Source organism: Streptomyces sp. NPDC003042 (assembly GCF_053591315.1).
The window spans coordinates 1-81,044 of the sequence record NZ_JBSFTP010000024.1 but is presented as its reverse complement, the minus strand read 5'-3'; the positions used below and the strand labels follow the sequence as shown (position 1 = coordinate 81,044).

64 protein-coding genes and 2 pseudogenes are annotated in these 81,044 nt (G+C 71.3%); 32 read left to right on the top strand and 34 right to left on the bottom strand.

Going from position 1 to position 81,044, the window contains the following annotated elements; all coding sequences use genetic code 11:
• The first annotated feature begins 91 nt into the window (after positions 1-91).
• Positions 92-610 (top strand): GNAT family N-acetyltransferase, encoded by a 519-nt coding sequence (locus tag ACWDYJ_RS15195; RefSeq protein WP_451565989.1) that lies wholly within the window; start codon positions 92-94, stop codon positions 608-610.
• Here ACWDYJ_RS15195 and ACWDYJ_RS15190 read toward each other — a convergent pair.
• Positions 562-1,170 (bottom strand): cysteine hydrolase family protein, encoded by a 609-nt coding sequence (locus ACWDYJ_RS15190; RefSeq protein WP_451565988.1) that lies wholly within the window; start codon positions 1,168-1,170, stop codon positions 562-564. The two genes, ACWDYJ_RS15195 and ACWDYJ_RS15190, sit on opposite strands and share 49 nt — an antisense overlap.
• Positions 1,171-1,283: 113 nt before the next feature.
• On the opposite strand from ACWDYJ_RS15190, the gene ACWDYJ_RS15185 reads away from it, so the two are divergent.
• Positions 1,284-2,270, top strand: coding sequence for a GlxA family transcriptional regulator (locus tag ACWDYJ_RS15185; RefSeq protein ID WP_451565987.1), 987 nt, complete (start codon positions 1,284-1,286; stop codon positions 2,268-2,270).
• Complete coding sequence (locus tag ACWDYJ_RS15180) at positions 2,267-5,062, top strand: SpoIIE family protein phosphatase (protein ID WP_451565986.1); 2,796 nt, start codon at positions 2,267-2,269, stop codon at positions 5,060-5,062. Before ACWDYJ_RS15185 ends, ACWDYJ_RS15180 begins: the two co-directional genes overlap by 4 nt.
• A gap of 52 nt (positions 5,063-5,114) precedes the next feature.
• On the opposite strand, the gene ACWDYJ_RS15175 is transcribed toward ACWDYJ_RS15180, so the two are convergent.
• On the bottom strand, positions 5,115-7,178 hold the full coding sequence (locus ACWDYJ_RS15175; protein WP_451565985.1) for a SpoIIE family protein phosphatase: 2,064 nt from the start codon (positions 7,176-7,178) through the stop codon (positions 5,115-5,117).
• 216 nt (positions 7,179-7,394) lie between these two features.
• Here ACWDYJ_RS15175 and ACWDYJ_RS15170 point away from each other — a divergent pair, with 216 nt between their 5' ends.
• Positions 7,395-7,766: a YybH family protein gene (locus tag ACWDYJ_RS15170; RefSeq protein ID WP_451565984.1), complete on the top strand. Its 372-nt coding sequence runs from the start codon at positions 7,395-7,397 to the stop codon at positions 7,764-7,766.
• Here ACWDYJ_RS15170 and ACWDYJ_RS15165 read toward each other — a convergent pair.
• The 6 genes from ACWDYJ_RS15165 to ACWDYJ_RS15140 form a co-directional block, all read right to left on the bottom strand.
• Positions 7,763-8,239, bottom strand: a complete 477-nt coding sequence (locus ACWDYJ_RS15165; RefSeq protein WP_451565983.1) for a DUF3574 domain-containing protein — start codon at positions 8,237-8,239, stop codon at positions 7,763-7,765. The two genes, ACWDYJ_RS15170 and ACWDYJ_RS15165, sit on opposite strands and share 4 nt — an antisense overlap.
• 5 nt (positions 8,240-8,244) lie before the next feature.
• Complete coding sequence (locus tag ACWDYJ_RS15160; protein ID WP_451565982.1) at positions 8,245-9,207, bottom strand: DNA-binding protein; 963 nt, start codon at positions 9,205-9,207, stop codon at positions 8,245-8,247.
• Positions 9,204-10,412, bottom strand: coding sequence for an MAB_1171c family putative transporter (locus ACWDYJ_RS15155; protein ID WP_451565981.1), 1,209 nt, complete (start codon positions 10,410-10,412; stop codon positions 9,204-9,206). The genes ACWDYJ_RS15160 and ACWDYJ_RS15155 overlap by 4 nt, the downstream gene beginning before the upstream one ends.
• Entirely contained in the window at positions 10,409-10,903 is a 495-nt protein-coding gene (locus ACWDYJ_RS15150) for a toxin (RefSeq protein WP_451565980.1), read from the bottom strand. Before ACWDYJ_RS15150 ends, ACWDYJ_RS15155 begins: the two co-directional genes overlap by 4 nt.
• A 301-nt stretch (positions 10,904-11,204) precedes the next feature.
• The gene (locus ACWDYJ_RS15145) at positions 11,205-12,410 is read right to left on the bottom strand and encodes an amino acid aminotransferase (protein ID WP_451565979.1); all 1,206 of its coding nucleotides are present in this window, start codon (positions 12,408-12,410) and stop codon (positions 11,205-11,207) included.
• Positions 12,403-13,362: a DMT family transporter gene (locus tag ACWDYJ_RS15140; RefSeq protein ID WP_451565978.1), complete on the bottom strand. Its 960-nt coding sequence runs from the start codon at positions 13,360-13,362 to the stop codon at positions 12,403-12,405. The genes ACWDYJ_RS15145 and ACWDYJ_RS15140 overlap by 8 nt, the downstream gene beginning before the upstream one ends.
• Positions 13,363-13,491: 129 nt before the next feature.
• Between ACWDYJ_RS15140 and ACWDYJ_RS15135 the strand changes: the two genes are divergently transcribed.
• The 3 genes from ACWDYJ_RS15135 (at position 13,492) to ACWDYJ_RS15125 (ending at position 16,602) form a co-directional block, all read left to right on the top strand.
• The gene (locus tag ACWDYJ_RS15135) at positions 13,492-13,950 is read left to right on the top strand and encodes an Lrp/AsnC family transcriptional regulator (RefSeq protein WP_451565977.1); all 459 of its coding nucleotides are present in this window, start codon (positions 13,492-13,494) and stop codon (positions 13,948-13,950) included.
• Between the two features lie 48 nt (positions 13,951-13,998).
• On the top strand, positions 13,999-15,603 hold the full coding sequence (locus tag ACWDYJ_RS15130; RefSeq protein ID WP_451565976.1) for an outer membrane protein assembly factor BamB family protein: 1,605 nt from the start codon (positions 13,999-14,001) through the stop codon (positions 15,601-15,603).
• A gap of 66 nt (positions 15,604-15,669) precedes the next feature.
• A complete protein-coding gene (locus tag ACWDYJ_RS15125) occupies positions 15,670-16,602 on the top strand; it encodes a hypothetical protein (protein ID WP_451565975.1) in 933 nt (310 codons plus the stop codon).
• A gap of 43 nt (positions 16,603-16,645) precedes the next feature.
• Here the strand turns inward: ACWDYJ_RS15125 and ACWDYJ_RS15120 are convergent, their stop codons facing one another.
• The 8 genes and pseudogenes from ACWDYJ_RS15120 to ACWDYJ_RS15085 all read right to left on the bottom strand — a co-directional run.
• On the bottom strand, positions 16,646-19,540 hold the full coding sequence (locus ACWDYJ_RS15120; RefSeq protein ID WP_451565974.1) for an NHLP bacteriocin export ABC transporter permease/ATPase subunit: 2,895 nt from the start codon (positions 19,538-19,540) through the stop codon (positions 16,646-16,648).
• Position 19,541: 1 nt separating this feature from the next.
• On the bottom strand, positions 19,542-21,821 hold the full coding sequence (locus ACWDYJ_RS15115; RefSeq protein WP_451565973.1) for an NHLP family bacteriocin export ABC transporter peptidase/permease/ATPase subunit: 2,280 nt from the start codon (positions 21,819-21,821) through the stop codon (positions 19,542-19,544).
• On the bottom strand, positions 21,818-22,624 hold the full coding sequence (locus ACWDYJ_RS15110; protein ID WP_451565972.1) for an HlyD family efflux transporter periplasmic adaptor subunit: 807 nt from the start codon (positions 22,622-22,624) through the stop codon (positions 21,818-21,820). The genes ACWDYJ_RS15115 and ACWDYJ_RS15110 overlap by 4 nt, the downstream gene beginning before the upstream one ends.
• 106 nt (positions 22,625-22,730) lie before the next feature.
• Entirely contained in the window at positions 22,731-22,961 is a 231-nt protein-coding gene (locus ACWDYJ_RS15105; protein WP_451565971.1) for a hypothetical protein, read from the bottom strand.
• A 453-nt stretch (positions 22,962-23,414) separates the two neighbouring features.
• Positions 23,415-23,933 carry an O-acetyl-ADP-ribose deacetylase gene (locus tag ACWDYJ_RS15100; RefSeq protein WP_451565970.1) on the bottom strand — a complete coding sequence of 173 codons (519 nt, stop codon included), beginning with the start codon at positions 23,931-23,933 and terminating at the stop codon, positions 23,415-23,417.
• Entirely contained in the window at positions 23,933-25,351 is a 1,419-nt protein-coding gene (locus tag ACWDYJ_RS15095) for a phytoene desaturase family protein (protein WP_451565969.1), read from the bottom strand. Before ACWDYJ_RS15095 ends, ACWDYJ_RS15100 begins: the two co-directional genes overlap by 1 nt.
• Positions 25,352-25,484: 133 nt before the next feature.
• Entirely contained in the window at positions 25,485-26,309 is an 825-nt protein-coding gene (locus tag ACWDYJ_RS15090) for an inositol monophosphatase family protein (RefSeq protein WP_451565968.1), read from the bottom strand.
• 130 nt (positions 26,310-26,439) lie between these two features.
• Positions 26,440-26,715 (bottom strand): annotated as a pseudogene (locus ACWDYJ_RS15085) (hypothetical protein); the annotation flags it as partial.
• A 759-nt stretch (positions 26,716-27,474) separates the two neighbouring features.
• On the opposite strand from ACWDYJ_RS15085, the gene ACWDYJ_RS15080 reads away from it, so the two are divergent.
• The 19 genes from ACWDYJ_RS15080 to ACWDYJ_RS14990 all read left to right on the top strand — a co-directional run bounded on the left by ACWDYJ_RS15080 (position 27,475) and on the right by ACWDYJ_RS14990 (position 56,371).
• Entirely contained in the window at positions 27,475-28,455 is a 981-nt protein-coding gene (locus tag ACWDYJ_RS15080; RefSeq protein WP_451565967.1) for a LuxR C-terminal-related transcriptional regulator, read from the top strand.
• 378 nt (positions 28,456-28,833) lie between these two features.
• Positions 28,834-29,166 carry a hypothetical protein gene (locus ACWDYJ_RS15075; protein WP_451565966.1) on the top strand — a complete coding sequence of 111 codons (333 nt, stop codon included), beginning with the start codon at positions 28,834-28,836 and terminating at the stop codon, positions 29,164-29,166.
• A 434-nt stretch (positions 29,167-29,600) separates the two neighbouring features.
• Positions 29,601-29,882 (top strand): phosphopantetheine-binding protein, encoded by a 282-nt coding sequence (locus tag ACWDYJ_RS15070; protein WP_451565965.1) that lies wholly within the window; start codon positions 29,601-29,603, stop codon positions 29,880-29,882.
• A 273-nt stretch (positions 29,883-30,155) separates the two neighbouring features.
• On the top strand, positions 30,156-30,893 hold the full coding sequence (locus tag ACWDYJ_RS15065) for a GNAT family N-acetyltransferase (protein ID WP_451565964.1): 738 nt from the start codon (positions 30,156-30,158) through the stop codon (positions 30,891-30,893).
• Positions 30,890-34,177 carry an AMP-binding protein gene (locus tag ACWDYJ_RS15060; protein ID WP_451565963.1) on the top strand — a complete coding sequence of 1,096 codons (3,288 nt, stop codon included), beginning with the start codon at positions 30,890-30,892 and terminating at the stop codon, positions 34,175-34,177. The genes ACWDYJ_RS15065 and ACWDYJ_RS15060 overlap by 4 nt, the downstream gene beginning before the upstream one ends.
• Positions 34,174-36,585: an amino acid adenylation domain-containing protein gene (locus ACWDYJ_RS15055; protein ID WP_451565962.1), complete on the top strand. Its 2,412-nt coding sequence runs from the start codon at positions 34,174-34,176 to the stop codon at positions 36,583-36,585. Before ACWDYJ_RS15060 ends, ACWDYJ_RS15055 begins: the two co-directional genes overlap by 4 nt.
• 128 nt (positions 36,586-36,713) lie before the next feature.
• Positions 36,714-37,349 (top strand): 4'-phosphopantetheinyl transferase family protein, encoded by a 636-nt coding sequence (locus ACWDYJ_RS15050; protein ID WP_451565961.1) that lies wholly within the window; start codon positions 36,714-36,716, stop codon positions 37,347-37,349.
• A 240-nt stretch (positions 37,350-37,589) separates the two neighbouring features.
• Positions 37,590-38,837, top strand: a complete 1,248-nt coding sequence (locus tag ACWDYJ_RS15045) for a tryptophan 2,3-dioxygenase (RefSeq protein WP_451565960.1) — start codon at positions 37,590-37,592, stop codon at positions 38,835-38,837.
• On the top strand, positions 38,837-39,688 hold the full coding sequence (locus tag ACWDYJ_RS15040; RefSeq protein ID WP_451565959.1) for a hypothetical protein: 852 nt from the start codon (positions 38,837-38,839) through the stop codon (positions 39,686-39,688). The genes ACWDYJ_RS15045 and ACWDYJ_RS15040 overlap by 1 nt, the downstream gene beginning before the upstream one ends.
• A complete protein-coding gene (locus tag ACWDYJ_RS15035; protein ID WP_451565958.1) occupies positions 39,685-44,103 on the top strand; it encodes an amino acid adenylation domain-containing protein in 4,419 nt (1,472 codons plus the stop codon). The genes ACWDYJ_RS15040 and ACWDYJ_RS15035 overlap by 4 nt, the downstream gene beginning before the upstream one ends.
• Positions 43,986-48,602, top strand: coding sequence for a condensation domain-containing protein (locus ACWDYJ_RS15030; protein WP_451565957.1), 4,617 nt, complete (start codon positions 43,986-43,988; stop codon positions 48,600-48,602). The genes ACWDYJ_RS15035 and ACWDYJ_RS15030 overlap by 118 nt, the downstream gene beginning before the upstream one ends.
• Positions 48,599-50,179, top strand: a complete 1,581-nt coding sequence (locus tag ACWDYJ_RS15025; protein ID WP_451565956.1) for a GNAT family N-acetyltransferase — start codon at positions 48,599-48,601, stop codon at positions 50,177-50,179. Before ACWDYJ_RS15030 ends, ACWDYJ_RS15025 begins: the two co-directional genes overlap by 4 nt.
• Before the next feature lie 58 nt (positions 50,180-50,237).
• Positions 50,238-51,548: an MFS transporter gene (locus tag ACWDYJ_RS15020; RefSeq protein ID WP_451565955.1), complete on the top strand. Its 1,311-nt coding sequence runs from the start codon at positions 50,238-50,240 to the stop codon at positions 51,546-51,548.
• Positions 51,549-51,719: 171 nt separating this feature from the next.
• Entirely contained in the window at positions 51,720-53,063 is a 1,344-nt protein-coding gene (locus tag ACWDYJ_RS15015; RefSeq protein WP_451565954.1) for a class I adenylate-forming enzyme family protein, read from the top strand.
• The gene (locus ACWDYJ_RS15010; RefSeq protein WP_451565953.1) at positions 53,060-53,827 is read left to right on the top strand and encodes an SDR family NAD(P)-dependent oxidoreductase; all 768 of its coding nucleotides are present in this window, start codon (positions 53,060-53,062) and stop codon (positions 53,825-53,827) included. Before ACWDYJ_RS15015 ends, ACWDYJ_RS15010 begins: the two co-directional genes overlap by 4 nt.
• Complete coding sequence (locus tag ACWDYJ_RS15005; RefSeq protein ID WP_451565952.1) at positions 53,821-54,087, top strand: phosphopantetheine-binding protein; 267 nt, start codon at positions 53,821-53,823, stop codon at positions 54,085-54,087. The genes ACWDYJ_RS15010 and ACWDYJ_RS15005 overlap by 7 nt, the downstream gene beginning before the upstream one ends.
• Positions 54,088-54,138: 51 nt before the next feature.
• On the top strand, positions 54,139-54,879 hold the full coding sequence (locus ACWDYJ_RS15000; RefSeq protein WP_451565951.1) for a thioesterase II family protein: 741 nt from the start codon (positions 54,139-54,141) through the stop codon (positions 54,877-54,879).
• Complete coding sequence (locus tag ACWDYJ_RS14995) at positions 54,879-55,337, top strand: hypothetical protein (RefSeq protein WP_451565950.1); 459 nt, start codon at positions 54,879-54,881, stop codon at positions 55,335-55,337. Before ACWDYJ_RS15000 ends, ACWDYJ_RS14995 begins: the two co-directional genes overlap by 1 nt.
• 278 nt (positions 55,338-55,615) lie before the next feature.
• Positions 55,616-56,371 (top strand): thioesterase II family protein, encoded by a 756-nt coding sequence (locus ACWDYJ_RS14990; RefSeq protein ID WP_451565949.1) that lies wholly within the window; start codon positions 55,616-55,618, stop codon positions 56,369-56,371.
• Here the strand turns inward: ACWDYJ_RS14990 and ACWDYJ_RS14985 are convergent.
• The 8 genes from ACWDYJ_RS14985 to ACWDYJ_RS14950 form a co-directional block, all read right to left on the bottom strand.
• A complete protein-coding gene (locus ACWDYJ_RS14985) occupies positions 56,350-57,891 on the bottom strand; it encodes an NCS1 family nucleobase:cation symporter-1 (protein WP_451565948.1) in 1,542 nt (513 codons plus the stop codon). The two genes, ACWDYJ_RS14990 and ACWDYJ_RS14985, sit on opposite strands and share 22 nt — an antisense overlap.
• Before the next feature lie 95 nt (positions 57,892-57,986).
• The gene (locus ACWDYJ_RS14980; protein WP_451565947.1) at positions 57,987-58,988 is read right to left on the bottom strand and encodes a TIGR03842 family LLM class F420-dependent oxidoreductase; all 1,002 of its coding nucleotides are present in this window, start codon (positions 58,986-58,988) and stop codon (positions 57,987-57,989) included.
• A gap of 24 nt (positions 58,989-59,012) precedes the next feature.
• Entirely contained in the window at positions 59,013-60,413 is a 1,401-nt protein-coding gene (gene hydA / locus ACWDYJ_RS14975) for a dihydropyrimidinase (RefSeq protein WP_451565946.1), read from the bottom strand.
• A 13-nt stretch (positions 60,414-60,426) separates the two neighbouring features.
• Positions 60,427-61,722: an aspartate aminotransferase family protein gene (locus ACWDYJ_RS14970; protein ID WP_451565945.1), complete on the bottom strand. Its 1,296-nt coding sequence runs from the start codon at positions 61,720-61,722 to the stop codon at positions 60,427-60,429.
• Positions 61,719-62,561 carry a nitrilase-related carbon-nitrogen hydrolase gene (locus ACWDYJ_RS14965; protein WP_451565944.1) on the bottom strand — a complete coding sequence of 281 codons (843 nt, stop codon included), beginning with the start codon at positions 62,559-62,561 and terminating at the stop codon, positions 61,719-61,721. The genes ACWDYJ_RS14970 and ACWDYJ_RS14965 overlap by 4 nt, the downstream gene beginning before the upstream one ends.
• A gap of 166 nt (positions 62,562-62,727) precedes the next feature.
• Positions 62,728-64,494, bottom strand: coding sequence for a hypothetical protein (locus ACWDYJ_RS14960; protein WP_451565943.1), 1,767 nt, complete (start codon positions 64,492-64,494; stop codon positions 62,728-62,730).
• Between the two features lie 45 nt (positions 64,495-64,539).
• Positions 64,540-64,920, bottom strand: coding sequence for a PPOX class F420-dependent oxidoreductase (locus tag ACWDYJ_RS14955; protein ID WP_451565942.1), 381 nt, complete (start codon positions 64,918-64,920; stop codon positions 64,540-64,542).
• Between the two features lie 27 nt (positions 64,921-64,947).
• Positions 64,948-65,085 carry a hypothetical protein gene (locus tag ACWDYJ_RS14950; protein WP_451565941.1) on the bottom strand — a complete coding sequence of 46 codons (138 nt, stop codon included), beginning with the start codon at positions 65,083-65,085 and terminating at the stop codon, positions 64,948-64,950.
• Between ACWDYJ_RS14950 and ACWDYJ_RS14945 the strand changes: the two genes are divergently transcribed.
• Both ACWDYJ_RS14945 and ACWDYJ_RS14940 read left to right on the top strand, forming a co-directional pair.
• Positions 65,084-65,380, top strand: a complete 297-nt coding sequence (locus ACWDYJ_RS14945) for a hypothetical protein (RefSeq protein WP_451565940.1) — start codon at positions 65,084-65,086, stop codon at positions 65,378-65,380. The genes ACWDYJ_RS14950 and ACWDYJ_RS14945 overlap by 2 nt on opposite strands.
• Before the next feature lie 23 nt (positions 65,381-65,403).
• Positions 65,404-67,410 carry a transposase gene (locus ACWDYJ_RS14940; protein WP_451565939.1) on the top strand — a complete coding sequence of 669 codons (2,007 nt, stop codon included), beginning with the start codon at positions 65,404-65,406 and terminating at the stop codon, positions 67,408-67,410.
• Between the two features lie 21 nt (positions 67,411-67,431).
• Here the strand turns inward: ACWDYJ_RS14940 and ACWDYJ_RS14935 are convergent, their stop codons facing one another.
• Both ACWDYJ_RS14935 and ACWDYJ_RS14930 read right to left on the bottom strand, forming a co-directional pair.
• Positions 67,432-67,611, bottom strand: coding sequence for a hypothetical protein (locus ACWDYJ_RS14935; RefSeq protein ID WP_451565938.1), 180 nt, complete (start codon positions 67,609-67,611; stop codon positions 67,432-67,434).
• Positions 67,612-67,721: 110 nt separating this feature from the next.
• Positions 67,722-67,973: a helix-turn-helix domain-containing protein gene (locus ACWDYJ_RS14930; protein ID WP_451565937.1), complete on the bottom strand. Its 252-nt coding sequence runs from the start codon at positions 67,971-67,973 to the stop codon at positions 67,722-67,724.
• 63 nt (positions 67,974-68,036) lie between these two features.
• On the opposite strand from ACWDYJ_RS14930, the gene map reads away from it, so the two are divergent.
• Positions 68,037-68,804: a type I methionyl aminopeptidase gene (map, locus tag ACWDYJ_RS14925; protein ID WP_451565936.1), complete on the top strand. Its 768-nt coding sequence runs from the start codon at positions 68,037-68,039 to the stop codon at positions 68,802-68,804.
• Between the two features lie 12 nt (positions 68,805-68,816).
• Here map and ggt read toward each other — a convergent pair whose 3' ends face one another.
• Positions 68,817-70,613, bottom strand: coding sequence for a gamma-glutamyltransferase (ggt, locus tag ACWDYJ_RS14920; protein ID WP_451565935.1), 1,797 nt, complete (start codon positions 70,611-70,613; stop codon positions 68,817-68,819).
• A gap of 114 nt (positions 70,614-70,727) precedes the next feature.
• On the opposite strand from ggt, the gene ACWDYJ_RS14915 reads away from it, so the two are divergent.
• Positions 70,728-71,453, top strand: a complete 726-nt coding sequence (locus tag ACWDYJ_RS14915) for a hypothetical protein (RefSeq protein WP_451565934.1) — start codon at positions 70,728-70,730, stop codon at positions 71,451-71,453.
• Here the strand turns inward: ACWDYJ_RS14915 and ACWDYJ_RS14910 are convergent.
• From ACWDYJ_RS14910 to murJ, 3 genes are all read right to left on the bottom strand, one after another.
• Positions 71,413-72,684 (bottom strand): cytochrome P450, encoded by a 1,272-nt coding sequence (locus tag ACWDYJ_RS14910; protein ID WP_451565933.1) that lies wholly within the window; start codon positions 72,682-72,684, stop codon positions 71,413-71,415. The two genes, ACWDYJ_RS14915 and ACWDYJ_RS14910, sit on opposite strands and share 41 nt — an antisense overlap.
• Before the next feature lie 140 nt (positions 72,685-72,824).
• Positions 72,825-73,505, bottom strand: coding sequence for a response regulator (locus ACWDYJ_RS14905; protein ID WP_451565932.1), 681 nt, complete (start codon positions 73,503-73,505; stop codon positions 72,825-72,827).
• 39 nt (positions 73,506-73,544) lie between these two features.
• The gene (gene murJ, locus ACWDYJ_RS14900; protein ID WP_451565931.1) at positions 73,545-75,215 is read right to left on the bottom strand and encodes a murein biosynthesis integral membrane protein MurJ; all 1,671 of its coding nucleotides are present in this window, start codon (positions 75,213-75,215) and stop codon (positions 73,545-73,547) included.
• Between the two features lie 124 nt (positions 75,216-75,339).
• Here murJ and ACWDYJ_RS14895 point away from each other — a divergent pair, with 124 nt between their 5' ends.
• Positions 75,340-76,551 (top strand): Ig-like domain-containing protein, encoded by a 1,212-nt coding sequence (locus ACWDYJ_RS14895; protein WP_451565930.1) that lies wholly within the window; start codon positions 75,340-75,342, stop codon positions 76,549-76,551.
• A 127-nt stretch (positions 76,552-76,678) separates the two neighbouring features.
• Positions 76,679-78,265, top strand: a complete 1,587-nt coding sequence (locus ACWDYJ_RS14890) for a CocE/NonD family hydrolase (RefSeq protein WP_451565929.1) — start codon at positions 76,679-76,681, stop codon at positions 78,263-78,265.
• A 37-nt stretch (positions 78,266-78,302) separates the two neighbouring features.
• Here the strand turns inward: ACWDYJ_RS14890 and ACWDYJ_RS14885 are convergent, their stop codons facing one another.
• The 4 genes and pseudogenes from ACWDYJ_RS14885 to ACWDYJ_RS14870 all read right to left on the bottom strand — a co-directional run.
• Complete coding sequence (locus ACWDYJ_RS14885; RefSeq protein WP_451565928.1) at positions 78,303-79,184, bottom strand: amino acid ABC transporter permease; 882 nt, start codon at positions 79,182-79,184, stop codon at positions 78,303-78,305.
• Positions 79,181-79,825, bottom strand: coding sequence for an amino acid ABC transporter permease (locus tag ACWDYJ_RS14880; protein WP_451565927.1), 645 nt, complete (start codon positions 79,823-79,825; stop codon positions 79,181-79,183). Before ACWDYJ_RS14880 ends, ACWDYJ_RS14885 begins: the two co-directional genes overlap by 4 nt.
• A 16-nt stretch (positions 79,826-79,841) precedes the next feature.
• Positions 79,842-80,759: a glutamate ABC transporter substrate-binding protein gene (locus tag ACWDYJ_RS14875; RefSeq protein ID WP_451565926.1), complete on the bottom strand. Its 918-nt coding sequence runs from the start codon at positions 80,757-80,759 to the stop codon at positions 79,842-79,844.
• Between the two features lie 12 nt (positions 80,760-80,771).
• Positions 80,772-81,044: pseudogene (locus ACWDYJ_RS14870) on the bottom strand (amino acid ABC transporter ATP-binding protein); the annotation flags it as partial.

Sequence of the window (81,044 nt, the reverse complement as noted above, 5' to 3'; positions counted from 1 at the left end):
GTTGAAGGTCCCCGCTCGGGGTCCGGGCCGGCGGCCGTCGCCGGACGCCTATTCGCTGCGCGCCGGCGCCTTGCCCTGATAGCCCTGGGCCATGGAACAACTGACGACGGAGCGCCTCGTGCTCGTCCCCCTGGACCCGCAGCGGGCCCGGCTCCTCGCCGCCGGTGTGCCCGGCCCGCAGGCCGGGTGCGCACCCGGATACCCCGACCCCGGGGACCGGGCGGCGGCCGAGCGCTACCTGCGGGTGTTGGCCGAGACGGGCGATCCCCTGCCGTTCGGCGCGTACGAGATCCGGCGGCGCGCGGACGCTCTGACGATCGGCGGCGCCGGCTTCCACGGTCCGGCCGACGCCCGCGGCCGGGTGACGGTGGGATACGGCTTGGTCCCCGCGGCCCGGGGCCGGGGTTACGCCACCGAGGCGCTGCGGGCTCTGCTGGAGCACGCCCGCCGGCACGGTGCGAGCGGCGTCGAGGGCGACACCGACCGGGAGAACACGGCCTCGCGGCGGGTGCTGGTCGCCGTCGGCATGCGGCTGCTGCGCGAGGACGACCGGCTGCGGTACTACGCGGTGGGCTGGGAGCCGTCCCCGCGGGACGCGGCCAGCAGCTGAGGGGTGGTCACCACGCGGGCGAAGCCGCCGCCCTGGAGGTTCACCGCGGTGGCGGCCGTGAGTTCGTCGGCGGTGAGGGCCAGCCCGGCCGGCCCGGTGAGGTCGAAGGTGTGGGTGGCGTCCAGCGGCACCAGGACCCCGTAGCCGAGGTTGCCCGCCATCCGGGCGGTCGTCTCGACGCACATGTTGGTCTGGATCCCGGCGACGACGAGCTGGCCGATGCCCTGGGCGGTGAGCCAGTCGGCCAGGTCCGGGGTGCCGTAGAAGGCGGAGTTGACCGTCTTGGTGATCAGCAGGGACTCGTGGCGGCGGGCCTCCACCAGGTCCTTGAAGGCGTGGCCGGGCTGGTCCGGGGCGAGGGGGGAACCGGGGCGGGAAGCGTGCCGTACGAGGACCACCGGGCGGCCGGTGGCCTGCCAGGCGTCCATCAGCGCGGCGATGTTCTCCTCGGCGGCCGGGTTGTTGCGCGGCCCCCAGAAGGAGGTGTCGTCGAAGCCCTGCTGGACGTCGACGACCAGCAGGGCACTGTTCGCGTCGAGGTCGATCGCGTTCTCTGTCATGGCTCCATCGTGTGCCTCGGCCCCTCGCCGTCACAGGCGCCACGACGACCCGAACCGATGGGATCCTGCCAGCCTGGCAGCACCGTCCGGGACGGCTCTGGCAGCATGGCCGCATGCACCGCGTCGCGATCGTCGCCCAGCCCGGCATCCGGAGCTTCGATCTGGCCGTCATCACCGAGGTCTGGGGCCCGGACCGCAGCCGTGCGGGCGTCCCGCCCTTCGAACTGCGCCGCTGCGCGCTGGGCACCGGCCCCATCGCACTGCCCGGCGGACTGACCCTCACCCCCGACCGCGGCCTCGACTGGCTCAGTGGGGCCGACCTGATCGTCGTACCGGCCCTCGCCGAGCCCGGCGACCCGACGCCCGAGCCGGTGCTCGCCGCCCTGCGGGAGGCCCACGCCCGGGGCGTGCCCGTGGCCGCGCTCTGCGCCGGGGCGTTCGTCCTCGCCGAGGCCGGGCTGCTGGACGGCCGCCGCGCGGTGACGCACTGGTGGCTCGCCCCGCAGCTCGCCGCCCGCTACCCCGCGGTGCTGGTCGAGCAGGCCCCGCTCTACGTCGAGGACGGCGGGCTGTGGACCTCCGCCGGTGTCGCCTCCGGGATCGACCTGTGCCTGCACCTCGTACGCGAGGCCCACGGGGCGGAGGCCGCCGCCGCCATCGCCCGTTCGATGGTGACCGGTCCGTTCCGCACCGGCGACCACGCCCAGTACCTGGACCGGCCGACTCCGGCCGCCGACCGGACCGCCGAGACACTGGCCGCCGTACGGGAACAGGCCCTGCGCCGGCTGCACGAGCCGCTGGACGTGGCCACCCTGGCCCGCTGGGCGGGCATGTCGCCCCGCTCCTTCGCCCGGCACTTCGCGGCGGCCACCGGCACCACGCCCCACCGGTGGCTGCTCGGCCACCGCCTGGACGAGGCCCGCAAACTGCTGGAACGCACCGACCATCCCGTCCCGGAGGTGGCCCGGCGGGCCGGTTTCGCCAGTGAAGTCACCTTCCGTCAGCACTTCGGCGCGCACCTCGGACTGAGCCCCCGCGCGTACCGCGCGGCGGCGGCCACCACACCCGCACCCGGGGACAGTGTTAGAAAGGGCTCATGACCGCACGTTCGGGTCGACACAGGGAAGCGCGACGGGCCCGCCTGCTCGCGCACCTCTCCCTGGCCCGCGGCAGCGTCGCGGGTCAGGTCTTCGCGCTCCAGGCCGTGCTGGTGCTGGTGCTGATCGCCGCGGCCGTGCTGGCCCTGGTGCTCCAGGCGCGCTACGACAGCCAGCGCGACGCCCGTAACCGTTCCCTGGCGGCCGCCGAGGCCTTCGCCCACGCCCCGGGCCTGCCGGCGGCCCTGGCGTCGCCCGATCCGACGGCCGTGCTGCAACCGCTGGCCGAGGGGGCGCGCCGGGCCTCCGGCGTGGACTTCATCGCCGTCATGACCACCGACGGGATCCGCTACACCGACTCCCGGCCCGAGCTGATCGGCCGGCGCGCCGCCGGCGACCTCGCGCGCGCGGCGGCCGGGGAGTCCTTCACCGAGACGTTCACGGGCGATCCCAGTGACGCGGTCCGCGCCGTGGTCCCCGTCCGCGACGCCCGAGGGGCCGTCGTGGGCCTGGTCGCCTCCGGGATAGACGTCCAGAACGTCGGCGACGCGGTCGAGGGCCAGCTCCCGCTGCTGCTCGGCGCGGCGGCGGGCGCGCTGCTGCTGGGCACCGGCGGCGCCGCCCTGGTCAGCGGCCGGCTGCGGCGCCAGACCCGGGGCCTGGGCGCGGCCGAGATGGCCCGGATGAACGAACACCACGAGGCGGTGCTGCACGCCGTACGCGAGGGCGTCCTCATCGTCGGGGCGGACCACCGGCTGCTGCTCGCCAACGACGAGGCCCGGCGGCTGCTGGACCTGCCGGCCGATGCCGAACAGCGGCACGTGAACGACCTCGGCCTCGATCCGCGGACCGCCGAACTGCTGGTCTCCGGAAGGGGCGCGACGGACGAGGTGCACCTGGCGGGCGACCGGCTCCTCGCCGTGAACGTACGCCCCACCAAGCCGTACGACGGCCGGCTCCTGGGCACCGTCATGACCCTGCGCGACACGACCGAGCTCGCCGCGGTCTCCGGGCGCGCCGACGTGGCCCTGGAGCGACTCCAGCTGCTCTACGACGCCGGGGTGCGCATCGGCACCACCCTGGACGTGGTGCGCACCGCCGAGGAGCTGTCGGAGGTCGCCGTCCCCCGCTTCGCCGACTTCGTCACCGTCGAGCTGCTGGAGCCGGTGCTGCGCGGCGACGAGCCCTCGTCCGCCTCCGGAATCCACACCGAGATGCGGCGGGCGGCCATGAGCGGGGTGCGCACCGACCAGCCGCTCCAGCCGGTCGGCGACATCATCCGGTTCGTCGTGCCGACGGCCCCGATGGCGGCCGCCCTGTCCGGCGGGCACGGGGTGCTCGCGGCCGATCTGCACGAGGCCATGGGCTGGCGGGCGCAGGACGCCGACGGGACCAGGACGGCTCTGGAGTACGGACTGCACTCGCTGATCTCCGTACCGCTCCAGGCCCGGGGCGTGGTGCTGGGCATGGCCAACTTCTGGCGGGCCGCCGACACCCCGGAGCCCTTCGACGAGGAGGACCTGTCCTTCGCGGAGGAGCTGGGGACGCGCGCGGCCGTCTCCATCGACAACGCCCGCCGCTTCACGCGCGAGCACGCCACCGCCGTCACGCTCCAGCGCAGCCTGCTGCCCCGGGTGCTGCCCGACGTGAGCGCGGTCGACGTCGCCTTCCGGTACCTGCCCGCGAAGGCCGGGGTGGGCGGGGACTGGTTCGACGTGATCCCGCTGACGGGAACCAGGGTGGCCCTCGTGGTGGGCGACGTGGTCGGCCACGGGGTGCACGCGGCGGCGACGATGGGCCGGCTGCGCACCGCGGTGCACAACTTCTCCACTCTCGACATGCCGCCCGACGAGCTGCTGGGCCATCTGGACGAACTCATCGACCGGATCGACCAGCTGGAGGGCGGCGAGCCGCGCGAGGGCGAGCCGGAGCGGCTCGGTGACGGCGGGGAGGAGACCGCCGGCATCACCGGGGCCACCTGCCTGTACGCCATCTACGACCCGGTCTCGGGCTACTGCACGATAGCCAGCGCCGGACACCCCGGCCCCGCCCTGGTCCACGCCGACGGGCGGGTGGAGTTCCCCGAGCTGCCCACCGGTCTCCCCCTCGGGGTCGGTGGCATGCCCTTCGTGACGACCGGACTGCGGCTGCCCGAGGGGAGCCGGCTCGTGCTGTTCACCGACGGCCTGCTGGAGGACCGCGACCGGGACTTCGACACCGGCCTCGCGCTGCTGGCCGAGACCCTGTCGCGGCCCGGCCGCAGCCCCGAGCAGGCCTGCGCGGACGTGCTGGACGCGCTGCTGTTCCCGGCGCCCAGCGACGACATCGCCCTGCTGATCGCCGACACCCGGCGCCTGGAGCCCAGCCGGATCGCGGAGTGGGACGTGCCCGAGGACCCGGCCGCCGTCTCCCGGGTGCGGGGCGCGGGCGCGGCGCAGCTCGCCGCCTGGGGGCTGGAGGACATCGCCTTCACCGCGGAGCTGATCCTCAGTGAGCTGATCACCAATGCCATCCGGTACGGGACGGCCCCGATCCGGGTCCGCCTGCTGCTCGACCGGAACCTGATCTGCGAGGTCTCCGACGGCAGCAGCACCTCCCCGCACCTGCGGTACGCCGCCAGCACGGACGAAGGCGGCCGCGGGCTGTTCCTCGTGGCGCAGTACGCCGAACGGTGGGGCACGCGCTACACGGAGCGCGGCAAGGTGATCTGGGCCGAGCTGTCGCGGAGCGGGGGCGGTGAGCCGCCGTTGCCGCTGGCGCTGGACCTGGACACTCTGGAGGACATGGCCTGGTGACGGGCCGGCAGGCCCGGTGCCCCGTGCGGCGGCGGCTACGGCGGCTGCGGTGCTACGGCGTCGTGCGGGCCAGGAGCACCGCCACGTCGTCCCCGGGGGCGCTGGGCAGCAGCTGCGCCAGGATGTGCTCGCACAGTGCCTCCAAGGGCTGGTCGGCCTGCTCCAGCGCCCGGGCGAGCCGGTCCAGCCCCTCGTCGAGGTCCCGGTCGCGGGCCTCGATCAGCCCGTCGGTGTACAGCGCGAGCAGGCTGCCGGGAGGCAGGGGCACCTCCTGGGTGCGGAAGTCCTGCCCGCCGGTGCCCAGCGGGGTCCCGGGCGGCCCGTCGAGGAACGTGACCCTTCCGTCGGCGCCCACGACGGCGGGCGGCGGGTGCCCGGCGCGGGCGACGACACAGCCGCCGGTGGCCGGGTCGTGGACGGCGTAGACGCAGGTCGCCATCTCGTCCTCGCCCAGGTCGGCCACGACCGCGTCGAGCGAGCGGAGCATCCGGGCGGGCGGCACGTCGTGGCGGGCGAGGGTCCGCACCGCCGTGCGCAACTGGCCCATGACGGCGGCGGCGTGGATGCCGTGGCCCATGACGTCCCCGATGACCAGGCCGGTGCGGCCGCGGGGCAGCTGGATGACGTCGAACCAGTCGCCGCCGACGTCGTGGTCACTGGCGGGGAGGTAGCAGCCGGTGAGTTCGAGGCCGGGGACCACGGGCAGCGCGCTGTTGGTGAGGCTGCGCTGGAGGGTGAGGGCTGCCTGCCGCTGGGTGGTGTACATCCGGGCGTTGTCGATGTTGAGCGCCGCGCGCGCGACGAGCTCGTCGACGAGTACGCGGTCCTGCGCGTCGAACGGCTCGCGCCCGCGCACCCGGGTCACGACGACCGCGCCGAGCACCTTGCCGCGCGCGACCAGCGGCACCATCCGCGCGGATCCGAGGGTGGAGAGGTAATCGCGCAGGCGCTCCGCGCGCGGGTCGGTGATCAGGGCCGGGATGTCGGAGACGTACAGGTTCATGGGCACGCCCTCGGCGATGACCCGTTCGTAGACCGTCCCGGCCGGGATCTGGAAGGTCTGGCCCGCCGTGAGGGAGGCGGTGGGCGCGGCCGGGTCGGGAAAGGTCGCCGCGAGCCGGCGCATGACCCCGCGCGTGGAGGCGGCGGCCGTGGCCGCCTCGTCGGGGTCGAGCACCGCTTCGAGGAGCTGTACGTCGGCCGAGTCCGCGAGCTGCGGCACCAGCAGCTCCACGATCTCCTGGGCGGTCTGGTTCAGGTCCAGGGTGGTCCCGATGCGGGTGCCGGCTTCGGCGAGGAGGGCGAAGCGGGTACGGGCCCGCTCGGCCTCCAGCTGGGCGCGCTGGCCCTCGGTGATGTCGATGAGCGAGGCGATCAGGCCGAGGCGGCGGCCGCTGCCGTCGAGCAGCGGGGCGTACGAGCAGGACCAGGTCCGGTCGTGCAGGGGGTCCGCGGGGGTGCGTCCGGTGCGGCGGACGTCGACGACGGCGGTGCCCTCCTCCAGCACCTGCCGCATGGTCGCCTCCAGGGCGGTGGCGTTGACCCCGGGCACGACCTCGGTGAGGCGTTTGCCCACGTGCTCGGCGGCGGGGACGCCGTTCATCCGGGCGAGCGCGTCGTTGACCCGCAGGAAGCGCAGGTCGGGGCCGAGGGTGCCGAGCCCGATCGGGGACTGGGTGAAGAGGCTCTGGAGCGCGGCGAGGGAGTCCCGCATGCGCAGGACCTCGGAGGTCTCGACGGCGATGAGCATGGCGCCCGTACGGCCCTGCGGGTCGGCGGCGGGCACGATCCACATCTCCATCGTCACCTGGTGGCCGTCGCGGTGGCGCACGGGCAGGGTGCCGACGACGGTCTCACCGGCCTGGACGCGGCGGGTCAGCTGCTCGGCGAGCTCGCGGTTGGCGTCGGGCACGAGCACAGCGGTACCGAACCGTCCGATGATGTCCTGCGGACGGTGACCCAGCAGGTCCTGCGCGGCCAGCGACCACTCCACGACGCGCCCGTCCGCGTCCTCCCGCCACAGGGCGATCGGCAGCAGCTCGCGGAGCACACCGGCGTACCCGACAGCCGCCACCGGCTGATCGGGCACCTCGCTCGTCGAGTGGAAAGCGTCCAACGCACCGACCTCACCCCGGGGGGCCTGATACCTACCGATTCACCCTATCCGAGGGCTCCGCGCGGGGCGCTGCGTGGACCAGGTCCGCCCCTACAGCCCCGGCCTCCCATAACTGTTGCTTCTGCTTCGAAGAAGATCCATCTATTGGACTTATGTACGAGCGTGTCCGAGAGTGAAGGGGCCGACCCCGGCGACGACGGAAGGAACCCTGTGCTGATGAACGAGAAGGCATGGCGCCCCGAGGACCTCACCCGGCTGTTCGTCGAGCGCGCCAACGCGGCCGACGCGGCCGGCATCGCCGCGCTCTACGAGGAGAACGCGGTCATGGCGTATCCGACGGGCAGCCTCACGGTCGGCCGGAAGGCCATCCAGGCCCTGTGGGAGCAGGTGCTGGTCCACGCACCGCACTTCGAGCGGGAGAGCCCGCTGCCGACCCTGATCGCCGAGGACATCGCGCTCACCTCGACCCCGCCGAAGGACGGCGCGGGCGCCCGGGCCCAGGTGGTCCGCCGCCAGCCCGACGGAAGCTGGCTGCGCCTCCTGGACCAGCCGGAGTTCGCCCCGCCCGCGCCGGGGAACACCCCCTAGAAGTCGGCCAGCACCCGGGCGTCGGCCCGGCCGACGGACTCCAGTTCCCACATGTCGCAGTACAGGCGGCGGATGTACTCGATGTCGGCGTTGCGGGCGTGCGCCTCCGTGGCGGGATAGAGCACCGTCAGCTCGAACGACCGCTCCCGGTTGATGTCCCCGTCCTTGTCACGCCACTGTCCTCTGCCTTCCTGGATCGTCAGTCCCGACGGGAATCTGGGCGTGACGACCTCGGCGACGAAGGTGTTGAACTCCTCGTCCGTGATGGGCGGGTGGCCGTTGTGGCGGCCGGTCCCGAAGTACAGCTGGGTCGACACGAAGGGCATGCCCTGCTCGGTGGCGCTCTCCTGCGCCGCCGCCGGGGCGACACGTGTATCCAGGCCGGTGCCGGACGTGGGTCCCGCGAGGGCGAGGAGCAGTACGACCGCCGCGAAGACGGTGGCCGCGGGCATCGATACCCGTGCGTTGCGCATGTGGATCAGTCCCTGTCTGTTGGAGTGGGGAAGTACCGGTCGGGGGTGGCGGCCCCGACCGCCGGGGCGGGCAGGGACTCGAGCAGGAAGGCCGCCGCGTCCCGCAGCGGGCGCGGGGCGTCGGCGCGCCGGAGCAGGCCGGTGGCCGTCCGGCGGAGCGTCTCGGTCGTCCGTACGGACCCGATACGGGCGGCGCGGGGGGCGAGGTCCGCGATGAGGTCCTCCGCTTCGCTCCAGGCCCCGGCCCCCGCCAGGGCCGAGAGGAGCTCCGCGGTGAACAGGTGCCGGTAGGAGGGGCCGGGAGCCGTGGCCGCCCGGTGCAGGAGCGCGATGGCCTGGTCCCACCGGTGCAGCCGGGCCAGTACCCAGCCCCGGTGGCCGAGCAGTTCGCTCTCGTCGATCCACCAGGCCCAGTGCGGGTCGCGGCGGGAGACGCCGTCCAGGAACCGGCTCCGCGCGCGGGAGATCAGCTCCAGCGGCTCCCGGTGGCCGCCCAGCACGGCGGTGGCGTGCGCCTGGCGGATCAGGACGAGGCTGGCGACCCTGGCGGGCAGCGGCCGAGGACCGGTCACCCGCGCGGCGGTCTCCAGGGCGGTCCGCGGATGCCCGGTGTGGGTGGTGAGCATGCTGTGGTTCAGGAGCACCAACCGGGCCGTCCAGCGGTCGCCGCACAGACCGGCCAGGGCCAACGCCCGGGCGTTCATCCGGTGGGCCCGGCGGTAGAGGCCCGCGTCGAAGAGGATCCAGCCGATGACCTCGCACAGCTCGGAGAGGGCCGCGAGCCGGTCACCGTCGTGGCCGCGCAGGTGTGCGGGGTCGGCCGCCACGTCCGGGATGCGCCGCACGGCCTCGCGCACGGCGGGCACGGCGGCCGTCGCGCCCTGCGCGGTGTCGATGGCCACGAGGCGCTGCGTGGTGCGTAATGCGGACAGGACCGCTTCGTCGCGGTCCTCGTGGCGCGGTGTCATGACAGGAGGCGGGCTTCGGCGCGCCCGGGGTGGTCCTCGCCGAGGGCGGTGAAGGAGGCGGCCACTTGGCTCAGCCACTCCACCTCGTCGCGGAAGTCGTCGTAGGGCGGGCGCGCCGGGATGTCCGACGCGTCGTCCGGTTCCGCCCGCTCCTCGGCGGGACGGCTCAGTACGGCGCGCAGTTGCAGCGCTTCGCCCAGGGGCGAGGTGGGGTCGTCGGGCAGGCCCAGGGAGCGGGCCACGCGGGAGAAGTCGGCGAGGGAGAGCGAGGCGCGGAGCATCAGCTGCGCGTCGCGTATCTCGATGACGCGCCGGTAGAGGCGGTAGTGCGGGTCGCGGGGCGGTACGAGGTCACGCGGCCAGGAGCGCGGCGGGTCCAGCGCGATGTCCGGCGAGGCCTGGTAGAGCGCCCACCACAAGGGCCGCAGGCGCAGGTAGGAGCGGTAGCTGCGGATCCATCCCCGCGCGCGGGTGACGTGGATGCCCCAGGAGGGGATGGTCCAGCCGGTGATCTGTAGCAGGGCGCCGATGCTGCCGCTCGTCCACTGGACGGGGTCGAGGGCGGCTCCGTCGTAGTGCAGCCGGGTGCCGGCGATCTGGATGCCGCGCGTGACGCAGTAGACGAGGATGAGGCTCGCGCCGACGGTCACGGTGCGCATGCCGACCTTGAGCCACTGCCGGTTGGCCAGCTTCGTGAAGCGCAGGGACAGCCGTACGGTCTCGAACTGCCCCACGGCGCAGATCAGCAGGTAGAACGACATGTACAGCGCGTACCTGCCGTCCTGGATGCTCAGCAGGATCGTCGAGGTGGCCGTTTCGGACTTCGTCGCGGGGCCGACGGCCAGGGACACGGTCACCAGCACGCACAGCGCGGCGCCGAAGAGCAGCACGCGGCGGCGGGCCATGCGCCGGGCCTCGGCGGGCGGGGACGACCAGTAGACGAGGACGACCTGCTGGGCGGCGGTGAGCACGACCACCGCGACCTGGGTGATCAGCGAGGTGATGTTCGGGAGGCCCAAGAAACCGGAGATGTGCAGCCGCAGGGCGTCCAGGTCGACCAGGAAGCTGATCCCGGAACAGAGGAAGTAGACGCACAGCGCCCACAGGGCGATGTCGTGCCTTCTGCGCAGCAGGTCCGGAAGCCGGTAGGCGAAGGCCGCGAGCCCGCCGACGGCGCAGACCCACGCGAGGACTCCGTAGATCACAGCCACCCCTGGTCCGGCCTGCCGAGACCGCTTTCGATGCGGGCGACGATCTCGGCGGCCTCGTCCGGGACGCCCCAGGCCCGTTCGTCCCACCGTTTCGTGGCCCGGGCCAGGATCAGCGATGCCATGGTCTCGGCTTCCTGCTCCTCGTCGTCGCTGTAGCGGGAGCGCATGAGCATGCTCCGTACGTCCGCCGGGTCGACGTCGGAGAACAATTGGCTCGGATCGCTCTGGTCCAGTTGTACGGACCCGCTGTGCTCCAAGGCGATATGGGACAGTTCGTGGGCGATGATGTGTTCTTTGTGTGACGGCGAAGCCGCCTTCTCGAACACGATGATGTCGAAGTCATCCATTTTCAGCCAGATGCCGAAAAGGTGGGGCTCCGGGAAAGGTGACGAAATCAGATGAATGGGACGCCGGCGCTCTTCACTCAGATAATGGTGGAGTTCGTCGATGCCGCAACCGTGCTCCATGCCCCACTGCGCGAGCATCCCCTCGCAGGTACGGCGGACCTTCTTCAGGCGCCGCCTGATCCGTCGGTCCTCCGACGTCGGGAACGCAGAGCAGGGTAACTTCATCCTCAGTCCTCCGGCGAACCCCAGCGCGGCCGCCCTAGCCCGGTCATGCTGTTGCCTTCACCCCTGGCCGACCGGGAAAGAGATGAGTCGTCATCTCGGAAATGCCGTACCGCACGGCCCCTCGATTCCCGAGCAGACAACGCCGCCATGATGCCATACGGTCAACAGTGCGATGTCTGCGGCGAGTTCCATCCGGCCATTCCCCCCGCCGGATTTACCTCGACATGTCGGCCGCGCCGAGGACGGACGCGATGCCCTGTGCGAGGGAGGGGATTCGGTGGGCCGCGATTCCCGCGATGTTGATCCGGCCGGACGTCGTGCCGTAGATGGCGAATTCCCTGCGCAGCCGCAGCATCTGCGGCGCCGTCAGCGGCAGCATCGAGAACATTCCCTTCTGGCGCGCGAGCGATTCGGCCCGCACCTCGTGGCCCAGCGCGCTCAAGTGCACGGTCAGGTCCTTGCGGTTGGCGGTGATCCGGCCCCGCATCACCTCCAGTTCCGCCTGCCAGGCGGCCCGCAGTCCGTCGTCCTCCAGGATCGTCGTCACGACGGCGGCGCCGTGCTCGGGCGGCATCGAGTACAGGGTCCGGGCGGCGTTCTGCAGCGCCGTCTCCGCGTGCCGCACCGCCTGGCCCGAAGCGCCGACGACGATGGCGCAGCCGGTGCGGTCGCTGTAGAGGCCGAAATTCTTCGAACAGCTGACGGCTATGAGCATTTCCGGTACGCGCGCCGCCAGCATGCGCGTGGCCAGCAGGTCGGCCTCCAGCCCGTCGCCGAGCCCGTGGTAGGCGAGGTCGACGAACGGAACCCAGCCGCTCTGGACGGCGAGGTCGGCCAGCGCCTCCCACTCGTCCGGCGAGGGGTCGACGCCCGTGGGGTTGTGGCAGGACCCCTGGAGCAGGACCACGTCGTCGCGCCGCGCCCCGCGCAGCTCGCGCAGCACGCCGCTCGCGTCGAAGCCGCCGCCGGCGTCGCACCAGCCGTAGGTGCGCACCTTCAGCCCGGCGGCCTCCAGGATGGGCCGGTGGTTGACGTAGGCCGGGTCGCTGATCCACACCGTGGTGCCGGGGCGGGTGCGGCAGATCAGATCGGCGAGCAGTCGCAGCGCGCCGGAGCCGGCGACGGTCTGCACCGCCGCGGCCCGGTCGGCCGCTCCGTCCGGGCCCGGGCCCATGACCATGGCGAGCAGGGCGCGGTTGAAGGCCGCGTTGCCGGAGAGCCCCCGGTACTCCTTGGACGCGGAACGCTCCGCCAGCCGGATCTCGGCCGCGCGTACGGCGGCCATGACGGGGGTGCGGCCGGTGTGGTCGCGGTAGACGCCGAGGACGAGGTTCATGCGCTCGGGCCGCTCGTCGGCGCCGAACTCGTACGTCAGGTCCCACAGCGGGTCGGTGGGCGGCGGGGGGAGGAGCTCAAGCATCTGCGGGCACCTTGGTCGTGGGGCGGCGGTTGGCGAGGACGACGCCTGCGGTGATGAGGGGGACGCCGATCAGCACGGCGAGGGTCGGTGATTCGTCGAGCAGGGGAATGGCGAGCAGCACGACGGCGACGGGGCTGAGGCTTCCGACGACGGAGCTGCGCTCGGCGCCCAGGCGGCGGATGGCGAAGGCGTACAGCAGGCCGGCGCACAGTCCGACGCCGAGGCCCTGCACCACGAGGAACATTGCAATGTCACCTGTGGCGGCGTGCGCCAGACCCGTCGGGAGCACCCCGGTCAGGATCAGGAGCCCGATCACCGCGAAGGAGGGCAGGCACAGCAGTCCGATCGACCCGACGGGATCGAGGTCCACGTCCCGCAGGCCGACCGTGTACAGGGCCCACAGCCCGCTGGCCACCAGGAGCAGGCCGGCGCCGGCCAGCACGTCCGTGTCCACGGGGACGACGTAGCGCCAGACGAGGGCGGCCACCCCGGCCGCGATGAGCGCGAGCCCGGCCGGCTGCGTACCGCGGGGCAGGCCGTGACCCCGGGCGACCATCAGCGCGGAGACGAACAGCGGGACCATCCCGGGGACGATCGAGCCGACGAAGGCCGCGGAGGTCAGGGCGCCGCCCTGCATGGCCGCGAGGAAGAACGGCACCCCGGCGCCACAGATGATCTTGGCGGCGGGGCCCGGCCGCACCGCCGCGATGCGGCGACGGCGTCGCCACAGCGCGGGCGCCAGGACCAGCAGGGGTACGCCGAAGCGCAGCAGGGCCGCGTCGGCGGGCAGGAGCGTGGAGGCGGCCAGGGCGCGGGCGCTCAGCGCGAAGGCGGCCCAGATGGACACGGTCACCAGTAGCGCCAGCATGCCGACGGCCTGCGGGGAGAGCCGGCGGCGGCTGCTGCCCGGCGGCCCGGGAGGGGCGGCCGCCAGGGTGTTCGTCGCGACCAAGGGAGATGCTCCAGCCTCTGGGACCCGTCCGGTCCGTTCCCTGCAACGCTAGGGCTTGAGGCGGGGCAGCCGATTGCCAGTTCTGTCTCCCGGACGTACGTTTGGGGCAGGATCTGCCAAGGAGTGGCCATGGACGCAGTCGATCTGCAGATCATCCGGGAATTGCAGGCCGACGGACGGCTGTCCAACCAGGATCTGGCCGACCGCGTCCGGCTCTCCCCCTCCCCCTGCCTGCGCCGCGTCCGGCGCCTGGAGGAGGCGGGCCTCATCCGCGGCTACACGGCCATGGTCGACCAGGTGGCCTTCGGCCTCCCGGTCACCGTCTTCGTCCGCATCCGCCTGGAACGCCACACGGCGGAGGCGGTCCGGCTCTTCGAGGAGCACGTCGCGGTCATCGAGCACATCCAGGACTGCTACCTGATGGCGGGCAGCAGCGACTACCTGCTGCGCGTCGTCATCGAGGACCTGGAGGCCTACGAGGCCCTGGTCCGCCACCGGATCCACGCCATCCCCGGCATCGCCTCGATCGAGTCGAGCTTCGCGTTCGGCAGCGTCAAGCAGTCCCGTACGTACCCCCGCCCCAAATAGTCTAAAAATCTATTCTAGAAATAGAGCTCTACGGGCCACACTCTCCCCATGACCGGTCGCACACCCGGCGTACCGCCGGAACCCTTCGGCGGTCACCGCCACCACCCCTCGGCACCTGCCGGCTTCGGGCCTCCGCCCGAACCGTTCGAGCAGCGACCACTTGGTCAAGTCCCGTACGGGCAGCCGCGGCCCAAGGTCCGCCCGGCCGTGGTCGTCGCGGCGCTGATCGGCGTCCTGCTGCTCATCGGTGGCGGCGTGTACCTCACGGCCGGCGGTGAGCGCGGCAAGCCCGTCGCGCAGGAGGGCCAGAAGGGCAAGGAGGGCAAGGAATCGGCCACGCCCTCCGTTTCACCCTCCGTCGACCAGGGCGACGGCACGGGCTCCGGTGTCGGCCCCTCCGTCTACGATCCCAATGCCGGCATCCAGCCGGGTGAGGCGCCGGTCTGGCTGCGTGACAACCAGACCGAGGTCGTCGGCGGGGGAGTCTCGCAGTACGGTCCGTGGCGCGTGGGCGACGTGGTCGTCAAGGCGATGGAGAAGGAGGTCACCGCCTACGCGGTGGCCGACGGTCAGGAGAAGTGGAAGGTCTCGCTGCCGACACCGCTGTGCGGGGCGCCGCGGGCTCCGTCCACGGACGACAAGCTGGTCCTCGGAGTGCGTGAGGACGATTCGACGTCCTCACACTGCACGGCCCTCCAGCAGATCGACCTGGCCACGGGCAAGGCGGGGTGGAGGACGCCGGTGCCGCCGGAGAACTCCTCCGACAGGAATCTGGCGTTCGAGATGGCGATCAGCGGTGACACCGTCGCCGTCGCCCGGTCGGCCGTCATGAGCGGCTTCTCGGTCACGGACGGCCGCAAGCTCTTCGGTACGTCGAACACGAACGGCTGCAGCCCGGACACGTTCGCCGGCGGCTCGCGGCTGATCGCCGTACGCAACTGCTTCGACCCGAAGGGCTCCCTCTCGTCCGCACAGGTGATGGTCCAGGAAGTGGACCCGGCGACGGCCGTCCCCAAGTGGAGCCACCAGTACGGCAAGGGCTGGGCCATCGGCCGCGTCCTCGCCGTGGACCCACTGGTCGTCGCCGCCTATCACAAGGACAACAAGGCCTGGAACATCACGGCGTTCACCGCGGAGGGCCAGATCCGTTCGCAGAGCGACGCGGCGTTCGGGGTCAGCGGCCGGTGCAACGGATGGGGCAACGGAAGCGACCGCCTCCAGGACTGCCACGCCTCCGTGGCCGACGCCGACACGCTGTACATCGGCGCGGGCAAGGCCGACGGCAGCCTCGGCATCGACGACACCAACCAGGTGGTCGCCGTCGACCTGAACACGGCCAAGGAGAAGTGGCGCACCGCCCCGCAGCCCAAGGGCCGCACCATGTGGCCGCTCGCGGTCGAGGACGGCAGGATCGTCGTGTACGTCTCGCCCGGCAGCGGCGAGGCGGGTGCGGTCGTGTCTCTCGCACCGGCCGACGGCGCCTCGCAGCCGGTCCTGCGGAGCCCTGCCGCGGCCGCCGGCGCCGAGGGCGTCTTCTACACCCACAGCGTCCGCATCGCCTGGGCGGGCGGACGGCTGTTCCTGCTCAACGGCCGCGTGTACAGCCCGGAGCCCGGGAAGGCGAGCCGCGCGATCCTCTCCTTCGGCAAGTAGGCCGGCAGGCGTGTACGTACGGAAACAGGCACCGGCCGTCGTCCCGGGCCGCATCAGGAGGGCACTGTGCACAACCCGCCGGACCCCAGTCAGAACCCGTACCGGCAGACGGAATACGGCCCCGCGCAGCAGGGTCCGGCCCGCGGCCCGTACCAGCCGCCCTTCCCGCCGTATCCAGTGGGCGCGGGCGGCGCGATCGGGACGCCCAGGCGGCAGCAGGACGGCAAGAGGCGCAGGACCGTCGTCGTCGGGCTCTGTGCGCTGACCGCCGTGGCGGTCACCGCTGCCGTCGTCGGCTTCGTGGTCGTCGGGCACAAGGGCAAGGACCGCCCACCGGCGGCCGCCCCCGCCTCCCCGTCCTCTTCCACGTCCTCTTCCTCGTCCGCCAACCCGCTCATCGCGGGCTGGAAGACCGTGGTCAATCCCAAGCACGGCACCGCTTTCGACGTCCCTCCGGAATGGGAGGTCGCCTCGCCCGACATCTTCAGCGGCTACTCGGACAACAAGGACCCCGACAAGGTCCTCATCGGGCACACGGCACCCGCCTTCTACAAGTCGAAGTGGTGCAGCATCGACGCGGACGGCGACGGGCAGGTCACGGACGTCAGGCTCGCCGCCGTCGGTACCAAGGGCGCCGACGGCGCCAAGGACACCGCCGAGGTCGCCGAGAAGACCGCGCCGACCTGGGTCTACGCCGCGTACACCCAGCCGGACAAGAGCCTGGTGAAGTGGGACAAGCCGGTGGAGTTCACCACGAAGTCCGGAGTCAAGGGAAGTTACGTCAAGGCCCGCTCCGAGGGAGCCGTACAGTCCCACCGGTGCTCTGGCGACGGCCAGGCGGTCGTCTTCGGTTTCAAGAACTCCAAGGGCGGCTTCGTCGCGTGGGACTTCTACGGACGGACGGGCGTGCCGGGCGCCGTCGGCGACGACCTGATCATGCGCATCCTGAGCACGGTCCGCCTCGCGGGCGATCCGGCGGAGCCCGCGCCCCCGCTCTGACCGGCGGAGCCGGACCCCCGACCGCGCCGACGGCCGGGTCGGTTCAGCGCAGTTGGCGGCGGACCAGGTCGTGGAAGAGGCCCGCCGTGTCGGCGAGCAGTTCGGCCGGTGGGCCCTGCTGGACGATGCGGCCGTTCGCCATGGCGATCACCCGGTCGGCGTCCATGATCGTGGACAGCCGGTGGGCGATCACGATACGGGTGGCGGCCAGGGTGCGGGTGGATTCGATGACCACGCGCTGGGTCTCGTTGTCCAGCGCGCTGGTGGCCTCGTCGAAGAACAGGACGCGAGGCTTGCGGATGAGGGCCTGCGCGATCATCAGCCGCTGGCGCTGTCCGCCCGAGACGGTGCCGCCGCCGTCGGACAGCATGGTGTGCATGCCCATCGGCATGGCCTTGATGTCCTCGGCGAGGCCTGCCATCGCGGCGGCTTCCCACGCCTCCTCGAGCGAGAACGTCCCGGCGCCGCGGATGCAGTCGAGGATCGAACCGGTGAAGGGCTGGGCGTTCTGCAGGACGACGCCGCACTGGCGGCGCACGGCCGCCTGGTCGAGCGCCGCCAGGTCCTGGCCGTCGTACAGCACACTGCCTTCGGAGGGTTTGTCGAAGCCGATGAGCAGCCTCAGCAGTGTCGATTTGCCGCAGCCGCTGGCCCCGACGATCGCGACGAACTCGCCTTGGCGGACGCGGAAGCTGACGTCGTCCAGGACCAGCGGGCCGTCGTCGCTGTAGCGGTAGGACAGGCCGCGGGCCTCGACGGCGCCGGTCAGCTCGCCCGGTCGGGTACTGGAGCTGCCCGCCTCGGGCATCTCGCGCAGGACCGGCTTGATCTGCTCGAACATCGGCAGCACCGCGGCGGCCGAGATGAGCGCGCCGGTCAGCTGCGTGACCGAGGACAGCAGCATCGTCAGGGCGGTGCTGAAGGTGAGGAACGCGCTGGCGGACATGGCGCCGCGGGCCGGCCCGGCCAGCAGCATGAACATCACCAGCGTGCACAGCGGCAGGTAGACGGCGCCCAGCACCGTGATGACGTTCTGTACCCGGCCGATGCGCTGCTGCAGGTCCCGGGTACGGGCGAACTCCCGTGCCCAGGCGGCGTAGGCGAAGCTCTCGGCCGCCGCGACCCGCAGCTTGGGCAGTCCGCGCAGGGTCTGGAAGGCCTGGTTGTTCAGCTGGTTTCCGAGCTTGATCAGCCGGCGCTGATAGCGCAGCTGCCACAGTCCCAGAGCGAGGAAGACCACCGCGATGACGACGAGCATGGCGACCGCCGCCATCGCCAGCGGCACGCTGTAGACGAGCAGCAGCACGAGGTTCATCGTGCCGACCGCGCTCGCCTGCACGCAGACCGAGCCGATACCGGCGAGCACGCGGCGAATCGAGCTGATGCCCATGGCCGCACTGGCCAGTTCGCCGGTGGAGCGGCCGGCGAAGAACTTCGTCGGCAGCCGCAGCAGCCGGTCCCACACCGCCGGCTGCAAGGTGGCCTCGATGCGGCCCTCCATGCGCAGGATGGAGACGTTCTGGAGCAGCATGAAGGCGGCCGAGACGACGCTGGTCGCGATGAGCGCCACGGCGGTCTGCACGATGAGGCCGGTCTCGGCCTGGGGGACGTACTGGCCGAGCACCTTGCCGGTGGCGATGGGCACCAGCGCGCCCAGGAGCACGGCGACGAGCCCGCCCAGGATGAGGCTGCGCAGCTCCGAGCGGGTGCCGCGCACGCTGAAGCGGAGCAGCGCCGGCAGGCCCACCCGCCCGTCGGGCAGGGGGCGGTAGAGCATGACGGCGTACGGTTCGAAGGTGGCCTCACCCGCCTGACCGCCACCCTTACCGCCCTTACCGCCCTTACCGCCCTCACCGCCCTTGCCGACGCGCTCGCGCCTGCCGGTGGCGGGATCGACCGCCTCGTAGCCTCCGCGCCGCCACAGCAGGGCGACCGGCGTCCCGTCCTTCTCGCGCCGGCCGACCAGGGGACCGCTGTTCTCCCGCCACCAGCGCCCGCTGAGCCTGACCACGCGGGTGCGGATCCGCGAGGCGAGCGCGATGCGTTCGACGGGGTCCATCTGCTCGGACGTACTCGCCTCGCCCGGTTCGGACAGGGTGATGCGGGCCTCGTCGGCGACCAGGCGGCACACGGCGAAGGTCGCGTCGACGCTCGCGCCACGGTGGGAAGGGCTGCCGGAGCGGTCGATGGAGGCCAGCAGCGTGCGGTCCGCGTGGGTCCGGGCTGCCCGCCCGGCCGCGATTCCGGCCGCCGTACGGTCCTCGTGGGCGCGTTCGAGCTGCTCGATCCAGTGGTCCAGGGCGTACAGCAGCCGGTACTGCTGGTCGACCATGCCCTGCCACATCGCCGCGTCGACGAGGAGGGCGTCGGCCATGCCCTCCTCGTAGACGGCGCCGTACTGCACGCTGCCAGGACTGATCCGCATCCACAGGATGTCGTCGTCGGCCCCGCCCTGCCCGGTGGTGGCGCGGCCGTCCAGGGGTGCCTCGTACAGCACGCGCAGGCCACGGCCGACGCCGCGCGCGAAGGCCTCCTCCAGAGGGCTCGACTGTCCTGCGGGGGCGCCGTACTCGCCTTGTTCGGCCCACCACTGAGGTGACGTGGCACCGTATTCCGCTGCGGGCAGCTCCCGCAGTTCGATGCGGCGCAGCCGGCACCCCTGCAGGGGTCGGCCGACCAGGGTGTGCTCCGGGCCCTCGGCCGGGCCCAGCAGCAGTGTGCCCGCCTCCAGCCGGCCCAGGAAGTGCCAGTGTCCGGCCTGAGCGGCGTCGACGGCGAAGAGGTCCAACTCGCCCTGTACGACGAGCCACAGGACGAGCGGACCCTCCAGCGGCAGGCTGCGCAGGCCGGTGCAGTCGACCGGCGAGCCCAGTGCGCCCAGGGCCTCGACGACCGGGTCGAGGGGTGGGGCGACGGTGGCGTGGTGCGGGTACGTCACCTCAGTGCTCCTTGACCAGTTCGGCGTACGGGCCCTGCGCGGCGACCAGATACTCGTGCCGGCCGCGTTCCACGACCGTGCCCCGGTCGAGGACGACGATCTCGTCGCTGTCGCGCACGGTGCTCAGCCGGTGGGCGATGACCACACAAGCGCAGCCGCGGCGGCGCAGGTTGTCGATGATGACCTGCTCGGTCACCGCGTCCAGCGCGCTGGTCACCTCGTCGAGGACCATGACGCTGGGGCGGCGCACCAGCGCCCGGGCGATCTCCAGGCGCTGGCGCTGGCCCCCGGAGAAGTTCCGGCCGTCCTGCTCGACGCGGCTGTGGATGCCGCCGGGGCGGCGGGCGACCACGTCGTGGACGGCGGCGTCCTGGAGGGCGGCGATGACGGCCTCGTCCGGGACGGAGGGGTCCCACAGCGCGATGTTGTCGCGGACGGTGCCTTCGAAGAGGAAGACGTCCTGGTCGACGAAGGAGACGGAGGCGGCCAGTGCGCCGCGCGGGATGTCCTGCAGCCGCATCCCGTCGATGCGGATGGCTCCTTCCCAGGGGGTGTGGAGGCCGGCCATCAGCCGGGAGACGGTGGACTTGCCGCTGCCGGAGCCGCCGACGAGCGCGACCTGCTGCCCGGGTCCGACCGAGAGCGAGAAGCCCTTCAGCAGCGGGGCGTCCAGGGGGCTGTAGCCGAAGGTGATGTCGTCCAGCTCCACATGGCCCTTGAGGCGGCGGGTTCCGGCGGCGGGTTCGCGCCGCGAGTAGACCGGGTCGACGGGGAAGTTCTCGACGTCCTTGAGGCGGGCGACGTCGGCCGCGAAGTCCTGGATCCGTCCGGCGACGCCGTTCAGGCGCGTGATCGGCGCGGTGAAGCTGGTCACCAGGGCCTGGAAGGCGACGAGCAGACCGATGGAGAGGTGCCCTTCCACCGCCCGCAGGCCTCCGATCATCAGGATCAGCGCGCTGTTGAGCGCCGCCAGCGTGGGCGCGACGATCGCCAGCCACGCGCTGGGCACACCGAGCCTCTGCTGCACGTCGAGGGTGACCGCGTGCTGTCCGGCCCAGCGGCGGAAGAAGCCGTTCTCACCGCCGGTGGCCTTCATCGTCTCGATGAGCTGGAGGCCGCTGTAGGACGTGTTCGTCAGCCGGGCGCTCTCGGCGCGCAGCTTCTGGGTACCGGTGGCCCGCAAGTGGATCACGATCCGCATGGCCGCCACGTTGAGCAGGGCGATCAGCACGCCGACGACGGTGAGCTGCGGATCGTACGTCCACAGCAGCACCGCGTAGAGCACGACCACCACGGCGTCCACGCCGGCGGCGGCGAGGTCTCGGGAGAGGGTCTCGGCGACCGCGTCGTTGGACTGGAGGCGCTGGACCAGGTCGGCCGGGTTGCGCTGGGAGTAGAAGGTGACCGGAAGCCTGAGGAGGTGCCGCAGGAAGCGGGCACTGCCCAGGGTGGAGGAGATGATGCGCCCGCGCAGCAGATTGGCCTGCTGGAGCGCGGTGAGCGTCCCGGTGAGCACCAGGGTGACGGCCATCGACGCGAACAGCACGCCCAGCAGGGACGTCTGCTCCCCGATGAGGAACATGTCGATGTACGTACGGCTCAGGGCCGGCGCCGAGGCGCCGACGGCCACCAGCAGGAGGCTGGAGATCACGGCGGCGGCCATGGTGCCCGAAGTGCCGCGCAGGCGGGCCGGCATGGCGCCCAGGACGCCCGGCTTGCGGCCGCCGCGGCGAAAGCCCTCGCCGGGCTCGAAGGTGAGCACGACACCGGTGAAGCTGGTGTCGAACTCCTCCATGGGGATGAACCGGCGGCCCTTGCCGGGGTCGTTGACGTACACGCCCCTGCGGCCGAAGCGGCGGCCCGTGCCGTCGTAGACGACGTAGTGGTTGAACTCCCAGAAGAGGACGGCCGGGGCGCTCACCTCGGCGAGCGCGGCCAGGTCCATCTGCATGCCCTTGGCCTTCAGCCCGTAACCGCGGGCGGCCTTGAGGAGGTTGCTGGCGCGCGAGCCGTCGCGGGAGACGCCGCAGGAGATGCGCAGCTCCTCCAGGGGGACGAAGCGGCCGTAGTGGCCGAGGACCATGGCCAGGGCGGCGGCGCCGCACTCCACCGCCTCCATCTGGAGCACGGTGGGGGTGCGCACGGGCCGGGGCGTCCTGCCCCTGGGGGCGGGCGCGGATCGGCGGCGCGTGCCGCCCTTGGGCTCGGGGCGGTGGCGCCGACGTCCGGCGGGAGGGAGCTGGGGCGCTCCCACGGGAGCCCCTGTCCGCGGGGCGCTCACGGCAGAAGCCAGTCGACGGGGCGCTGTGCGGCGAGGTGGACGGCGCCGGTGACCGGCGTCGTGGAGTCGACGGCGTGCGGGGGCCCGTCCGGGGAGGACCACCGGTAGCCGGACGTGGTGGCGGAGGACCGCTCCAGTTCCACGAGCACCGCGACCGGGTTGCCCTGTCGGGTGAACGCCTCGGCGAGCCCTCTGTCGCCGAGGAAGCCGCTGATCTGCGCCTGTGTCTGGGGCGCGCGCCCGACCGCCTTGACGCGGCCGCGCAGCACGCCGAACCGGTGCTGGGGGGCGGACTGGACGCTCAGGTCGACCGGGGCGCCCACGGTGATCGCCCCGCCGCTGCCGCCCGGCACGTACAGCACGGCGACCAGCGGGTCGTCCGCGTTCTTCACGCGTTCCACGGTCGCCACGTCCGCGCCGGCCGTGACGACCGCGCCCACCTTGGCGAGCAGTGTCGTCAACCGGCCGCCGGTCACCGCGCGCACGGGCCGGTCGCCCTGCTCCGTGCGGACGTTGAGCAGGGGCGCGCCGGTCTCCAGAAGCCGTCCCTCCACGGCGAGGACCGCGGTCACCTGTCCCGCGACGGGGCTTTGCAGCACGTAGCTGCCGTCGGCGTGGGTGAGGATTCCGGGTGCGCTCAGCTTGGAGGACACGGTGCCGGTGAGGGCCCAGAAGGTCGCGGCGGCCATGACGACGACCGTGACGGCCAGTACGAGCCGCCCCTGGGGGCGCGCGAAGCGTACGGGCAAATCGAGTTCTTCGGGCGATTGCAGCTTGGAAAGAGCCTTTTGGCGAAACTGCACGGACTATTCCTTCAACTGCATTCGTTTCGGTCGGGCATGCGGGCACCCGTGAACCCCGGAGCCGTGGGGGATGCTCCGGGGTTCATGGGTTCGTGGGATATCCCACTCAGCGACCGGTGTTCACCGAAACGCCGGTGATGTTCGAGACCAGGCCGGGGGCGTAGGCGACGAGGCCCTGCGTGGCCTGGACGGTGTCGAGGGAGCCCACGACACCCAGGACGCTGCTGACGTCGCTGGTCACAGCGCCGGCCAGGCCACCGTTCACGCTGATGATGCCGCCGGAAACGGCGTCCAGCTCGGTGTCGGCGATCTCGCGGGTCTCGATGTCGTGACGCATTATGCGCACCTTTCATTTGTCGGGGGATTCTCACCGCGACAGGCCGACGGTCCGGAATTCAACCGTCATTTCTTTGGCTGCCTCGGTGCGCACGATGAAAGCACGCGAACGGGTGGCCCGGCCAATCCTGTTGACGCCCTCCGAGGGGCGGACGGGCACCTCTGACGACGGGTGTGCAGCTTCATTCACCGAAAAGTGACGACTTCTTCACAAGATCGAGTAACAGATACGCGCCGCCCGTTCCCTACATGGAACACAACGGGGCAAACCCACACCAAACAGATGGATCATTTCCGGCATATCGGTGAGCTGTGATGGCGGACGCCCGCGGTCACGCACACGATGTGCAGATTTTCGGGAGGCGCGCGGGGTGATGGGCCCATCACGCCCGGTGCGTTCCCCGGGCAGCGTCGAGCGGCCGCGGGGCGTCCCCACGGCCTCGGTGACGACCGGCTATCGGACGGCCTCGGCCGCCGCCTCGAAGGCCGCGTAGGCCGCCGCGTCGAAGAGCACGAAGCGGACCTCCTCGACCCGGGTCCGGGCCGCCCGTACGGTCTCGACCGCGATCCGGGCACCGTCGTCCATCGGCCAGCCGTAGATCCCGGTGGAGATGGCGGGGAACGCGACCGTACGCGCCCCCAGTTCGTCGGCCACGCGCAGCGACTCCCGGTAGCAGGAGGCGAGCAGGTCGGAGCGGTCCTCGTCCCGCGACCAGACCGGGCCGACGGTGTGGATGACGTGCTCGGCCGGGAGGCGGCCGGCCGTGGTGGCGACCGCCTGACCGGTCGCGAGGCCCTTGCCGTAGTGGGAGCGCCTCAGGTCCTCGCAGGCCGCGAGGATCTCGGGGCCGCCGCGACGGTGGATGGCTCCGTCCACTCCCCCGCCGCCGAGCAGCGAGGAGTTCGCGGCGTTGACCACCGCGTCCGCCTTCTCGGCGGTGATGTCGCCCTGGACGAGGGTGATGCGGACCATCAGGAGGCCTTTCTCAGATGACGCCACACCGCCTTCGCGGCGTTGTGGCCGGACATGCCGTGGACGCCCGGGCCCGGCGGCGTGGCCGAGGAGCAGAGGAAGACCGCAGGGTGGGCCGTGGTGTAGGGGGACAGGGTCAGCTTCGGGCGCAGCAGGAGCTGGAGGCCGGAGGCGGCGCCGCAGGCGATGTCCCCGCCGACGTAGTTGGGGTTGCGGGCGGCGAGCTGGGGCGGGCCGGCCGTGGCGCGGGCCAGGACCAGGTCGCGGAAGCCCGGGGCGAAGCGCTCCAGCTGCCGTTCGACGGCCTCGGTGAGGTCGCCGTCCCAGCCCGCCGGGACGTGCCCGTAGGCCCAGAACACGTGCTTGCCCTCGGGCGCCCGGCCGGGGTCGACCAGGCTGGGCTGCGCGGTGATGAGGAAGGGGTTGCGCGGCGCCCGGCCGCCGGAGGCCAGTTGCAGGGCGGCGTCGATGTCGCGGGTGCCGGGGCCGACCTGGACGGTGCCGGCCCGGCGGGGAGCCTCGGCTGTCCAGGGCACGGGGCCGTCCAGCGCGTAGTCGATCTTGAAGACGGACGCGCCGTACTTGTAGCCGTCGTACGCGCGGCCCAGGCGGGCGATCCGGGCCAGCGCGGTCGGCGAGGTGTCGAAGACGTACGCGCGGGCCGGGGGCAGATCGTCGAGCCGCTTGACCTCGAAGCCGGTGTGGACGACGCCGCCGAGGTCCCGCAGGTACCCGGCGAGGGCGTCGGAGATGGACTGCGAGCCGCCGCGCGGCATCGGCCAGCCGCCCGCGTGCGCGGCGAGCGCGAAGACCAGGCCGACGGCGCTGGTGCCGATCCCGCCCAGCGGGGCGATGACGTGCGCCACGAGCCCGGCGAACAGAGCACGCGCGCGGTCGTCGCGGAAGCGCCGCAGCAGCCAGGTGGAGGGCGGCAGTCCGGCCAGCCCGAAGCGGGCCAGGGTGAGGGGGTCCCGGGGCAGGGCGGTGTTCGGCAGGGACATGAAGTCCCGGGCGAGGGTGTCCCATCTGCCGAGGTAGGGCGCGACCAGGCGCCGGTAGGTGCCCGCGTCACGCGGCCCGAAGGAGGCCGCGGTCTCGGCGACCGACCGGGAGAGGACGGCGGCCGTGCCGTCGTCGAAGGGGTGCGCCATGGGCAGCGGGGCGTGCAGCCACTCCAGGCCGTAGCGCTTCAGCGGCATCGTCGCGAACACCGGGGAGCCTGCGCCGAGCGGGTGCACCGCCGAGCACGGGTCGTGCCGGAAGCCGGGGAGCGTCAGCTCCTCGGTGCGGGCTCCGCCGCCGACCGTCTCCGCGGCCTCGAAGACGGCCACCGAGTAGCCGCGCCGGGCCAGTTCGACGGCGGCCGTCAGCCCGTTGGGCCCCGCCCCCACCACGACTGCGTCGAGAATCGACGGCACTGACAGCTCCTTCGTCCGGCGGCGACACGACCGCCAGGATATTCCGCCCGTCCATACGTCCTCTGCCCACCGCACCACCCGCCAACCCGGTAAACCCGGCCAAGGGCTGTCCCGTAAATCCCCGGTGGATCAGTTAGGCGCCCCGCAGCAGCTCGCGGATCCGGACGACCGTGGCCTCGTCGCGGCCCACCGCGAAGGGCAGGACGTTGTCCCGGTCCACCCGGAAGGGGACCCCGTCGACGGTGCTCTGCGCGCCGCCCGCCTCGGCGACCAGCAGCAGCCCGGCCGCGTGGTCCCACGCCGAGGGCCAGGTGAAGGCCAGGCCGTCCATCTCGCCGCGCGCGACCTTCAGGTACTCCAGGCCCGCCGAACCGCAGGGCCGGGGAGCGACGCCGGGCACATCCAGCCGGGCGAGCCTGTGCTTGTCCTCCTCGGAGGTGTACAGGGGGTGGGCCACCGCCACCCGCAGCTCGGCGCCGGGCTCCGGCGAACCGCTGTGGATCCGCTCGCCGTTGACGTACGCGCCCTGTCCGCGCACGGCGGTCGCCATCTCCTCCAGCACCGGGGCGAAGGTCCAGGAGGCGAGGATCTCGCCCCGCTGGGCCAGCGCCACCAGGGTGCAGAAACCGGGGTCGCCGCTGACGAACTGGCGGGTGCCGTCGACCGGGTCGACGATCCACACGGGGGCGTCCGCGCGCAGCGCCCCGTAGATGTTCGGGTCGGCGTGCACGGCCTCTTCCCCGACCACCGCCGAGCCGGGCAGCAGCCGGGTGAGCGAGGCGGTGAGGTGCTCCTCCGCCAGCCGGTCGGCGACGGTCACCAGATCGTGCGGACCGCTCTTCTGGTCCACCTCGTGGTCGGCGAGCTGCCGGTATCTCGGCATGATCTCAACCGCCGCCGCTTTACGGACGGCCTCTTCGACTGCGGACAGGCCATGGACGAGAAATTCATCGATCATGTCTCCAGCAAAACATGCCGGACCGACAAACCCCACCGCCCGTTCCGGTCGGCGGGCCGGACACCGGATGGACACCTGGTGAACCGCTCCGTCCCGGCGCGTCGGGGAACCGGTAGCCCTGGCGGGACTTGATGTACGACGGGGCCGCCACGCGGATGGTGATCGCGTCCGGGTCCCGGCCGGCGGCCACGGCGGCCACGGCGGCCTCCCGGTCGCGGATGACGTCGATGGCCTCCCCCAGCCGGGCCGGGGTGTCGGGTCTGCGCCCGGCGACCCGCATCGCCGAGTCCCCGCGTCCGATCCCGCACACGGTCCGGTTGCCGTACATGGAGTTGAGGGTGGCGAACGGCTCCTGCCACAGCCCCTCGGAATCATCCGAGTGCCGCTTTCCGCCGCGCTCGCCCCGGCTTGAGGTGGCCGCATTGATTGAATGATGAAATTAACCTGCCTTCAAAACACGGCGTCTTTGCGTCTGGACCACCGAATGCGGGGAGGGATGCCCTGTGATGCAAGTTACATTGACGCGGGGCCGTCGCTGCGTAAGGTGATCACCGGCTTATCGAGGCTGCGGCGGACTTTAGCGGTGGATCCACCCCCACCTTTCCCCGCATTTCACGAACAAGCGGAATAAGAGGGGGCCTGCGGGCGAAATGATTCGTCCCGTAATGGGGAGACGCGCGGATCTCCCGGTATGTACGCGGTTGAGGAACCGCGTCGGTGAGGCCCGCCCGGGGTGGGCTCCGCCAGCCGCGCTGGAGCGGGGACCGCGGAGGCGGTCGGCCGGTCGGGAGCGGAGGGGACTCGCGGGCCGGCGGTAGCAGGCGGGGGGCCTCTCGGCCTCCGCGGGGGAAGTGCCCCGGCGCTCCGCCCGCGGTCGTGACCTTCCCGGTGACGAGTTCCCCGCGGCCGTCGGGACCGTCCCCGCCACCGACGGGCCGCCGCCAATGAAATAGTGGCGCCGGTTAGCCGCGCTAACAGGCGGCCACTGTCCTCGAAATTCCGATTTCGGCAAAGTCCGAGTCGTCCCGGGTGCTTCGATCGAGCCCATCCTCCAACTTCCTCCACTCGTATTGACCTGCACATAGGGGCGGGTATGCTGTCACTCGCGCGATCGGGAACTGTGTGTGCGATCCCGGATGCGGAACGACCACAGGGGGAGCGGTAAATGCTCGAGAGCATCGGCCTTAAGAATCGTGACCACGACGTTTATCGGGCACTTCTCGTCCACCCCGGATGGGATATGCCGGACATCGGGCAGAATCTCGGCATGGGGGAGGCCGAGGTCCGCGAGTCGCTGGACCGCCTGACCCGGTTCTCGCTCCTCCGCTCCGCCTCGGGAACCGAGCCGCTCGTACCGGCCAGCCCCGAGCTCGGGCTCCTTCCCCTCCTGCAGGACCTGGAAGCCGAACTGGACGAACGCCGTGCCAGGCTGTCACGGGACCGGGCGATGCTGGCGGCTCTGACGTCCGAATACACCGCACGGCGCGTGCAGAACGACGTGGCGGGCGTCGAGCGTCTCGTGGGCCTGGACGCGGTGCGCTCCCACCTGACGCAGCTCGCCGAGGGAGCCGCCTGCGAGGTGCGTGCGTTCATGCCGGGGCCGGCGCTCAGCCAGGGGGCGCTGGACGCGTCACGCCCCCTCGACGTGCAGAGCCTGGCGCGGGGCGTCCGGATGCAGACCATCTACCTGGAGACGGTGCGCAAGGACCCGGCGACGGTCGAATACGCCACCTGGTTCGCCCAGCAGGGAGGCCAGACACGCACCATGCCCTGGCTGCCGATGCGTCTCATCCTCTGCGACCGCTCCGTGGCCGTGCTCCCGGTGAAGCCGGACGCGAGCGAGGAGGGGGCGTTCGTCATCCGGCTCACCAGCATCGTCACCGCACTCAACCAGCTCTTCGACCTGACCTGGGAACGCGCCACCCCGCTGGGAGAATCCTGCGCGCCCCACTGCGATGGCCCTGGCGAGCGCGAGCTGGCACTGCTCAGGATGCTCGAGGACGGTCACACCGACGAAGTCATCGCACGCAAGCTCGGGGTGTCGATCCGCACGGTCCGGCGCCTGATGGCGGACCTGCTCAAGACGCTGAACGCCGAAAGCCGGTTCCAGGCAGGCGTGCAGGCCACGCGGCGCGGGTGGATCTGACAACTCGCCGCAATGGGTGAGGACTGAATGGTGATCGGGGAAGGTGCCAGGCCCTCGAAGTGAGAGGGTCCCTTTCCTTCCGTCGGGGCGCGGCACCGGGAATTACGCCTCGACCGCGGCGTCCTGAGGCCCTGCGACGCTTGTTCACCGTCACGTCACGTGATATCGATGAGGGGCATCCCGCGCGTGACACCCGCGAAGCCGGGCCCGCCGGTCTTCGTCGGCCGTTCCAATCGAACTGCCGTGATATCGGCGAAAACGCGCCAGCGTTCATCCTGGAGCGATCGGGTGCGGCCCCATGGCCACCTCGTGCCATGGCACCAGGTGGCCGTATCAGTCATCATTTGATGTGCTCAAAGGCTGGCTATGGTGTGCCCTGTGTATGCCATCAAGGTGTTCCTGCAGTCGCCGAACGGTGCTCGAACCACCGGTCTGGCGGGCAGCGCCGACATCGGGGACCGGCTCCTCGGCGACCCCCAGCCCGGAGTCGCCCACGTCAGCCTGATCCCGCTGTCCTCGCAGTTCGTGGCCATGACCTTCGTGGTCGCCACTGATCTCGGAGCCGCCGAACGACTGGCCGCCGCAGCGTGGGACGCCTGGCTCGACCGTGAATGGTCCGCGGGCTGGAAAGTGTCCTCGTGCGGGGCCGATCTGCTGCTGGGTGTCTGGGCGGCTGCGGAGTCTTTCCTCCGCCAACCTGGCTCAAACTGACCGGTTGGTGCCATGGCCTACATGGGCCACCCGGAATCGTCGACACCGGTAAGTGGCTGCGACCACTATCGGTCAGGACGGGGGGCGGCGCGCCGCGTCGGACGATTACGCGGATCCGCCCATTTTCTTCTGTCTCCCACACTTACCCGTGTGGTTCCAGGCATGCATTTTCCTTGAGAGGTATCCGTGCACGACCGCATGAACCGAGTGTTCCGGACAGCTGTTCTCTCCCTTCTCATTGCCCTTCCGCTCCTTTTCGCCCGCGGTGTGCTCCCCGACGAGACCACGGCAGCCGCTCCGGTGGTCCACGAGGAAGAGCATGTGGTGCTGGCGCCCGCGAACTGGGCCTGGGACTAAGGGCTGTCCGGAAGGCCGTGGCCGACACCCACCGACTGATGACTCCCCGGCGCGAGCCGAGAAAGAAGCAGCTACTGATGCAGACCGACATGACGCCGGGCGAACTCACCGACCGCGTGCGGGCCATCTGGGCCGAGGTCCTCGGCCGTTCCGACTTCAGCGACAGCGACAGCTTCTTCGAGACGGGCGGGCACTCCCTGCTCGCGTCCAAGGTCATGGCACGGCTCGGCCGTTCGGTCGGCATGCGGCTCTCCATGCAGCTGATCTTCGACCACCGCACGGTGGAGCGGTTGGCGGGCGCCGTGTACGCCCAGGTCTCCGCGCGGAACACCGCCTGCCCGGAGACGACGACGGCATGACCGACCCGGCGACCGTGCGACGCGAGCGGCGGTCGCGGCATCGCCCACGCGTACGCGTACCCGTCGTTGTGTGAGATGACGGCGCAGGCACCGCCCGTTCTCACGGCCGGTCCAGTCTCCGGCGCTCAACTCCGAGGCGCTCCGCCCGAGACGCGGGAGATACCGGTCCGAACGGCGTTTCGGCCCGACCGGCCGGACACGGTCGAGGCGGTGCCGGCCCGTCGTCCGGAACAGCGAACCACCCCTATCTTTTCTTTCCTGGAGTCACGCCCCATGTCCCATGTCGTCGTCGCCAACGGTGAAGGCCAGCATTCTCTGTGGCCGCACGCCCTGGACATTCCCTCCGGCTGGCAGGCCACCGGATTCTCCGGCACCGAGGAGGACTGCCTCGGTCACATCGCGGACGTCTGGACCGACATGCGCCCCCGCTCCCTGCGGGACCTGTCCGCGGCCGTACCGAACGTCCTGGCGACCGAACGGTTCGTCCTGCGCGAGCTGACAGGTGACCAAGTCGCCGCGCTGCTCCGGGACGACGCGTCGGGCGACGACTGGGCACCCGGCTACCCCTTCGCCGGTACGCGCGCCGCGGCCACCGGATTCGGGAGGCGGACCGGGGACCAGCACGTTCGGGGCTTCGGCATGTACCAGGTCGTACGGTGCGCCGATGGCCGGGTCATCGGCGACATCGGCTTCCACGCCCCGCCGCACGAGGAGTCCGTCGAGGTGGGCTTCGGCCTCGTGGAATCCGGCCGTGGCGCCGGGTACGCGAGCGGTGCGCTCCACGAGCTGACGTGCTGGGCGCTGGCCCAGCCCGGCGTCACCACCGTCGTCGCGCGCACGCCGAAGGACAACACCGCGTCACAGGCCGTACTGGAGCGGGTCGGCTTCCGCCGGACCGCCGAAGAGGCGGAGCTGCTTCACTACGCGCTCACGGTCGAAGGCCGCGAGCAGACCGGGTCGCGCTCGCTCGGGCGTGGTCTCGTCACCGACGGCGGACGGGGCGGCGCATGACGGTGGTCCGGCGGCCGAGCGCCGTGCTCTCGCACCCCAAGGACATCCCGACCTCCGCGACGATCCACGGAGGTGTCGCCGCCACCGCCGCCCTGCGTCCCGATGCGGTCGCCCTGCGGTACGGGGACGGTCTGACCGTCAGCTACGGAGAACTCGACGCGGCGGCGAACCGACTCGCCGCCGAGTTGCTGGAACGGGGCATCGGTGAAGGCGACTTCGTACCGGTCCTGGTTCCGCCCTGCCCAGTACTGCCCGCCGTACTGCTGGCGGTGCTCAAGACCGGTGCGGCATACGTGGCGTTGCCTGTGGACTGGCCGGCCGGGCGGCTCCAGCAGATCGCCGACAGGTGTGACGCCCCCGTCCTGCTCGTCGGCGACACCGTGGCGGTCGCGCCGGCGGGACGGGAGAGCGTACGCGTCCCGGCCGACATCACGGCCCTCGCGCCGGGCCGGACCGGAGAACCGGTCCCCGCCGCCGGCTCGGCGGACTCGCCGGCCTGTGTCTTCTTCACCTCCGGCTCCACCGGAGAGCCCAAGGGGGCCGTGTCACCGCACGGGGCGACCCTGCGGCTCTTCACGCCCACGCCCTACTCCTGCGAGCCCGTCGCTCCGTTCGACGACGTCCCGGACCTGTTTCCCGGTCAGGCCCCGATCGGGCACTTCGGTCCGCGTACCGTCACGCTGCGCTCGTCCTCGGTGGCCTGGGACCTGGCCTCCATGGAGACGTGGGCGCCGTTGCTGAGCGGCGGGTCCGTGGCCTACGGCGCTCCCGGTCCGCTCACTCCGGCCGCCCTCCGGGAAGCGGTGAGGGTCCACGGTGTCAACACGCTCGTGATCACGCCATCACTCCTGAACACCCTCGTGGACGAGGCCCCGGAGTGCTTCGACGGCATTGCCCAGGTGATGTCCGGGGGCGAGCGGATGTCGACCGAACACGCGCGACGGCTGCTGACGGCCCACCCGACGCTTCACCTGGTGAACGGATACGGGCCGGTCGAGTGCACCATCCTGGCCACGGCGGTTCGCGTCCACGACGCGGCGGGCCTCGAGGACGCCGTCGACGTGCCCATCGGCACGGCGTTGCCGGGCACCCTCGTGGTCGTGACCCGGGAGGACGGCGGCGTCGCGGACCGGGGCGAGATCGGCGAGATCCTGCTGGGCGGACCCGGACTCGTCCGCGAGTACCTCGGGGACCCGCGGCAGACGGCGGAACGCTTCGTCGAGTCGGTGCTCCCGACTGAGATCACCGGTCTGCCGGACGGCACCCGCGTCCGGCTCTACCGGACCGGCGACCTCGGCATCCTCGACGAGGACGGAGTGCTCTGGTACCGCGGCCGGGCAGACCGCCAGCTCAAGATCCGCGGGGTCCGTGTCGAGCCGGCGGAGACCGAGGCCGCACTGCGCCGCGAGCCGGGCGTGCGGGACGCCGCCGTGGTTCCGCTGCGCGATGCGCGGGAGCGGCCCATCGGGCTCGCCGCCTGGATCACCGGCGCCGAGGGGCTGGACGTCACAGCGCTGCGGGAGAGGTTGGTCTCGCTGCTGCCCGGACCACTGGCGCCGCGGTGGATAGGCCGGCTCGACGCGTACCCGCGCAACGGCTCGGGCAAGACCGACTACCCGGAGCTGGAACGCCGCGCCGCCCGTCAGGCCACCGCACTGAGCGGTTCCACGCCCGCGCGGGGGCCGGAAGAGGAGGCGGTGGCGGCCGTGTTCGCCGCCGTCCTGGGCGCCCCGCGGGCATGGGCGGACACCCATCTGATCCACTCCGGTGGTGATTCCCTGGCCGCCGTCCGGATCGCGCACCGGCTCACGCTCGGCACGGGCCGCCGGGTCACGGCCGCCGACGTGCTGTCGGCCCCACGTGTCGCGGAACTCGCGGCGCGCATCAGCGAGCTGCCCCGGACATCCGATGCCGCGCCGAGTGCGGACGGCGGGAGCGAGAGCGCCGAGTCACCTCTGTCCGCGGGCCAGATCCGGATCTGGCTCACCGAGCAGCTCGCCCCGGGATGCCCGCAGAACCTGGTCCACCGCACCACCGCATTCGAAGGACCGCTCGACATCCCGGCGCTGCGCGCTGCCCTGGGCGATGTGATCGACTGCCATCCGACACTCCGGACGGTCTATTTCGACGACGACGACGGCGTTCCGTTCCAGCGCATCCTGCCGCCCGGCGGCGTCGCGCCCCTGGACGAGATCCGGATCCCGGCAGCGGACCTGCCGGCGCGTGCCCGAGCGGTCGCCGTCACTCCGGTGGACCTCACCACGGGCCCCGTGCTGCGGCTCACCGTGCTGCACGACCCTGACGCGCCCGGACGAGCCACCGCGGTGCTGGCCGTGCACCACATCGCGGTGGACGGCTGGTCCCTCCCGGTCATCGTCGAGGACCTGCGCTCCGCCTACGAGGCACGCTCCCGCGGGGAGGTCCCCGTCCTGCCCGCGGAGGCCGTGGGATACGCGTCCTGGCACAGGGCGGAGGCGGCCATGGCCGACCCCGCCGAACGGGAGCGGCGCGACAGGGCGTGGCGTGAGGAGCTCGTGGGCGTCCAGGACGTACCGCGGACCGCGCCTCCCGCGACGGACGCCGCTACCGGCGGCGGCGCGGCTGCCCCCGGCGAGGGCGTGGGCGTCATCGACGCGCCCGTCGCGGCCGGACCCGTCGCCGCGGTGCGCGACATCGCCCGCTCGGTGGCGGCGACCCCGGCCGTCGTGCTGCTGGCGGTGTTCGCGCAGGCGGTGTCCGACATCACCGGCGCGCGCCGGTTCTGCGTGGCCGTACCAGTGGCGGGCAGGTCGGATCCCAGGCTCGAACGCACGGTGGGGTTCTGTGTGAACACCGTCCCCGTGCGCGTCGACACCGAGCCGGGATCGGACCCGCTCTCGCTCGTGCCGACGCTCCGGGAGCGCTTCCTGCGGGCGCTGCGCGACGAGCTGCCGTTCAACGACATCGTGGCGGCGGTCGGCGGGGACCGCGGCCACCGGATGCCGCTCGTACAGGTCTGCATGGCCTATCAGACGGATACGGACGCCGTCCTGACCCTGCCGCCCGCGCTCTCGCGCCCCGCGCCGACTCCGGCCGGCGACGGTGGTTTCGAGCTCACCTGGGAACTCTGGCCGGCCCACACCGCTGCCGCGGACGCCGCGGTCGCGGGCACGGTGCAGTTCCGCGCCGCGGCCTTCCCCGCCGCCACGGCCCGTGCGCTGCGGGAGCGGCTCGACGCGCTGCTCAGCGCGCTGGACGCCCCGCCGACGCCTCCCTGTCCCGCAGAAAGCGACATCACCGAATGAAGCCCCTGGAAGAAGCCGTGCCCAGCCTCGTGGGGCCGCGGGCCCTGCCCCCGGACGCCTGGAACGACACCGTTCGCCCCTTCGACCGGGAAGCCACCCTCCCCTCCCTGCTCCGCGAAGCCGCGCGCCGGGTGCCCGACCGCCCGGCGCTCCTGGCCGGTACCCGTACCCTGACGCACGCCGAACTCGACCAGCGGGCGGAGCGGTTGGCCAACCACCTGCGCACGCTGGGCGTCGGTAGGGGCTCCCACGTCGGCCTGCTGTCCACCCGATCGGCGGAGGCCGTGGTCAGCCTCCTCGCCGTGCTCAAGGCGGGTGCCACCTATGTGCCGCTGGACATCCGGTGGCCGCGGTCCCGGATCCGCTCGCTCCTCGCCGGCCTGGGCGTCAGCGCCCTGCTCACCTCGCGCGACCAGCTCCCCGCCGTCGGAGTGATCCGCTGGGACGTTCCCACCCTGCGGCACGTCGTCGTGCACGACCTCACGACCGAGAACACCTGGTCGGACTCGTTCGACGAGGAGGCGGTCGGCGACCTCTGGAACTACGTGGCGGAGCTGCCGGACCCCCTGCAGGCCGCCGGCTTCAACATCGGCACCTCCGACCACGTCTACACCACGGACGAAGTGGCGGCCTACCGGGACCGTGTCGTACGACTGGCCCGGGAGGCGCTGCCCACCGGAGGCGCGGTACTGGAGATCGGCTGCGGTTCAGGGCTGATCACGGAAGCCCTCGCGCCGCACGCCGCGCGGTACACCGCCGTCGACCCGGCCGCCTCCGCCGTGGCAGCCGTACAGGACCGGGCCGCCCGCGCGGGCCTCACGCTCGCCGGCGCCACTCTGTTCGCCCACGAGGCCACGACCGCCCTCGACCACCCGGTGGACCTCGTGGTGCTCGCGAGCACCGTCCAGTTCTTCCCCGACATGGACTACCTCGTGCGCGTCCTGTCGGACGTATTGCCGAAGCTGGCCGCGGGCGGTTCCGTGGTGCTCGCCGATCTCGTCGATCCCGAGCTCGGCGAGCACACCGGTCTCAGCGTGCCGCGATCGTTCTTCGGGGCGCTGGGCAGAGCCCTCCCGGGAGCCGTGGTCAGGGTGCTCGGCCGTGACGGGGCGCAGTGGCCCGCCGACCTGGCCACGCGCTACGACGTGGTGATCACGGTCCCGGCCCGGATCCCCGAGGACAACGGACTGCGCGCGCTGCGCTCCTGGACCGGATGGCACGTCGACCGGCGCCCGGCCGCGCCGGTACGGAGCGAGCCCGCTCCGCAGGACATCGCCTACGTCATCTTCACCTCCGGATCGACCGGAGCGCCGAAGGGCGTCATGGTCGACCACCGGGCCGTGGTCAACCTCATCGACTGGATCAACCGCGTCCACGAAGTGGGCGACGCGGACCGGCTGCTGTTCGTCACCTCGTTCTGCTTCGACCTGTCGGTGTACGACATGTTCGGCGTGCTGGCCGCGGGCGGCTCTGTCCGGGTGGTGCCGGACGGAGCGCTGACGGAACCGGACGCCCTGGTGGACCTGCTCGAACAGGAGCCGATCACCATCTGGGACTCCGCTCCCGCGGCGATGGCACACGTGATGCCGTTCCTGGAATGCCGTGACCCGCAGGGACGCGGCGACCTGCGGCTCGTCATGCTCAGTGGTGACTGGATCCCGGTGACCCTGCCGGACGAGATCCGCGGCGAGTTCCCCGGAGCGCGGGTGGTGGCGCTGGGCGGCGCGACGGAGTGCACCGTCTGGTCGAACAGTTTCGCGATCGGGGACGTGGACCCCGCCTGGCCGAGCGTCCCGTACGGCCGTCCCATGCAGAACGCCCGGTACTACGTGCTCGACGCCGGGATGGAACCCTGCCCGATCGGCGTTCCCGGTGACCTCTACATCGCCGGCACCTGCGTGGCCCTGGGCTACACGGGGGCTCCCCGGCTCACGGCCGCGCGGTTCCTGCCGGACCCGTTCGTTCCCGAGGGAGCTCCGGGCGGGGCAGAGGCCAGGATGTACCGCACCGGCGACCGGGCCCGCTGGCTGCCGGACGGGAACCTCGAATTCCTCGGCCGTCTCGACGACCAGGTGAAGGTCCGGGGATACCGCATCGAACTGGGCGAGGTGCAAGCGGCGTTGACCCGGTGTCCGGGGGTCAAGTCCGCTGTCGTCCTCGCCCCCGAGACCCCCCACGGACGGGAGCTGGCAGCGTTCTTCATCCCGGAGCGGACGGCGGCCGACGGTGCTCCGGCGGTGACACCGGACGAGGTTCTGGCTGCTCTCGGCGGCCTCCTTCCCGCGTACATGCTGCCCAGCCGTCTCACTGACGTTCCCTCCTTCCCGGTCGGCCCCACCGGCAAGATCGCCAGGGATCAGCTTCTCGCGGACGCCGGACCGGGGAACACGAACGGCGGCTCCGGGTGACCGAGTCGGAGAGCCGATGGCGGGGGAAGGGGGCGGCGTGGGGGACTTCGCCGGCGGTCCTGACCCACCGAGGCGGCCGGAGCGGGGAGGCCGCCGGCGACCAAGGTGACGAGATCTCCGTCTGGTCGATGCGAGTGCCGTCGGCTCAGCAGCTCGACGCCTTCGACCTGTCCGTGCTCGACGCGGAGGAACGCCGGCGCATGACGACGTACCGGCGCGGGGACGATCGTGTCCGCTACGGCTTCGCGCACGTCGCCCTGCGGCGGATCCTGGCCGCGCGGCTCAACGTCGAGCCGTACGCGGTGAGGTTCGGACGTGATCCCTGCCCGGTCTGCGCAGGGCCGCACGGGCGGCCTGTGCTGGACGCGCCCTCCACGCGGACGCGGTTCTCGCTCTCTCACGGCGGGCAGCGCGTGCTGATCGCCGTCGCCGAGCTGACGGTGGGTGTCGATGTGGAAGGCATCCCGAGCGGCCCGACGGTCAGGGATGTGGCACGCGCCCTGCATCCGGCAGAGCGTGCCGCGATCGAGGCCGTGCCGCTCGCCGAGCGAGGAGCCGCGTTCGCCCGTGTGTGGGCGCGCAAGGAGGCGTACCTCAAGGGCATCGGCACCGGCCTGGGCCGAGGCCTTGCCAAGGACGACACCCGGGCGCCGATCCCGGGTTGGCAGCTCGTCGACCTGCCCGTGGACGACGAGCACGCGGCGGCCCTCGCCGCGCACTCGCCACGACCGCCGACCATCGACGTGCGCCATTCGCTGCCATAGGGAACGGCACCGAAATTCGTTTTTGCCACCCCCTGGAAATCCTCGGGGTTGATATCGGAAAAAGGTTGACAGAGACAATCTCGGTCAACATAGTTAAGGTGAACCGATCAAGGAACCCCACACTGATGGTGCGATGCCCGCTTACGTGCGTGTCATCTGTCGCGTCGCCCACACGGGGAAATTTCCTAGGAACTTACCTGACACTCTTGTCGCTGCAAGACCATGCACGGGGGATTCTGTATGCATTTCGACGAAGGAGAATTCGGCCTCCCCGGACTCTTGCTGATGGAGCTTGATTCTTGGCGGCAGTCGCCGCGGGCCGACGAATTTCCCTCTTCCCGGGTCGTGCGCTACATCAGATCCGTCGGCAAGCACTTTCTCGCGGCGCCCGTGGTCGAGGCGCTCGTCCGGGTTCGCGCCGGCCAATCCGAGATCGTCGGCGACGACGCAAGCCGCGATCACCTGCGGCGATTCCTCTCCGTGGTGCTGGACAAGCACGACGGGACCTACGACTACACCACCTACACGGCCCTTGACCTGCTGCGCCCGCGGAACGCCGAGTCGCTTCCGGCTTTCGAGGACGAGGTCGGCACTCGAATAGCTTTCCTTCTCTACGATGCCCTGGCATTCGAATGCGGTGCGGCGCTCGGATATCGCTCCCAGTTGCCGTGCATGCGACCGTCCCGGGAAGCCGTGGAAAAACGGTTGCGGCACGGGCTCCGTGTCGCGACCGGAATGGACACGCTGAGCGGAAAACCGATCACGCCGAAGGTGTCCTGTCTTCAGGAGCGATTCGATCAGCTCATCGATGTACTCGAAGGAGCGCCGCCCGGGATGACTCCCAGGCTGGAGGAGACCCTTCTGCCGGTCTACATCATTCACGATGAATATCTCTTCATCCGAGTGCTCCAGTCATTCGAGTCGATATTCGAGCATCTGGCCCGATTGGCCTCGGAGGCAATCGTCAGGCTCGAAGCCCGGGACACGGAAGAAGCGATCCTTCTGCTTTCCTCGATCGCCGGGGTGCTGAATCACGGGCTGCCGCTCTTCTCCCTGCTCGCCACGATGCAGCGCGAGTCGTTCGAGTTCTTCAGGAAGTTCACCGAGGGTGCCAGCGCCATCCAGTCGGTCAACTACAAGACGTTCGAAGCCCTGTGCGGCACGCCCCCGCCGGCGCGCGTCGAGTCCGCCGCCTTCCAGTCCGTTCCCGAGGTGCGCGGCCGCGTCCTGCAGAGCATGACCACCGTGCGCGGGGCGGTGGACGCCCTGATCGCGAGCGGTGCTCACGACGCGGAGGTCGAAGCGCGCCTGACCCGGGCGATGGCGCACATCGAAGCCGTCCACCAACGCTGGAAGCGAACCCACTACCGGCTGGCCGTCCGCATGATCGGTTCGGTCAGCGGCACGGGCTACACCGCCGGCACCCCCTACTTGAGATCCGTCATCGACAACAAGCTGTTCCGCCGAGCTGAGGAGACCACGCACTAATGGCACGACGCATCGAAGAAGGCCGGCCGGGCGAGGCCAAGGCGGTTCTCAACCCCTCCGAGCCCAACCCGCTCCTGCGTTTCGAGTACGACCGCGGCAGCAACTACGAGATGGACACCCGGATCACCCTCGCGATGGCCGCGCTGGTCCCCGAGGCCGAACTGATCAACTCCGATCACCGGATGTTCCAGATCGTCCACCTGGTCAACGAGTACGTGTGGTGCTCGATGCACCACGAACTGGGGCGCGTGGCCGGGGCTCTCGACAACGACGACTTCGCACTGGCCGCCAAGCTCCTCGCCCGGACGAACGGACTGGCGGAACTGCCCGTCCAGTGTGTCCGGCTGCTGATGGACTTCCTGCCCCAGGCGAGCTTCCTGCGCATGCGCGACCACCTTCCGGCGAACACCAGCGGACTGGACTCGCCGGGCGGACGCAACCTGCGCCGGGTCTGCCGGGCGGTGTGGAAGTCGTTCGAAGCCGCCATGAAGCGCAACGGCGTGACGTCCAAGGACCTGATCGAGGAGGTCGCGCGAGAGGGCGGCGCGGCGCCCGCCGCGTGGCTGAGCGGGCTTTCGGCGGTACAGAGCGGACTCCACGCACTCGACTGCAACCTCATGGAGTGGAACCAGCTCCACCTGCGTCTGGTCCGTCAGCACCTGGGCGGTCACCCGGCGGCGCGTACCGAGCCGACTTCCGCGGCCGCCGCCGCGGACGGCCCGACCAGCCTGCGCGGTGAACCCGTGAACGAGCTCGAGAAGCTGTCCGAGCGGTCCGTCTTCCCGCTTCTGTGGAAGAGCGTCGACGACGCCTACCGGCAGGCGACCCCGGACCGGACCACGCAGATATGAGCACCGTCGTCACCGCCGGAGCCGAGCAGCTCGACCTCTGGCTGGCCGCGAGCCAGGATCCGGAATCCTCCCGCTACAACGTTCCCGTCTGCCTGAAGTTCCAGGGCCGGGTCGACGAAGCAGCCGTACGAGCGGCGCTCGTCCGGCTGCACGAGCGCCATCCTGCACTGCGTTCGTCGTTCCGGACGGACGACGACGGGGCGGTGAAGCAGATCGTCGCCGAGCGCGTCGAGCCGTCCCTCAGGGTCGTGCGATCCGGCGAGGACCTCGACGACGCGCGCAGGACGGCCTGGGCCGAGCAGGTCGGGCTCCGGCCCCTCGACATGTCGACGCCCGGCCTTCTGCGATCCGATCTCCTGCTGGAGCCCGGTGGAGCCGTACTGGTCATGACGGGCCACCACATCGTCCTCGACGCCGCTTCGGTCGATCTCCTCGTGGACGATCTCTGCTCGTTCTACGAGGAGTCGATCGAGCCGCGGTCGGGTCGGGCCGAGGAGAGCCGGCAGGACGGCGAGGAGCCGAGCGGGCAGCCGGCGGAGGACCTCGACTACTGGCTCGGCCTTCTCCACGAGTCGTCCGAGATGCTGGAGCCCCTTCCCGACCTGGTCCGCGGCGTGCGACCGTCGTCCGTGGGATGCGAGGAGGCGTCGATCACCGGCGAGTCGGTGGCGGCCCTGCGGGCGCACTTCGAGTCCGCCCTGGTCTCACCGGCGATCGGGGTCCTCGCGGCGTGGACCGCGGTCCTCCACCAGTGGAGCGGACAGGCCGAGGGTCTCCTGGGCATCCCGTTCAGCGGGCGGTTCGGTTCGGGCGGTGACGACACCGTAGGCCTCATCGCGCGCGTGCTCCCGGTGAGGTCGTCCTTCGCCCCGGCGACGCCGTGGATCGACCATCTGACCGCCGTCCGCGGCCAGGTGATCGCGTCCTTCGAGCACTCGAGCGTGGACACCGGCATCCTCCGTGCGGAGCTCGCGGCGAAGGGACGGCGGTACCCCACTTTCCGGGCCACCTTCACGCATCGCACCGAGCCCGACGTCAGACACTTGTGCTCCGGTACCACCGTCACACGGGTCGACGTGCGACTCGGCGCTGTGAAACACGACGTGGCGCTCATGGCGATCGAAGGCAACGACGGCCTCACGCTGAAGCTGGACTACGACGCCGGTATCTATCGGCGGTCGACCGCCCGGTCGATGCTCGACCAGCTTGTCGGCCTCCTCCTCGCCGCCGCGGCCAGCCCGTCGACGCGCATGGGCGCCCTCCTGCTGGAATCCGACGCCGCCACCGCACTCGCGGACGACGCCGGGGCCCGGGTCCCCCACCCGAGCATCACTCCGCCGGAGATGGTCGTCGACGCCGCGAAGTCCGATCCGGACCGCACCGCGGTGGTCCACGGCACGCAATCGCTCACCTACGGTGAGCTGGTCGCAGCGTCCGCTCAGGTCGCCCGATGGCTCCTGGAAGACGATCACCACGCCTCGCGTTCCGGGCCGGAGCCCGAGGAACTCGTGGCGGTCCTGCTCTCCGAGGGCATCGACGCCGTCGTCGCCTTCCTCGGCATCGCCCTGGCGGGCAAGGCGTACCTTCCGCTGGAGCCCGGGTATCCCGACGAGAAGCTCGAGTCGATCCTCCGGGACTCCGGCGTCCGCCGGGTCCTCACCTCACCCGACGGCGTTGAGCGCATCTCACGCCTCGGCCACGTGGCGCACTCCATCACCGACGTGCGAGCTGCCGCCTCCGGCCTCCCGGCCGTCCCGCCCCCCGTCGGGCTCCACCCCGACATGCTCCTCAACGTGCTGTACACGTCCGGATCGACCGGACGGCCCAAGGGCGTGATGCTGTCGCACCTGGGCGTCTCCCGGTTGATGCGGGGCGACGGCTACGTCCGGCTCGAACCGGACGACAGGATCGCCCACTTGTCCCCGTTGAACTTCGACGGCGCGACCTACGAGATCTGGGGTGCGCTGACCCACGGCGCCCGCCTGGTGATCCTCGATCGCCAGCTGGCGCTCTCACCCGCCGCGCTTCGCGACGCCATCGCGGAACACGGCGTGACCATGCTCATGGTCACCACTCCCCTGTTCCACAACCTCGTCACCGAGGCTCCCGATCTCTTCCAACACCTCCGGGTGATGGTCTTCGGCGGTGACACGGCCGCGATCCCGCAGGTGGCGCGCGCCGTGAAGTGGTGCGGTCCCGGCGTGCTGCTGCACGGCTACGGCCCGACCGAGAACTCCTTCACGTCGATGTTCACCAAGGTCGACGCGGTGGAGGACGGGAGCCGCACGCTCTCGATCGGCCGCTGCGTCCCGGGAACGGAGGCGTACGTCGTCCACGAGGGGACCTTCGACCTCGCTCCCGTGGGATGCCCCGGCGAGTTGCTGCTCGGCGGCGTCGGTCTTGCCCGCGGTTACCTCGGCGACCCGCGTCGTACGGCCGAGGCCTTCGTGCCGGATCCGTTCAGCGGCCGGCCGGGCCGCCGTCTCTACCGAACGGGCGACCGAGTGCGCCTGTTGCCCAGCGGTGAGATCGAGTTCGTCGGGCGCATGGACGAGCAGGTGAAGATCCGCAGTCAGCGCATCGAGCTCGGAGAGGTCCGGTCGGCTCTGCTCGCCGATCCCGCGGTCCGCGCCTGTCACGTTACGACCTGGCGCAATCCGCGCGACGAGAAGGAGATCGCGGCCTACCTGGTGATGCGGTCGGGCGGCACCTGGCAGGACGTGCGATCCCGGATGGCCTCGGTCCTCCCGGACTTCGCCCTGCCGACCGCCTGGGCGGAACTGGACGAACTCCCGCTCAACGCCAACGGCAAGGTCGACTGGCGCCGGCTGCCCGCTCCGCGCCGCCCCGGGTCACGGCCGGCCACCGTCCGGCCGGCGGTCGCACGGCACGGCCTCGACGCGGTTCGGGCCGCGTGGTGCGAAGTGCTCGGCGAGGTCCCGGCGGACGACGACGTGAACTTCTTCGAAGCCGGAGGCCATTCACTTCTGCTGGTGCGCCTCCAGGCCATGCTGAAACGGCACGCCGGCCTGGAGCTGAGCGTCGCCGAACTGCTCAGGTTCACCTCTGTCCGCGCCCAGGCGGCACGGCTGGGGAGCCCGGACGGGCTTCCACAAGCCGCCCCGGCCGCTGTCCCCGCTGACGCCGATGAGCCGATCGCCATCATCGGCGTCGCCGGACGCTTCGCCCTCGCGCCGGACGTGTACGCCTTCTGGGACAACCTGCGGGACGCCCGCGACTGCGTCGCGGGCGCGGACAAACCGGCGGTCGCGCTCGGCGACGGCCGGCTGCGCATCGATCGCTGGGGCCTGCTCGACACGGCACGCGCGTTCGACGCCGAGCTCTTCCGGCTGTCTCCGGTCGAGGCGCGTGCGACCGACCCGCAGCACGGGCTGCTCCACGAATGCCTGTGGGCGGCCATGGAGAACGCCGCGGTCACGTTGGACCAGCTGCGGGGGCGCACCAGTATCTACGCGGGCTGCGCGGAGACCGAGGCACAGGAACCACTCGGCGAGGGCTCCCTCGCGGAAGGGCTTTCCCAGGCCTTCTCCTCCAGGCCCTCCTTCGCCGCCACCCGGTACTCCTACCGTCACGATTTCCAGGGCGAGAGCGTCATGGTCGACACGGCCTGCTCGACGTCCCTGGTGGCGGTTCACCTGGCCTGCGCGAGCCTGCGGTCCGGCTCCAGCGACTACGCCTTCGCGGGCGGGGTGTCGATCGCCGACCCGGCGAACGGCGGATACGTCTACGAACCCGGCATGATCTACGCCACGGACGGTGTGTGCCGGCCCTTCGACGTCCGCGCCACCGGAACGGTGGGCGGAGACGGCGCCGGCGTCGTCCTCCTCAAGAGGCTCTCCGACGCGCTCCGTGACGGGGACCCCGTCCACGCCACGATCGTCGGCTCGGCGATCAACAACGACGGCAACCGGAAGGCCGGTTACACCGCGCCCGGAGCGGACGGCCAGGTGGGCGTGTTCCGAAACGCGCTGCGGTTCGCGGGCCGTGACGCCGGCCACCTCGGATTCGTCGAGACCCACGGCACGGGCACCCGGCTGGGAGACGCGGTGGAGGCGACGGCGCTGGGCGAGGTCGTCGGGGAGCGGGCCGCTCCGCTGCCCGTCAGCTCGGTGAAGTCCGCGATCGGCCACTGCAACACGGCAGCCGGTATCGCCGGCCTGCTCACCGCGGTCTACGCGCTGCGGGAGAAGGTCCTTCCGGGCACGGTCAATTCCGGACAGCCGATCGAGGAGCTCACGCGGAACGGGAGCCTTCGCCTGCTCACCGCGAACGAGGAGTGGCCGGCCGGGGACGCACCGCGGCTCGCCGGGGTGAGTTCGTTCGGGATCGGCGGTACCAATGCCTGCGTGCTCGTGGAGGAATTCATCGAGCCGACTGGGGGGACCCATCAGTGACTGCACAGAACAGGGTTGAACCGCCCTTCATCCTTCCTCTCTCCGCACGGAGCGGGGCGGCCTTGACGCACACCTCGAACGGTCTCGCGGGCTTCTTGGAAGACCGGTGGGACACCGGCCTGGAGGACGCGGCGCACACGCTCGTCCACGGTCGGGAGAGGTTCGAGCACCGCCTCGCCGTGCTCGCCGATGACACGGAATCCGCGGCGGCCCTGCTCCGGCACCCGACGGCCCCCTCGGTCGGCGTCCGGACGGGCGTGGCCGCCGAAGGCGAGTGCCGTACGGTCTTCGCCTTCACCGGTCAGGGAGGCCAGTACACCGGCATGGCGGCGGGCGCGTATGCCGCCTACCCCGAGTTCCGGGAGTGGATCGACCGGGCTCACACGCTGCTGGACGGCCTGATGCCGTATCCGCTCCTGGACTGCCTGTTCGACGCGGGCAGGGCGGCTCAACTGGGCCGCACCGACGTCGCGGCCCCCGCGCTGCTCGCCGTGCAGTTCGGTCTGGTGCGCGTGCTCGGTCGGTACGGCATCCGTCCCGACGCGGTCCTGGGGCACAGCGTGGGCGAGTTCGCCGCCGCGGCGGTCGCGGGAGCGGTGTCCGAGGAGGACGCGCTCATGCTGGTCGCCGAGCGCGGCAGGCTGATGGTCGGGAAGACCGAGCCGGGCACCATGCTGTCGGTCCGCTGTCGCCCCGGTTCCGCCTGGGACACCGGCAGGGTGGCCCGGCTGGTCGCTGACGAACCCCTGGTGGCGGTCGCCGCGGTCAACAGTCCCCGCGATCTGGTGCTGAGCGGTGATCGGCGGTCCCTGGAGCGGATCGAGGAGGTGCTGGGCGGTGAGGGCGTGCGGACGCGCCGGCTGTCGGTCTCGCACGCGTTCCACTCCCCGCTCCTCGATCCGATGGCGGACGACTTCCACCGGGAAGCGCAAGCGATCACCTGGTCAGCTCCCACCTCCGCCGCGTGGTTCAGTTGTTCCGCCGGCCTGATGGACGCGGCACCCGATGCCGCGCACTGGCGGGAGCACCTGCTCCAGCCGGTGGAGTTCTGGGACGCCCTGTCCCAGGTGTGCGCCGCGGGAAGCCCGACCGTCCTGGTGGAGATCGGCCCGCACCCCACGCTCCTCCAACTCGCCGGGCAACTGGCCGACCCGCCGGCCCTGGTGCCGACGCTCGACCGTGAGCGCGACGCGGCCGTCGCCGTGGCGGGAGCCGCGGCGCAGGCATGGTGCCTGGGCGTCCCCGCAGACCTCACCGGCGGAGTGTCCGGCCGCAGGATTCATCTGCCGGGTTACGGATTCGACCGGCGGATCCATTCGGAGCGGCCGGCACCGAAGCCGAGCACGACCAGGAGCCCGGCTCCGGCCGTCGAGCCGACCGCCGGCCGGCCTTCGGCACGTGACGTGCTCGAAGGCATCTGGACGGACCTGCTGGCCATCACACCCGACGAGTGCGCCTCCTTCGTCGAGGCCGGCGGAGACTCGCTGGCCCTGCTGCGGCTGCGGCAACGCCTCGAAGCGGAACTGGGCACCGCACCGGCGCTGGGTGATCTGCTGGACGCCGGGACCTTCGCGGCCATGCTCGCGCTGCTGCCCGACGACACGGGAGCGCCCTCCTCCACGGTCCCGGCTCCGGCCGCCCCGTCGGCGGCGACCGTCTACCGGCCGTCCCTGGCCCAGCAGCGGATGCTGTTCGTGGACCTGATGCAGGACGACTCCAACCAGCACAACGTCACGCTCGCGGTGGACATCGCCGGACGGGTGGATCCGGCCGCGATGCGGGCGGCCTTCACCGACGCCCAGCGCCGTCACTCCGGACTGCGCACCGTGTTCCACCAGAGGGGCGGGCAGTTCGAGACCGAGATCCTCGACGAGCCGGGCGTGGAGCTCTCCGTGCTCGACACGGCGCTCGCCTCGGAGCGGGGGACGCTCCGTCCGCTGGCCGGGGACGACGACGTCCGGCAATGGGTGCGCGAGCTGGGCGAGCCTCCCCTGCGCTGCTTCGCCCAGCCGCCCGTACGCGCGACGCTGATCCTCGGCCCGGCGCGGAGCCTGCTGGTGATCACGGTTCACCACGCGGTGACCGACGCGACGTCCATGGGTGTCATGGTCGAAGACCTGGCGCAGGACTACCACCGCCGGCGGGCAGGGGACGACGCGCCGGCCGTGGCCGACCCGCACCAGTTCCACGACGTCCTCGCCGATCTGGAGCTGGCCCAGCAGAGCGACACGGCGCGCAGCAGCGCCTACTGGCGGGAACAGCTCGAAGGCGCGCCGGACCTGGTGCCCCTTCCCACCGACCGTCCCCGGCCCGAAGTGCGGGCGGGTACCGGCGCGATGTGGGGTCGCGACCTGGACCCCGAGCTGGCGTCGCGGGTCCGCGCGCTGTCCGCCGAGCTGAACGCCACGCCGTTCAGCACCATGCTGGCCGCCTACGCGGTCCTGCTGCGCCACCACAGCGGCGCGGACGACATGGCGATCGCCACACCGGTCACCAGCCGGTCCACCGAGGCGTCGCAGCGGGTTTTCGGGCTGCTGCTGAACACCTTGGTGCTCAGGGTGAGGCTCGGCCACGACGACTCGTTCGCCTCCTTGACGAGGACCGTGAGCGCGACGGTACTCGAAGGGATCCAGCACTCGGCGTTCCCGTTCGACAGGCTGGTCGCCGAGCTGAATCCGAAACGGGACCCCGGCCGCACTCCTCTGTTCTCCGTGATGTTCGCGATGCCGGTGGACTTCCCCCTGCCGTCCTTCGACGGCATGTCCAGCCGGCCGGTGGAACTGCCGGGCATCGGCGCGAAGTTCGATCTGACCCTGTACGTCACCCCGGCGGCGGACGGCGGTCTGCATCTGGACCTGGAATACGACCCGGCGCTCTTCGACGAGGCGACGATCCGGCAGTGGGGCGCCGACTACGTGCGGCTACTGGAAGCCGTGGTGGCCGATCCCGGCATCCGGCCGTCCCTGCCCGAGGCCGAGGCCTCCGTGGCGATCGCCACCACGACGGAAGGTGTGAACATGGCGGAAGGCGGCGACCGGCCGCTCAGCGATCTCGAACGCTATGTCGCGGACGTGTGGTCCGAGACACTGAAGATCGACGTCGACGGCCCGGGGGACGACTTCTTCGAGATCGGCGGCCACTCCCTGCAGGTGCTGACCTGCCTGGTCGAGGTCCAGGAGCGTTACCCCGACGCCACCATCCAGGACTTCTTCGCGTACCCCACCGTGGAGCAGTTCGCGGCCAGGCTGGCCGAACTGGACGCGGAGGTGCCCGCGCCCGCCGTCGAGGAGACGGCCGGCCGGAGCGAGGACGTCCCCGTGGCGCGGCCGATCCGGCACACCCCGGCGAAGGCGGCCGATGGCGGTGAGGTTCTCCTCACCGGCGCGACGGGTTTCCTCGGCGTGCACGTGCTGGCCGCGCTGCTGCGCGAGCCCGGCCGTCACGTGGCGTGCGTGGTGCGGCGGAGCGGTGAGGTCCCGGCCGTGGACCGGCTCGCGAAGGCGGTCGCGTACTACGTACCGGACGTCCTTTCCGAGCTGCCGGACCGCGTGCGGATCATCGAGGGCGACCTCAGCACGATCAGCGCCGACGAGCTGGCAGGTGCCACCGAAGGGGTCCAGGAGGTCATCCACGCCGCTGCCGAGGTGCGCCACTTCGGACGCGATGACCACTATTCCGCGAACAACATCGCCCCGACCGCCATGCTCGCCGCTCTGGCCCTGGCCCGCGGCTGGCGCATGGCTCACATGTCCACGCTGTCCGCCGTCGGCCCGGCGTCCGGGGACGGGCCGCTGGTCACCCTGCGAGAGGACGACTTCGACCGGGGCGAGGAGTTCGACAGCCCCTACGCCCGGTCGAAGTACGAGGCCGAACTGGTCGTCAGGAAGGCCATCGCCGAAGGGCTGGACGCGACGGTGCACCGGGTGGGGACGCTGGTCGGCAACACCAGGACCGGAACCTTCCTTCCCGATCCGAGCGTGAACATGATGTACCAGATCCTGCGGGTGATCCTCAGCTGCGGCCTCGTCCCCTCGGCGCCGGGGTGGGGCATGGACCTGACCCCCGTCGACTTCGCGGCCGACGCGATCCTGGAGCTTTCGCGGAACCCGGCCAATTCGGGCCGTACCTTCCACGTCTGCAACCCGGTGAATCTCCCCTCGTCCGATCTCGCGGTGATCCTGCGCGACCTCGGCTATGCCGTGATCCCCGCCGCCCCGGAGGCGGTGGGGCGTTGGCTGGGACGGCAGGAAGCCGACGCGATCGACTCCAACGCCTTCGCGTTCCTGGCCCAGTTCCTCAAGCCGGTGTCGACCCTGGTCGAGTACGACGCGCAGGCCACGTCGTCGGCCCTCGGGGATCTGTGCTGCCCCAGGCCGGACACGGCCCTGCTGCGCACCCTTCTGGGCCACGGCATCGAAACAGGCTTCTTCCCGAAGTCGCGGCTCTGGGACTTCGCGACCCGCCCTCAAACCCCGAACGTGCTTGGAGTAACACAGTGATCTATGACGTCGCCGTCAACGACGAAGGCCAGTACTCGACCTGGCCGGCCGACCGGGAGCTGCCCGACGGCTGGAAGCCGACCGGATTCCAGGGCGCCAAGGAGGAATGCCTCAGCCATATCGAGGAGGTGTGGACCGACCTGAAGCCGCTGTCCGTGCGCCGGCTCATCGAACCGGTGACCAACTCGCTCAGGACGGCGCGCCTGACCCTGCGGGAGCTGACGCCCGCTCAGGTGGCCGTGCTCCTCGACGAGAACGCCACCTCCGATGAGTGGGTCGCCGACTACCCGCTGCCCAGCAGCAAGTACCCCGCCATGGGCTTCGGGCGCCGGACCGCCGACCAGATGAGGCACGGGTTCGGCATGTACCACCTCGTCCGCGACTCGGACGGCCTGGTGATCGGCGAGATGGGCTTCCACCAGCCGCCGAACGACGGTGTCGTCGAAGTCGGATTCGGCCTCCCGGAGTCCTGCCGCGGTGCGGGCTACGCCACCGAGGCCCTGGCCGAGCTCACCCGCTGGGCGTTCACCCAGACGGGGGTCGACCAGGTCGTGGCTCGCACGCTGGACTCGAACGTGCCCTCCCAGGGCGTGCTGACCCGGACGGGCTTCAAACACGTCGGCCGTGACGGGGACTACGAGCGCTTCGTCCTCGTCGCGGCGGATCTCGCGCCCGTCTCCGGGCCCCTCGGCCTCGACGACGAGGGCCGCGCCGTGGTCACCGAGGTGTCCGAGGCACGCCTGACGGGTGAGCGGCGCCATGAGCTGGTCTTCGTGCCCGGGAGCGACCCGCTGATCCGGTCGATCCGCGAGGACGGCCACACCCTGGCCTTCGTCCAGTGCGGTGCCCTGAACGGCGTCGACGACAAGGACAACCACTTCCTGAACATCGTGGTGCGCCCGGAAGCCGCACGCCGCGGCCTGGCCTCGCGCCTGCTCTCCGAGGCACGCGTCTTCGCCCGTGAAGAGGGCAAGACCGGCCTGATCGCCGCCACCGCCGACGAGGACGAGATCTCCGGCGCCTGGATGCGCAAGCACGGGTTCGAGGTGATCGGCCTGCACAGCGTGAGCAAGCGGACGCCCGACGCCCCGACCGCCGATGCTCCCGCCCACCTGACCGTCGAACCGGTGGACAAGGCCGACGCCGCGGCCGTCGAGGAGCTCGTCGCCCTCGCGATGCTGACCTTCGCCGAGGCGGTGCTGCCCGGCGGCGTGAAGCTCAAGCCGGAACCGGAGACGGTGCGGCAGGTCCTCCTCGGAGATGGCGACGGCCTGCTGTTCATCTGCCGTCAGGACGGGCGCGCCGTCGGCTGGCTCGCGTCGGACCCGGTCCGGGACGGCGCCGTGAACCTGTTGGACTCCCAGACGCTCGCCGACTGCGCCGGCAACGACGTGCCGGAGGCGCTGCTCGCCGCGCTGGCCCGATGGGCGGACCAGGAACAGATCACGGTGACCGCCATCATCGCGGCGAAGGGGCAGCTCGAACTCGCGGCGGCCCTCCCCCGGTTCGGCTTCGAGCGCATGGACGGCAGGACGATCTGGCGGCTCGCCGTGGACACCGCCGCTCCCCAGGCCTGAACGTCTCCGCCGGCGCATGAGCACCGGCCGTTCCCCGTCGAATCGAAAGATGCGTCACATGTCTTCCACCAAGCAACATCCGCTCCGCGTGATCGGCCTCCTTCCACGCCGTGCTCAGGCGCTGCTGGTCGCCAACGCGGTGAACTCCTTCGGCGCGGGCCTGGTCATGCCCTTCTTGCTGATCTACTTCCGCGACATCCGCGGCCTGGACATCCGTATCGGCCCCGCCGCCATCGCCGTCACCGGCCTCTTCTCGTTCGGCTCCGGACTGGTCTGGGGCCACCTGCTGGACAAATTCAGCTACCGGATCGTGATGCCGACCGTCATGATCATTGCCGGTGTCGGCACCGGCCTCTACGCCATCGCCGACCGCCCGTGGATCGCACTGGCCGTCTCGGCCCTGTACGGCCTCGGCATGGGCGGGGTGGGCACGGTCACCAAGACGATGTTCGCCACGGTGGTCCCGAAGGAACACCGCACGCTGACCTTCGGCCTCGAATTCACCCTCTTCAACGCGTTCGTCGGACTCGGAGTCCTGGTCGGCGGCTTCGCCGCCGCGGGAACCCTGGGCAGCTACCAGCTGCTCTACCTGGGTGACGGGCTCTCCTTCCTCATCACCGCGGCGGCCTTCGTGTTCCTCCTGCCGAAGACCGCGGAGAAGCGGGACCACCCGGCCGAAGCCGACGCACCCAAGGCCTCCTACCGGTCCGTCCTGCGTATCCCCGCGCTCATGCTCGCCCTGCTCAGCATGCTGCTGTGCGCGACCGTCTCACTCAGCCAGTTCCAGTCCGCGCTGCCCGGCTATGTCACCCTCAACGACGCGGTCACGCCTCGCGGGATCTCGGTGGCCTTCATCGCGAACGTAGTGGTGATCGTCGTCGCCCAGTTCCTGCTCATGCCGCGGCTGACCGGCATGCGCAGGAGCACGCTGATCTCGGCGTCGGGCGTCCTCTCGGCGGCCAGCTGGGTGTGCGTCTTCTTCGCGGGCCTGACCTCCGGGACGGCCGCGCTGGTGGTGCTCATCGCCGGTGTCGCGATCTTCTCGGTGGCCGAGGTCATCGTGATCCCGATCGTCGCCGCCCTCATCAACGGCCTGGTCACCGACGAGGTTCGCGGGCGTACCAACGCCCTGTTCTCCTTCGTCATCTCCGGAGGGATGATCCTGGGCCCGCTGACCACGACCGCTCTCCTCGACATCGACCACGGCAGGGTCCTGATCGTGGTGCTGGCGGTCGGCAGCCTGCTCGTCCCCGTGGCGGCCTTCAAGCTCCGTCGAAGCCTTTCGGACGAGCACGACCGCCCCGCGGAGGAGGCCGGGACGGCGGCCGAGGCCGTGCCGGACGACGAGCTGGCCGCCGCCAAGGCCTGATCGAGGCCCCGAAGCCGCAGCTGACGTGACCCCGAACGGCAAGCTCGCTGCGGCCTCTCGGCCGGCACCCACGCCGAACGGTCCCCCCACGAGCCGGACGTGGAGGCCTCGCCAGGCCCATCGCGTTTTTGAACGAAGGGAACAGTTGATGACGAGCGCAACGAGGAAACCGTGACCAGTTCACTGATCGATCGATTCCGTGCCTTCGAAGACAGGGACGCCCTCATCGTCGAGGGAGTCCGGTACACGTACGCGGCGCTGGCGCGGCGCGTCCGCGACTGGCAGGCATACCTCGACGAGCACGATGTCGGCGCCGGCCAGGTGGTCGCCCTGGAAGGCGCCTGTGATGTCGACGTGTGCGCCGCGTTCGTCGCACTGGCCGACAGGGGGGCGATCATCGTCCCGCTGCCGCGGTCCTCGGACGCCAAGCGCGCGGAGTACCACGAGACCGCCGAGGTGGAAGTGGCCATCACCGTGGGCGGCGAGACGGGACGCGCCGTCGAGCGGACCGGCCCGCGGGCTACGCACGCACTCCACGGACGTCTGCGGGACGCCGGGACACCGGGCCTGGTGCTCTTCAGCTCGGGAACCACGGGGCGCAGCAAGGCCATCGTGCTCGACCTGGGCACGATGCTCGCGAAGTACGGCGAGCCGTCGCGTGCCCGGCGCACCCTGGGCTTCCTCAGCATCGACCACATCGGCGGGATCAACACCCTGCTGCACACCCTGAACCACGGCGGCACCCTGGTCACGGTCTGCGACCGCAGGCCCGACACGGTGTGCTCGGCGATCGCCGCCTTCGGCGTCGAGGTCCTTCCCACCACGCCGACGTTCCTCAACATGCTGCTCATCTCGCATGCTCACGAACAGCACGACCTGACGTCGCTGGAACTGATCACCTACGGCACCGAGCCCATGCCCCAGCGCACGCTCGAGCTGCTGAACCAGGCGCTGCCGTCGGTGCGGTTCAAGCAGACGTACGGCCTTTCGGAGCTCGGCATCATGGCGACCAAGTCGAAGGGCGACGGGAGTCTGTGGGTCAAGCTCGGCGGCGCGGGGTTCGACTACCGGATCGTCGAGGGAATCCTCTGGGTGCGCTCCGAGACGGCCATGCTCGGCTACCTCAACGCGCCCGCCCCGTTCGACGGTGACGGCTTCTTCAACACCCAGGACGTCGTCGAGACCGACGGCGACTACGTACGGATTCTCGGCCGCGCCACCGAATTGATCAATGTGGCGGGAGAGAAGGTCTACCCGAGCGAGGTCGAGAACGTTCTGCTCGAAATTCCGAACATCGCCGAAGCCACGGTCTCCGGCAGGCCCAGCCACGTGACAGGAATGGTGGTGAAAGCCACCGTGAAATTGGTCAGCCCCGCGGACGCGCGTGAAGTCGCCCGCCAGGTTCGCGAGTACTGCGGCCGAAGGCTGGAAGCGTACAAAGTGCCGGTCGTCGTGGAAGTCTCCGACGCCGACCAGCACTCCGACCGGTTCAAGAAGGTGCGCACTCCCGCATGACAGAGAATCTCAGCACAGCAGTGGAGAAGGGCGTCGGCGAAGGACGGGTGGCCGTCGTCAGCGGGGGCAGCCGGGGGCTGGGACGCGTCCTGGTCGAACGCCTGCTCGCCGACGGCTGGCGTGTCGCCACGTTCAGCCGCTCCACCTCCGAATTCATCGCCGAATCGAGCGCGGCCCACCCGGAATCCTTCTACTGGGAGGCCCTCGACCTGGGCGAGCCCGCGACGGCGCGGACCTTCGTCCGCAACGTCCACCGTGTGTTCGGCAGGCTGGACCTGCTCGTGAACAACGCGGGCCTGGTGCGCGAGGAACTGCTCTTCACCATGCCGCCGAAGGCGATCGAGGCGCAGATCACCGCCAACCTGGTCGCCCCCATCATGCTGACCCAGGCGTGCGCGCGGCTGATGACCCGCCAGGGCGGCGGGAACATCGTCAGCATCTCGTCCATCAACGCCGTCCGCGGCTACCGGGGCGTCTCGGTCTACGCGGCGGCCAAAGCGGGTCTCGACGGGTTCACCCGGAGCCTGGCCCGTGAACTCGGCGGCCACGGCATCCGCGTCAATTCGGTTGTGCCCGGCTATTTCGACAGCGCGATGACCGCGGAGATGCCCGCCGCGTACCGCGAACGCATCGAGCGCCGGACCCCCCTCGGCAGACTGGCCTCGGCGGACGACATCGCCGACGCCGTTCTCTACCTCAGCTCCCCCCGGGCGGAATTCGTCACCGGGCAATCCATGGTCATTGACGGAGGTCTCACATGCTGAACGCACAAGGGTCGATCGAGGCCGAAATCCTTCGCCTGCTGCAAGGCGCGGGCGGGGAAATATCCACGATTTCCCTGACGAGCGACCTGGTCGGGCTCGGCCTCACCTCGCTCATGTTCGCCGAGCTGCTCATCGGCATGGAGATGGAGCTCGGAGTGGACCCCTTCCAGGGCGAGACCTCGATCGTCGAGATGCGGACGGTCGGCGACCTGGTCACCGCCTATGACGCTGCGCTCAGCGCAGAGTCCGCACGAGGGTGAGGTAGCGAGACCTTGAGTATCTGCGTTCTCCGCGGCCGATCGACCACCGCCGTGGAACCCGCTGAACTGACCTTGATCCTCCTGCACCACGCGGGAGGATCGGCGGGGAGCTTCGTACCTCTCCTTCCCCACCTCCCCGAGAACTGGCGGATCCTGGTCCCGGAGCTGCCGGCGCGAGCGACCGCGCCCAAGCAGCCGGTCTGCCCGAGCGTCGAGAGCGCGGTGGACTCGTTCGCCGAGGCCCTGGCCGGAGAACTGTCCGGACCCTACGCGGTCTTCGGCCACTGCCTCGGAGCGCTGATCGCCTACGAGCTCGTCCAGGACCTCGCGAAGCGGGGGCACCGGCCGCTGTGGGTCGGTGTGTCAGGAAGCCCGGCGCCACAGCTCGTCGTCCCGGAGCCCGCCAACGGCCGGCCCGAGGACTGGACACGCGACCAGTACGTCGACTACATGCGCTGGCTGGGCGCCACCCCCGAGGAGTTGTGGAACAACACCGTCCTGGCGGACCGCATGATAGCCGCGCTTCGCAACGACCTCATCGTGAACCACGGATACCGGTATGGGGGCCACGCACCCTTGACCTCTCCGCTCTCCGTCATGAGGGGAGACTCCGATCCGCTGGTCAGTGCCGAGGAGATGCGGGCCTGGTCCGATCACGCGGGCGCCACGGATTTCCGCACGTGGCCCGGGGACCATTTCTACCTCTTCGACCGCGCGCCCGAGGTGTGCGCCCGGATCGTCGGCGCGATCGCCGAAGCAGTCGCACCAGCCGAGATGACGGGGGTTCGTTGATGGCGACCAGATCTGCCCGCGCCGTATGGCGGGGCCCGTTGTTCGGTGAACAGCCGCAGGATGCCGGGGAGGGTTCGGTCTCCCTCGACTCGGTGGGCTCCGGCCTGCGGATGCGATGGAGCAGCAGGATCTCCGAGCCTGCCGGGGAGAGCACCCCGGAGGAGCTCGTGGCGGCTGCGCTGGCCATGGACTACGCGCAGTGCCTCACCCACAAGCTCGAAGAGCGCGGCCACCTCGCCCGCGAACTCGATGTCGAAGCCACGCTCCACCTGGACCTCGTCGAACCCGGCCGCCACTCCCTCACCTCGGGCTCCCTGACTGTCCGAGGAGTGGCAGACCTGCCCCTCGCCCTGTTCCAGGACCTCTCCCTGATCGCCCACAAGGAGTGCTTCCTCGTCATAGCGCTGGACCTTCCCATTTCGGTCCGGGCGACCCTGTCCGGCCCGCGCGACGCGTAGGCCCCACACCGGAGCCTCGGGCTCCGCCGCTTCACCGCGCACGTCGGTCGGCCGGACCCGGCGTGGCCGACCCGTGCCTCGGAGCCGCGGACGACATCGCGGACACGGGTCGGCCTCGGCACTCCCGGACCGGGCGGCCACGCCGGGTCCGGGAGCCCGTCCGGTCCCGATCACCGGGGACGAGCAGGGAACGTCCGGCCCGCGGCTCGGCCGCTCTCCCCGGCAGACCGCGTGAACACGTACAACCCGACAGACCCGACGACGAGGTGCACACGAGCATGACCATCGGCATGGACAGCGACACGTGGTTCCGCAGGTACTCCGCGACGGCCACACCCCGACGCCGCCTGGTGCTCCTGCCGCACGCGGGCGGCTCCGCGAGCTTCTTCCACTCCTGGGGTCGGGCCTTCGGCGGCGACACGGAGGTCCTGGTCGCGAAGTACCCCGGTCGGCACGAGCGGCTGGCTGACCCCTTCATCGACAGCATGGACATGCTCGCCGACCAGGTCACCGCGGCGCTGCTGCCCTTCGCGGACGTACCCCTGACGCTTTTCGGCCACAGCATGGGGGCTTCGCTGGCCTACGAGGTGGTGCGGCGTCTGGAGAAGCGGCACGCCGTCCGGCCCGCCGCCCTCCACGTGTCCGGTCGCGAGGCCCCGCACCGGCTGACCCGCCGTACGCTCTACCAGGAGGAGGACGCGGCGCTGATCGCCGAACTGCGCAGGCTCGGCGGGACCGACTCCGCTCTCCTGGACGACCCGGACGTCCAGGAGTTCGTACTGCCGGCGCTCCGGGCGGACCTCACCATCGTGGACTGCTACGGTCCGCGCCCCGCCACCCCGGTCGGTTGCCCCGTCCACGCCTGGGTCGGCGACACGGACCCGTGCACCTCCGCGTCGGAGATGAAGGCCTGGGCCGATGTCGCGCCCTGCGGATTCCAGCTGAGGGTCCTGCCCGGCGGCCACTTCTACCTGGTCGAACAGCACGACGCGGTGGTGCGCGCGCTCTCGGCTCAGCTGGTCACCGCGGGCTGACGAGGGACGCGGCCCCCGCCTGCCATCAGGACCGCATACACGACGAGTGACGCACCCAGTCCGACGGCCCAGCCGTAGTCGGCGAGCGGCTTGAGGAAGGGAATGAGGCCGTCCGCCGGGAAGGGGCCCTTGCCCGGGGCCGAGTGCGAGCCGCCGACCGCCAGGACGCCGCCGACGGCGAAGGCCACGACGGCGGCCGGGTTCCAACCGCCCTTGTACCAGTAGGGCCCGCCAGGCCGGTAGAGCCCGGCCAGGTCGAGGACGGTGCGGCGGATGATCCAGTAGTCGGCGATGAGGATGCCGGCCACCGTGCCGAGGAGTCCGCCCACCAGGCCGAGCCAGGTGAAGATGTACAGCTCGGGGGTCGCGGTGAGCTTCCACGGCATGATGACGACGCCCACCACGCCGGTGATCAGCGCGCCGGTACGGAAGTTGATCAGTTTGGGCGCGAGGTGGGCGAGGTCGTACGCGGGTGAGACGACGTTCGCCGCGATGTTCACCGAGATCGTGGCGACGAGCACGGTCACCAGCGCGAAGAGCAGCCCGAAGACGTTGTCGGTCTTCGCGGCGAGCGCGACCGGGTCCCAGACGGGCGCCCCGTACACCGCCTGGGATCCGGAGGTGACGAAGACGGAGAGGAGGGCGAACAGCGTCATGGTGGTCGGCAGGCCGAGCGTCTGCCCCCGGATTTGGGCCCGCTGTCCGGCCCCGAAGCGGGTGAAGTCCGGGATGTTGAGGGAGAGGGTCGCCCAGAAGGCGATCATTCCCATGAGGGAGGGGAAGAAGACCGGCCAGAATTCGGCGCCCCAGCCCAACTTCGACGGCTGGTCCAGGAGCGGGCCGAATCCGCCCGCCTTCACCACGATCCACACCAGCAGCACGAGGGCCCCGACGATGACGAAGGGCGCGGCCCAGTTCTCGAAGCGTCGCAGCGCCTCCATCCCCCGGTAGATGATGGCCAGTTCGAGCATCCAGAAGAACAGGAAGCAGAGCCAGAGCGTCCACGGCTGACCGCCGACCTCGCCGGCCTGCGCCCATCCTCCGAAGACCTTGTCCAGCAGGATGAAGATGCCCTGCCCGCCGATCCAGGTCTGGATGCCGAACCAGGCGCAGGCGACACCCGCGCGGATCAGTGCGGGCAGATTGGCGCCGCGCAGCCCGAACGACGCCCGGGCCAGGACGGGGAAGGGTATGCCGTACTTGGGTCCGGCGTGCCCGGTCAACAGCATCGGCAGCAGGACGATGATGTTGGCCAGGGCGATGGTGAAGACCGCCTGCTTCCAGTCCATACCGAGCGCGACCAGGCCCGAAGCCAGCAGCCAGGACGGGATGTTGTGGGCCATGCCGACCCAGAGCGCGGCGAAGTTGTACGTCGTCCAGCGGCGCCGCGCGACCGGGACGGGCAGCAGGTCGTCATTGACGAACCGGCCGTCCGCGGGGACCGCGCCGGGCGCGAGCTCGACACGGCCGCGCGGGTCGGATATCTGGCCGGGCGGGCCTATGGGGGCGGTGGCGGTCATGGCGGTGGAACCCTTCGTTCGGGGACGGAACGAGGCCGTGCGGGCACCAGGGGGGTTCATGAGGCGGGGGTTCGTGGTGCGAGGGGGAGCCGAGCTCAGGCGTTGATCACGGGGATGATCTCGGAACCGTAGGCGTCGATGGCGGCTTCCCTGGCGTCGTGCATCGCGTACACGGCGAACTGGTCGACGCCGAGGTCGCGCAGGGCGCGGAGCTTCGCGATGTGGGCCTCCGGGGGGCCCAGCAGGCAGAAGCGGTCGACGATCTCGTCGGGGACGAAGTCGGTGGACGGGTTGTCGGCGCGGCCGTGGTGGCTGTAGTCGTAGCCCTGGCGGGACTTGATGTACTCGGTCAGCTCGTCCGGGATCACCCCGGAGTGCTCGCCGTAGCGGGAGACGAGGTCGGCGACGTGGTTGCCGACCATGCCGCCGAACCAGCGGCACTGGTCACGCGCGTGCGCGAGGTCCTCGCTCACGTACGCCGGGGCCGCCACGCAGATGGTGATGGCGTCCGGGTCGCGGCCGGCGGCCACCGCGGCCTCCCGGACCGACTTGATCATCCACTCGGTGAGGTAGAGGTCCGCGAGCTGGAGGATGAACCCGTCCGCCTTCGTCCCGGCCAGCTCCAGGGCCTTGGGCCCGTACGCGGCCATCCAGACGGGCAGCTTGCCCTCGCGGATCCAGGGGATCCGGATCGGGTTGCCGTCGACGACGGCCTCCCGGCCCTCCGCCAGGTCGCGGATGACGTCGATGGCCTCGCCGAGCCGGGCCAGGGTGTTGGGCTTGCGCCCGGCGACCCGCATCGCCGAGTCCCCGCGCCCGATCCCGCACACGGTCCGGTTGCCGTACATGTCGTTGAGGGTGGCGAAGGTGGAGGCGGTGACCTCCCAGGTGCGGGTGCCCGGATTGGTGACCATCGGGCCGACGTGCAGCTTCTGCGTGTTGGCCAGGATCTGGCTGTAGATGACGAACGGTTCCTGCCACAGCACGGCCGAGTCGAAGGTCCAGCCGTAGCGGAACCCGTTGCGCTCGGCGCGCTTCATGAGGCTGACCACCGCCGAGGCGGGCGGGTCGGTCTGCAGGACGAGGCCGAAGTCCATGGCTGCTCCTTACGGGCTTGCGGCTTACAGGTACTGGCACGTGGAGCGGGGGAGGAAGGCCCCGTGGCCCGCCCGGCCGGTGTACTCCCGCCGGTCGATGACGAGTTCGCCGCGCGAGAGCACGGTGTCGACGCGTCCGGTGATCCGCCTGCCCTCGTACGCCGAGTAGTCCACGTTCATGTGGTGCGTCTCGGCGGAGATGACCTGCTCGGCCTGCGGATCGTAGAGGACGATGTCGGCGTCGGAGCCCGGCGCGATGGTGCCCTTCTGCGGGTAGAGGCCGAACATCCGGGCCGGGGTCGCGCACGCGATCTCGATCCAGCGCCGGCGGCTGATGTGCCCGTCCAGGACGGCCTGGTGGAGGAGGTCCATACGGTTCTCCACCCCCGGCAGCCCGTTCGGGATCTTGGAGAAGTCGCCCCGGCCCAGCTCCTTCTGGCCGCGGAAGCAGAAGGGGCAGTGGTCGGTGGAGACGACCTGGAGGTCGTTGGTCCGCAGGCCCCGCCACAGCGCCTCCTGGTGCTCGCGCGGCCGCAGCGGGGTGGAACAGACGTACTTGGCGCCCTGGAAGTCCGGCTCCGCCAGGTTGTCGGTGGACAGGAACAGGTACTGCGGGCAGGTCTCCCCGAAGACCGGCAGGCCCTTGTTCCGGGCTGCCGCCAGCTCGGCCACCGCCTCCTGGGCCGAGACGTGGACCACGTACAGGGGGGCGCCCGCGACCCTCGCGAGCTGGATCGCGCGGTGGGTGGCCTCCGCCTCCAGCAGCACCTTGCGCACCTCGCCGTGGTGGCGGGGGTCCGTCTCCCCCCGCGCCAGGGCCTGTTCGACGAGGACGTCGATCGCGATGCCGTTCTCCGCGTGCATCATGATCAGCCCGCCGTTGCCCGAGGCCCGCTGCATGGCGCGCAGGATCTGGCCGTCGTCGCTGTAGAAGACGCCGGGGTAGGCCATGAACAGCTTGAAGGACGTGACGCCCTCCCCCACGAGGAGGTCCATCTCCTTCAGGGTCCCCTCGTGGACGTCCGAGAGGATCATGTGGAAGGCGTAGTCGATCGCGCAGTTGCCGTCGGCCTTGGCGTACCAGGTGTCGAGGCCCTCGCGCAGGGAACGGCCCACGCCCTGTACGGCGAAGTCGACGATCGTGGTGGTGCCGCCCCAGGCGGCGGCCCGGGTCCCGGTCTCGAAGGTGTCGGAGGCGGAAGTGCCGCCGAAGGGGAGCTCCATGTGGGTGTGCGCGTCGACCCCGCCGGGGATCACGTACTTCCCGGCCGCGTCGATCGTACGGTCGGCCGTCCACGCTTCGGCGGCGGCCGAGCCGTGTGCGGCGAGCGCCGCGACCCGGCCGTCCTCGATCAGGACGTCCGCGTGGAGCTCGTCGGCGGCGGTGATGACGAGCCCGCCGCGGATCAGGGTGCGGATGTTCATGTGGGTCCCTCCCCTACTGAACGCTGCGCAAGGCCTGCCCGAGGATCTCGGCGCCCTCTTCCGCTTCGGCGACGGTGAGGGAGAGCGGCGGTGCGATGCGCAGCACGCTGGTGTTGTGGCCGCCGCCCTTGCCGAGCAGCAGGCCGCCTTCGCGGGCGGCCTCCAGGACGGCGGCGGCCGCCTGCGGGTCGGCCTGGTCGGTACCGGGCTTCGTCAGCTCCAGCCCGGCCATCAGGCCCCGGCCGCGGACCTCCCGTACGGCGGGCACGGCGGCGCAGACGGCGCGCAGCCGCTCCAGCAGCAGGCCGCCGACGCGCCGGGCGTTGCCCTGGAGGTCGTGCTCCAGCACGTAGGCGAGGTTGGCGACGCCGGCCGCCATGGTGACCGGGGAGCCGCCGAAGGTGGAGATGGAGTTGCTGTCGAGGCAGTTCATCACCTCGGCGCGGGCCACGACCCCGCCGATGGACATGCCGTTGCCGATGCCCTTGGCGAAGGTCAGGATGTCCGGCGGGCCGTTCTGGGCGTGTGCCTGCCAGCCCCAGAAGTGCTCTCCCGTGCGGCCCCAGCCGGTCTGCACCTCGTCGCTGATCCACAGGATGCCGTGCCGGTCGAGGACCTCGCGGAAGGCCCCGTACAGGCCGTCGGGCGGGGAGGTGAAGCCGCCGACGCCCTGGACGGGCTCGGCGATGAGCGCGGCCACTCCCCCGCGGGCCTGGCCCAGTACGTCTTCCAGGTCCGCGACGGCGGCGGCGGTGAAGGCGGCGTCGTCGAGGTGTGCGAAGGGGCCGCGGCTGCGGACGGCGCCGTGGACGTAGTACGTCTGGAGCGGCGAGAGGCTGGTCGGGGACCAGCCGCGGTTGCCGGTGATGGAGACGGTGGAGAAGGACCGGCCGTGGTAGCTGTTGCGCATCGCCAGGATCTGGTTGGAGCGGCGGTACGTCGTCGCGAGCAGCAGGGCGGTGTCGTTGGCCTCCGTGCCGGAGGTGGTGAAGAAGACCCGGGCTTCGGGGATGCCGGACAGGGCCGCGACCCGTTCGGCGAGCTCGACCATCGGCCGGTTGAGGTAGAGCGTGGAGGAGTGGATGATCCGGCCGGCCTGTTCGGAGACCGCCTTGGTGACCTCGGGCAGCGCGTGGGCGGTCATGGTGGTGAGGATGCCGCCGAAGAAGTCGAGGTAGCGGTTGCCGTCGGCGTCCCAGACGTGGCGGCCCTCGCCGTGGGTGAGTTCGATGGGCCGGTCGTAGTAGAGCGCGAGCCAGTCGGGCAGGACGGCGGCGTGGCGGCTGTGCAGGGGAATGGGGTTGCTCACGGCTGTACGAGCCCTCCGTAGGCGTCGGGGCGGCGGTCGCGGTAGAAGGCCCACTGGGTGCGGACCTCTTCGATGAGTCCGAAGTCGAGGTCGCGGACGAGGAGTTCCTCGTCCTTGTCGCTGGCGAGGTCTCCGACGAACTGGCCGCGCGGGTCGACGAAGTAGCTGGTGCCGTAGAAGTCGTTGTCGCCGTACTCCTCCTGGCCGACGCGGTTGATGGCGGCGATGAAGTACTCGTTGGCGACGGCGGAGGCGGGTTGTTCCAGCTGCCACAGGTGCGAGGACAGGCCGCGGTGGGTCGCGGACGGGTTGTAGACGAGCTGGGCTCCCGCGAGGCCGAGTTGGCGCCAGCCCTCGGGGAAGTGGCGGTCGTAGCAGATGTACACGCCGACGCGGCCGACGGCGGTGTCGAAGACGGGCCAGCCGAGGTTGCCCGGGCGGAAGTAGTACTTCTCCCAGAAGCCCTTGACCTGGGGGATGTGGTGCTTGCGGTACTTGCCGAGGTAGCTGCCGTCGGCGTCGATGACGGCGGCGGTGTTGTAGTAGAAGCCCTCGCTCTCCCGCTCGAAGACCGGGACGACGATCACCATGCCGGTCTCGCGGGCGAGGTCCCGCATGCGGCGGACGGTCGGTCCGTCGGGGACGGCCTCGGCCCAGCGGTAGTGCTCGGGCTCCTGGACCTGGCAGAAGTAGGGGGCGTTGAACACCTCCTGGAAGCCGATGATCCGCGCGCCCTGGGCGGCTGCCCTGCGGGCGTGCTCCTCGTGTTTGGCGATCATCGACTCGGTGTCTCCGGTCCAGGTGGCCTGGACCAGTGCGGCGCGGACGACTTGGGCCATGAGCTGCTCCTCGCGACGGGAACGCCGGCTCTACGCACGTAGACGCGGTACGTAGGGAGTTGAAGGTAGGCCTCGGCACAGCGTGGGGCAAGACCGCCGTGCGCAGTTGGAGTAGTCGATCACGTTACGTCTCCACGTGGTCGAATCCGGTCGGCGGGCGGGCGTTTTACGCTGCCGGGATCCCCGCCACGCGCAGGGCGTGCGCCAGGTCGCGGTGCCGGGTCCCGGACAGGGCGCGGGCCGCCCGGAGCAGCCGGGGGGCGAACCAGTGCGGGTCTCGGCGGGCCAGGGCCGCGGCCTCCTCGGCGGTGCGCAGACCCACGAAGGCGCCGAGCAGGGCCTCGGCCTCCCGGTCCCGCCCGGCCGCGCCGAGGGCGAGGGCGACCTCGGCGACCTCGGCTCCGGGACGGGCCACGCCCTGGCGCAGCAGCCGGTCGCAGTCGGCCCGCCGCCCCGCGGCGCCGAGGGCCGCCGCGGCCGCGGCGAGCCCCTCGGGCGGGAGCGAGGCCGCCTCCCAGAGCAGGGTGGCCCAGTCGGCGGCGAGCCCGGCGCGGTTCAAGTCGGCCGCCAGTTCCGGCAGCAGCTCGGCGGGCCAGGCGGCGGCCTCGCAGAGCAGGGCGTGGGCCTCGCCGGTCCGGCCCTGGGCGCGCAGCGCGAGGAGTTCGCCGACGAACGCCCGTCGGGCGGGGGCGTCGGCGCCGGGCGGCGGGGGCTGCGAGGCCCCGGGCGGCTCGGCCCGCGGGTCGTGGCCGCCGCCCTCGGGGTGCCCGGAGCGGGGGCTCCCCGCGGTCGGCCCCCGGCGGGGGACCCGGGCGCCGCGCGGCACATCGGGGCCGGACGTCGGCCCGGGGCGGCGGGCGCCCCTGGGAGGCGGTAGCGCGTCGAAGCGGGACTCCGGCTCGGCGCGGCCGAAGCGGGCGCCCCGGGGGGACGGGAGCCGTACGGGCCCGCCGTCCGGCCCGGCCGTGGTGGCGCCGTCGTCCGCCGGCTGACCCGGCGGCGGGGTGAAGGCCGGCGGGCCGACGGCCGCCCCACCCGCGTACCGGGCGCCTCCCGCCCGCCGTGCGCCGCGCGGCCACCGCCCCTCGGCCCGCCCGACCGGGGGCTCCACCTCACCCGCCGTCTCAACGCCGTACGCCCCGGCGGCAGCCGCTGAGGCGGGCCCGGCAACGGACTCGGACGCGAACCCGGCAGCGGATCCGCCGTACGGCCCCGGCGGCGCCCCGGCGGCGGACGCGGAGGCAGGCTCCGCGGCAGACCCGCCGGACCCTGCGGGACACCCGGGAACGGGCCCGGAGGACGGCCCCACGGCAGACCCACCGTACGGTCCGACCGGCGGCCCGGACGGCGACCCCGCAGGGGGGACGGCGGAGTCGGGGGACGCGGGGCCGGGCAGCGGCCCCGCAGGGGGAACGGCGGAGGCTGGACGGTGGCCCGGGAGGGCCTCCAGGCGGGCCGCGAGGTCCGCGTACCGGGCGGCGGCGCGGGCCGCGTCGTCCCGGGTCCAGGAGAGTTCCCGGGCCAGCGCGTCCGCCTCCGCCCGGTCGGCGGCCGCGCCGAGCCGCCCGCTCAGGCTCCGCAGGGCGGCCTGCGCGTGGGCCCGCTGGGCGCCGGCCGCCGCGAGCAGGGTCCGCAGTTCCTCGGCCCCACCCGGCAGCCGGTCCCACGCGGTGACGGCCGCGGCCCGCAGCCGCGCCGCGTATACGGTCTCCCGCGCCGCGAACTCCGCGCCCCGGGCCACCTCCAGGTCCCGCAGCAGCGACTCCACGACGTCCCAGGGCGGTATCGCCGCCCCGTCGAGACAGGCCCGCATGCCGTCCGGATCCCGGCGCAGGAACTCCCCGTACCAGCCCGCCCCGGGGTCCAGCCTCCGCGTCAACCCTTGCAGGTAGCCCGAGAGTTGACCGATCACCAGCGAAGTCGCGGTCTCCATGACCGCATTGGATCCCACCCGTGTTACGGGAGGGCTACGGGAGTCTCAAACCTTGACGGCGATCGCGGTGTGCGGCCGCTTGCCCAGGCGCACCACGGTGGCGGGTACGTCCACCAGCCAGAACTGCCAGCCGTACTTGCGCAGCAGGAGCCTGCGCACCCGCCGCAGCCCCGCCTCGTCCAGCAGCCGGGCGTCACCCTCCAGCACGGCCGCACCCTCCTCGACGCGCCCGCGCACATCGCACGCGGTGAGGGTGACCCGGCCGTTGTTGCGGATCCGCTTGACCTTCCACGCGTCGCTGCGGGTCCATACGTACAGCTCATCGCCGTCGGCCACCGCCCAGACCGGCGTGGCCACGGGGGTGCCGTCCTTGCGGAAGGTGGTGAGGCTGACGTAGCGCGCCTTGCCGAGTTCTTCGAGGTCCATACCGAGACCCTAAGAGTTGATCGGTAATTACACGTTGTCGATCTTGAGGTTGTGGAGGACGGCGACGGCACGGATGGTGTCGTTGATCGCGTCGCCGCGCCTGCGGTGCTGACGCAGGGCACGGTAGGGCGCTGCGGTATGCGCCGTCTCCGATGGAGAGGTCATGCCCGGCGACCTGCTGGGCCATGGTGTCGCGGAAGACGACGATGTCGTTGCGGTTGCAGGGCCACGCGTCACCGACTGCGACAACGCACCGCTCGCTGGCGCGGAAAGCGAACTGCACGTTGACGCTGCGGCGGTAGTTCTTGGAGCAGGCCGTCACCGTCTGGTCCTCCACGGGGATGAGCGTGTCGTCTACGACCCACAGGTCCGACCGTCGCCCTTCGGGTGGTTCGAGGAGTCCGGCGATCAGGGGCGTGAGATAACTGAGGACGCGGTGCACGGTGGCCAGGTCAGCTAACTTTGTGGCGGGAGGTGACGGCGATGCGGGCTGCCCAGACGCGCAAGTTCCGGGGGAAGAACAAGGCCCCGAAGTGGACCAAGCCCGATGACGGGATGGTGTCGGTGATGGTGCTGCCGCTGGCCGTCACCGACCCCACCGACCTGGCCCGGCTGAACAAGCTGTTCGGCGCGATGTGGGCGATCAAGAGGGCCGTCCAGCGCGACGCCCGTGCCAAGGTTGACGCGTACTGGGCCGCCAAGCACGAGCGCGACCACGACGGGGCGAAGGCCGTACGGCAGCGCCTCGGCCTGTCCCGCGAAGCGCTGGAACGCTGCGCCTACAAGCACCTCGAAGACGCCGGACACCTCAAGCACCACGCCTCAAAAGCCCTCGCAATGCATGTGGCTGACGAGGTGTGGAACGGCGTGCAGCGACACTTGTTCGCTGACACAACCGGCGAGCGCCACGGCCGTCCGAAGACCGGCCGCTGGCACGACTTCACCCACATCCCCGGCCGCGCCCGCTCCCACACCACCGCCAACAAGTGGGAGACCTTCCGCCTCGTCGGCACCCTCCACGGCCACGCCATGGCCTACACCTCCGGCGGCCAGCGTCAGTTGACGCAGCCGCGCCGGATGCCGAAGCCGGCGCTACCGTCCGCAACGGTGCCCACGGGAAAGGCGACCGCCTCGGGCAAGCCCGCGATGCGGAAGGCCACATGGCGGGACCACGCCGGGCCGCTCGCTGTCGTCTTCGCGGGCGGCCCCGGCTCCAGCCGTGGTGATCTCCTGCTTCCCGTCCGCGTCCCGCAGGGTCCGGGGCAGTGGGCGCGGGTGGAGCACTTCCTCGCCAACCCCGGCCGCTGGCACAAGGTGGATCTCGTACGCCGCCGCAAAGCGTCCGCTCCGGGCGGCTGGGTGTACGAGGCGCACCTGATGGTCCTCGGCTCCGGATACACCGCCCCGGCCGTACGGCAGATGCGTGAGCAGGCCGCCGCGCTGGACCGTATCGGCGGGGTGGACGGCAACGTCTCCAACCTCTCCGTCGTCTCCTTCCCCGCCAGCCTGGACCCCGCCACGGGTGCCCCAGCCTCCACCGAGATCACGCTCACCGAGGCCGAGTGCGCCTTGCTGACCAAGCAGGCGAAGAAGCGGCGGGGACGTGCGCGGGCGCTGGAACGCTCCCGCCGGGCCACGAACACCGCGCAGTACGGGCTGTCGAAGAAGCAGGCCAAGCGCGCTGAACGCCGCGCTTCCAAATGCCTCCCGGAGAAGGCCGTCACCGTGCCGGGCGGTGCCCGCGCCGCACGATCCGATGGTGTGCCGAAGCAGGCGTATCGCCGTGATCGGCTGTCCTTCCACTGCCGCCAGGTGCGCGCCCGCCAGGCCGAGCACGCAGCATCCGCGGCGGAACACCGCCGTCACCGCGCCCGCCAGGTCGCCCGGCAGGTCATCGCCGCCCACGGGCCCGTGCTCGTGGTGGAGGACTGCGACATCCGCACCTGGTACCGGCTGTGGGGCAAGCGCCTCTCCCAGACCACACCCGGCCTGCTCATCGCCGCACTCGACCGCGAATGCGCCGCAGCGGGCGGCCGACTCGTTCGGGCCTCCACCTGGTCCACCGCCCTGTCACAGCACTGCCTGTGTGGTGAGCGGGTCTCAAAGTCGCTGCGGGACCGCGAGCACAAGTGCATCGCCTGCGGCCTGGTCGGCAAGCGAGACCTCGTGTCCGCCGCGCTGGCCGCCTTCGTCCGCCTCACCGACGTGGACGACCCCAAGACCGCGTACCTGGACAGCAGCCTGTCCCGGCACGCACAGATCATTTACGCAGAAGCGCTGGAAGAAGCGCTGAAGGAGTCAACCACACCTCGCCAGAACACCCTTCGGGGTGCTGGCCGCGTGGCAGTCCCGCATCAGCGCGGGACCTCTACTCCTCGAAGCGCCGGAAAGCGGCCCCGAGCAACCCCGGATGAGACACGCCCCATGCGTGACCACGCCGGAAAGCCCGGACACCGCCCCGGCTGCAATCCACAGCTCACCCTCTGGTGAATTGCGGATCAAGTCTTAGGTTCATCTCCCGCGCGCACCGGCGGCGGGTGCGGGCGGCGGGGACGGCCCGGTGGCGGTGGTTCCGCCGCCGGGGTCCTGGGCAGGGGTCCGGTCGTCCGGGGCGGCGCGGGCCGCGGACAGCAGGCCGCCCGCGAGGAGCGCGCCGACGAGGCCGAGGCCGATCCGCTGGGATGCGTTCATGGCAGACACGTCTTCACGCTTGCCCCGCACTCCGGCGCTCGCAGCGCCGATTGGGCCGTTCGCCGTCCGAGCCCGCCCGAACGGCAGCCCCGGGTGGGGCCGGTCGGCCGTCAGGCGGGTGCGAAGGCGCAGCGCCGCATGACGTCGTCCAGGGAGAGCCCGAGGACCTCGGCGAGGGCGGCCACGGTGAAGAAGGCCGGGGTGGGCGCCCGGCCGGTCTCGATCTTGCGCAGCGTCTCGGAGGAGAGACCGGCGCCGGCCGCGATCTCGACCATGCTGCGCGGGCCGCGCGCCTCGCGCAGCAGTGCGCCCAGGCGCTCGCCGCGCTCGCGCTCTTCGGGGGTGAGAGGGGTTCGGACCATGCCTCCATCCTACCCCGCCCCCAATAACTATCCCGTTACAGTTATACCGGTATAGTTATTGGCATGGTGGAACTGAAGACAGAACAGTCGATCGACGAGATGCGCGCCGCGGGCCGCGTCGTCGCGCACGCCCTGGCCGCCGTACGGCAGGCCGCCCGGGTCGGCAGCCGCATGCTGGACCTGGACGAGGTGGCCCGCGAGGTGCTGCGCGAGGCGGGCGCGTCCTCGCCCTTCCTCGGCTACCGGCCGCGGTTCGCGCCGGTGCCTTTCCCGGCCGTGATCTGCACCTCGGTCAACGACGCGATCGTGCACGGCATCCCCGGCGACTACCGCCTGCGCGACGGGGACCTGGTCAGCGTCGACTGCGGGGCGAAGCTCGGCGGCTGGGTCGGCGACGCGGCGGTCAGCTTCACCGTCGGCCGCGCCCGCCCCGCCGACCTGCGGCTCATCGAGACCGCCGAGGCGGCGCTCGCCGCCGCGATCGCCGTCGCGGTGCCCGGAAACAGGATCGGGGACATCGCCCACGCCATCGGTACGGTCTGCCGCGCCGCCGGATACGGCATCCCCGACGGCTTCGGCGGCCACGGCGTGGGCCGCACCATGCACGAGGACCCGGGCGTGCCCAACGAGGGCCCGCCGGGGCGCGGCGTGAAGCTGCGCCCCGGCATGGTCATCGCGATCGAGCCGATGCTGATCGCGGGCGGTACGGACGACTACACCTGCGACGGGGACGGCTGGACCCTGCGGACGGCCGACGGGAGCCGCGCCGCGCACGCGGAGCACACGGTCGCGATCACCGCCGACGGCCCGCGGATCCTCACCGCCCCGTAAGGCCGGCCACCCCTACGGCTTGCCGTACGGGTACACCACCATCGCCGAGCCCCCGCCCCGCCGGCTCGTCTCCGCGGCCGCCAGCCAGCGGCCGTCCGGCAGCCGCTGGACGCCGGTCGCGGCGCCGATCTCCGGATTCTGGCGGAAGCCGTGGCCGAGCGCCTCCAGTTCGGCGCGGAGCGGGCTGTTCCACAGTCCCGGTTCCAGTTCGGTGGTGGTCTGGTTGCGCTGGCTGGCCCGCGGCGCGGCGATGGCGTCGACCAGCGGCAGGTCCCGGTCCAGGTGGCCGGTCAGGGTCTGCAGCACGGTGGTGATGATGGTGGCGCCGCCCGGCGAGCCCACCGCGAGCACCGGTCGCCCGTGTTCCAGCACGATGGTCGGGGACATCGACGAGCGCGGCCGCTTGCCCGGGCCGGGCAGGTTCGGGTCCGGGACGCCGGGCGCGGCCGGCGCGAAGGAGAAGTCGGTCAGCTCGTTGTTGAGGAGGAAGCCGCGGCCGGGAACGGTGATCGCGCTGCCGCCGGTGGACTCGATGGTCAGGGTGTAGGAGACGACGTTGCCCCAGCGGTCGGCGACGGTGAGGTGCGTGGTGTTCTCGCCCTCGTACGTGGTCGGGGCGGCCTGCCCGGTGGTGGCGCACGGTACGGGCCGGCGCGGATCTCCGGGAGCCAGCGGGCTGGTCAGGGCCCGGTCCGGCTTGATGAGGCAGGCGCGCGAGTCGGCGTACTTCTGCGAGAGCAGTTCCCGCGTGGGCACGTCCTGCGCGGCCGGGTCGCCGACCCAGCGGCCCCGGTCGGCGAAGGAGATCCGGGAGGCCTCGATGAAGTGGTGCAGGTACCGCGCCTCGGAGAGCTTCGAGAGGTCGGTGCGCTCCAGGATGTTCAGCGCCTCCCCGACGGTGGTGCCGCCGGAGGAGGAGGGGGCCATGCTGTAGACGTCCAGGCCCCGGTAGGCCACCCGCGTCGGCGCCTGCCACTTCGTCTCGTACGCGCGCAGGTCGCCGGTCGTCAGATCGCCGGGCCGGACCGTGCGGGTGGCGGACGGGTCCACCGGGGGCGTGCGGACCGTCCGGACGATGTCCTCGGCGATGGGGCCCCGGTAGAGGGCGCCGGTCCCCTTGCGGCCGAGTTCGGCGTAGGTGGCGGCCAGATCCGGGTTCTTGAAGGTCGAGCCGACCACCGGCAGGGCCCCGCCGGGCAGGAAGAGCTTCGCGGTGTCCGGGAAGTCCTTGAACCGGTCCTGGTTGGCCTCGGTCTGGGCCCGGAAGGTGGGGTCGACGGTGAACCCGTCGCGGGCCAGCTTCTCGGCGGGGCGCAGGAGTTGGGAGAGCGGCCGGGTGCCCCAGGCGTCCAGGGCGCTCTTCCAGGTGGCGGGGGTGCCGGGGACGCCGACGCCCAGGCCGCTGGTCTGGCCCTCGGCGAAGGGGATGGGAGCGCCGTTCTCCTGGAACAGGCCGGCGGTGGCCGAGGCGGGGGCGGTCTCGCGGCCGTCGATGGTCTGCACCCGCCGGGACCTGGCGTCGTAGTGGACGAAGTAGCCGCCCCCGCCGATCCCGGCCGAGTACGGCTCGGTGACCCCGAGCGCGGCGGCGGTGGCGATCGCGGCGTCCACGGCGTTGCCGCCGGAGCGCAGGACGGCGATCCCGGCCGCGGAGGCGTCGGCGTCGACGCTGGCGACGGCCCCGCCGTAGCCGGTGGCGACGGGCACCTTCGGCGGTGTCTCCACGGTGGGCGGGGAGGCGGCCCCCGTGGAGACGAGCGCTCCGGCGAGAGCGACGAGCGCCAACTGACGTGCGGTGGGACCACGCATCCGGTTCCTCCAGTCGACTGCCTGTCAGACGTAGGTTCGGCAGCCTAACTTCGCGGCACGGTGTCACGGCACCCCCCGCGTCAAGGAGGGCGGGTGACGGCTACCATCCGCCGCATGAACGACGACGTGCGCAACATCGTGCTCGGGGTGATAGCCACGGCCTTCAGCGGCGGATTCGGCTGGTTCACCCGGACCTACCTGTGGCGCCGCACGCTGCGCCGCAAGCAGGCCTTCTTCGGCCTGCCGACCGGCTCGGACTGCCTGTTCGTGGTCAACCGGCACATGAGCGGTAACGAGGGCTCGGTGCACCGCAAGGACGCCTTCGCGCTGCTGGAGATAGCCGGACTGATCAAGGACTGCGGGGCCAACCTCCAGATCGTCACCCACGACGGAGCCCGGCAAGGCTTCGGCGAGCGCGCCGAGTTCTGTGTCGGCGGACCCGTCTCCAATGCCCGCACGGCGGCGCATCTGACCTCCATGCTGCCCGGAGTGCGGTTCGACGTCACCCGTGAGCCCACTCCGGAGCGGGGCGCGATCACCGTCGACGGGGAGACGTACCGCTGGCAGAGGGGCCTGGTCGAGCACGTACTGCTGGCCCGGCTGACGGCGGGGGCCGGGACGCGTCCGGTGTTCCTGCTGGTGGGCCAGACCGCCAACAGCAATCACGCCGCGGCCCGTTATCTGGCCAAACACCACGAGCGGTTGGCCCGCACCTACGGTGGGGACGCCTTTTGCATCCTGCTCAAGGTGATCAACTCCGACGCCTACGGCCCGGACGTGACCGAGCTGGTGGCGGACGTCACCGAGGCGGCCCGGACACCCGCAGCGGCAGCCGTGTGATCCCGTTGATGAAGTTCGACACCAACCGCCGTGGCGGACCGGCCAGTTCGGGCGCGGGCATGGCGGTACGCCACTCCTCGTAGAGGGTGCGCAGCTGGAGCCGGGCGAAATGGGCTCCCAGGCAGACGTGCGGGCCGTCACCGAAGGAGACGTGCGGGTTGGGCGACCGGCCGGGATCGAGCCGCTCGGGGTGGGCGAAGACGCGTTCGTCGTGGTTGGCCGAGGCGTGGAAGACCACCACCTTGTCCCCGGCGCGGATGCGGACTCCGGCGAGTTCGGTGTCGCGGGCGGCGGTGCGGCGGAAGGTGAGCACCGGCGGGTGGACGCGCAGGAGTTCCTCGACCGTCCGGTCCACCGCGGCCAGGCCGTCGGCGAAGTGCCGGTACGCGTCCGGGTTCCGGGCGAGGGCGAGCAGGCCGCCGGGCGCCGCGGCGCGCACGGTGTCGTTGCCCGCGACGGTGAGCAGGAAGAAGAACATCTCCAGCTCCCCCGGTTCGAGTCCGGCCCGCGCGAGCGCCGTCATCACGTCGTCCCCGGGATGCGCGCGCTTGTGGACGGCCAGCTCCCGGGCGTAGCCGAACATCTCGCCGAGCAGGGCCGGGGAGCGCGGGTTCAGCGGCTTGCCGTCCGGGCCGGGCAGGGGCGCGGGCGCGTCCTCGGGGTCCTGGTAGCCGATGACCCGTACGGTCCACTCCAGCAGCAGGCCCCGGTCGGCGGCCGGGACGCCGAGCAGGTCGGTGAGGTTGATCAGGGCGTACTCGTCGGTGACGGTCCGCACCAGGTCGGCGGTCCCGTCCTCGGCCCCGTCGCGGGCGGCGGCGAGCAGCGTACGGGCGCGCTCGCGGGCCCGGTCCGCGAAGGCGTCGACGCGGGCGGGGGTGAAGGCGCGGGCCACCAGGCGGCGCAGCCGACCGTGACCGCCCGCTTCCTTGTCGGGGTCCTGGTTGAGCATGGTGCGCCGCAGGAACGGCAGGTCGGCCGGGTCGGGGTCGCGGATCTGGGTGGCGCCCAGCCAGGAGGAGTACGTGCCGTGGTCGCGCAGCACCCGTACGACGTCGGCGTGGCGGGTGACCGCCCAGAAGCCGGGTCCGGCGGGCCAGCCCTGGACTTCCGGCTCGTCCTGCCAGGCCACCGGGTACCGCTCGCGCAGCAGCCGGTAGCGCGCGTGCGGGATGCCCTCGGCGTAGAGGCGCGGATCGAAGACGTCGGGGACGTCGGCGGGGCGTTCCATGGTCCACACGGTGGTGGCAGAGCGGGCGCGTCCGCAAGACGGCGTGGCGGTCAGCCGCCGTGCCCGAGCCCGCTCCGGCGCCCGCTCCGGCGCCCGGTCCGGGTCGGCCCGAGCGACGGGAGACGTCTCGCCTCCGTCGCCTACAGCGGCCCGAAGCGGTAGCCGAGGCCCCGCACCGTCTGTATGTAGCGGGGGCTGCCCCCGGGATCCTCGACCTTGTGGCGCAGGCGGCGCACGCAGGCGTCGACGAGCCGCGCGTCCGCGTGGTAGCTGTGCTCCCACACGTACTCCAGCAGCTGCCGGCGGGAGAAGACCTGCTCGGGCCAGGCGGAGAGGTGGAGCAGCAGCTTGATCTCGCTGGGGGCGAGGGCGAGGCGCTCGCCGTTCTTGGCGACGGTCATCCCGGCGCGGTCGATGGCGAGTTCCCCGTGGTGGCGCACCTCGGGACGGCCGACGGGGTCCGCGAGGCGGCGCAGTACGGCTTTGATGCGGGCCTCGACGACCTCGGTGCGGGCGGGCTTGACGATGTAGTCGTCGGCGCCCGCCTCCAGCCCGACGACGATGTCGGCGTCGTCGCCGCGCGCGGTGAGCATGATGACCGGGATCTCGCTCGTCTCGCGGATCCGGCGGCAGACGTCCACGCCGTTGATCCCGGGCGGCATGTGGTCGAGCAGGACCAGCTCGGGGTGGAAGCTCCCCATGAGGGCGAGCCCGGCCTCCCCGGTCCCGGCGGCGCGCACGTCGTGACCGCGGCGGCGCAGCCCGAGCCCCACTCCTTCCCGGATGGAAGGGTCGTCCTCGATCAGCAGTACGCGTGGCATCCGGTCAGTATCCCAGGGTGTTTCATATGGTTCCTCCCGCTAACGGCCGATTCTGCGCCGCGCGGAGTCCAACAGGTCGGTGATCTCCGTCAGGCCCAGCGGCCTGGCAAGGAGGACGACGACCAGCACGATGGCGGCGGTTCCCGCCCCGGCCGCGGCGAACTCGCCGAGGCCCTCGGCGGCGCGGGCGGCCACGTATCCGGCCGCGGCGGCCGGCAGGCAGGCGGCCGACAGCCGCAGGTGGGTCCCGAGCGCGGTGGCGCGACGCCCGGTGCGGCTCTCCTCGCGCGGGCCGAGCCTGCGGGCCAGGGCGTACGCGGTCACGGCGGCGCCCGCCATGAAGGCGACCGAGGAGGCCGCCGCCATGCCGGTGACCGCCCACCGCAGCGGCAGCAGGAAGTACGCGGCGGCGGACAGGCCGGCGTTCAGCGCGACGATGACCAGGTTCAGGAAGAACGGGGTCCGGGCGTCCGAGAGAGCGTAGAAGCCGCGCGAGAGCACGTACTGGGCGGAGAAGGCGATCAGGCCGGGTGCGAAGGCGATGAGCATGCCCGCCATGGCCTCGACCTGGTCGGGGGTGGCGCGGCCGTACCCGAACACGCAGTCCGTGACCCAGGGGGCCAGCACGGCGAAGACCGTGGTGGCGGGCACGACGAGGGCGGCGCTGGAGCGCAGCGCGTACGAGACGTCCTTGCGGACGGTGGTGAGGTTACCCTCGGCGGCGGCCGAACTCATGCGGGGCATCAGGGCGGTGACCAGGGAGACGGTGATGATGCCCTGCGGCACGATCCACAACTGGTAGGCGTTGGTGTAGGCGGCGTAGCCGTAGTCCTTCGCGTGGTATCCGACGGTGGTGGAGAGCCGGGTCACCACCCAGTAGGCGATCTGGTTGGTGAACACGAGCATGACCAGCCAGCCCGCGTTGCGCAGCGGGCGTGTGAGGCCGCTGCCGCGCCAGTCGAAGCGGGGGCGCCAGCGGAAGCCGGCCGCGCGCAGCGAGGGGATCAGGGCGAGTGCCTGGATCACGATGCCGGCGGTGGTGCCGATGCCCAGGAGCCGCGTCTCGGCGGCGGTGAGGGTGTCGGAGGGGCCGTGGGAGGCGTGGAGGAAGAGCCCGAACACACCGATGACGACGAGGTTGTTCAGGACCGGGGTCCACATCATCGCGCCGAACCGGCCGCGCGCGCCCAGCACCTGGCCGAGGAGGGTGAAGAGCCCGTAGAAGAGGATCTGTGGGAGGCAGAAGCGGGCGAGGGCGACGGTGGTGCTGTACTCGGCCCCGGTGTACTCGGTGTACGCCCCGATGATCAGCGGGGTGCCCGACACGGCGACGGCGGTGAGCACCACGAGCGCCAGGGTGCAGGCGGTCAGCAGCCGGTCGGTGTACGCGGCCCCGCCGTCCTCGTCCTCCTTGGCGGCCCGGATCAGCTCGGGCACGAGGACGGCGTTGAGCGCGCCGCCGACCAGCAGCATGTAGAGGATGTTCGGGACGGTGTTGGCAACGGCGTAGCTGTCGCCGAGCAGCCCTGTGGTGAGCGCCGCGACGACGACGGCGGAGCGGACGAAGCCGGTGGCCCGGGAGACGAGGGAACCGGCCGCCATGAGGGCGCCGCTGCGCAGGACCGAGGTCCTCTTCTCCGGTCCGGGCGCGGCCGTGGCAACGGCGGCGGTGGCGGCTGTGGGGGCGGTCGCGGCCGCGGTGCCGTTCATCCGGCCGACCCTACAGCGGTGCTGGAATGCGCGGAGAAAAGGACATTTTCCCGCTCCTTGTGCAACCGAAAGCCGTCCCGGTCGCTCCTTCCCTACGGACGATCATTACTTCGGAGGGGTTTCCTTGAGCCGTACACGCCGCACGCGCCGCAGCTTCCGTCACGCCGTACTGGCGGGCACCGCCGTGCTGGCCACCGCCGCACTGACCGCCTGCGGGGGCCCGTCGAGCGCTGCGCCCGACGGCAAGGCGGAGATGAAGCAGAAGCCGGCGATGGCGGTTTCGGTGAATCTCACGGGCGATCAGGTCAAGGCGGGCGAGCCCGTCAAGGTGACCGTCGCCGACGGCAAGCTCGCGCTGGTGAAGGTGACGGACGGCAAGGGCGGGGAGCTGCCCGGACAGATATCCGCCGACGGGAAGTCCTGGACCTCGGAGCGCAACGCCTCGCCGGGCACCGACTACAAGGTCGAGGCGCAGAACACCGACAGCCAGAGCGCGAGCAGCCAGTTCAGGACCTCGCCGGCGGACAAGGTGAACAAGGTCTCCATCAACGTGTCCAAGGGCAGCACGGTGGGCGTGGCCATGCCGGTCTCGCTCGTCTTCGACAACCCGGTGAAGAACAAGGCCGAGGTCGAGAAGCAGCTGAAGGTCACCACCTCGGACAACACCGAGGGCTCCTGGGGCTGGTTCAAGGACTACTCGGGCAAGGACCGCGTGGACTGGCGGCCGAAGGAGTACTGGAAGTCCGGCACTGACGTCAAGGTCGACATGAAGCTGAACGGCGTGGACTCCGGCCAGGGCGGCGGGCTCTTCGCCCGCGACTACACCACCGAGTTCAAAATAGGCAAGGACCGCCGGATGGAGGTCAGCCTCGACACCAAGACGATGTCGGTGACCGAGGGCGGCCAGGTGGTCAGGACGATCCCCGTCTCGGCCGGCACTCCGGGCGGCAAGAAGGCCTCCTGGTCCGGGAAGATGGTGCTGATGTCGAAGGAGGGCACCATCCGGATGGATTCCCAGACGGTGGGCCTGGGCGACGCCTACGACAAGATGGTCGACTTCTCGATGCGGCTGACCTGGTCGGGCATGTACGCGCACGCCGCGCCGTGGAACGCCGCCAACTTCGGCCGCGCCAACGCCAGCTCGGGCTGCGTGGGCATGAGCGACGCCGACGCGAAGTCCTTCTACGCCGACGTACAGGTCGGCGACCCGTTCGAGGTCGTCGGCAGCGGCTCCAAGGGCAACGCCGACCTCGGCAACGGCTACGGCGAGTGGAACCTGTCGTGGGACGCCTGGAAGGCCAAGAGCGCCGTGAGCGGGACCACCCAGAACGGCTGAGCCGCGAGCAGACTGACTCTCGTTCAATTGTTACCACTGCGTAACCTACTGGCGGGTTACCCCCAGTAAGCCCCTCCCGTTACCGTCGGGTCACTTTGATGATCCCGGCGTACGCGAGGAGCGATTGATGAGACGCACCACCACCGCCGCAAGCGTGGCGGCCGTGCTGGCGGCAGCCGCCCTGGGCCTGGCCCCCCACCAGGCCCAGGCGGCGCCCGCATCGGCCACGGCCGCCACCGCCGACGCCTCGCCGGAGCTGCGCTTCCACGACATCCCGGGCTCCGGAGGCATCACCCTCAAGGGCAACGTCTTCACCCCCGCGGGCGCCGAGGCGGGCCGGACGTACCCCCTGATCGTGCTGCCCACCAGCTGGGGCATGCCGCAGATCGAATACATCGCCCAGGCCAGGAAGCTCGCCGACTCCGGCTACGTCGTGGTCAGTTACACCTCCCGCGGCTTCTGGCTCTCCGGCGGCCACATCGAGGTGGCCGGCCCGCCCGACATCGCCGACGTCTCCGCCGTCATCGACTGGGCCCTCGCCCACAGCCCCGCCGACGCGGACCGCGTCGGCCTCGGCGGAGTCTCGTACGGCGCCGGCATCAGCCTGCTGGCCGCCGCGCACGATCCGCGCGTCAAGGCCGTGGTCGCGCTCAGCGGCTGGGCCGACCTCATCGAGTCCATCTACTCCGGCCGCACCCAGCACCTCCAGGCCGCCGCGATGCTCGGCGCCGCCGGCTACCTCACCGGTCGCCCCAGCCCCGAATTCCAGGGAATCCTCGGCGATTTCCTCGGCTCCAGGCTGGAGAACGAACAGGCCATGATCGACTGGGGCAGGAAGCGCTCGGCCGTCGAGAAGGTCGACCGGATCAACGCCAACGGCGCCGCGGTCATGATGGGCAACGCCTGGGGCGACACCATCTTCCCGCCCAACCAGTACGCCGCGTTCTTCGAGAAGCTGACCGGCCCCAAGCGCCTGGAACTGCGCCCCGGCGACCACGCCACCGCCGAGGCCGGCGGCCTGCTCGGCCTGCCCAACGACACCTGGACCAACGCCCACCGCTGGTTCGACCGCTACCTCAAGGGCGAGCGCAACGGCGTCGACACCGAGGCGCCGGTACAGATCAAGTCCCGTAGCGCGGAGGGCTACGAGGGCTACGCCGACTGGAAGTCGGTCGGCGCGGGCGGCACCGAGAAGCTCGCCCTCTCCGACAGCGAACACCTCTTCGCCAACGTCGACTCCGGAGCCAACGGCGGCATCATCTTCCTCTCCAGCGTCCTGGACCAGTTCGCCAAGGCGCCCCCGGCCGCCTCCATCCCGCTCCTCCCCCGCTCCTTCGCCGCCGTCTGGCAGTCCGGGCGCTACGAGGAGGCGCGCCGGGTGCGCGGCACGGTCAAGGTGCACACCACCGTCACGCCCACCAAGGGCGACGGCACCTTCGTCGCCTACCTCTACGACGTCGGCCCGCTCGGCATCGGCAAACTGGTCAGCAACGCCCCCCACACCTTCCACGGAAAGACCCCCGGGCAGGCCTTCGGGGTGGACCTGGAGCTCTTCTCCACCGCCTATGACGTGCCCGAGGGCCACCGGCTCGCCCTCGTCATCGACACCGTCGACCCGCTCTACATCGAGCACAACCCCACCGGCGCGCAGCTGACCTTCTCCTCGCCGCGCACCGATCCCTCGTACGTCTCGGTGCCGCTGCGCGAGCAGTGATCCACGGCTGCTGCCGGGCGGGCGTGGCTCTTCGGAGCTACGGGTGACCCGGCAGCACCGGCCCCGGTTCGGCCGGGGCGACCTCCACGGCCTTGGTCTTGTAGCTGCGCCGCTCCTGCTTGGCGACCCAGGTGGCGAACCAGGACAGCAGCATGCACATCCCGATGTAGATCGGTGAGATGACCAGCACGACGGGGATGAAGGGCAGGTCGTAGTCGAGGTTGGAGGCGATCAGCTTGCCCGCGTGCAGGAACTCCTCGTAGGTGATGAGGAAGCCGAGCGAGGTGTCCTTCAGGGCCACGACCAGCTGGCTGATGATCGTCGGCAGCATCGCCCGGACGGCCTGCGGGGCGAGGACGAAAGTCATGACCTGTGTCTTGCGCATGCCCAGTGCGTACGCCGCCTCGCGCTGGCCCCTCTCCACCGAGTTGATGCCCGAACGGAAGACCTCGGCCAGCACGGACCCGTTGTACAGGGTCAGCCCCGCGACCAGCGCGGGCAGCGGCTGGACCTTCAGCGCGACGAAGATGAAGAAGATCATCACCAGCACCGGCATGGCCCGGAAGAACTCCACGCACAGCGTCGACAGCCAGCGCAGCGGCCGGTGGACCGAGAGCCGGCCGGTGGCGAGCACCGCTCCGAGCACGAGCGAGAGCACCGAGGCGTAGGCGAAGGCCTTGAGCGTGTTCCACAGGCCCTTGAGCAGCAGCTCCTGGATGCCCTCGTAGGCGAACGGGCGCCACTTCTCGGCGGTGAACTGGCGGGTGTCGAAGAGCAGGTAGAGGATCCACGCCAGCAGGCACAGGATCACCACCGTCGAGGCGATCCCGTAGAGGAAGTGGCGGCGCTGGGCCCGGGGGCCCGGGATGTCGTAGAGGGCGGTGGACCCCAGGTCCCCGTGCAGCGCGTGCGCGGTCATCGGGCGACTCCGAAGCGCTTCTCCAGCACGTTGAAGAGCGCGCTGATGGACAGGGTGATGATCAGGTAGCCCACGGCGATCCAGATGAAGGTCCAGATGATGCTGTAGCCCAGCTCGTTGAGCGTCTTGTACGTGCCCAGCAGCTCGGTGACGCTGAACGCGCCGGCGATCGCGGAGTTCTTGGCGAGCGCGATCAGTGTGGAGCCGATGGGCGGGATGACGGAGCGGAAGGCCTGCGGCAGCACCACCGCGCCCAGCGTCTGCCGGAAGGACATGCCGAGGCTGCGGGCGGCCTCGCCCTGGCCCTTGGGCACGGTGTTGATTCCCGAGCGCAGCGCCTCGCAGATGAAGGCGGAGGTGTAGCAGCCGAGCGCGAGGACGGCGAAGAGCTGGAAGGGCAGGACCAGCCCGAAGCGCGGCAGGCCCAGCAGTACGGCGAAGAAGAGCAGGGTGAGCGGGGTGTTGCGCAGCACGGTCACCCAGACCGTGCCGAAGGCCCGGAAGGAGCCGACGGGCGCGACCCGGAAGGAGGCCATCACGAAACCCAGGACCATCGCGAGCAGGGAGGCGTAGACGGTCAGTTCGACGGTGCCGAGGAAGCCCTTCCCGTAGAGGGAGAAGTTCTCGGTGAGTACGTCCATGGCGGTGCCCTCTCCCTCAGCTCGCCGGGTAGCGGTCGATGGGCGGCGGCGTGGGCGCGGGCTCGCCCGACAGGCCGAGCGTGGCCTCGAAGGCCTTCTTCCAGTCGCCGTTCTTCTCGTGCTTCTCCAGGGCGTCGTCGAGGGCGAAGCGCAGCGCGTTGTCGGCGCGCGGGACGCCGATGCCGTAGGGCTCCTCGGAGAAGGGCTCGCCCACCACCTTCAGCTCCTCGGGGACCTTGGCGGCGTAGCCGAGGAGGATGGAGTCGTCGGTGGAGACGGCGTCGACCTGGAAGGTGAGCAGGTTGTCCACGCAGACCGAGTAGGTGTCATAGGCGACCAGGACCGCCTTCGGGAACTCCCTCTGGAGGCGCTGGTAGGGGGTGGAGCCGGCGGCCGAGCAGACCTTCTTGCCCGCCAGGTCCTGGGGGCCGTTGATGTCCTTCTCGCTCTTGCGGACCAGCAGGGACTGGCCGGCCATGAAGTAGGGGCCCGCGAAGCCGACCTGCTTCTTGCGGTTGTCGTTGATCGTGTAGGTGCCCACGTAGTAGTCGATCTGGCCGTTCTGCAGAGCGGTCTCGCGGTTCGCGGAGGCGATCGTCCGGAACTCGATCGTCTTGGGGTCGAAGCCGAGGGAGGCCGACATCATCTTGGCGATCTCGATGTCGAAGCCGGTGTAGGCGCCGCCGGCCGGGTCCTTCTCCCCCAGGTACGGCTGGTCCTCCTTGGCGCCGACCACGAGGTGGCCGCGTCGCTCGGCCTTGCGCCAGGTGGGGGATTCGGGGAGCCTGAAGCCGGTGGCGACCTGGTAGACGGGCAGGTCCTCGGCCTGCGGCCCCTTGACGGGAGGGCTGCCGGACTTGCCGCAGCCGGTGGTGGAGACGGTGCTTGCGAGCAGGACCAGCAGGAGGGCGCCCAGTGCGCGGGTGTGCTTCATCGGGCGGGCCCCTCAGTGCTTGAGGATCTTGGAGAGGAAGTCCTTGGCCCGGTCGCTCTCGGGGGCGGTGAAGAACTCCTCGGGGGTGCGGTCCTCGACGACCCTGCCGTCGGCCATGAAGACGACGCGGTTGGCCGCGGAGCGGGCGAAGCCCATCTCGTGCGTGACGACCACCATGGTCATCCCTTCCCGGGCGAGCTGCTGCATGACCTCCAGCACCTCGTTGATCATCTCCGGGTCGAGCGCCGAGGTCGGCTCGTCGAACAGCATGACCTTCGGGTCCAT

What these genes read in the sequence shown, in the direction of transcription:
- ACWDYJ_RS15195 (WP_451565989.1), top strand. Translation starts at nt 92, where the DNA reads ATGGAACAACTGACGACGGAGCGCCTCGTGCTCGTCCCCCTGGACCCG.
- ACWDYJ_RS15190 (WP_451565988.1), bottom strand. Translation starts at nt 1,170, where the DNA reads ATGACAGAGAACGCGATCGACCTCGACGCGAACAGTGCCCTGCTGGTC.
- ACWDYJ_RS15185 (WP_451565987.1), top strand. Translation starts at nt 1,284, where the DNA reads ATGCACCGCGTCGCGATCGTCGCCCAGCCCGGCATCCGGAGCTTCGAT.
- ACWDYJ_RS15180 (WP_451565986.1), top strand. Translation starts at nt 2,267, where the DNA reads ATGACCGCACGTTCGGGTCGACACAGGGAAGCGCGACGGGCCCGCCTG.
- ACWDYJ_RS15170 (WP_451565984.1), top strand. Translation starts at nt 7,395, where the DNA reads ATGAACGAGAAGGCATGGCGCCCCGAGGACCTCACCCGGCTGTTCGTC.
- ACWDYJ_RS15165 (WP_451565983.1), bottom strand. Translation starts at nt 8,239, where the DNA reads ATGCGCAACGCACGGGTATCGATGCCCGCGGCCACCGTCTTCGCGGCG.
- ACWDYJ_RS15160 (WP_451565982.1), bottom strand. Translation starts at nt 9,207, where the DNA reads ATGACACCGCGCCACGAGGACCGCGACGAAGCGGTCCTGTCCGCATTA.
- ACWDYJ_RS15150 (WP_451565980.1), bottom strand. Translation starts at nt 10,903, where the DNA reads ATGCTCGCGCAGTGGGGCATGGAGCACGGTTGCGGCATCGACGAACTC.
- ACWDYJ_RS15145 (WP_451565979.1), bottom strand. Translation starts at nt 12,410, where the DNA reads ATGCTTGAGCTCCTCCCCCCGCCGCCCACCGACCCGCTGTGGGACCTG.
- ACWDYJ_RS15135 (WP_451565977.1), top strand. Translation starts at nt 13,492, where the DNA reads ATGGACGCAGTCGATCTGCAGATCATCCGGGAATTGCAGGCCGACGGA.
- ACWDYJ_RS15130 (WP_451565976.1), top strand. Translation starts at nt 13,999, where the DNA reads ATGACCGGTCGCACACCCGGCGTACCGCCGGAACCCTTCGGCGGTCAC.
- ACWDYJ_RS15105 (WP_451565971.1), bottom strand. Translation starts at nt 22,961, where the DNA reads ATGCGTCACGACATCGAGACCCGCGAGATCGCCGACACCGAGCTGGAC.
- ACWDYJ_RS15100 (WP_451565970.1), bottom strand. Translation starts at nt 23,933, where the DNA reads ATGGTCCGCATCACCCTCGTCCAGGGCGACATCACCGCCGAGAAGGCG.
- ACWDYJ_RS15090 (WP_451565968.1), bottom strand. Translation starts at nt 26,309, where the DNA reads ATGATCGATGAATTTCTCGTCCATGGCCTGTCCGCAGTCGAAGAGGCC.
- ACWDYJ_RS15080 (WP_451565967.1), top strand. Translation starts at nt 27,475, where the DNA reads ATGCTCGAGAGCATCGGCCTTAAGAATCGTGACCACGACGTTTATCGG.
- ACWDYJ_RS15070 (WP_451565965.1), top strand. Translation starts at nt 29,601, where the DNA reads ATGCAGACCGACATGACGCCGGGCGAACTCACCGACCGCGTGCGGGCC.
- ACWDYJ_RS15065 (WP_451565964.1), top strand. Translation starts at nt 30,156, where the DNA reads ATGTCCCATGTCGTCGTCGCCAACGGTGAAGGCCAGCATTCTCTGTGG.
- ACWDYJ_RS15060 (WP_451565963.1), top strand. Translation starts at nt 30,890, where the DNA reads ATGACGGTGGTCCGGCGGCCGAGCGCCGTGCTCTCGCACCCCAAGGAC.
- ACWDYJ_RS15055 (WP_451565962.1), top strand. Translation starts at nt 34,174, where the DNA reads ATGAAGCCCCTGGAAGAAGCCGTGCCCAGCCTCGTGGGGCCGCGGGCC.
- ACWDYJ_RS15050 (WP_451565961.1), top strand. Translation starts at nt 36,714, where the DNA reads ATGCGAGTGCCGTCGGCTCAGCAGCTCGACGCCTTCGACCTGTCCGTG.
- ACWDYJ_RS15045 (WP_451565960.1), top strand. Translation starts at nt 37,590, where the DNA reads ATGCATTTCGACGAAGGAGAATTCGGCCTCCCCGGACTCTTGCTGATG.
- ACWDYJ_RS15040 (WP_451565959.1), top strand. Translation starts at nt 38,837, where the DNA reads ATGGCACGACGCATCGAAGAAGGCCGGCCGGGCGAGGCCAAGGCGGTT.
- ACWDYJ_RS15035 (WP_451565958.1), top strand. Translation starts at nt 39,685, where the DNA reads ATGAGCACCGTCGTCACCGCCGGAGCCGAGCAGCTCGACCTCTGGCTG.
- ACWDYJ_RS15020 (WP_451565955.1), top strand. Translation starts at nt 50,238, where the DNA reads ATGTCTTCCACCAAGCAACATCCGCTCCGCGTGATCGGCCTCCTTCCA.
- ACWDYJ_RS15010 (WP_451565953.1), top strand. Translation starts at nt 53,060, where the DNA reads ATGACAGAGAATCTCAGCACAGCAGTGGAGAAGGGCGTCGGCGAAGGA.
- ACWDYJ_RS15005 (WP_451565952.1), top strand. Translation starts at nt 53,821, where the DNA reads ATGCTGAACGCACAAGGGTCGATCGAGGCCGAAATCCTTCGCCTGCTG.
- ACWDYJ_RS14995 (WP_451565950.1), top strand. Translation starts at nt 54,879, where the DNA reads ATGGCGACCAGATCTGCCCGCGCCGTATGGCGGGGCCCGTTGTTCGGT.
- ACWDYJ_RS14990 (WP_451565949.1), top strand. Translation starts at nt 55,616, where the DNA reads ATGACCATCGGCATGGACAGCGACACGTGGTTCCGCAGGTACTCCGCG.
- ACWDYJ_RS14985 (WP_451565948.1), bottom strand. Translation starts at nt 57,891, where the DNA reads ATGACCGCCACCGCCCCCATAGGCCCGCCCGGCCAGATATCCGACCCG.
- ACWDYJ_RS14980 (WP_451565947.1), bottom strand. Translation starts at nt 58,988, where the DNA reads ATGGACTTCGGCCTCGTCCTGCAGACCGACCCGCCCGCCTCGGCGGTG.
- hydA (WP_451565946.1), bottom strand. Translation starts at nt 60,413, where the DNA reads ATGAACATCCGCACCCTGATCCGCGGCGGGCTCGTCATCACCGCCGCC.
- ACWDYJ_RS14965 (WP_451565944.1), bottom strand. Translation starts at nt 62,561, where the DNA reads ATGGCCCAAGTCGTCCGCGCCGCACTGGTCCAGGCCACCTGGACCGGA.
- ACWDYJ_RS14960 (WP_451565943.1), bottom strand. Translation starts at nt 64,494, where the DNA reads ATGGAGACCGCGACTTCGCTGGTGATCGGTCAACTCTCGGGCTACCTG.
- ACWDYJ_RS14955 (WP_451565942.1), bottom strand. Translation starts at nt 64,920, where the DNA reads ATGGACCTCGAAGAACTCGGCAAGGCGCGCTACGTCAGCCTCACCACC.
- ACWDYJ_RS14945 (WP_451565940.1), top strand. Translation starts at nt 65,084, where the DNA reads ATGCCCGGCGACCTGCTGGGCCATGGTGTCGCGGAAGACGACGATGTC.
- ACWDYJ_RS14950 (WP_451565941.1), bottom strand. Translation starts at nt 65,085, where the DNA reads ATGACCTCTCCATCGGAGACGGCGCATACCGCAGCGCCCTACCGTGCC.
- ACWDYJ_RS14940 (WP_451565939.1), top strand. Translation starts at nt 65,404, where the DNA reads ATGCGGGCTGCCCAGACGCGCAAGTTCCGGGGGAAGAACAAGGCCCCG.
- ACWDYJ_RS14935 (WP_451565938.1), bottom strand. Translation starts at nt 67,611, where the DNA reads ATGAACGCATCCCAGCGGATCGGCCTCGGCCTCGTCGGCGCGCTCCTC.
- ACWDYJ_RS14930 (WP_451565937.1), bottom strand. Translation starts at nt 67,973, where the DNA reads ATGGTCCGAACCCCTCTCACCCCCGAAGAGCGCGAGCGCGGCGAGCGC.
- map (WP_451565936.1), top strand. Translation starts at nt 68,037, where the DNA reads ATGGTGGAACTGAAGACAGAACAGTCGATCGACGAGATGCGCGCCGCG.
- ggt (WP_451565935.1), bottom strand. Translation starts at nt 70,613, where the DNA reads ATGCGTGGTCCCACCGCACGTCAGTTGGCGCTCGTCGCTCTCGCCGGA.
- ACWDYJ_RS14915 (WP_451565934.1), top strand. Translation starts at nt 70,728, where the DNA reads ATGAACGACGACGTGCGCAACATCGTGCTCGGGGTGATAGCCACGGCC.
- ACWDYJ_RS14910 (WP_451565933.1), bottom strand. Translation starts at nt 72,684, where the DNA reads ATGGAACGCCCCGCCGACGTCCCCGACGTCTTCGATCCGCGCCTCTAC.
- ACWDYJ_RS14905 (WP_451565932.1), bottom strand. Translation starts at nt 73,505, where the DNA reads ATGCCACGCGTACTGCTGATCGAGGACGACCCTTCCATCCGGGAAGGA.
- murJ (WP_451565931.1), bottom strand. Translation starts at nt 75,215, where the DNA reads ATGAACGGCACCGCGGCCGCGACCGCCCCCACAGCCGCCACCGCCGCC.
- ACWDYJ_RS14890 (WP_451565929.1), top strand. Translation starts at nt 76,679, where the DNA reads ATGAGACGCACCACCACCGCCGCAAGCGTGGCGGCCGTGCTGGCGGCA.
- ACWDYJ_RS14885 (WP_451565928.1), bottom strand. Translation starts at nt 79,184, where the DNA reads ATGACCGCGCACGCGCTGCACGGGGACCTGGGGTCCACCGCCCTCTAC.
- ACWDYJ_RS14880 (WP_451565927.1), bottom strand. Translation starts at nt 79,825, where the DNA reads ATGGACGTACTCACCGAGAACTTCTCCCTCTACGGGAAGGGCTTCCTC.
- ACWDYJ_RS14875 (WP_451565926.1), bottom strand. Translation starts at nt 80,759, where the DNA reads ATGAAGCACACCCGCGCACTGGGCGCCCTCCTGCTGGTCCTGCTCGCA.